Source organism: Streptomyces boninensis (assembly GCF_048572725.1).
GTDB lineage: Bacteria > Actinomycetota > Actinomycetes > Streptomycetales > Streptomycetaceae > Streptomyces > Streptomyces boninensis.
Genome location: NZ_CP183837.1, coordinates 6762156 through 6877109, shown reverse-complemented (window position 1 = coordinate 6877109; position 114954 = coordinate 6762156). Strand labels below are relative to the sequence as shown.

Genomic DNA, 114954 nt, shown 5'->3' with positions numbered 1-114954 from the left:
TTTGCCTGCAACACGTACCCAGGCGCGGGGTTCTGTGATGTCGCCCCAATGCTGGAGCGCCATGATCATCGCCTCCTGGGCGGCGTCCTCTGCCAGCTGCCTTTCATAGCCCAGCACCTTCAGGTGCTGGGCCAACAGCGGGAAGTCGCGGCGAAAGAACCTCTCAAAGTCGCGACCTAAGGGCGGCATCGCTCACCGTTCCTACTCCTTCGTCATGACCGGGTCAGATGGTTGTGGGCAGCATCTGCTACCCGCGGCGGCGACGTAACCCCTGATCGATGGCAATGACGGCGGCCACGGCCACGACCGTAGCCCCGAGGGAGTGGGTGGTGGGATACACCGTCACCACGGTGGCGGTGACCATGCCGACGATCGGCGACGCGTTCTGGGCCGGCTCCTGAGGATTCGACGGCGGGGTACTGGGCTGCTGTCGGTCTGTCATGCCGTGTTGTGACAGGTGATGTTGGAAACGTGCAATCCGAGCCGCCGGGTCAGCGCCGGCTACCTCTCACTCAGGTCAGGTGGCTCTGCAGGGGGCAGGCCTTTGCGGGCGCGCAGGAAGTCGGCTTCCGCTCTTCGCATCTCGGCCTGAGCCTGGATCAGGCTGGCATCGGCATGTCCACGAGCTTGGACGAGGTCGGAGGTGTTCTGCCCTCGGGCTCTGACGAACTTGGCGAGTCCGTTGAGGATGCCGCCGACAAGGACACCAGAAGCTGTGATGACGCTGACGATTGCCACCAGCACGGGAGGCGCGTCGGAAGGGGCCAGTCCAGCGCCATTGCCGGTGTCGGCGAGGACCGCTCGCGTGCTGCTCCAGGCCACCACCAGCAGCACCATCACGATGCCGGCCCACAGCACCACTTGGATTCCCGGAGTATCACGCAACGCCTCCCAGGCTCGCCGCGGCCGCGGCAGGTCGGCGCGCAGGCGCCGTTGCTGAGCACGTTGTACCTGTCGGGCGGCGCGGTGGTCCCCGCTGCGATGGAGCGTGGCGGCGAGCTGTTCGTACGGCTGCGGCGAGTACTCGTCGGTGGCGTCCACCCACTCCAGGCGCTCGGCGATCGGGAAGCGGTCGGCCGGTATCAGGTACTCGTACGTGAACCCCTCCAGCTGCAGCCGCCCAGGAGGCGGCCAGCTGGCATAAGTGTCGGTAAGGCCTCCGACCTTGGCGCCCGACAGCACCACGCGGCCGCGCTCCGGCCGCTTGCCGGTGAAGCGCAGCTCGGGCGTCTGGATCCGGCGCAGGGCGATTTCCTGGTCCTCGTCCATGACGAAGCGGGCGCCCGTGAAGTCCACCCCCTCAACGAAGAGGCCGTCGTCCAGGCGCAATCCACCGTGGCACTCGAAGTTCCCGCCGCCGGTGTCACGCGACCGCGTGTGCCCACTGCCTGGCCCGGTGGTCGGGGTGAGGGTAAAGGAGCGGAAGACGGTCAGCTGCGGGGCATTCAGGGCCCAGCGGTCGTACGGATTGCGGATCACGCTTCCGGCGAGATTCAGGGAGTCACCGATGACCGCGCCGCGCAAGCTGACCTGCCCGTTCGACTGAAGCAGCTCGGCGGTGACTTCATGCCCGACCATGATCCCATCGGCGGCAATGGCCCGGCCCCGGCGATCCGCGCCCACGGCGAGCTGGCTGATCTGCAGGTCCGCGCCGATCCTGGCGTCGGTGAGGCGGACACCGTCGTCGACGGTGCAGCGGGACAGGTACAGATCGCCCTCCACCTGCAGCCGGGCACCCTCGAAGCGCGGAATGGCACAGGCGATGAAGCGGGCGGTGGTCACCCGGCACTCGGGGAGCAGCACCTCCCCCTCGAAGCGGCAGTTGCGCAGCTCCAGGTACCGGCGGACGTCGCCGCCGGAGAGGTCGAGCCCGCCGGTGACGCGGGCGCCGTTGAGCTTGAGGGCAGCGACACGGCCCGGGGCGGCGGCGGGGCCGTCCAAAAGGAGGAGGGCGATGACGGCGGCGCGGACGGTGCGCTCGGGGCCCCACGCCTGCGGGCCCGCCGGGTCGTCGCGGCCTGGGTCGCGTTCGCGCATGTCGAACCAGCTGCCGGTGCGATAAGCCTGCCAGAGCCCGAGCTCGGCAGCAGTCAGCCCGAGCCCCTCCGGCCGCTCTCCCGCCCCCTCGCCGTGCGCTGCGCCTGTGCTCACGCGACTCCCCTCCCCGGTCCCACACCTGCTCCGGCCGACCCGCCCTGCACGGGCCCATTCCCGCCCGGGCCAGCGGGTGAACGCTATCTGGGTCGGGCCGGGTCGTGGGGCAGCAGCAGAAGGACGTGGCGGGCAGCGGTAGTTGGCTCACCTCCGGTGGACGGTGAGCCTCGGCTTCCCCGGCGGCAGGCCGCTGGCGATGCCGGAGAGCGGGCCGTCGAGTAGCACGACGTAGCGGTCGGTCGAGGCGACGGGGGCGCCGGGGAGGGCGGGGCCGATGGGGCGGCCCTGGGCGTCCATTGCCCGGTATTGCTTGGGCTCGTCCTCCCATACGGCGCTGTTGGTGGCGAAGAAGCGGGGGCCCAGGGTGTGGGGCTGGGCGTACTCGATCCGGTCCAGCAGCTGCCGGACGGTGGCCTTGCTCTTGCCGCCCTTGCCCTTGCCCTCGCTCTTGCCGAGCTCGACGGTGACCGGATAGCCGTCCCGCTGGCCGGTCCTGGTGGAGCCGCCGGCGCCGCAGATCAGCAGCGGCTTTCCGTCGCCCGTGCAGCTGTGCAGGGCGGCGGAGGTGCGGCCTAGTTCGGTGCCGTCGGCGGCGTCGACCACCGCGGTGCCGCCGCCGTGCGGGACGAGTGCGACGCGGTCCGAGTCCGCGGCCAGCACGCCGGGCCGGTCGTAGCGGTCGCGCAGCGACCACTTCCGCTTTCCCGAGCGCGCGTCGAAGCCGACCGCGTCGGCGGTGGCCGAGCGCGCGTCCTCGTAGGGCAGGTCACGCTGTACGGCGAGGACGGTGCCGCCCGCGAGGCCGACGGGGTCGGTGCCGTCCTTGGTCCACAGTTCGCGGCGGGAGTCGAGGTCGTAGACGCGCGTGCGCTCCTTGGAGGTCTTGCCTCCCTCGGACTCCGTGATGCCGACGACGAACGCGGAGTCGTCGGCGCCCGTCAGATGGACGAAGCCGTCGCCGCTGCTGACCGGCTGGCGCCACTTCACCTTGCCGTCCTTGACCGATACGGCGGCGATCCCGGACTCGCTTTCCTCGCGCTTGGAGTAGCGCAGCAGCAGCCACTGGTCATGAGCGCCCGCGAGCTGCTGGCTTCCGAATTCATCGATGGTGGCGCCTTCGCCGATGCCGTCCTCGGAGTTCACCTCCCAGCGCTGCTTGCCGGTGGCCGCGTCGACGCCGACGACCTGGTAGCCGAGCTCGTCGTGCTCCCCCGAGTAGATCAGGGTGTCCCCGGCGAGCTCGACGCCGTGCAGCTCCTCCAGGCCGGTGTCCTTGCTCGCGTACCCGGCGTCGGGCGCCGCCCCGTATCCGACCCGGAAGCCCCACAGCGGCTTCTTCTCGTACGACAGCGGCTCGACCGTCGACTTGCCGGCCGGCTCGGGCGTCGCGGGGCCTTCGTCGCCTTCGGCGGCGCGGTGCATGATCAGGCGCTGCTCGCCCTCCTTGTCCGGCTCGGCGAGCACGGCGACATGCTTCTGCGAGGCGGCCACCGCCGGGCCGGGCAGTGCGTCGCCGCGCGTGTTCCCAGCGCGGTCGAGCGCTGCGGCGCGGCGCCCGGCCGTCCGGCCCTCGTTCTCCTCCTTCTGGCCACTGACGTAGATCCGGCCGTGGTCCACGGCGTTGACGCGCAGCGAATCGGTGCCGTCCAGCGCCTCGAAGTCCGCGCTGGACGGGGAGTTGTGCTTGCCCGCGCGGATGGTGACGAGCTGGTGCTCCTCCAGTCCTACGCAGGCGAGCAGCGAGTCGCCCTCGGTGGCGCAGTGGTGGTACGCCTCGTCGAGCCCGTCGGTCTTCCGGCCGTTGCGCGTGTCGACGACGACCCCTTGCGTCTCGCTGGCGGCGCCCTTGTTGACGCGCACCACGGCGCGGCCTTCCACGGCGGCCTCGAGCCGCGACTCCCCGTAGCGCCGCGCGAGGTCCCACTTCTTCTCACCGGTCCGCGCGTCGAGCGCGAAGACGGAGCCGCCCTCATTCTCGCTGCCCGATCCCGGCGACCACTCCTCGTCGCCCGCGCGCTCCCCCAGGGCGATGTCCCCGGCGAGCTCGTATACCCAGCCGCCGCGGTGCTTCCAGAGCTGCTTGCCTTTGGCAGTGGCGTCGAGCGCGAATGTGGTGACCTTGCCACCGGCGGAGTCGGAGGAGTCGGACGACTCGGAGGACTCGGACGACGACTGGCGCGCGGCGACCAGGACGGTGCCGCTGTCGCTGGAAAGCAGCCGCGGCTCGCCCGCCGCCGGAAGCTTCTTCCGCCACTGCACGGTGCCGTCATCAAGAGACAGCGCCGCGACACCCCACCCCTCCACGTCTTCGTCAACGCCATAGTCGCCGTCGTCCTTCATCACGGCGTACGTCACCACCACCGCCGCACGCTCGCCCGAGCCGACGAGGAAGGGCTTCGCGGCGAGGCCTTCCAGCCCGTTCTCGCGGTTGCCCTCCCCCGCCATCACCTCGGACCGGCCGTTGCCGTCCATGAGTTCCTCGCCGGTGGCGAGGGTCCAGCGCGGCTTCCCGCTGTCCGCGTCCGCGACCGAGAGCCGCTCGGCCACCAGCGGCTGCCCGGTGCTGCCGGTGACGATCGCCTTGCCGTCGCGCAGCGCGGCACCCGAGACACCCCGGATGCCGAGCTTCGTCGAATCCCACTGCGCCTTGGCGCCGACCGTAACGACCTCCACCGGGCGCTCACCATCGGGCAACTCAGCGCGATCGGAGCCGAACGAACACCCCGCCACGGCAACGACGCCCCCCACCGCGACAGCGACCCCCGCCCGCCGTAGCCCCGCACGCATCCCGTCCCCCAAGCCTTCGACACCGTGGCCGAACGATGCCGCCCGCCCCACCGGCCACACGTCCCAAAAGGCCCCACCGGTTCCACTTTCGGCCAGGCCCGAAGGCCCTTGACAGCCTCCGAGCCACCGTGCCGACGGCTACTCCGGATTGCACTGCGCCCAGATCGTCCCCGGATAGCTGATGTCGGGGCGCCAGTCCTCGATGTTCCAGGTGTTGCCCGCGAAGAGGGCGAACTGGTGGTGGCAGAGGAACTGGTCCCACAGGCCGCCGTGGTTGCGGTGGATGCCGAGGGGCTGCTGGTACTTGGCCAGGAGTTCCTCCCAGGCGGCCTGGGCGATGAAGTAGTCGGAGGGCTGGCCCTTCATGAAGTTGGTGGGTGTGATCTGCAGCGTGTACTTCTGGACCGCGTGCACCCAGACCCACTTCGCGTCCTGGATCAGGTCCTGGCCCATCCACGGGTCCGCCACCACCGGGTGGGCGGCGCCCTGGTGTCGTACGGTCTGGATCAGCTTCTCGCCCTCGATGCGGTACGTCGTGGGCACCGCCCGGCCGTCCGCGTCCTTGGCCCACGGCGCCTCGATCGCGCCCACCGGCGCCCCGCGGGCGTCCAGTACGGCGACGCTGCCGTCCTTGCCCTTGGTGAGGCGGCCGCCGTCCGGCACCTCCACCGGGTATGTGAACTCCGTGGGCGCCGCGGCGCTCTTGAGCACCGTCTGCACCCGCGCGCTGCGCTCCATCGGCTGCACGGCCAGGTCGGTGTGCGGCAGCGCGTCGGGGTAGGCGACGGTGCCGTCCGCCGCGAGCTGCGCGGGGCGCTGCGCGGCGCCCTCGGGCATGCCGACGGCCAGTGGTGCGCGGTCCTTCCCGGGGCGCGCGAGCGTGAGGGTGTCCCGGCTGTTGTCGGGCAGGTCGATGGCCGTGCCGGCGCCGCGCGCCGCCAGTCCGCGGCCGCCCGCCTCCGTACGTGCCGTAAGCATGTCCTGGCCGGCGTCGGGGGCGGCCCGCTCGATCTGCCCGGCGATGCGCTCCACGCCGTCCGCCCCATCCGCGCCGTCGTCCGCCTGGGCCGGTGCCGCCCAGCCCCAGCCCAGCAGCACCACCGCGCTCGCGGTCGTGGCCAGAGTCCGCTTCATCGCTGCTGACATGCGGTTTTCCCCCGTCTCTCATCGATCACTGCACGCGTGATCACCATGGAAACAAAGCGAACTCGACGAGGTCGATGGGGTGTTGAGCCACGTCACCTGTGAACACCCCGGGCAGGCCCGGTGAGGGCCGGGCGACCACGACGTCACGCCGCGGTGGAGGCAGCAGCGCACAGCCGGGCGCACCGCGGGCGGCCGGGATCACATTCGCCGGCTGCGCGTGGCTGAAAGGACTTCGTCGTACGCTGCGTCATGGACGCACGCAACCGACCGGATCAGCGAGGCCCAGACATGGACAGCGCAGAGTACGAGCGCCTGATCGCCGCCCGCTTCGAGCGATTCGACCAGGACGGCAATGGCTACATCGACCGCGAGGACTTCGGTGTGGCCGCCAGGGCCGTGCTGGCCGAGTTCGACACGACGGCGCGGAGTGACAAGGGGCAGGATCTGCTGGCCGGCGCGGAGGCGTTCTGGCAGGGTATGGCCGGAATCGCCGATGTCGACGGGGATCAGCGGGTGACGCGCGAGGAATTCGTCACCGGGGCCGTGAAGCGGCTGCGGGACAGCCCGCAGCGGTTCGCCGAGATCGCCCGGCCGTTCCTGCGCGCGGTGCTGCGCATCGCGGCCGGCGAGGCATCCGGCTCGGCGACCCCGGACGCCGCCGAGCGGGTTCTTCGCATCTTCGGCGTCCCGGAGGCCCCCGCCCGCACCGCCGCCGCGGCGCTGGACACCGGCGGCAGCGGCCAGATCTCCGAGGACGCGTGCGTGCAGGCCTTCGCCGCGTACTTCACGACTCCCGAGCTGGACTGACCGGGCGCTGGAGCACCTCCTCGGCGTACCAGGCGATGGTGTCGTCCAGGGTGGCGTCGAGGGCGATGGGCTCGATGCCGAAGGCCTCCTGGATCGCGCTGGAGTCCATGACCTGCGGTTCGGTGTGCTGGTAGAACAGCTCGGCGTAGGACTCCATGAAGGTCTGGTCGAACGGGCCGAAGGGCGTGGGCTCCTTCTTGATCACGAGCTGCAGCGGTCGCCCCGTCTTCTGCTCGATCAGCTGGAAGACCTCCCGGGTGGTGCGGGCGGGCGCGGTGGGCAGGTGCCAGACGCGGCCGTCGGCGTCCGGATGCTCGCCGAGGGTGGCAAGGCCCGCGGCCACGTTACGGATGTCCGTGTAGCTGTGCGGCAGGTCGATGTCGCCGAGGCCGTACACCTCGGTACCGGTGAGCGCGCCGGGGAAGACGGCGCCGCCGAGGGTGGAGTTGAGCACGCCGGGCCCGACGAAGTCCGCCGACCGGCCCAGGACGACGTGGGCGCGGCCCTCCCGGTGCGCGGCCAGGTACTTCTCGTCCAGCGCGGCGCGCATCCTGCCCTTCGCGCCGGTGGCCCGCCACGGGGTGGCTTCGGTCATCACCGCGCCGTGGGTCTCGCCGTACGGGTAAAGGGTGTCGAGGACGACCAGGCGCGCGCCTTCGGCCTCGACGGCGCCGAGTATCGCGTCCTGGATGCCGGGCATCACGTCGACCTGCAGGTGGTACGCGACGTTGACGCAGTGATAGACGACGGCGGCGCCCTTGATCGCGGCCCGGGCGCCCTCGATGGTGCCGACGTCGCCCTGGGTGCGGGTGACGCCCTCGGGGGCGGGGCCGTCCCCGGCGCGGTCGACGAGGCGGACCGCGTGCCCGCGCCGGGCCAGCTCACCGGCCAGCGTCGAGCCGGCCGGGCCGGCGCCGAGGACTACGTGCAGGTCAAGTGTGCTGGTCATGATCGAGCTCCCTTCAGGCTTGCCTAACAGTTACACACTATAACTCTAGCGAGAGGGTAGTGCGCAAGCATGTCGCGAAAGCTACGGCATGTAACCTCTCCCGCAGGAGGAGGCAGCCCCATGACATCGACAGACCGACCCCGCAGCCCCCGCGAGCGGTACCGCGACCAGACCCGCGCGGAGATCAAGGAGATCGCCGTACGCCAGCTCGCCGCAGGCGGCGTCGAGGGCGTGGCCCTGCTCCGTATCGCCAAGGAAATCGGCATGTCGGGACCCGCGCTCTACCGCTACTTCGGCAGCCGCGACGACCTGCTCACGGAGCTGATCGTCGACGCCTACAAGTCGGCCGCGGCCGCGGTCCAGGCCGCCGACGCCTCAGCGGGCGGGCGCGCGGCGCTGCACGCGCTGGCGGCGGCCATGCGCGACTGGGCGGTGGCGGAGCCGCATCTCTATCTGCTTATCCAGGGCACCCCGGTACCGGGCTTCCACGCGCCGGACGAGACCGTGGCGCACGCCCGTGCAGCCCTCGGCCCGCACCTTCCCGTCTTCGCCAAGGGGCGGCCGCGGCCGGCCGTGGAGCCGCTCGTGGACGAGTTCAGCGGCTGGCTGCGGGACGATGCCGCGGTGGCCGCGTGGGTCGGGCAGTGGACCGGACTCTCGACCGAAGACCCGGCGGCGGCCGTCGCGCTGACCGGCGCCATCACCGCCTGGCCGCAGCTGCACGGCACCGTCAGCCTGGAAGCGGCCGGCCAGTTCACCGGCATGGGACACCGGCCGGCGACGCTGCTGGCCGCTCAGGTCGACATGCTGGCCGACGCCTTCCAGCTCGAATAGCCGGCTTCACCGCTCGGCCAGCAGCCCCGGCAGCTCGTCCATCCACGCCAGCACCGCCTCCTCGTACCGGATACCGAAGGCAAGGGTGGCCGCGGCGAAGCGGTCCGGCAGGCCGGCGGCCTCCTGCTCCCGGTAATCCGCGAGCCGCTTCTCGTGCGCCGTCCGGTGCTCCGCGATGAACCCCATCAGCCGGTCGTGATCCAGCGCCGACCCGAAGGCGAGCGTGAGCAGCAGCGGATAGCGGATCTGCTCGGACCCGGGCGGCTCGGCGAGCCAGGCGGCGAAGGCGGCCCGGCCTTCGTCGGTGAGGCGGTACGGCTGCCGCGACCGCGGCCCCGCGGGCCCGGCCTCGACGAGTCCGCGCCGGGCGAGCGCGGTGAGCTCCCGGTAGACCTGGCTCCTGGTGAGGGTCCAGAAGTCGCCGATGACTTGCTGCGCGGTGCTGACCAGCTCGTATCCGCTCGCCTCCCCGGCGTGCAGGAAGCCGAGCAGGGAGGCCGCGGTCGGGTTGAGGTCGGCCATCGGGCTCTCTTCCTTGACATTCCACTGTGGACGGTGTGCCATGAAAGCACCAAGCACCGTCCACTGTGTCATGTCGAGTCGAGGGGACGAAGACGATGACCGCACCGGATTACGGCACCGGGTTCCGCACCCTGGACAGCGAGATCACGGCCGCGGAGCTGCCGGTCAAGGGCGCCTTCCCGGGCTGGCTGGAAGGGAGCCTGCTGCGCAACGGCCCGGCGCGGTGGGACGCCGGCGACCGCTCCGTACGGCACTGGTTCGACGGCCAGGCGATGCTGCACCGCTTCACCATCGACGGCGGCAAGGTCTCGTACGCGAACCGCTACCTCGACACCCCGGCCAACCGCGCCATGGCGTCCGGCCGGATCTCGTACGCCGAATTCGCCACCGACCCCTGCCGCTCGCTCTTCGCCCGCTTCTTCACCCGCTTCGCACGCAAGCCCAACCCGAACGCGAACGTCAGCATCACCCGCTTCGGCGACCGCTACATCGCCCTCACCGAGACGCCGCTGCCGGTCGCCTTCGACCCGGACACCCTCGCCACCGCCGGGGTGGTCGGCTACGAGGACTCCCTGAGCGGGCAGCTGACCACCGCCCACCCGCACCAGGACCCCGGAACCGGCGACCTGGTCAACTACCTGCTGCACTTCTCCCGTACGAGCGAATACCGCGTCTACCGGCAGCCGGCCGCGGGCACCAGCCGCGAGCTGATCGGCAGCCATAAGGTCTCCCGCCCCGCCTACATGCACAGCTTCGCGATCACCGGGCGGTATGTCGTCCTGGCCGAGTTCCCGCTCGTCGTGAACCCCGTCAGCATCGTGCTGAGCGGCCGCCCGTTCATCGAGAACTACCGCTGGGAGCCGGAGCGCGGCACCCGCTTCACCGTCATGGACGCGCGCGACGGCACCGTGCGGGCCGTCTGCGAGGGACCGGCCTTCTTCGCCTTCCACCACATCAACGCCTTCGACGACGGCGACGACGTGGTGCTCGACATCTGCTCGTACGACGACGCCTCGGCCATCGACGCGTTCTACCTGGACCGGCTGCGCGCGGGCAACGCCATCCCGGTCCCCCGGCCCACCCGCTACCGCCTCGGCCTCGGCGACGGCAGCGTCGAGGTGCGGCAGCTGTCGGAGGAGCCGCTGGAGCTGCCGCGGATCGCGTACGAGCGGCACAACGGCGTCCCGTATCGCTATGCGTACGGCGTCGGCGCGCGGGACCGCCGCGGCGGGAACTTCGCCGACCAGCTGGTGAAGCTCGATGTCACCACCGGGGAGACGCTGATCTGGTCGGAGAAGGGGTGCTATCCGGGCGAGCCGGTCTTCGTGGCGGCTCCGGGGGACTCCCCGGCCGAGGACGACGGCGTCTTGCTGTCGGTGGTGCTCGACTCGGCGTCGGGTACGTCGTTCCTGCTGGCGCTGGACGCGCGGACGTACGAGGAGCTGGCGCGGGCGGAGGCGCCGCAGGCGGTCCCGTTCGGCTTCCACGGGATGTTCACCAGCCGCGGGTAGCCGGCGGGCAGCCCGGTCAGAAGCCGAACATCTGCGTCCAGGTGTGATCCTTCTCGACCAGCCCAAGCCCCATGGTCGTCAGGTCGCAATTGAGGATGTTCGCCCGGTGCCCCTCCGAGTTCATCCACGCCGACATCACATCCGCGGGCGAACTTTGCCCCCGGGCTATGTTTTCCGCCCCCGGCGTCTGATACCCCTGCGCCTTGGCGCGATCGCTGAAGGTGCGCCCGTCCCGGCTGGTGTGGTCGAAGTAGTTGTTCGCCGACATGTCCTCGCTGTGCAGCTGGGCGGCGCGGGAGAGGCGGCTGTCGAGCTTCAGGGGGCGGCAGCCGGCGCCGGCTCGCTCCTTGTTGACGATGGTCAGGACCTGCCCGGCGGCCGAGGTGTCCGCGGGCGGCGGGGTGCGGGTGGGCGTCGGCTTGGGGCGGGGCGGCTTCGTCTTCGACGGTGTCGGCTTGGGTTTCGGCTTGTGCGTACGCGATTTGCTGGGTGACGGCGAGGCGGAGCGCGAAGGGGGTGTCGTACGTTCCGTGGGGCTCGCGGTCGGGGTGTCGGCGGCGGAGCGGACCGCGTCGGCGCGCTTGTCCCCGTCATCGTCCGACGGAAGTGCCTTGATGGCGCCCAGCGTTCCGCCCGCGACGAGCACGGCGACGGCGGCGGCCACGGCCTGCGTCCGGCGCCGGCCGCGTATTCGCTCCTGCGCGCGGCGGCTGCGTCTGCTGCCCGGCGGCGCTCCGGGCGCGAGTGCCGCCTCGGCGTGCGCCGCCGCCTCGAATACCGCGTCGTCCGGCCAGGCACCGGTCACGGCGGTCCCCGCGAGCGCCACCGGCACCAGCCCCAGGCCCACCAGCAGCCCCTCGGCGGGGACCAGCCCGCGCTGCCACCCCGAGCAGGTCACACACTCCCGTACGTGCCGGGCGATGCGCTTGCGCCACAGCCCCGAAGGACGCCGGTCCCAGCCCTGCGTCACCTGCCCGAGACCGGCACACGGGGGCGTCGCGGACAGCGCGCGCACCACCAGCCGGGCGGTCTCCAGCTGCGCCTTCACCCGCTGCACCCGCACCGCCGTGTGCTGCGGCGACAGTTCGAGCGCCGCGGCCACCTCACCGCGGCTCAGCTCGCCGGCGGCCTCCAGCCACCACAGCGAGAGCAGCGCGCGATCGTCGGGGTCCAGCCAGCGCGTCGCCTGCGCCACCTCGCGGCGCTGCCCTTCGAGCCCGAGCCGGATGATCGTCAGGTCGACGAAGTCCGCCCCGGGCTGGGCCATCTCGTCGGCATCCTGCGGATCCAGCGCCGCGGGCGCCGCCTGCCGCATCGACCAGTGGGTCCTGACCTGGTTCATGGTGATCGCCACCAGCCAGGGCCGGAAACCGGCCGGATCCCGCAGCGAACCGAGCCCGCGCAGCGCGCGCAGCATCGTCTCCTGCACCACGTCATCGACGTCGGGGTGGCCGTTCAGCGCCCGGCCGACGATGTTGTAGACCAGGGGCATGTACGCGCTGACCAGCTGGTCCTGCGCCCACGGCGCGCCGTCCCGCGCCGCCTCGACCACCGTCCGGTCGGCATCCCCTGTCGCTGCCATGCCCGTCCACATCCCTTCCCGGTCCCGGCATTCTCTCCCCGATACAGGAGGAGACCGCGGCACCGGGACCGGGATAACACAAACATGCCTCAGGGCGTACGCGAATCCCCCTGGCACAGCTCCCGCCGCAGCGTCCGGTACACCCAGTCCTCCCAGCGGGCGGGCGGCCAGCCCCGGTCCCGTACGAACAGGAGATACAGCTCGGGGCTGAGCAGCCCGTACAGCACATCGGCCGCCTCGGCCGCCGCCAGCCCCTGCCGGGCCCCCGGCTTGGCCACGAGGGCCTTCGCGGCGGCGGTCTGGACCGTGAGGCGGGGGTCGGTGTCCTGGGGCCACAGGCCGGCGACCTCGGGATCGACGGCGGTGGCCGCGGCGAGCATCTGCGTGATGGGCGCGACCCGGTCGAGGACCTGCCGGGTGCCCGCGACGTGGGCGTGCAGCTGCGCCTCGGCGGTGTCCTGGGCGAGGGCGTCGGTGAACCAGGGGCGGTCCATGGTGGCGACGGGCTCGTCGTCCCCGGCGATGGTGACGTCGACCAACTCCTTCAGCAGCGCCCGTTTGTTGCCGAAGGTGAAGTAGATCGTCTGCACCGCGACGCCGGCCCGCTCGGCGACCCCCTTCAGCGTCGTCGCCCCGTACCCGTCCGCGACGAACAGCTCCCGCGCGGCCTCCAGCATCCGCCGCCGCGTGGCCCGCGCCTTCTCCGCCCGCTTGCTCTTGACTGTCGCCATGACTAGAGCTTAACTCTAGATACGTAACTAGAGTTGAACTCTAGAGAGGAGATCTAATGATGACGGTCATCCGCGTCATGCGCTACACCGCCGCCCCCGAGCAGGCCGACGAGGTCCTGTCCCGCCGGGAGGCGCTCATCAAGGCGGTCAGGGCCAACCACGCCGGGCTGGCCAAGGCCCAGCTCGTACGGATCGATGAGGGCAGCTGGATGGACATCTGGCACTGGGACTCGCGCTCGGCGATGGAGGCCGCCACCTCAGTCGCGGACCAGATGCCGGAGACGAGGGCGGCCTTCGCCCTGGTCAAGGACCCCACGGCGAATGAGGGGGACCTCGTCGCCGAGGACTAGCAAGGCCGCGCCCGGCGGCGCTCCGCACACCATGCACAAACCCCCCGCCCACCACGTGGACGAGGGGTTTCGCAATGCGGGTGCGGCGGGCGCTAGCCCTGCCAGCTGTGCGGGGCGCGGAAGCCGTGCTGGCGCTCCAGGCGGCGCCAGCGGGCGGAGCCCGCGTGGCGGCGCTGGGCCGGCACGGCCGACTCCGGCTGGGCGGCAGCGCGAGCGAGCAGCACCGCGGTGAGCGCGGCGAGCTCCTCTTCGCTCGCCTCGCCCTTTTCGACCCGGACGAGGTTCTCGGCGTTCACTTTTGCGTCTCCCTTACTGGGGCGGGTTGCCGTGCTTGCGCTGCGGCAGCTCCGCGTGCTTGGTCTTGAGCATCGCGAGCGAGCGGATGAGCACCTCGCGGGTCTCGGCGGGGTCGATGACGTCGTCGACAAGGCCCCGCTCGGCCGCGTAGTACGGGTGCATCAGCTCGGTCTTGTAGGCCTTCACCATCTCGGCGCGCTTCGCTTCGGGATCGCCGGCCTCGGCGATCTGCTTGCGGAAGATGACATTGGCGGCACCCTCGGCGCCCATCACCGCAATCTCGTTCGTGGGCCAGGCGTAGGTCAGGTCGGCGCCGATGGACTGCGAGTCCATGACGATGTACGCGCCGCCGTAGGCCTTGCGCAGAACCACGGAAATCCGAGGCACCGTCGCGTTGCAGTACGCGTAGAGCAGCTTTGCTCCGTGCCGGATGATCCCGCCGTGCTCCTGGTCGACGCCCGGCAGGAAGCCAGGAACATCCAGAAGCGTAAGAATCGGGATATTGAAAGCATCGCACATCTGGACGAATCGTGCAGCTTTTTCGCTGGCCTCGATGTCCAGCACGCCCGCCAGGGCCTGCGGCTGGTTGGCGATGATGCCCACCACCTGGCCGTCCATCCGGGCCAGGGTGCAGATGATGTTGGTGGCCCAGCGCTCGTGGACCTCCAGCACCTCGCCGTCGTCGACCAGCTCGGCGATCACGGCGTGCATGTCGTACGGGCGGTTGCCGTCGGCCGGCACCAGGTCGAGCAGGTCGTCACCGCGCCGGTCCGCCGGGTCCTCCGACTCCACCACCGGCGGGTTCTCCCGGTTGTTCTGCGGGAGCAGGGAGAGCAGGTAGCGGACCTCTTCGAGACAGGTGATCTCGTCGTCGTACGCGAAGTGGCAGACGCCCGACTTCTCGGCGTGCACATCCGCGCCGCCGAGCCCGTTCTGGGTGATCTCCTCGCCGGTGACGGCCTTCACCACGTCGGGTCCAGTGATGAACATCTGCGAGGTCTCGCGGACCATGAACACGAAGTCGGTCAGCGCCGGCGAGTACGCCGCGCCGCCCGCGCACGGGCCGAGCATCACGCTGATCTGCGGGATGACGCCCGACGCCTTGGTGTTGCGCTGGAAGATCCCGCCGTATCCGGCGAGCGCCGCGACGCCCTCCTGGATACGGGCGCCCGCGCCGTCGTTCAGCGACACCAGCGGCGCACCGGCGGCGATCGCCTTGTCCATCAGCTTGTGGATCTTGTTGGCGTGGGCCTCGCCCAGCGCGCCGCCGAAGATCCGGAAGTCGTGGGCGTAGACGAAGACGGTCCGGCCGTGGACGGTGCCCCAGCCGGTGATGACGCCGTCGGTGTAGGGCTTCTTGTTCTCCAGGCCGAAGCCGGTCGCCCGGTGCCGCCGGAGCGGCTCCATCTCGCAGAACGACCCCTCGTCGAGGAGGAGCTCGATCCGCTCGCGGGCGGTCAGCTTGCCCTTGGCCTTCTGGGCCTGGGTGGCGCGCTCGCTCGGCCCCGCGTGCACCTGCTCCTTGATCGCGCGGAGCTCGGCGGCACGGCCGCGGGCCTCATTCGCCTCGACAGGCGCGTCATCCAGAGTGGTCATGTAACGACGGTACGGCCCGAGGATGCCCGGAGCTTATGTCGGTCCCCTACAAGGTCCGGCGCGAAATCATGCGCACCAGGCACTAAACCATTGTGGGTGAGCCTCACAACGGCCAAACGCCGGGGTCGGCGCGCTGTGGGGCCTCGACAAAGTCTCGGTAAACCGCGTCTTAAGCCGGGCTAGAGTCCGTCGGCTCGACCCCCGCCCGCAGCAGGCCGAAGGCATACGCATCGTCCAGCGCCTGCCACGACGCCGCGATGACATTGTCCGCCACGCCCACCGTCGACCATTCGGTCCGCCCGTCGCTCGTCGTGACGAGCACCCGGGTCGTGGACTCCGTGCCGTGCGTGCCCTCCAGGATGCGCACCTTGTAGTCGACCAGCTCGAACTCGGCCAGCTGCGGATAGATCCGCTCCAGCCCCACCCGCAGCGCCCGGTCGAGGGCGTGCACCGGGCCATTGCCCTCCGCGGTGGCGACGATCCGCTCGCCCTTGGCCCACAGCTTCACCGTGGCCTCGTTGGCGTGGCTGCCGTCGGGGCGGTCCTCGGTGATCGCCCGCCACGATTCCGTACGGAAATAGCGCACCGGCGCGCCCTCGGCCTCCGCCCGCAGCAGCAGCTCGAAGGAGGCGTCCGCGGCCTCGTACGAATAGCCCTTGAGCTCCTGCTCCTTCACCCGGTCCACCACCCGGCCGACCAGCGCGCGGTCGCCGCTGAGGTCGATGCCGAGCTCCTTGCCCTTCAGCTCGACCGAGGCCCGGCCCGCCATGTCGGAGACCAGCATCCGCATGGTGTTGCCGACCTGCTCGGGGTCGATGTGCTGGTAGAGATCCGGGTCCACCTTGATCGCGGAGGCGTGCAGGCCCGCCTTGTGGGCGAAGGCGGAGACGCCGACGTACGGCTGGTGGGTGGAGGGGGTGAGGTTCACGACCTCGGCGATGGCGTGCGAGATCCGGGTCATCTCGCGCAGCGCGCCCTCGGGGAGGACCTGCATGCCGCGCTTGAGCTCCAGGGCGGCGACCACCGGGAACAGGTTGGCGTTGCCGACCCGCTCGCCGTAGCCGTTGGCGGTGCACTGCACGTGCGTGGCGCCCGCGTCCACCGCGGCGAGGGTGTTGGCGACGGCGCAGCCGGTGTCGTCCTGGGCGTGGATGCCGAGCCGGGCGCCCGTAGCGGCGAGCACCTCGGCGACGACGTCGCGGACGCCGTCGGGCAGCATGCCGCCGTTGGTGTCGCAGAGCACGACGACTTCGGCTCCGGCCTCGTGCGCGGCGCTCACGACCGCCTTCGCGTACTCGGGGTTGCCCTTGTGCCCGTCGAAGAAGTGCTCGCAGTCGACGAAGACCCGGCGGCCCTGCTCGCGCAGAAAGGCGACCGTGTCCCGGATCATGGCCAGGTTCTCGTCGAGGGTGGTGCGCAGCGCCAGCTCGACATGCCGGTCGTGCGACTTGGCGACCAGGCAGACCACCGGCGCCTTGGACTCCAGCAGCGCGAGGACCTGCGGGTCGTCCTCGGCCCGTACGCCCGCCTTGCGGGTGGAGCCGAAGGCGACCAGCTGGGCGTTACGGAACGGGACCTCCTCCTGGACCCGGCGGAAGAACTCGGTGTCCCGCGGCACCGCGCCCGGCCAGCCGCCCTCGATGAAGCCCACGCCGAAGTCGTCCAGGTGCCGGGCGATGGCCAGCTTGTCGGCCACGGAGAGGTTGATGCCTTCGCGCTGGGCGCCGTCGCGCAGCGTGGTGTCGAAGACGTGGAAGCTCGTCTCGTCGGTGTCTGGCGTTGCCGTCATGGTCTTGGGACTCCTGTCGCTGATGCGGCCCTGGAAAACGAAAAAACCCCTCGCGGGATGCGAGAGGTCTGCGCGCGGGCCCTGGGTGAGCGGTGGCTTCACCGCCGGCCGGCGCGCCTGCTCGTAATGATCTCGTTGTACGAGGGCACGCCCCGCAGTCTTGCACAGCGTGCGCCCGCGGCCACCCCCTGTCTCAGAATGCGGTCTTGCGCCCGGGCCATGCACATGCCAATCTTCGCCCCGGCATCGTCCCTTTCATTGGCCTGGGCCAAAGGAGACCCCCACGATGAGACGCACGCTGGGCGCACGAATAGGCCTGCCCGCACTGTTAGTTGCGGCGCTGATCGGCGGCATCACCACCGCCGCCGCGCAGGAGGAACCCGCCGCCTCACCCACCGCCGGCAGCAATGTCCGGCTCGCCGGGAAGCTGCAGCAGGACCTGGGCGCCGCCAGCCCCGGCTCCTATCTGAACGCCGACGGCGACCTCGTCGTCACCGTCACGTCCGACACCGCCGCGACCAAGGCCGAGGCGGCCGGCGCCAAGGTCAAGCGCGTGCAACGCAGCGCGGCGCAGCTGTCCGCCGCGATGGAGACACTCGGCGACAAGGCCGCGATCGCCGGCACCACGTGGGGCGTGAACCCGCGGACGAACCAGGTGTCGGCCACGTACGACAAGACCGTCTCCAAGCGCGAGCTGGCGAAGCTGAAGAAGGTCGCGTCCGGCCTCGACGGCGCCGTGCAGCTCTCCGCCGCGCCCGGCAAGCTCACCCGCGAGGTGAACGGCGGCGATGCCATCTACGGCGGCGGCTACCGCTGCTCGGCTGCCTTCAATGTCATCAAGGGGTCCACTCGGTACTTCCTGACCGCGGGTCACTGCACGGAGTCGGGGGCCACCTGGTCCGCCACGTCCGGCGGCGCCACCATCGGCACCCGCGAGGGCACCAGCTTCCCGACGAATGACTACGGGCTGGTCAAGTACGCCAGCACGTCCGGCACGCCGGGGACCGTCAACCTGTACAACGGCAGCTCGCAGGACATCACCGGGTCGGCGAACGCGGTGGTCGGTCAGTCTCTGAAGAAGAGCGGGTCGACGACCAAGGTCACGAGCGGCAAGGTCGAGGCGGTCAACGTCACCGCGAATTACGGGGACGGCGATGTGGTGAGCGGCCTCGTCCGGACGACCGTCTGCTCGGCGGGCGGCGACAGCGGCGGTGCGCATTTCGCTGGCGCGACTGCTCTGGGGATCCACTCCGGGAGCTCGGGGTGCACGGGTACGGCCGGCACGGCCCTGCACCAGCCGGTGAAGGAGGCGCTGAGCGCGTACGGCGTGAACGTGTACTGAGGCCGGCAAGCGCCGGACGGGCTTTCAAGCCCGTCCGGCGTTTGAGGACGAGGCGCGGAGCGCCGACGGGGTCCGGGGCGGAGCCCCGGCGGCGCAACAGGACCAGCCGTCAGCTCCCGAGCGGGTGCATCCAGCCGTGCTCGTCCGCCGCCTGGCCGATCTGGATGTCGACCAGGGCCTTGCGCATCTGGGCCGTGATCGGGCCCATCTCGCCGCCCGCCACCGTCCACTCCGCGTCAGCGGTCTTCGCGTGGCCGACCGGGGTGATCACGGCCGCCGTGCCGCAGCCGAAGACCTCGGTGATCGTGCCGTCGGCGCAGCCGGCCTGCCACTCCTCCTTGGAGATGCGGGACTCGGTCACCTTGTAGCCCAGGTCAGCGGCGATGCTCAGCAGCGAGTCGCGGGTGATGCCGGGCAGCAGGGTGCCCGTCAGCTCCGGGGTCATGATCTCCGCCTCCGGGCCGGTGCCGCGGACGAAGTAGAGGTTGTTGCTGCCCATCTCCTCGATCCAGCGGCGCTCGGTCGGGTCGAGCCAGACCACCTGGTCGCAGCCCTTCTCGACGGCCTGCTGGGTGGCGAGCATCGCGCCCGCGTAGTTGCCGGAGCACTTGGCCTCGCCGGTGCCTCCGGGGGCGGCGCGGACGTAGTCCTCGGAGAGCCAGACGGTGACCGGCTTGATGCCGCCCGTGAAGTACGCGCCGGACGGCGAGGCGAGCACCATGAAGAGGTACTCCTTGGCGGGGGAGTTCACGCCGAGGCCGATCTCGGTGGCGAACATGAAGGGGCGGAGGTAGAGCGACTCCTCGCCACCCGCGGCCGGCACCCAGTCGATGTCCTGCGTGACGAGCGCGTCGATGGCCTCGATGAAGGTCTCCACCGGCAGCTCGGGCATCGCCATCCGGCGCGCGGACCGCTGCAGCCTGCGGGCGTTCGCGTCGGGCCGGAAGGTCGCCACGGAGCCGTCCGGCTGCCGGTAGGCCTTCAGGCCCTCGAAGATCGACTGGCCGTAGTGCAGCACCATGGCCGCGGGGTCCATCGTCAGCGGGGCGTACGGCTGCAGCTGCGCGTCGTGCCAGCCGCGGCCCTCCGTGTACTTGATCGTGACCATGTTGTCCGTGAAGTGGCGGCCCCACCCCGGATTGGCCAGGATCTTCTCCCGCTCCGCGGCCGGGAGCGGGTGCGCGGAGGGCTTGAGCTCGATCGGGATCTGCTGAGACTGAGACGTCATGAGTGCGTGTCCTTCACCGTTTCCGTAGGTCGGCGGACCGCGCCCATGTACGTACGGGGGTACTAGGACGTCCGAGCTTTCCCTCGTGCAGCGGCCCCACAACCGATTATCTACGGGGTGGGGGCTGCAGCGAAACGGGGGCGAGCGCGGCCCGATGGTCATCGTCGCACTGACTGCCGGGTAAGGCAGCAGTCAGGTCAGCTCGTGCGGTGCGCGCTGACCGGCCGGGCGGCTGATTACGTGAGCGAGTGGCCCCGGCGGTCAGCCGGCTACTCGGGCGGCGATCGCGTCGCCGATTTCCTCGGTGGTACGCGCGGAGCCGTCGCGGGCGGTCACGTCCGCGGTGACGGCCTCCTCGATCCGGGCGGCCTCGGCGGTGAGGCCGAGGTGCTCAAGGAGCAGGGCGACCGAGCGGATCGTGGCCGTCGGGTCGGCCTTGCCGGTGCCGGCGATGTCCGGGGCGGAGCCGTGCACCGGCTCGAACATCGACGGGAACTCGCGGGTCGGGTTCACATTGCCCGAGGCGGCCAGGCCGATGCCGCCGGAGACGGCCGCGGCGAGGTCGGTGATGATGTCGCCGAAGAGGTTGTCGGTGACGATCACGTCGAAGCGGGCCGGGTCGGTGACCATGAAGATGGTGGCCGCGTCCACGTGGATGTAGTCGGTCGTGACCTCGGGGTATTCCGTACCGACGCGGTCGAAGGTGTCCTTCCACAGCTTGCCGGCGAAGGCGAGCACATTGGTCTTGTGGACCAGCGTGAGCTTCTTGCGCGGCCGGCCTTTCGCCCGCTCGTACGCATCGCGCACGACCCGCTCGACGCCGTACGCCGTGTTCACGCTGACCTCGGTGGCCACCTCGGCCGGGGTGCCGGCGCGCAGCGCGCCGCCATTGCCGGTGTACGGGCCCTCGGTGCCCTCGCGGACCACGACGAAGTCGATGGACGGGTTGCCGGCCAGCGGGGTCGAGGTGTTCGGGAGCAGCGCGGACGGGCGCAGGTTCACGTAGTGGTCGAAGAGGAAGCGCAGCTTGAGCAGCAGCCCACGCTCCAGGACGCCGGAGGGCACGGACGGGTCGCCGATGGCGCCCAGCAGGATCGCGTCGTGGCCCTTGAGCGAGGCGACGTCCTCATCGGTGAGCAGGTCACCGGTGGCGTGCCAGCGCTTGGCGCCGAGATCGTATTCCTTGGTCTCCAGCTTCGCGTCCTGCGGAAGAACCGCGGACAGGACCTTGAGACCCTGGGCCACGACCTCAGGGCCGATGCCGTCGCCGGGAATGACTGCGAGGTTGATGCTGGGAGCCATGCTCGGAACCCTACGTCGTCGTCTTGATTGCTGACACCGCTGTCCAGGATGTGGACTTGAGGTTGCAGTTCACCCACCGTACGCCGCGAGGACTACCGCCGTACGGGGAGCGTGGGAAAACATCGCGGAATGGCTGACGTACCAGGGACCGGCATCCCGGCCCACCTGGCCGAGCGCATGAGCATGGCCGAACAGCACGAGTATCTGCGGCGGGCGCTGTCGCGGCGCCGGGTGATCGGCGCGGCAGGGGGGATCGCCGCGGGCGGGCTGCTGGCGGCGTGCTCGGACGACGGCGGGTCGCCCGCGGACAAGCCGTCGCCGGCGACCGGCGATACGGACGGCGGGGCGACCGCCCCCTTCGGCCGTCATCTGGCGCTGGGTGCGGATCCGCGGACGCAGATGCGGATCGCGTGGCAGGTGCCGAGCGCGGTGAAGAAGCCCTTCGTGCGCTACGGGACCAAGCCCGGGGAGCTGACCGAGCGGGTGGCGGCGGAGCTGCGTCCGCTGAAGACGCCGTCGCTGGGCGCGAAGCTCCCGGCGCTGGAGCAGTACTACGTGCACGCCGCGCTGGACAGCTTGGACCCCGGCACGACGTACCACTACGCGCTCGGCCACGAGGGCTACGACGACGGCAAGGCCTCGGCGTCCTTTCGCACGGCGCCGGGGAGGCCCGGGACCTTCACCTTCACCGCCTTCGGCGACCAGGGCGTCACCCGCGCCGCCCGCTCGATGGGCAAGCTGATCGGCGACCGCGACCCCGCCTTCCACCTGCACGCGGGCGACATCTGCTACGCGGAGGAGACGGGGCACGGCCGCGAGGACGACTCGAAGTACGACGCGCGGGTGTGGGACACCTTCATGAAGCAGATCGACCCGGTCGCGGCGAAGGTCCCCTGGATGATCGCGACCGGCAACCACGACATGGAGGCCTACTACTCCCCCAACGGCTACGGCGGCCAGCAGGCCCGCTGGGCCCTCCCGGAGAACGGCTTCGACGCGCGCGAGGCGCCCGGCGCGTACTCCTTCGTGTACGGCAACACGGCCGTGGTGGCGCTGGACGCGAATGACGTCTCGTACGAAATCCCGGCGAATCTCGGCTATACGGACGGCCGCCAGACCAAGTGGCTGGACCAGACCCTGGGTCGGCTCCGGGCGAACGACGCGGTGGACTTCATCGTGGTCTTCTTCCACCACTGCGCCTACTCGAGCAGCACGCACGCCTCGGACGGCGGGGTCAGATCGGCATGGGTCCCGCTCTTCGACAAGCACCGGGTGGACCTGGTCATCAACGGCCACAACCACGTCTACGAGCGCACCGACGCAATCCGCTCGGACGCGCTGCAGCGCCCGCTCCCGATCGGCGGCTCGGCACAGCCGGCGAGGGACGGGACGGTGTACGTGACGGCGGGGGGCGGCGGTCGGGAGCTCTTCGACTTCTCGGCGCCGGATTCGTATGCGGGGCATCAGAAGCCGCGTGATGCGGTGGGCACCTTCACGTGGCAGCGGGGGCGGGGGAAGGAGCGGGCGCAGGTGGAGTGGTCGCGGGTGCGCTATACGGGTTACTCGTTCCTGGCGGTGGAGGTCACGGCGGGGGCACGCCCGCGCTTGAAGGCGACGGCGATGTCGGACGGCGGGATGAAGATCGACAGCTTTGAGCTGGTGGCGCGCGCTTAGCGCGGGGGCGCGGGGCGGGCGGCTTGGCATCGGACAGCCGCGCCGGCTACCGCCCCCGCACCCTCTCCGCATGCGCCCGCACCTTCGTCCGGTTGCCGCAGCGCGCCATCGAGCACCACCGGCGGTTCCCCGCCGGCGACCGGTCCACGTACCGCAACCCACACGTATCGGAGCCGCAGACCCGCACCCGCCGGACCTCCGCCGCCAGCAGCAACTCCACCGCATCCCGGGCGACAAGCCCCAGCGCCCCAGCAACGTCCTCGGCTGTACGGACAGGCGCCGACGCCACCAGCCGCCCCCCGTCCACGACCGCCCGCACCGCACGCCGCGGGGCCCGCGCAGCCGCGTCGTTGACCAGCGCCAAGTCCGCCGACTCCGGCAGCCCGCCCCCGGCCACGGCCCGTACGCAGCGATCGACCGCCTCCCGCAGCCGCCGCGCCTCCGCCAGGTCACCCGCGCTTGCCGCCACCCGGGCTTCGCGTACGAGCAGCTCCCCCTCCCCCAGCCACCGCTCCAGATCAGCCGGCCCCGCCAGCGTCTCCCTGGCCGTCTGCTTCCGATCCCGCAGCGTGTTGACGAAGTCCAGGCAGACCCGACCCCCGTCCCAGATCCACTCCATGCCTGCTAGCGTACGTGCTAACCACCTTAGGAGGTTAGCGATGGACACAGGAGTCGCGACAGTCGGCGACGGCATACGGATGCACTACCTGCGTGCGGGCGAAGGGCCGCTGATCGTGCTGCTGCACGGCTGGCCGCAGACCAGCGACTGCTGGCGCAAGGTGATCCCGGACCTGGCCCGCACCCACACCGTCATCGCCCCCGACCTGCGCGGCTACGGCCTCACGGACAAGCCGACGACGGGTTACGACAAGCGGCGGATGGCGGCCGACATCTCAGAGCTGATCCACGGGCTCGGCTTCGACAGCGCGGCAGCAGTCGTCGGCCACGACCGCGGCGCCCGCGTAGCGCACCGCTGGGCGCTGGACCGGCCGGACCAGATCGAGCGGCTGGTGATCCTCGACGTGCTGCCGACGCGCGAGATGTTCGCGCGCATGGACGGCGCGCTGGCCGCATCGCACTGGCACTGGTTCTTCCACATCCAGCCGGATCTGCCGGAGCGGCTGGTGGGCCGGGACGTACGCGGCTATCTGGAGTACTTCTTCGAGCGCTGGACGTACGACAGGCACGGCCTGGAGCCGGCGGCGGTGGACGCGTACGTGCGCGCCTTCGAGCGGCCGGGCGCGGTGCGCGCGGGCTTCGACGACTATCGGGCGCAGGAGACGGACCTCGCCCTGGACGACGCCGACTACGCGGCGGGCAAGCGGGTGCAGATGCCGCTGCTCGCGCTCTGGGGCTCGACGGGGCTGCCCGCGAAGCTGCCCGCGCTGGAGATCTGGCAGGCGTACGCGAAGGACGTACGCGGCACGCAGGTCGACGCGTGCGGGCACTTCATCGCGGAGGAACGGCCGCACGCGCTGCTGGAGCACCTGCGGGGGTTCGTCAGCGGCTGATCAGTGACCGGTGACGCCGCCGTTGTCGCGGCGGTCGAAGGAGCGCTGGAGGGCGGCCGCGGCATTCTTGCGGGCGGCCTCGCGCTCGGCCGCCGCGGCGGCGCGGGAGGCGTGGCGGACGCGGCGGGCGGTGGTGGTGGTGGGAGCCATAGCAGTCTCCTCAAGGCGGTGCACAGTCGCACAAAGGGTTAGAGGGATCGCCGGCTGGGGTGGCGGGAGGCATGCGCTGCAGGGGTGGCTGCATACGAGGCGCGGGCCTCTACCGCCGTTCGCTGATGGGCGAGACATTCGGCTCCTACAAAAGTAGGACGTCCAAGCGTTCTTGTCTCGCCAAATACTCGGGCTTCCTACTATCTGAGACGGCGCCCTAGGCCTCCCCGGCCTTTTCCCAGGTCAGCGTGTACCTGCGCAGGATGTGACGTCGATAACGAAAGCCCGGAAGCACCCGCCCGGCCGCCACCCGCACCTCCCCGTAACTCATCCCGGCCGCAGCCACCGGCATCCCCACCGGCCCGCGCGCCCGCCGCACCAGCTTCACGATCCGTACGACCGGCGCGCCCGCGATCAGCCGCGCCCAGTCCGCAACGGTCGCATCCCGCGCCAGCCCGACCACCACCAGCCGCCCACCGGGCCGCAGCAGCTCACGCATCCGCCGCAGGGCGGCCTCGAAGTCCATGTGGTGTATCGCGGTGACCGAGCAGATGAAGTCGTATCTCTCGGCAGGCAATTCCACCGCCAGAAAGTCGCCCTCCACCACCGTCACCCCATCAAGGCCCGCCGCCCTCCCCCGCGCCAGCGCGGCCATCGCCGGATCCGCATCGACCCCGGTGACCCGCTTCGCCGCCCCCGCCAGCTTCCCCACCAGCAGCCCGTCCCCGCACCCCACATCCAGCGCGTCCCCGCAGTCCTCGGGGACGGCGCGGAGAATCTCGCGGTGCCGGGCGACGTTGGTGTTCCAGTACGGGTCGGCCATCGGGCCACGGTAATCGCATGGAAGCGCCCCCCGGCCGCCAGGGGAAAGCGGCCGGGGGGCGAGTCTGTGCGTACGGGCCGGTGGTCAGCCCATGTGCGGGTAGCGGTAGTCCGTCGGGGCGACCATCGTTTCCTTGATGGCGCGCGGGGAGGACCAGCGCAGCAGGTTGAACTTCGAGCCCGCCTTGTCGTTGGTGCCGGAGGCGCGCGCGCCGCCGAAGGGCTGCTGGCCGACGATGGAGCCGGTCGGGCGGTCGTTGATGTAGAAGTTGCCGGCCGCGAAGCGGAGCTTCTCGCCGGCGTCCTTGATCACCTGGACGTCCTTCGCCAGCACCGCACCGGTCAGGGCGTACGCCGAGGCCGACTCCATCTGGTCGAGCATTGCGTCCCAGTCGGCGTCCTCGTAGACGTGGACGGCCATGATCGGGCCGAAGTACTCCTCCTTGAAGACCTCGTTCTCCGGGTCGGAGCAGGCGATGACGGTCGGGCGGACGAAGTAGCCGACCGAGTCGTCGTACGTACCGCCGGCGACGATCTCGCAGCTCGGGTCGGCCTTGGCGCGGTCGATCGCGGCCTTGTTCTTCGCGAAGGCGCGGTCGTCGATGACGGCGCCGATGAAGTTCGACAGATCGGAGACGTCGCCCATGGTCAGGCCCTCGGTCTCCTCGGCCAGCGCCGTCTTCAGGCCGCCGTCCCAGATCGAGCGGGGGATGTACGCGCGGGAGGCCGCCGAGCACTTCTGGCCCTGGTACTCGAAGGCGCCGCGGGTGATCGCCGTCTTCAGGATCGCCGGGTCGGCGGTCGGGTGGGCGACGATGAAGTCCTTGCCGCCGGTCTCGCCGACGATGCGCGGGTACGACTTGTAGCCGCTGATGTTCTTGCCGACTTCGCCCCACAGCATCTGGAAGGTCTTGGTCGAGCCGGTGAAGTGGACGCCGGCCAGCTCCGGATGCGGCAGCGCGACCTCGGAGACCTCGCGGCCGCTGCCGGTGACGAGGTTGATGACGCCCTTCGGCATCCCGGCCTCCTCCAGCAGCTGCATCAGCAGGACCGCGGAGTGGGTCTGGGTCTCGGAGGGCTTCCAGACGACCACGTTGCCCATGAGGGCGGGGGCGGTCGGCAGGTTGCCGGCGATCGCGGTGAAGTTGAACGGCGTGATCGCGTAGACGAAGCCCTCCAGCGGGCGGTGGTCCATGCGGTTCCACACGCCGTTCGGCTGGATGAGCGGCTGCTCGGTCATGATCTCGCGGGCGAAGTGCACGTTGAAGCGCCAGAAGTCCACGAGCTCGCAGGGCGCGTCGATCTCCGCCTGCTGGGCGGTCTTCGACTGGCCGAGCATGGTGGAGGCGGCGATGGTCTCGCGCCACGGGCCCGCCAGCAGCTCCGCGGCCTTGAGGATGATCGCGGCGCGGTCGTCGAAGGACATCGCGCGCCACGCCGGCGCGGCGGCGAGGGCGGCGTCGATCGCGTCCTGGGCGTCCTGCTGGGTGGCGTCGGCATACGTACCGAGCACCGCCTTGTGGTTGTGCGGCTGCACGACGTCGTGGCGGGCGCCGCCGCCCATCCGCTTCTCGCCGTTGATGGTCATCGGGAGCTCGACCGGGTTCTCCGCGAGCTCCTTGAGCTTGGCCTCCAGCCGGGCGCGCTCCGGGCTGCCGGGCGCGTAGGAGTGCACCGGCTCGTTGTACGGGGCGGGGACCTGGGTCACAGCGTCCATGGTTGGTCTCCTCAGTCGGGTTGGAGGGTTGTTCTCAGCCGCGGGTGGCGAGCGAGCGGAGGAAGAAAGCAAGGTTGGCCGGGCGCTCCGCGAGGCGCCGCATGAAGTATCCGTACCAGTCGGTGCCGTAGGGGATGTACGTACGCACCCGGTGTCCCTCGGAAACCAGCCGCTCCTGCTCCTGCTCGCGGATCCCGAAGAGCATCTGGAACTCGTACTCCCCCGGCTTCCGCCCGAAGCGGCGGGCGAGGTCCTGGGTGATGGCGACCATGCGCGGGTCGTGGGAGCCGACCATCGGGTAGCCGTCGCCGGCCATCAGGATCTTCAGGCAGCGGACGTACGCCCGGTCGACTTCCTTCTTGTCCTGGAAGGCGACGGTGGCGGGCTCCTTGTACGCGCCCTTCACCAGCCGCACCCGGGAGCCTGCCCCGGCGAGCTGGTGGCAGTCGTCCTCGGTGCGGAAGAGGTACGACTGGATGACGGCGCCGGTCTGCGGGAAGCGCTCGCGGAGGGTGTCGAGGATGGCGAGGGTGGAGTCGACCGTGGTGTGGTCCTCCATGTCCAGGGTGACCGTGGTGTTCGCCGCGGCGGCGGCCTCGACGACCGGGGTGATGTTGGCGAGCGCGAGGTCGTGGCCGCCGGCGAGGGCCTGGCCGAAGGCGGAGAGCTTCACGGACATCTCGGCACGCACGCCGAGGCCCTCGGCCTGCAGCGCCTCCGCGAGGGCGAGGTAGGCGTCGCGGTTGCGCAGTGCCTCGGCCGGGTCGGTGATGTCCTCGCCGAGGTAGTCGAGGGTGACCTCCATGCCGCGGGCGTCGAGGCCGCGGATGGTGTCCAGCGCGTCGTCCAGCTGCTCGCCGGCGACGAAACGGGTGACCACCGGGCGGGTGACCGGGGCCGCCGAGACCAGCTTGCGGATCTGTTCGCTGCGCGCGGCAGCGAGGAGCACGGGACCCAGCACGGGGCACCTCCAGCTGTACGAGGGTGACGAATCGAGGCGCGGCGGCAGAAGCCGCGGGCCACATGCCGTCGCGCACGTCGTCGCGCATGTGCGCCCACCGTGAAATCTAAGGATCGCTCCGATCCTGGGCTATCGACACCTGTCACGCATCCGGAGCCAGCGCTTCATACATATGTATGAGAGGCTTCCCGCATGCGCGGCGACTATCAGTACTTGGTGGACGAAATCTCCGCGGCGCTGCAGTCGCCGGCGACGCTGGAGGACCGCGAATTCGGACTCATCGCCTTCGGGGTCCACGAGGCGTCCGACGACGCGGACGTGATGGACCCGGTCCGTACCCGATCGATCCTCACGCGCCGCTCGACGGCGGCGGTGAAGGCGTGGTTCGAGGCGTACGGGATCGCGCGGGCGAAGGGCCCGGTGCGGATCGCGCCGGACCCGTCGGCCGGGGTGCGGCGCGGGCGGATCTGCCTGCCGGCGCGGCACGACGGGGTGGTGCAGGGGTATGTGTGGCTGCTGGACGACGGCCACCTGGCGGAGGTGTCGCTGGGCGACCGGCCGGGCGAGGCCCCGGACCCCCGGATCACGGCGGCGATGGAGATCGCGGACCGGATCGGTGCGCTGCTGGCGGCGGAGGCCCGTTCCGGCGCGGAGGCGGGGGCGCTGCTACGGGAAGTGATCACGGGCCCGGCGGCGGCGCGGGACGCCGCGGAGGCGGCGCTGCGGACGATACTCGGCGCGGCGGGTGAGGGGCCGGTGGCGCTGGTCGCGGTGCTGCCGTGGGGCAGCGACGATTCGAGCCTTTCGCTGCCCAGCGCGCCGGGAGTGGCGGCCCTTTGCGATGTGCCGCCGGCGGGAGCGCTGGCGGCACTGATCCGCTTGCGCGGAGCGGCTGCGCTGGAGCCGGCGCGGGAGGCGGCGCGCCGGTTGCTGGAGTCACCGCGGGCGGGCCGCTCGGGCGGGAGATCGGACTCGCCCCAGCGCCAACGACCCGCCCCGGGCGCCGGCATCAGCGCCCCCCGCCGCGGGCTCGGCGAACTCACCGCCGCCTGGCGGGAAGCCGTCTCCGCGGCGCGCGCCGCGCAGGCGGACGCCCGGCTTGGGCCCGTCGTCGAGTGGACCGACGCCGGGGCGTACCGGCTGCTTACCTGGGTGCCGAGCGGGATCGAGCCGGACCCCGCCGTGCGGCCCCTGCTGAAGCCGGCCCACGCCGAACTCGCCCGCACCGCCGAGGTCTTCCTCGACCACGCCGGCCAGGCGGGCCGTACCGCCACCGCCCTCGGCATCCACCGCCAGACGCTCTACTACCGCATCTCCCGCGTCGAAGACCTCACCGGCCTCGACCTCGACGACGGCGAACACCGACTCCTGCTGCACATGGCGCTCAAGGCCGCCCGCCTGTAAGCCGAGCCCGCCGCCTAGTCCACACGCACCACATACTTCCCCCGCACCCCACCACCCTCCAGCGCCCGGTGCGCCGCCGCCGTCTCCGCCAGCGGGAAGACCTGGTCCACCATCGGCCGCACCTCCCCTGCCGCCGCATGCCGGGCGAGGTCGTCGAAGAGCGGGCGCCTGGGATTCCCGCTGAAGGCCCGCACCCGGCCGCGGCCGTGCACGACACTGGCGGCGATCGAGCCCAGCGACGCAGCAGGCCGCGACAGGTCGAAGGCGATCGTGACCATCCGCCCGCCGGGCTTCAGCAATCCGCGGTACAGCGGCAGTTGGCTGCCCGCCGTATCGAGCACCACATCGAAGCGCCCCAAGTCCCGCGGATCCACGGCGCGGTGGTCCACCGCATGGTCGGCCCCGAGCCCCCGCACGAAGTCGAGGTTCGCCGCGCGCGCCAGCGCGGTCACCTCGGCGCCGCGGGCCTTGGCGAGTTGCACTGCGACGTTGCCCACGCCGCCCGCCGCGCCGCGCACCAGCAGGTGCTCGCCGGGCCGCAGCCGCGCCTTGTCCCGCAGCGCCGTGATGGCCGTGGTGCCCACCGGCAGCGCCGCGGCCGCCACCAGATCGATCCCGTCCGGTACGGGCCCGAGCCGGTCCACCGGCACGGTCACGTATTCGGCGGCGCTGCCGAACCCGGAGCTGCGGCCCAGCACCCCCCACGCCCGGTCGCCGACGGCGACATCCGCGGCGCCGGCGCCGTCACCGAGCGCGGCGATCTCACCCGTGAAGTCGAGCCCGACCCGCTGCGGGAACTTACGCCCCGTAAGGAAGCGCACCCGCCCGGCCCTGGCCGCCAGCTCACCGCCGTTCACGCTGAAGGCACGCACCCGCACCAGCGCCTCGCCCGGCCCCGGCTCGGGCCGGTCCACCTGGCCCACCCGCAGCACTTCGGGCCCGCCGTAGCGGTCGAAGAGCACCGCCTTCATGGTGGCGCGGTCCATTTTCGTGCTCGTCGTGCGGTCCATCGTCGTAGGCCTCTCCCATCGAATGCTTCGCCGTTTCTGCAGCGTAGGCTGGGAAGTGGAAAAGACCGTCCGCTTATCCCGGAGGTGAGAGAAAGTGCCCGCGCATTCCTCTCGGATCGCAGGCGACGACGCCCTGCGCCTGGACGCCCGCCGCAACCGGGACCGGATCCTCGCGGCCGCACGCGAGGTGTTCGCGGAGCGCGGCATCGACGCCCCGATGTCGGCGGTGGCCCGGCGGGCGGGGGTCGGCGTGGCCACCCTCTACCGGCGCTTCCCCACCCGGGCCGACTTGGTCGACAGCGCCTTTGCCGAACAGATGTCGGCCTGCACGCAGGTCTTCGCGGAGGCGGTGGCCGACCCCGACCCGTGGCGGGGCTTCAGCCGCCTGGTGCAGGAGCTGTGCCGCCTGCAGCGCGAGGAGCGGGGGTTCCCGGCGGCGTTCCTTGCCTCGTTCCCCGACCGGGCGCGTGAGCATGCCGAGGCGCGGGCGGATGCCGAGGGTGAGGTGGCCGCGCTGATCCGCAGAGCCCAGGCCGCGGGCGCGCTGCGGCGCGACTTCCACCCGTCCGACCTGGTCGTTCTCCTCCTGGCCCACGGCGGCCTGGTCACCGCGCTGCCGGACGATCCGGCGGCCTCGACCCGCCTGGTGGCGTACCTCCTGGAGAGCTTCCGCGCCGGACCCGGGCGCGCCCCGCTGCCTCCGCCCAGCGCGATCAGCCTGGCCGGCCTGCCCCTCTCGGGGTGAAGTCGCCCCGCGCGTCAGAGGCACCCCGCCGGCAGCCGCCCGCCGGCGGCGCACACGTGACCGATCGCCGCCGCCAGCGAATGCGCGTCGAACAGCGCCGAGTGCTCCGCCCCCGCGGCAGCGGGACGGGGCAGGTCGAGTGCCTCCCACAGCCGGCCCGAATTCGCCGTCGCCGTGGCCGGGGCGAGTGTGTTCAGCCAGGGGCGGATGTTGAGGAAGTGCGCGGCCAGATAGCTGCTCTTCACGTCCTCGCCGCGGGCCCGCGCCCAGCCCACGTTCTCGCCGATGACGACCATGTCATTGCCGTACGACAGGACGGCCTGCCCCTGGCAGAAGCGCAGGAACTCGCTCAGCGCCTCGGCCGGCGCGATGCCGTCGCTGTCGACGGACTCCTGGTCGATGCCGGTGAGTTCGGTGAAGTACGGCGAGAGCCGGGGGTTCACCACGGGGCGTACCAGGGCCTCGTACTCCTCGATGACCGAGAAGTCCGCGCGCAGCCGCACGGCGCCGATCTGCACGATCTCGCGGAGCTGCCCCGGCTCCGACCAGTCGCCGTCGTGCGCGCCCGGCCAGGTGGTGAATTCGAGGTCGAAGACTACAAACGTTGACATGGGGCCTTGCTGCCTGACGCCGGCGACCACCGACCGCACGCTTCATCGCACGGCCGCCCGCCGGTCAGCCGCCCGCCATCCGCCGCAGGCTGGCCTCGATCTGCTCGCCCGACGGGGTCGCCTCCGGGTCGATGAGGTGCTGGGTCCAGATGCCGACCCACAGGGCGCTGTAAAGCCAGCCGTCGGTGCGCGCCCTGGCCTTGTCGACCTGGTCCTCCGGTACGCCCTCGAAGAGGGTGATCATGCCCTCCCAGCCCTGCGGCATGACCTCGACGAAGAAGTCCTTGAGCTTCTGGTTGTGATCGAGGAGGCCGAGCACCTCCAGCTGCGCCAGCCAGAACCGGCGGTCGGCGTCGACGCCCTTGACCATCGCCTCCCACACCTTGGCGCGGTCACCGGCCTTCGCCACCACCTCGACGCGGCTCCCCCACTCGTCGATGAGCGCGAGGAAGGCCGCGCGCATCAGCTCTTCCTTGCCGCCGTAGTGATAGCCGATCGAGGCGAGATTCGCCCCCGACGCGGCGACGATGTCGCGCGCCGTGGTGCGCGTCCAGCCCTTCTCCAGCAGGCAGGCCTTGGCGCCTTCCAGGAGGTCTTCGCGGTGTCCCATGCTCATGACCATACCTGACAGGCGTCTTAGACGCACGTACTAGACAAGCGTTTAAGACGCTCGTATAGTCCATGTCATGACGCACTCAGCGAGCACCCTCAACTCCCGCGCCGGACGCCGGGAATGGACCGCCTTCGCCGTCCTCCTGCTCCCGCTCCTCCTCGTATCCATGGACGTCTCCGTCCTCTTCTTCGCCATCCCGGAGATCTCGGCGACGCTGGACATGAGCGCCACCCAGCAGCTGTGGGTGTTCGACATCTACGCCTTCGCCCTCGCCGGGCTGCTGATCACGATGGGCTCGCTCGGCGACCGGATCGGCCGCCGCAAGCTGCTGCTCATCGGGGCCGTCGCCTTCGGGGCGGCGTCCATATGCGCCGCGTACGCGCAGAACGCCGAGATGCTCATCGCCGCCCGCGCCGTCCTCGGCTTCGGCGGGGCGACGCTGATGCCCTCGACGCTGGCGCTGGTCAGGAACATGTTCCGGGACGACAAGCAGCGCTCCACCGCCATCGGCATCTTCTCCGGCGCCATGGCCGGCGGCATCGCGCTCGGCTCGGTGATGAGCGGGGTGCTGCTGAACCACTTCTGGTGGGGCTCGGTCTTCCTGGTCAACGTGCCCGCGATGGTGCTGCTGCTCGTCCTCGCGCCGCTGCTGGTGCCGGAGTTCAAGGACCCGGCGCCCGGTCGCTTCGACTTCCTCTCCGTGCCGCTGTCGATGGCCGCCGTGCTGCCGGTGATCTACGGGCTGAAGGAGTTCGCGGCCGAGGGCTACAGCCACGTCTACGCCGCCTCCATCGCCGCGGGCCTCGTCTTCGCCGCCCTCTTCGTACGGCGCCAGCGGAGCCGCCGCGACGCGATGATCAGCCGCGATCTCTTCCGTAACAAGGGCTTCGGTGCGGGCATCGCCCTCAACACCCTCGCCACCTTCGCCATGATGGGCTCGGCGTACTTCACCACCCAGTACCTGCAGTCCGTCCTCGGCAAGGGCCCGCTGGAGGCCGCGCTCTGGTCACTGGTGCCGTCGCTGGCGGTCGCGGGCGCCGCGCCCGCCGCCACCGCCCTCGCCCAACGGATCAACCGGGCGTACGTGGTCACCGGCGGCTTCGTGGTCGGCGCCGCGGGCTACGGCATCCTCACCTTCACCGGCACCGACTCCCTGTGGCTGGTGCTGATCGGCGCGGCCGTGCTCGCCATGGGCATCGTCGCCGTCATGGCCGTCGTCAACGACATGGCACTGGCCACCGCCCCGCCGGAGAAGGCCGGCTCGGCCTCGTCGCTGCTGGAGACCGGCCACGAGTTCGGCGGCGCACTGGGCATGGCGGCGCTCGGCTCGCTGGCGACGGCGGTGTACCGCAGCGACGTCGACGCGGGCGCCCCCGCCGGGGTCCCGGCCGGCGCGCTGGACACCGCCCGCGAGACCCTCGGCGGCGCCACGGTGGCCGCGGGCCAACTGCCGGGCCGCACCGGCGAGTCGCTGCTGGCGGTGGCGCGGGAGGCGTTCACGCACGGGATGCAGATCGCGGCGGTGGGCGGGGCGGTGGTCCTGCTCGCGGGTGCGGTGGTGGCGGCGGTGGCGCTGCGGCGGGTGCGGGCCGCGGATCCGGCGGTGCGGATGGGCGGGGGGCCGGAGGCCGCGGATCCCGAAGGGGCCCAGGAGCCCGAAGAGGCCCCGGAGCCCGCCCTCAGCCGTCCTGCCGGCTGAACTCCCAGAACCGCGGCACCGTGGCCGAGTCCACACTCCACTCGGACCCGAAGATGTTCTCCCTGGCCACCGTGTACTGCCGGCCCTGCCACAGCGGCAGGACCGGCAGATCGCGCGCCACCAGGCTCTGGATCTTCTTGTACGGGCCGACGGTGCGCGCCCGGTCCGCCTCCTTGTTGGTGGCGGGCAGGAGCGAGTTGTTGATCGGGTCGGAGTCGTAGCCGTTGTTGACGATGTTGTCCTTGGCGAAGAACGGGGCCACGAAGATGTCCGGGTCCGGGTAGTCGGCGAGCCAGCCACGGACGTAGAAGCCGAACTTGCCTTGCTGGATGCCCTTGTCGTACTCGTCGATCGGCACGCTCTTCACATCCGCGTCGAAGAGCCCACTGGCGTTGAGCTGCCGCGCGATCTCCTTGAACGCGGGGACGGTGGCGGGGCCGAAGCGGTTCGGGGTGACCCAGAACGTGGTCTTGACCTTCTGGTTGACGCCGTCGGCGCGCAGCGCGGCCGCCGCCTTGTCCGGGTTCGGGCGGTCCCCGTAGGTGTTGAAGTACGGGGTGGTGTGGCCGGTGATGCCGGTCGGTATGACGGAGTACAGCGGCTCTACGGTCCGCTGATAAACCTTGCGGATCAGGGCATTGCGGTCGACGAGGTAGGCCATGGCGCGGCGGACGGAGAGCTTGCCGGCGACCGGGTCCTTCATGTTGAAGATCAGGTGCATGACCTCGGCGCTGGCGCCGTTGGAGACCTTCACGCCGTCGCCCTCGCCCGCGAGGGTGGCATTCTCCAGCTCGCGGATGTCGTCGGCGGCGAGGCCGCGGTAGGCGAGGTCGACGTCACCGCTCTGCAGCGCCTTCTTGAGGCGGGCCTGCTCGCCGGTGAAGAACTCGACGGTCATGCCGGAGTTCTTGGCTTCCGCGCTGCCTTTGTAGTCGTCGTTACGGGAGAGGACGGCCCGCTTCTTGTCGAATTCATCGAGGCTGTAGACCCCGGAGCCGATGATCTTGTCGTCCGTACGGAGCTTGTCCGCCGGGTATTCGCGGTGGTCGACGATGACGGCGGCATTGGAGGCGATCTTCGCCGGGAAAGTGGCGTCGGGGGCCTTCAGCCGGAAGACGACCGTATGGGCGTCCGGGGTCTGGATCTTCTTGATCGAGGCGAGGAGGTAGGCGGGACCCTTGGGGCTCTTGATACGCAGCGTGCGGTTGAAGGAGTGCGCGACGTCCTTCGAGGTGAGGCTGTTGCCGTTGCTGAACTTCAGGCCGTCGCGGAGCTTGCAGCGGTAGACCGTGCTCTGGTTGTCCTCGAAGCTGCACTGCTTTGCGGCCTCGGGGCCTGGCTCGGTGGCGCCGTGCTGGTAACTGAGCAGGGTCTGGAAGGTGTTGTTGAAGATCATCCAGGAACCGACGTTGTAGCCGCCGGCCGGGTCGAGGGAGCCGACCTCGTCGGTGGTCCCCATGACGATGTTCTCGTCCTCGCCGCTGCCGTCGGAACCGACGAGCAGCCACCCGGCGAGCAGCGCGCCGATGACGCCGACTCCGAGTACCCCCGCAAGCAATCCTTTGCCCAACCGAAAACTCGCCACGCTTTACGCTCCCGCTGTACCGCCGCGTTTAACTTTGCTGCCCCCGGTGCTGGCGGTCACAGTACGGGTGGCCTGCCCGGCCGGGACAGGCGCTGGGCTGGTTTGTTCTCTGGCCGTGATCATCGCTCGCCCGGCGGGTCGTGGGTTTTCAGGATTTTCTCCCACCCACCCACCCGTTGCTCTCGCTCCGCTATGAGCGACAGCAACGGGCGGGTGGGCGGGAACACCCCCGGCGCTACAGCAACGGGTCACGCTCACCCAAGGTGCGCCGCCGGAACCCCGCTCGCCTCGCCGGAGGCGTCTCGCGCCGGGCGGCCCGTGTTCATCAGCGCGCCGACCACCAGTGCCGCCGCCAGCAGGATCGCCGCCGCCACCCCGAAGGCCGCCGAGAAGCCGTCCACCAGCCCATCCCGCAGGACCGCCGGCGACGGCCGGCCGCCGCCGCCGGCCCCCGCATGCGAGCCGACATAGTCGGCCGTCGCGCTCGTCGCCACCGTGTTCAGCAGCGCCGTCCCGATCGAACCACCGATCTGCTGCGACGTGTTCACCGTCGCGGACGCGACCCCCGCGTCCGCCTCGGCCACCCCGTGCGTCGCGTAGTTCATCGACGTCACCATCACCATGCCCATCCCGAAGCCCAGGATCAGCTCCGCGGGCAGCACGCCCGCCGCGTACGACGTCGAAGCCTCGATCCGCAGCGACGCCCACCCCGCGCCGGCCGCCGCCAGCAGCAGCCCCGGCACCACCAGCACCCGCGGCGGCACCTTCGGCAGCAGCCTGGTCGCCAGGCCACCCGCGCCGGCCAGCACCGCCACCGTCATCGGCAGGAAGGCAACGCCCGTCTTCAGCGCCGAGTAGCCCTTCACGACCTGCATGTAGTACGTGAGGAAGAGGAACATCGCGAACATCCCCACCATCGCCAGCGCCACCGCCACGTACGCGCTCCCCCGCGCCCGGTCCGCCAGCACCCGCAGCGGCAGCAGCGGCGCCTTCGCCACCCGCTGCCAGAGGATGAACCCGGCCAGCAGCGCGGCGCCGACGATCAGCAGGCCGTAGACCCACCGCGAGTCCCAGCCCTCCGACTCGGCCTGGCTGCAGGCGTACACCACCGATACCAGCCCGGTCACCGCCAGCACCGCGCCCGGAATATCCATCCGCGGCCGGGACGCCGACCGTACGTCCGCCGGCAGCACCAGCCAGCCGAAGGCAGCGGCGATGGCAATGGGCACGTTCACGTACAGGCACCAGCGCCAGTCCAGATACTCGGTCAGCGCGCCACCCGTCACCAGGCCGATCGCGCCGCCACCCGCGGCGATCGCGCCGTAGATGCCGAACGCCTTCGCCCGCTCCCGCGACTCCGTGAAGGTCAGCGTCAGCAGCGACAGCGCCGCCGGCGCCAGCAGCGCCGCGAAGACGCCCTGGCCGGCGCGGGCCGCGAGCAGGGTGCCGAAGTTCGGCGCGGCGCCGCCGAGCGCCGAGGCGCCGGCGAAGCCGAGGAGGCCGGTCAGGAAGGTGCGGCGGCGGCCGAGGTAGTCGGCGATGCGGCCGCCGAGGAGCAGCAGGCCGCCGAAGGCGAGGGAGTACGCCGTGACCACCCACTGGCGGTCGCCGTCCGAGATCCCGAGGTCTTTCTGTGCGGAGGGCAGGGCGATGTTCACGATCGTGATGTCCAGGACGATCATGAGCTGCGCCAGCCCGATGAAGAAGAGCACCAGCCACCGCCTCGGGTTGGCGGCCTGTTGCGGCATCATGCTTGACGTGGTCATGTCACTACCTTTCTCGTACGGGATGAGCGTGCCGACACCGATATGGAGTTACGTCAGCCGCGCGCGGCGATGCGCTCGCGGATCTTGTGGAACCAGCCGAAGCCGATCGCCGGACCCGGCAGCCGGATGGCGCGTTCGCGGGCGGCGGCCGGGCGCAGGCCGTCCATGTAGATCTCGACCTGCCGGTGCGTGATGTCCCTGTCCTCCGGCACCACGTCGCCGGGCAGCGGCCGGGAGAGTCTGATGACCATGAGGGTGACGTCACCGACGAGCACGTCGCCGCGCACCAGACCGGCCTCCTGCGCCTCGGCGAGCAGGTCGTGCAGCTCCCGCAGCGGGTCGCGGCCGACGTCGGCGAGGACGTCTCCCACCCTGAACCGCCCGGACAGCGCCGGCATGATCGCCCCGATCCGCAGGTCCACCCCGGCGTGCATGAACTGCCGCAGCCCCTCGAAGGGGTCCTTGTGCGCCGCCCGGATGCCGTCGAAGGCCTCACTCATCCGGGACAGGATGTCCACCGCGACGCCGTGCAGCAGCGCCTCGCGGTTGGGGAAGCGGCGGTAGAGGGTGGCGATGCCGACGCCCGCGCGGCGCGCGATGTCGTCGAGCGGGGCGTCCGCGCCTTCGGCGACGAAGACGTCGCGGGCGGCGCGCAGGATCTGGTCCCGGTTGCGCTGAGCGTCGGCCCGCATCGGTCTCTCCTAGACGTAGGAATTTTCTCCACTTGCCTTCACCGTAAGAAGCAAGCGGAGAGATTTCATCCATCTGGGGAGAAGTGAGAGGGGCCCCGGCGGTGATCCTCCGGATACGACGGACGGGCCCGCGATGCGGGCCCGTCCGGTGGTGCAGCTTGCTGCGGGGTGTCTCAGTCGGTGAGGTTCACCGCGCGAGCGCTCGTGGCGCCGATCTCGCCCGCGATCTCGCCGAGGACCGGCTGCGGGATGGTGTCGTCGACGGTCAGGGCGACGAGCGCCTCACCGCCGACCGTGTCGCGGGAGACCTGCATGCCGGCGATGTTGATGCCCGCCTCGCCGAGGATCCGGCCGAGGGTGCCGACGACGCCGGGGCGGTCGGAGTACCGGAAGATGGCCATGTGGTCGGCGAGCTGCAGGTCGATGTCGTGCTCGCCGACGGCGACGATCTTCTGCTGGTGCTTCGGCCCGGCCAGGGTGCCGGAGACCGAGACCTCCTCGCCGCCGGAGAGGGTGCCGCGGACGGTGACCACATTGCGGTGCTCGGGCGACTCGCTGCTGGTCGTCAGGCGCACCTCGACGCCGCGCTCCTGCGCGAACAGCGGGGCGTTCACGTACGAAACGGTCTCGGCGACGACGTCCTCGAAGACGCCCTTGAGGGCGGAGAGCTCCAGCACCTTTACGTCGTGCTGGGTGATCTCGCCGTACACCTCGACGTCCAGGCGGACGGCCACCTCGCCGGCGAGCGCGGTGAAGATCCGGCCGAGCTTCTCGGCGAGCGGCAGGCCGGGGCGTACGTCCTCGGCGATGACGCCGCCCTGGACGTTGACCGCGTCCGGGACCAGCTCGCCGGCCAGGGCGAGGCGGACCGACTTGGCGACGGCGATGCCCGCCTTCTCCTGCGCCTCGCCGGTGGAGGCGCCCAGGTGCGGGGTGGCGACGACGCTGTCGAACTGGAAGAGCGGCGAGTCGGTGCACGGCTCGGACGCGTACACGTCCAGCCCCGCGCCGGCGACCCGGCCCTCCTTCAGCGCGGCCGCGAGGGCCTCCTCGTCGACGATGCCGCCGCGGGCGGCGTTGACGATGCGGACGTTCGGCTTGACCTTGTGCAGCGCCTCTTCGCCGATGAGGCCGAGGGTCTCGGGGGTCTTCGGGAGGTGCACGGTGATGAAGTCCGAGACCTCGAGCAGCTCGTCGAGCGTGAGCAGCTTGACGCCCATCTGCGCGGCGCGCGCGGGCTGGACATAGGGGTCGTACGCGACGATCTTCATGCCGAAGGCCGACATGCGCTGGGCGACCAGGACGCCGATGCGGCCGAGGCCGACGACGCCGAGGGTCTTCTCGCTGAGCTCGACGCCGGTGTACTTCGACCGCTTCCACTCGCCCTGCTTGAGGGCGGTGTTGGCCTGCGGGATGTTACGGGCGGTGGCGACGATGAGGCCGCAGGCGAGCTCGGCGGCGGTGACGATGTTGGAGGTCGGGGCGTTGACCACCATCACGCCGGCCTTGGTGGCGGCGGATACGTCGACATTGTCGAGGCCGACGCCGGCGCGGGCGACGACCTTCAGCTTGTTCGCGGCGGCGATGGCCTCGGCGTCGACCTTGGTCGCGGAGCGGACCAGGATCGCGTCGACGTCGGTGATGGCCGACAGGAGCTCGCCGCGGTCCGCGCCATTGCACTGCCGGATCTCGAAGTCCGGGCCCAGCGCGTCGACGGTGGCCGGGGAGAGTTCTTCGGCGATGAGAACGACGGGTTTGGCGGTGCTGTCTGTGCTCACGTGGGTCCTCACTGGTGCTGTGCGGACGGCCGTCCCGACGGCCGCAGGCGGTGGAGGTGGTGGCAGCGCTGGGCCGGCGAGGCGGCCCGGACCCACGACGCTGTGAGCTCGACACGCGCTTATGGAGTGAGTGTATCGGCGGGGGCAGCCCCTGCCGACCCCGATCGGAAAGGATCACTCGGACCGGGGAAATCGCGCCTGGCGGCGCTCGCCCTCAAGCGCCGGGCAGGCTCCATATGGAGCCTGCCCGGCGCTTGAGGGCAGCTGGAAGGCTTACTGCTCGTCGTCCACCCAGCTCATGAGCTTGCGGAGCTCCTTGCCCGTGGTCTCCAGGAGGGAGTCGGCGTCGCGCTTCTTGTACTCGTTGTAGCGCGGGAGGCCGTTGGCGTACTCCTGCATCCAGTCCTTGGCGAACGAGCCGTCCTGGATCTCGGCGAGGACCTTCTTCATCTCCGCCTTGGTCTGGTCGGTGATGATGCGCGGGCCGCTGACGTAGTCGCCCCACTCCGCGGTCTCGGAGATCGACCAGCGCATCTTGCTCAGGCCGCCCTCGTACATGAGGTCCACGATGAGCTTGAGCTCGTGGAGGCACTCGAAGTAGGCGATCTCCGGCTGGTAGCCCGCCTCGACCAGGGTCTCGAAGCCCGCCTTGACCAGCGCGGAGGTGCCGCCGCAGAGCACCACCTGCTCGCCGAAGAGGTCGGTCTCGGTCTCCTCGGTGAAGGTGGTCTTGATGACGCCGGCGCGGGTGCCGCCGATGGCCTTCGCGTACGAGAGGGCCAGGGCGAAGGCGTTGCCGGTGAAGTCCTGCTCGGCGGCCGCGATGCACGGCACGCCGCGGCCCTCCTCGAACTGGCGGCGGACCAGGTGGCCCGGGCCCTTCGGGGCGACCATGCAGACGTCGATGTTGGCCGGCGGCTTGATGAAGCCGTAGCGGATGTTCAGGCCGTGGCCGAAGAAGATCGCGTCGCCGTCCTTGAGGTTGTCCTTCACGGACTCCTCGTAGACCTTCGCCTGGATCGGGTCCGGGACCAGGATCATGATCACGTCGGCCTCGGCGGCGGCCTCGGCGGGGGTGGTGACCTTGAGGCCCTGCTCCTCGGCCTTCACCCGCGACTTTGAGCCCTCGTGCAGGCCCACGCGGACGTCGACGCCGGAGTCCCGGAGCGACAGGGCGTGGGCGTGGCCCTGGCTGCCGTAGCCGAGAACCGCGACCTTGCGGCCCTGGATGATGGACAGGTCGGCGTCGTCGTCGTAGAACAGCTCGGCCACGATTGAATCTCCTTGAGTGGTGGTGCTCCCCAACCTACGCCGGACGCGGTCGGGGCTATGCGGGGGATGTTGACGGGGGTTAACCGCTTACGCGCTGCGGTCGAGCGCTCGCAGGCTGCGGTCCGTGATCGACCGTGCGCCGCGCCCTATGGCGATCGTGCCGGACTGGACCAGCTCCTTGATGCCGTACGGCTCCAGCATCTTCAGCATGGCGTCCAGCTTCTCGCTGCTGCCGGTGGCCTCGATGGTGACGGCCTCCGGGGAGACGTCGACCGTCTTGGCGCGGAAGAGCTGGACGATCTCGACGATCTGGCTGCGGGTCTCGTTGTCGGCGCGGACCTTCACCAGGACGAGCTCGCGCTGGATCGCAGCGCCGGGCTCGAGTTCGACGATCTTCAGGACGTTGACCAGCTTGTTGAGCTGCTTCGTGACCTGTTCGAGCGGCTGGTCCTCGACATTCACCACGATGGTCATGCGGGAGATGTCGGGGTGCTCGGTGGTGCCCACCGCGAGCGAGTCGATATTGAACCCGCGGCGGAAGAAGAGGGCGGAGATCCGGGCGAGGATGCCGGGCTTGTTCTCCACCAGGACGGAGAGCGTGTGCTTGGACATGGTCTCTTCAGTACCTTTCGCGCTCTCAGTCGTCTTCGCCGTCGCCGAAGTCCGGGCGGACGCCGCGCGCCGCCTGGATCTCGTCGTTGGAGGTGCCTGCGGCGACCATCGGCCAGACCTGCGCGTCCTCGTGGACGATGAAGTCGACGACCACCGGGCGGTCATTGATGGAGTTGGCCTTCTCGATGACCGCGTCCAGGTCGGCCGGGTCCTCGCAGCGGATCGCCTCGCAGCCCATGGCCTCGGACAGCTTCACGAAGTCCGGGACCCGGGTGCCGGCGGACGGCTGCTTGCCGTCGGCCTCGGGGCCGCTGTGCAGGACGGTGTTGGAGTACCGCTGGTTGTAGAAGAGGGTCTGCCACTGGCGGACCATGCCCAGGGCGCCGTTGTTGATGATGGCGACCTTGATCGGGATGTTGTTGAGGGCGCAGGTGACCAGCTCCTGGTTGGTCATCTGGAAGCAGCCGTCGCCGTCGATCGCCCAGACCGTGCGGCCCGGCTGCCCGGCCTTGGCGCCCATCGCGGCGGGGACCGCGTAGCCCATCGTCCCGGCGCCGCCGGAGTTCAGCCACGTGGCGGGCTTGTCGTAGTCGATGTAGTGGGCCGCCCACATCTGGTGCTGGCCGACGCCGGCCGCGTAGATGGTGCCCTCGGGGGCCAGCTCGCCGATCCGCTGGATGACCTGCTGCGGGGACAGCTGGCCGTTGTCGGGGGTCTCGTAGCCGAGCGGGTACGAGTCCCGCCAGCGGTCGAGGGTGGCGATCCACTCGCTGTAGTCGCCCTTGTGGCCGGCCTCCTGGTCGGCCTGCAGGGCGACGACCAGGTCGGCGATGACCTCGCGGGCGTCGCCGACGATCGGCACGTCCGCCTCGCGGTTCTTGCCGATCTCGGCCGGGTCGATGTCGGCGTGGATGACCTTCGCGTACGGGGCGAAGGAGTCCAGCTTGCCGGTGACCCGGTCGTCGAAGCGGGCGCCCAGGGCGATGAGCAGGTCGGACTTCTGCAGGGCGGTGACCGCGGCGACGCCGCCGTGCATGCCGGGCATGCCGTAGTGCTGCGGGTGGGTGTCGGGGAAGGCGCCGAGCGCCATCAGCGTGGTGACCACGGGGGCGCCGGTGAGCTCGGCGAGCACCTTCAGCTCGGCGGTCGCCTGGGCCTTGAGCACGCCGCCGCCGACGTAGAGGACGGGGCGCTTGGCGGCGCCGATGAGCTTGGCGGCCTCACGGATCTGCTTGGAGTGCGGCTTGGTCACCGGGCGGTAGCCGGGCAGGTCGTTCTTCGGCGGCCAGGCGAAGGTGGTCTTCGACTGCAGCGCGTCCTTGGCGATGTCGACCAGGACCGGGCCAGGACGGCCGGTGGCCGCGATGTGGAACGCCTCGGCGATCACCCGCGGGATCTCGGCCGGATCGGTGACCAGGAAGTTGTGCTTGGTGATCGGCATCGTGATGCCGCAGATGTCCGCCTCCTGGAAGGCGTCCGTGCCGATCGCCTTGGACGCGACCTGGCCGGTGATCGCGACCATGGGGACGGAGTCCATGTGGGCGTCGGCGATCGGGGTGACCAGGTTGGTGGCGCCGGGGCCGCTGGTCGCCATGCAGACGCCGACCCTGCCGGTGGCCTGCGCGTAGCCGGTGGCGGCGTGGCCTGCGCCCTGCTCGTGCCGCACCAGCACGTGCCGGACCTTGACCGAGTCCATCAGGGGGTCGTAGGCGGGGAGGATGGCGCCGCCGGGGATGCCGAAGACGGTGTCGGCGCCTACGGCCTCGAGCGAGAGGATGAGGGACTGCGCGCCCGTGACGCCCTTGGCGGGCGCGGGAGCGGCGGGAGCTTGCGCGGACGGGGCGGGGTTCTGGCCCCCGCTGCGGGCCCGCGGCGGCTGGGGATGAGGGGCCCCGGTGGCCTGCTCGGTCATCTGAGTCTCTTCTCGTCTGCTCGGTGGTGCCTGAGGGTTTTCGGTGGGTTTGGGCGGGCTGTCAGAGGCGCTTGTGCAACAAAAAACCCCTCGTGCCAGGTGGCAAGCGAGGGGAGCGCGTCGGGTGCGGTCCGCGGGAACTTCGTTCGTCCCGCTTCAGCCGACGCGCTTTCCAAGTACGAGAATTCGGGTGCGCATGGCACTGACCTTGCCCCTGACGCAAGGGGGGTGTCAAGTCGGTGGGACAGGCGTCTCACCATATGGGCGACCGGCCAGGTGGCCGACCCCGCGGACGATCATGTGAAGGCGATCGCCGAGGCGCCGCTGTCCGGCACCTCCTGCGGGACCGGGACGATGCCGCTGACCAGGGTGCGGCGTAACCGATGCTCTTCCAGGGGCTCGGCGAAGGCGAGGCCCTGGCCGTGCGTACAGCCCATGGCCGAGAGCAGGCCGACCTCCTCGGGGCCGTCGATGCCGTCGGCCACGGAGTCGAGGCCGAGGTCGCCCGCGATCCGCAGCAGCCCGGCCGTGATCTTCCGCAGCCGCTCGGACTCGGGCAGCCCTTCGACCAGGCTGCGGTCGAGCTTGAGGGTGTCCACCGGGAGGCGGCGCAGGGCGGCGATCGCGGCATTGCCATTGCCGAAGCCGTCGAGGGAGATGCGTACGCCCAGATGTCGCAGCGCGACCAGGCGGCGCTCCAGCTCATCGAGGCCGACCCGGGGGTCGTGGTCGCAGAGCTCGATGGCCAGCACCCCGGAGGGAAGGCCGTGCCGGGCGAGGAGCGCGGCGATGGTCTGCGGGGGCAGGCCGCGGTCCACGAGGCGCATGGCGGGAACGCGGACGGTGACCGGGACCGTATGCCCGGCGCGATGCCGCTCGGCGGCGCGGTGGATGGCCTCTTCGAGGAGCCAGCGGCCCAGCTCGGTGGTGCGGCCGTCGGCCTGGCCGCCCTGCTCGGCGATGCGGAGAAACTCCGCGGGGGTGTGCACGATGCCCTGCGCGGAGCGCCAGCGGGCGTGCGCCGCCACCGCTGCCACGCGGCCGCTGGCCAGCTCGACCACCGGCTGGTGGAGTAAGGAGAACTGCCCGTCATTGAGGGCGGAACCGAGGCGGTCGGCGAGCTGGGCCCGCCGCACCACCTCCGCCTGTAATTGCGGGGCGTAGAGCTCTACGCGCGCCTTGCCCGCCTGTTTAGCGCGATACATCGCCAGGTCGGCATTGCGCATCAGCTCCGCGGGCGTGACCCCGGGGTCGGCGAAGGCCACGCCGATGCTCGGCGTCACCCGCACCTCCACCCCGCCCACCGCATACGGCTCGGAGAGCCGCTCCCGCAGCCGGTCGGCGATCTCGAAGATCCGCACCTCGCGCGGCGTCCTGCTGCCGTCGCCGGTGATGAGCGCGGCGAATTCGTCGCCGCCGAGCCGGGACGCGGTGTCCCCGGACCGGACCGAGTCGTCCAGCCGGCGGGCCGCCTGGATCAACAGCTCGTCACCGGCGGCATGGCCCAGGGTGTCATTGACCGACTTGAAGCCGTCGAGGTCGATGAAGAGCACGGCCGTGCCCCGGTCGGAGGCGCGGCGGCCGACGAGCGCCTGCCGCACCCGCTCGGTGAACAGCGCCCGATTGGGGAGTTTGGTCAGCGTGTCGTGGGAGGCGGCGTACTGCAACTGCGCCTGCAGCCGGACTCGTTCGGTGACATCCCGGCTGTTGAAGATCAGGCCGCCGTGGTGGCGGTTGACCGTGGATTCGACATTGAGCCACTGGTCGCCGTCGCGCCCGTCGCCCGCTCTGAAGCGGCATTCAATGCGCGTCGACTGACCGTGGTCGCGCGGCATGGCGAGGAAGCGGCGCACCTCGTGCAGCACCCGCCCCAGGTCCTCGGGATGGATCAGCGAGGCCAGCTCGGAGCCGACCAGCTCCTCGGCCCGCCGCCCGTACACACCCGCGGCGGCGGGGCTCACGTACCGCAGCACGCCCGTGGGCGCCGCGATCATGATGACGTCGCTAGAGCCCTGGACCAGCGACCTGAAGTGGTTCTCCTTCTGGGCCAGCTCCTGGGTGAGGCTGATGTTGTCGAGCAGCATGATCGCCTGGCGTACGACCAGGGCGAGGACCACCGTGCAGGCCGTGATGAGCACGACGCGGTCGAGGCTGCGGCCCTCCAGGACGTTGTAGAGGATCCCGAGGGTGCACACGCCGGCGGCGAGATACGGGGCGAGCGCGGCGATCTTGTTGGCCCGCTGGCGGCGGGCCCGCGCGGCCGCCTCCGTCATCGCCGGAGCCGCGGCCTCCCGCCGCCCGACCCAGGGGGCGTACGCGAGCAGTATCGAGCCGCAGAACCAGCCCGCGTCGAGGATCTGCCCGGAGCGATAGCTCTCCTGCAGCAGCGGGGAGGTGAACAGGGCGTCGCACAGCACGGTGAGCGCCAGGGCGGCGATCGCGGTGTTGATCGCGGAGCGGTTGGCGGCGGTGCGCCGGAAGTGCAGCACCAGGACCATCGACACCAGGGCGATGTCGAGCAGCGGATACGCCAGGTTCAGCGCGACGACGGGGACAGAGCCGCCGTCGACGTCGGCGGTCTGGGCCAGCGCCAGCGACCAGGAGATGGTGAGTAAAGAGCCGCCGATCAGCCAGCTGTCGAGCGCGAGGCAGACCCAGCCGGCCCGGGTGACCGGGCGCTTGGCGAGGATGAGCAGCCCGACGACGGCGGGCGGCGCGAAGAGCAGGAAGCAGAAGTCGGCTACGGACGGCGATGGCACGGGCTCATCGAGAACGACCTCATACCAGCCCCAGACGGCATTGCCGAGGCCCGCCATGAAGGACGAGGCCCCGAACATCAGCCAGGCGGGTCGAAAGCGGCTCTGCCGGGTGTAGGCATAGCGCAGGCTGGACGCCGCGGCGGCGAAGGCGGCCGCGCTCAGCCCGAAGTCGCCCATGAAGAGGGCCATTTCGCGGGAGCCCCAGCCGAGGGCCGCGCCCGTGGCATACCCGCCGCAGAGCACGGCGAGGAGCAGCTGGGGCAGCAGGCCATTGCCGCGCGGGAGCGACGGCCGGAGCACGGCCCCGACGATGGCACTCACCATGCCTCCCCGGGGTGCGGCCGGGGGCGTAAGACCATGGCGCCGGGCGGACGGCAGCGGTGGATGAGACGGCGGCTCCGCCGGGGTGTCGTCTTGGTTTTCCACTCGCCGTGCACGCCCATCGCCCCCCTTGAGATTCCGGGTTACGGCGGCCGCTGCCGCGATCGCGCCAAACGATCGCGACATCACGCCGCATTCATCGAAGAGCTTCCCCCGCGACGGACGATACACCAGGATCGTCACTCAGGGACATACTTCTTCTACGCAGCGTAACTAGCTGACGGCGACGACGTGTTCCAGCGACTGCCCCTCGGCGAACCTCCGCAGCTGCGCTGCCAGCAGCTTCGCCGCCCGGGGGCGGAATGCGGAGGTGGGGCCTCCGGTATGCGGGCTGATCAGAACGCCGGGGGCGGACCAGAGCGGGTGCCCCACGGGCAGCGGCTCGGGGTCCGTGACGTCGAGCGCGGCCCGGAGCCGCTCCGACTCCACCTCACTGACCAGGGCTTTTGTGTCGACTACGGGCCCGCGGGCGACATTCACCAGCAGCGCCCCGTCCTTCATCCGCCTCAAGAATGCCGCATCCACGAGGCCACGGGTGTCCTCCGTGAGCGGCGTGACGACGATGACGACATCCGAGTCCGGGAGCAGCGTGGGGAGTTCGGTGGTGGAGTGCACCGGACCGCGCGGAGTTGCACGAGAGGAGCGTGCGACGCGAATGACCCGCGCGCACTCAAAGCCCGCAAGCCGGTCCTCGACGGCGGCGCCGATCGCCCCGTACCCGAGAATCAGCACGGTCTTGTCGGCAAGGGACGGGTGGAAGCCGGACTTCCACTCCTGCCGGTCCTGCCGTCGTACGAACTGGGGAATGCCGCGCAGCGACGCGAGCGTGAGCGTGAGGGCGAGTTCGGCGGTGGAGGCCTCGTGCACGCCGCGGGCATTGCAGACGGTGACGCCCGGCTGCAGGTCGCGGATGGCGGGGAGGTAGGCGTCGACGCCTGCGGTGAGGGTCTGGACGGCCTTGAGGCGCGGCATCTGCCGCATGGGGGCTGCGGTGATGGCCGGATCGGTCATGTACGGCGGCACGTAGAAGACGCAGTCCGCCGGGTCGGCGGGCCATTCCGTGGTGCCGTCCCAGTAGACGTAGTCCAGGGAGCCGGGCAGCCCGGCGATCTCGTCGGGCGGCAGCGCCAGCCACACCTGTCCTGAGTCCATGGTCGTCAGGCTATGCGACGCGCTGTCGGTGCGACGGGCTAGGGTGCGGTCTGCAGGACGGAGGGAGCGGGTCCGTTGGAACGCAGGACGATCGGTGCGGCGGCCCTCGAGGTGGGGGCGGTCGGCCTCGGTTGCATGCCGATGAGCTGGGCGTACGCGTCCTCGCAGCAGAACGGCGAGACCTCGTTGCAGGCGCTGCACGCGGCGCTGGACGCGGGGGTCTCGCTGCTCGATACGGCGGATATGTACGGGCCGTTCACCAACGAGCATCTGGTCGGCCGGGTGCTCAAGGAGCGGCGCGCGGATGCCTTCGTATCGACGAAGGTCGGGCTGCTGGTGGGCGAGCAGCACATCGTCGCCAATGGCCGTCCGTCGTATGTGCGGCGGGCCTGCGATGCGTCGCTGCGGCGGCTGCAGACCGATGTGATCGATCTCTATCAGCTGCATCGCGCCGACCCCGAGGTGCCGGTCGAGGAGACCTGGGGCGCGATGGCGGAGCTGGTGCGGGAGGGAAAGGTGCGCGCGCTGGGGCTGTGCGCGGTGGGCGCGCGCGGCGCCTCGCGGCGGGCCGGCGCCGATCTGCATGAGTCGACGATCGCGCAGCTGCGGCGGGTGCAGCAGGAGTTCCCGGTGTCGGCCGTCGAGGCGGAGCTGTCGGTGTGGTCGCCGGAGGCGCTGGCGTCGCTGGTGCCGTGGTGCGAGGCGCGCGGGGTCGGCTTTCTCGCGGCGATGCCGCTGGGGCACGGCTTCCTGAGCGGCCGGCTGACGCCGGGCGAGGGCTTCGAGCCGGATGACGTACGAGCGCGCCATCCGCGCTTCACCGCGGAGATGATGGCGGCGAACCAGCCGGTGGTGGCGGGGCTGCGGCGGGTGGCCGAGCGGCACGACCGCTCCCCGGCGCAGGTGGCGCTGGCGTGGGTGCTGGCGCAGGGGCGCCATGTGGTGCCGGTGCCGGGCACGAAGCGCGCCCAGTGGGCGAAGGAGAACGCGGGCGCCGCGGAGGTGCGGCTGAGCGCCGCTGACATGGCTGAGATTGCGTCGCTGCCTGCGGCTCAGGGGTCGTGGGACTGAACCCACCCACCCGCCCGTTGCTGTGTGCGACAGGGGTGGGGGCTGACCTCCAGGGGGTATCGCACGCAGCAACGGGGCCGGCGCCCGGCAGCGCTTCGAGGGTGCGGGGTGGGGGTGCGCCCGCAGCGCGGGGCTGAGCAGCACGCGCCAGCCATAGATGTCGGTGCCGCGTGAGGACGTACCCCCACCCCGCACCCGGCCCACGACGGCGGCCGACCCGCCTCAAGCCTGCCCGGCGATTGAGGGCAAGCGCCGCCAGGCGCGTCCGGCCCTCGGCGGCGACCGGCCCGCCTCAAGCCCGCCCGGCGCTTAAGGGCGAGCCCCGGCAGGCGCGATCTACCCGGGCGCAGCGCAACGCGCCCCGACGTGGAACCGAACGCCGATTTATGGTGTAACCCAGGTCACCCGTGCCGTCCCGTCCGGAGGACACATGCATCGCCGTGCCGCCGTTTCCCTCGCCGCCTCTGTCGTGCTGCTGCTTGCCGGCTGTTCCTCCGGGGACGGGGGCGGGGAGGAGCCCGACAAGCGGCCCAGCGGCTCCGATCGGAGCGACAACTCCGCCCCCGCGGGCAAGGGTGACGTGCCGCCCGCGAAGGGCGCCGTCGAGGTCGTCAAGACCGTCGCCGAGGGGCTCAAGTCGCCGTGGGGCATGGTCGTGCTGCCCGGCGGGGATCTGCTCGTGGCCTCCCGCGACGAGGGGACCATCACCCGCGTGGCGGCAGACAGCGGCAAGAAATCCGAGGTCGGCGAGGTGCCCGGCGTGCGGCCCGGCGGCGAGGGCGGGCTGCTCGGTCTGGCCATGGGGGACGACAGCCAGCTGTACGCGTACTTCACCTCCGACTCCGACAACCGCATCGTCCGGATGATCTACGACGAGAAGAAGCCCAAGGGGCAGCAGCTCGGCGCCCCCGACGTCATCTTCCGCGGGCTGGAGAAGGACCAGAACCACAACGGCGGCCGCATCGCCTTCGGGCCCGACGGCATGCTCTACGTCGGCACCGGCGAGCGCTACCACCCCGACCTCGCCCAGGAGAAGGACAAGCCGAACGGCAAGATCCTGCGGATGACCCCGGACGGCGAGCCCGCCAAGGGCAATCCGAAGGCCGATTCCGTCGTCTACGACTACGGCCACCGCAATGTCCAGGGCCTCGCCTGGGACGACGAAAAGCGGCTCTGGGCCTCGGAGTTCGGCCAGGACACCTGGGACGAGCTCAACCACATCCAGCCCGGCAAGAACTACGGCTGGCCGGTCGTCGAGGGCAAGAGCGAAAACAAGCGCTACGTCAGCCCGCTGGAGCAGTGGCGCACCTCCGAGGCCTCCCCCAGCGGCCTCGCGTACGCCAAGGGCTCCCTCTGGATGGCGGGCCTGCGCGGCAACCGGCTCTGGCGGATCCCGCTCGACGGCACCAAGACCGCCGCCGAGCCGCAGGCGTTCCTGGAGCGCGAGTACGGGCGGCTGCGCACCGTCGTCGCGCTGGAGAACGGGGACCTCCTCGTCACCACCAGCAACACCGACGGGCGCGGGGACGTACGCGATGGGGACGACCGGATTCTGCGGCTCAAGGTCAGCTGAACAATCTGAGGCGGTGGGCCGCCGCCGCGGCCTCCCCCCGGCTGGAAACCCCCAGCTTCCCCAGGATGTTGGAGACGTGCACGCTCGCCGTCTTCGGCGAGATGAAGAGCTCGTCCGCGATCTGCCGGTTGGAGCGCCCGGAGGCGACCAGGCGCAGCACATCCCGCTCGCGGGAGGTGAGGCCGAGCTGTTGCACGGGGTCCTGCGGCAGCTCCTGTGAGCCGCCCGCCAGCGCCACCCGCGCCCGCGCCGCCAGCGCCTCGACATCAGCGACGAGCGGCGCCGCCCCCAGCCCGGCGGCGCTCTCGTGTGCCAGCCGCAGCAGCTCCGTCGGCTCCTCCCGCTCCGCGGGCCGCGCCGCCAGCAGCGCCTGCCCGTACCGGAACCGGGCCCGCGCCAGGTGATACGGCCATCCCTGCGGCTCCCACGCCGCCACCGCCTCCGCCCACCGCTCGGCGGCCGCGGCCTCGGCGCCCTCCGCCGACAGCAGCTCGGCCTCGGTGCCGAGCCCCTGCGCCTGCCACGCCGGGGCGAAGCGCGGCAGCCCGCCGGTCGCCTTGCGGATACGGGCGACCGCCGCCGCCCGCCCGGCCTGCGCGGCGGGCAGCACCCGGGCGTCGGCCTCCGCCGCGGCGGCCTCGTACAGCAGCGGCCAGGCGTACCGCTGCATGCCCATCGGGAAGCCGTCGGCGGTGGCCTGCGCCAGCAGCGCCCTGACCTCCTGGATGTGGCCCCCGGCGGCGGCGATGGCGAGTTCGGCGCGGATCATGGGGAGGGTGTACTGGGGGTGTACGTCGTGTACGTCGAGGTGTTTGCGGGCCTCGGTGAGCTCCGCGGCCGCGGCCTCCATGTCGCCGCGGAGGATGGCCAGGTTGGTGCGGCGGATCGCAGTGCCGCCGAGCCGCTTGGGGCTGGTCACCATGCGGGCGACCTCGGCGGTCCCCGCCTCCGCCTCGGCCCAGCGGCCCAGGGAGATGAGGGAGTTGCCGAGATTGCCGAGCGCGAAGGCGACGCCGTCGGTGAGGCCGTAGCGGCCCAGCTGCTCGACCGCCTCCTCGCCGCGCTCCCGCGCCTCGGCGGAGCGGCCGAGGCCCTCCAGGCAGTCGGCCAGGTTCAGGTGCGAGCGGGAGATCACCGTCGGGGAGCCGAGCAGCAGGGCGCGCCTGCGGATCTCGTACAGCTCGGCGATGCCGCCCTCGACGTCGCCGGCGTCGACGGTCATCCAGCCGAGCGGGATGCGGATGTCGAGCTCGGTCTCCTCGTCGCCGACCAGGCGGGCCAGGTCCACGGCGCGCTGGGCGGTCGCCATCGCCTCGCGGCCCGGGGTGTGCAGCGCCTGCCAGGTGGCGACCTCGGAGAGCACGTACGCGTGCACGGGCGACGGCGGCAGGCCGCGTACCAGCTCCTCCGCCTTCGCCAGCTCCGCCCAGCCGTCGCTGCGCGACGTCATCTGCACGACGATGGCGCGCTCGGTCCAGAACCAGGCGGCGCGCAGCGCGCTGTCCGCGCTCTGCGGGCGCGCCTCCAGCAGCCGCAGCGCCTGCTTGGTGATGGTCACGCCCCGCTCCGGCTCGGAGGTGAGCCGCGCCGCCACCGCCGCGTCGGCCAGCAGGTCGAGCACGTCCTGCCCGCCCTTGGCCGCCTCCGGGGCCTCGTCCCACAGCTCGACGGCCCGGTCCAGGAGCTGCAGTTGCTCGGCGTGGGCGTGCCGCCGTGAGGCGTCGGCGGCGGCCTGGAGCGTGGCGGGCAAGGCGCGGGCGGCGTCGCGGGCCTGGTACCAGAAGCTGGCCAGCCGGGCGGCGCGCTCTTCAGGTCGTACGAGCCCGGGGGCGGCCTCCAGCGCCTCGGCGTACCGGCGCGCCACCTGGTGCCGCTCGCCCGGCAGCAGGTCGCCCGCCACGGCCTCGCGGAGCAGCGCGTGCCGGAAGCGGAAGACGTCGTCGTTGGGCGCTTCGCCCGCCGCGCGCAGGATGCCCGCGTCGACCGCGGCGCGCAGGGCGGTGATCAGCTCGTCCTCCGGGAGGCCCGCGACGGCGGCCAGCAGCGCGTACTCGACGGTGGACCCGCCGCCCCCGGCGATCCGCACCACCCGCTGCACGCTCTCCGGCAGCGCTTCGATACGGACCAGGAGCAGGTCGCGGAGCGATTCGCTGAGCGGGCCGCCGCGGGCGGTGGCGCCGGAGAGGGCCAGCTCCTCTACGAAGAATGCGTTGCCGTCGGAGCGGGTGAAGACGGCGTCGAGGAGGGCGGCGTCCGGTGCGTCGCCGCCGTGGATGCCGGCGATCTGGCCTGAGACCTCGGCACGGGTGAGGCGGGGCAGTTCGAGGCGCTGGACGGTGCGCAGCCGGTCGAGTTCGGCGAGGGCGGGGCGGAGGGGGTGGCGGCGGTCGAGGTCGTCGGAGCGGTAGGTGGCCACGATGAGGAGCTTGGCGTCGCCCAGGGAGCGCAGCAGGTACGCGAGGAGCTCGCGGGTGGAGCGGTCGGCCCAGTGCAGGTCCTCGACGACGAGGACGAGGGGGCGGTCCGCGGTGAGCCGCTCCAGCAGCCGCGCGGTGAGGTCGAACAGCCGCCCGCGCGCGGCCGCTTCCGGCCTGGCACCGGCCTCGCCGATGCGCTCGCCGAGGACGCCGAGGTCGGGCAGCAGGCTCGCCAGGTCGTCCTCGCGGCCGGCGGCGGCCTCGTCCATAGCGGTGCCGAGGGTACGGCGCAGGGCGCGGAGCGCGGTGGTGAGCGGGGCAAAGGGGAGGCCTTCCGCGCCGGCCTCGACGCAGCCGCCGAGGGCGGTGACGGCGCCGTCCGCCTCGGCCGCATGCAGGAACTCCTCGACCAGGCGGCTCTTCCCCACCCCGGCCTCGCCACCGACCAGCACCGCCTGCGGGGCGCCTGCGGCGGCGCGGGCGAGCGCGGCGCGGAGCGCTTCCAGCTGGGGGTCGCGGCCTACGAAGACGGGGCTGACGCGGGATGGTTGGGAGCTCACGTGGTTGAGCATGCCACGGACGGGCTTTAATTCGGGTCCAGCACCGGGCGGGCCTTGTACGCCGCCTCCCCCCGGCTCGAAACGCCCAGCTTGGTCAGCACGTTGGACACATGCGTGCTGACCGTCTTCGGGGAGATGTAGAGCTCGGCCGCTATCTGCCGGTTGGTACGGCCCGTAGCCACCAGTCGAAGCACCTCGCGCTCCCGCGCCGTGAGGCCGAAGTCCGCGCGGGGAGGCTGCGGCCCGGGCTCTTCGCCCAGCGGCACTCCGGCGCGGGAGGCGAGGTGCTCCAGCTCGGCACGCAGCGGCGCGGCCCGCAGCCGCTGCGCGGTCTCGTACGCCCGGCCGAGCAGCGGCACGGCGGCGCCGCGCTGCCCGCCCGCCAGCAGCGCCTCGGCGTGCCGGTGCCGGGCGAGGGCCAGCTCGTACGGGCGGTCCAGGGGCTCGAAGGCGGCGGCAGCGGCGGCCCAGGCGGCGGGTTCGGACGCGCCTTCCGCACGGCCGAGTTCGGCCTCAGTGAGCTTCGCGTACGCGGCCCAGACAAGGGCATCCTGCGGGAGCGCGGCTGCGGCCGCGCGCAGCCGGGCGGTCAGGGGCTGCCGGCCGGGGACATCTTGCGGGGCCTGCGGCGCGCGGGTATCCCGCAAGCGCGCCGCGTTCGCCTCGACCAGCCGGGCGCGCGGGCTGTCCGCCCCCGGCCCGCCCGCGCTCGCCGCCGCTGCCGCCACCCGCAGCAGGGGCCAGGCATGGCGCTGCTGGCCGGCGGGAAAGCCCTGGTCCAGGGCGGTGCGGATGAGGCCGGCGGCCTCCGCGTGGTCGCCGCGCCGCGCCGCCAGCTCCACGTCCATCGTGCGCAGCGGGATCGCGACCTGCGGCTGGCTCGCCTCCGCGCCGAGGAGCTCGCGGGCGTCCGCGAGGTGTGCGGCGGCCGCCTCGTCGTGGCCGCGGAGCAGGGACAGGGCCGCGCGGTTCGCCGCGATCGTGCCGCGCATCAGCGGGGAGCGGGCGTGTTCCGCGGCGGTGTCGAGGGTGGCGGTGGCGTTGTCCCAGCGGCCCAGGGCGCGCAGCGACTCCGCCGCGTTGGACAGGGAGAACGCCTGGACGTCGGCGCGGCCGTGCCGCCCTGCCGTGGCGGCCGCCGCCTCCGCGGCCTCGATGGACTCCGCCGAGCGGCCCAGGCCCTCCAGCTCGCCGGACAGGTTCAGTCCGGCCCGTACCATCCCGAAGTGGTCGCCCAGCTCATGCGCGCGCTCGCGGGCCGCCAGTAGATCGGCCAGGCCCCTGTCGTGGTCGCCGAGGAGGCAGCGCAGCACCCCCGCGGTGACCCGCGCGTTGACCTCCTCGCCCTCGCAGCCGCTGGTGGCGGCGAGCGTCATCGCCGACTCCGCGGTGCGCAGGCCGTCCGCGGAGGGCTCGTGCAGCATCGCCCAGCCCGCGGCGGCGTTGAGCACGGCCGCCTGCACCCGCGACGGCGGCTGCCCGGCGAGCAGGTCGCGGGCCCGGCTGATCTCCTTCCAGCCGTCGCCGCGCCCCAGCTCGCAGACGAGGCGGTCCCGCTGCAGCCAGAACCAGGCCGCCCGTACCGGCTCCCGCACCTCGTCGACGATCTTCAGCGCCCACTTCGCCGCTGAGTACGCCCGCTCGTGCTCCCCCGCGTACCGCGCGGCGATCACCTTCTCGGCCAGCAGGTCGACATAGCCACCCGCGGGCGGATACGCCTCCGCCTTCCCGAGGTCCGCCCAGTCCACCGCGGCGCAGACCTCGTCCGGCGCCTCGTCCCACAGTTCCAGCGCCCGGTCGAGGAGTTCGTGCTGCTCCGCGAAGGCGTGCCGCCCGCGCGCCTCGGCCGCCGCCGCGAGCACCGCGGGCAGCGCCTTCGCGGCGACGCGGGCGTGGTGCCAGTGGCGGGCGATGCGGGTGAGGCGTTCCTCGGCGGGCACCAGCGACGGGTCGGCGGAAAGCACCTCCGCGTAGCGGCGGTTCAGCCGGGAGCGCTCCCCCGGCAGCAGGTCGTCGCAGACCGCCTCGCGCAGCAGCGCATGCCGCCAGCGGTACGCCTCCCGCCCGGCCGACGCGTCCGGTACGAGCACGCAGCCGGCCACGGCCGCGCGCAGCGCGTCCAGCAGCTCGTCCTCGGGCATGGCGGAGACCGCCGCCAGCAGCCCGTACTCGACGAGGTCGCCGCCCTCCCCCGCCATCCTGAGCACCCGCTGGGCATGCTCCGGCAGCTCCTCGATCCGTACCAGCAGCAGGTCGCGCAGCGATTCGCTCAGCCGGTCGCCGCCGGAGTGGGCGAGCTCTTCCACGAAGAAGGGGTTGCCGTCGGTGCGGTTGAAGACCCGGGCCACCAGCGCGGGGTCGGGTGCGGCGACGGCGCGGATCCCGGCGAGCTGGGCGCGCACCTCCTCGCGGGTGAGGCGGCGCAGGTCGAGGCGGGTGACGATGCGCATCCGGTCGAGCTGGGCCAGGAAGGGGCGCAGCGGGTGGCGGCGGTGGACGTCGTCGGAGCGGTACGTGGCGACGACCAGCAGCCGCGCCCGGTGCACCGAGCGGTACAGGTAGGCCAGCAGCTCGCGGCTGGAGCGGTCGGCCCAGTGCAGGTCCTCGACGACCAGCACCACGGTGCGGTCGGCGGCCAGCCGCTCCAGGGCCTGCGCGGTCAGCTCGAAGAGCCGGGCGCGGCCCTCCCGCGGGTCGGACACGGCATCGGGGGCGAACTCGGGAAGTGCTGCCGCGAGTTCGGCCTCGCTGCCGGTCAGGGCGCGGGTGGCGGTGACGAAGGGGTGGTACGGGAGGCCGTCCGTGCCCAGTTCCAGGCAGCGGCCGACCGCGGTGAGTGCGCCGCGCTCCTCGGCGCCGCGCAGGAACTCCTCCAGCAGCCGGGTCTTGCCGACGCCGGCTTCTCCCCCGATCAAAAACGCCTGCGGCTCGCCCGCATCGGCGCGGGCGAGCGCGGCGTTCAGTGCTTCCATCTCTTCCGTACGGCCGGCGAATACCGGGCTCAGGCGGAGGCTCTCCACGGCGGAGAGCACGCTTGAGAATGTTGCGGTACGGGCGCTGTCGGGCGCCGCCATGTCACGCGGCCTTCACCCACTGGCGACCCTGCGAGCGGCCGGATACGCGGCCGCCCTTGCGCGCTGCCTTCGCGGCCTTCGCGGCCTCGCGGGCGAGGCGCCGCTCGGCGGCCTGGCGGTGGAGCTCGGTGGCGCGGGCTTCGTGAAGCTCGTATTCAAACATTCGCTGTCTCCCTTGGAGGGCTTCCCCAGCGGCTTTCGCTGTACCTAAAGCTTCTTCTCCAAGGGGGGTGCGCCACATCGGGCGACCTCCTCATCTCTGGCGCCTGAGGGCCTTAGATACGGGCCTGAGGAGGGGCTTATGCGCCTAAGGCCCCGCGCTTCGGGGTCTTAGCCGGGGCCTGGGGCGCGCCCAGACAGGCCCCTAGACCGGCTCGGTCTGCTCGAAGAGCCGCAGCTTGTGGGCCACCGCGGCCGCCTCGCCGCGCCCGGCCACGCCCAGCTTGGCCATCATGTTGGACACATGGACGCTGGCGGTCTTCGGGGAGATGAAGAGCTCCTCGGCTATCTGCCGGTTGGAGCGGCCCGCCGTCACCAGCCGCAGCACATCCTGCTCCCGGGCGGTAAGACCCAGCTCGGCCACCGCGTCCGCCGGCGTCTCGCCCTCGTCGCCGCCGAGCGCGATCCGGGCCCGGCCCGCCAGCCGCTCGATCTCCGCGCGCAGCGGCTCGGCGCCCAGCCGCTGGGTGGCGGCGTGGGCGGCGGTGAGCAGCTCGGCGGCCCGCTCCCGGTCGCCGCCGGCGGCCAGCAGCGCGCCCGCCCAGCGGTATTGCACCTTGGCGAGCTGGTACGGGATCTCGTACGGCTCCAGCTCGGCGGCGGCCCGCTCCCAGTGGGACGGGTCGTCGGCGCCGCGGGCGCGGGCGAGTTCGGCGCTGATGTGCAGCACCATGGCGGGGCGGCGCACCCGCTGCTGGGTGATCCGGCCGGCCTCCGCCTCAACCCGGTCGAGCAGCTCCGCGTGCTCCGCCTCGTCCAGGCCCGGCAGCCCGGCCGTCTCGGCAAGGAACCCCGCCCCGGCCAGCAGGAATTGCGCCACATACGACGCCTGGCCCGGCAGCGGCAGCAGCTCCAGGCCGCCGCGCAGCCGGTCCATCGCCTCGGCGTGCTCGCCGCGGGCGGCGGCGCATTCGATCTCGGTGAAGTACAGGGGTAGGCCGAACTGCGGCTCGCCGTCGTTCTTGCCCATCAGCGAGCGGGCGGCGGCGATCGGCCCGCGGGACTCCTCGTGCCGGCCGCGGGCGAGCGCGAGGGTGGCGGCCTGCTTCTCCATGCTGGCGCGGGGGCGGGCGCCGCGGGCGTGCCGGCGCCATTTCGCGATCACCGCGTCGGCCCGGTCCCAGTCCCCCATCGTGGTCATCGACTCGGCGACATTCCCGGCGATGAAGGCGGCGCTGTCGTACAGGCCACGGCGGCTCAGCTCCTCCACGCCGACCAGACCCGCCTCCACGGCCTCCGCCGAACGGCCGTACTTCTCCAGCTGGTCGGAGATCGCGGCATGCACCCGCTGCAGCAGCCGGGGCGCGCCGATGCGGCCGGCCTGCTCGCGGGCGTCGAGGAGGTCGGCGAGCCAGCCGTCCTCCTCATTGCGCTCGGCCTGGATGCAGGCGAGCGACACCCGGGCGTTCAACTCGACCTCCAGGGCGCCGACTTCGCGGGCCACGGCCACGGCGCGCTCGCTCAGCTCCACGGTGGATTCGTCCCAGCGGTGCAGCACCAGCCAGTTGGCCACATTGGACAGCACATCGGCCTGGACGGCGGACGGCGGCTGGTCCTCGACCAGCTTCAGCGCCTCGGCAAGCTCCGCCCAGCCGTCGCCGCGCCCCGACTCGGTCACCAGCCGGGAGCGCTCCATCCAGAACCAGGCCGCGCGCCGCGGATCCCGCGCCGGATCGATCTGCTTCAGCGCCTTTTTTACGTAACTCAGCGCCTGCTCGCGCATCCCGTCGAGCCGGGCGGCCACCGCGGCCTCGGTGAACAGGTCGATGAACTTCGTGCTGTTCGTCGGGTCGGCGGGGTCGCAGCCGCACGGCCGGTACGACTCCAGGCTGCCCATGTGCGGCATCCGCAGCCGCAGGGCCTCAGAGACGTCGTCCCACAGCTCCATGGCGCGCTCCAGCAGCTTCAGCTGCTCGGCGTACGCATGCCGCTCGCGGGTCTCCTCGATGGCCTCCATCACGGCGGGCAGCGCCTTGGCGGCATCGCGGGCGTAGTACCAGTAGCTGGCCAGGCGGGTGGCCCGCTCCTCGGGGCGGACCAGCGTCGGGTCGGCCTCCAGGGCCTCGGCATAGCGGCGGCTCAGCCGCGTGCGCTCGCCGGGCAGCAGGTCGTCTATGACGGCCTCGCGGAGGAGGGCGTGCCGGAAGCGATAGCCGTCGTTGTCCTCGTCGGGGGCGGCGGGGACCAGCACATTGGCGCCGACGGCGGCGCGCAGGCCGCTGATCAGGTCGTCGTCGTCGAGTCCGGAGACGGCGGCCAGCAGGGCGTGCTCGACCGTGGTGTTACGGGCGGCGACCCGCACCACCTTCTGCGCGGTCTCGGGCAGCTCCTCGATCCGTACCAGCAGCAGGTCGCGCAGCGATTCGCTGAGCCGGCTGTCGCCGCCCGAGAGCGCCAGCTCCTCGACGAAGAACGGATTGCCCTCGGAGCGCTCGAAGATCCCCTGCACCAGCGCCCGGTCCGGCTCCGCGTCGCCGCGGATGCCGGCGAGCTGGGCGCGGACCTCGTCCTCGCTGAGCCGGGGCAGCTCGATCCGGCGCACGCTGCGCAGCCGGTCGAGCTCGGCGAGGAAGGGGCGCAGCGGGTGGCGGCGGTGGACGTCGTCCGACCGGTACGTGGCCAGGACGACGAGGCGGGCGGCGGGGATGGCCCGTACGAGATAGCCGAGGAGCTCGCGGGTGGAGCGGTCGGCCCAGTGCAGATCCTCGAGCGCGAGCACGATGGTGCGGGAGGCGGCCAGCCGCTCCAGCAGCCGCACGGTCAGCTCGAAGAGCCGGGTCCTGCCCTCCTGGTCGTGCACATCCCGGCCCGCGCTGCCGAGCTCCGGCAGCAGCCGGGCCAGCTCGGCCTCGCGGCCGGCCGCCGCCTCCGCCATCTCATCGCCGAGCTTGCGGTGGAGGCTGCGCAGGGCGGTGGCGAACGGCGCGAACGGCAGGCCCTCGGCGCCCAGCTCCAGGCAGCCGCCGACGGCGACGGTGGCCTGCTGCTCGCAGGCCGCGGCCAGGAACTCCTCCAGCAGCCGGGTCTTGCCCACCCCCGCCTCGCCGCCCACCACAAGCACCTGCGGCTCGCCGGCCGCCGCGCGGGCGAGCGCGGCGAGCAGCGTGCTGGACTCTTCCGCACGGCCGACGAAGACCGGGCTGATCGATCGGCTCTCCACTCTGCAGAGCATCGCACAGGGGTCCGACAGTCGGGAGTGAGTTTTTCTCCGGGCAGAGCGGCCCGGCCTAGGAGGAAGGCACGGAGGGCACGGAGGCGAAGAGGTCGAGGTACATGCCGCCCGCGATGAGCAGCCCGAGGATGCCGAGGATCAGGCCTGCGACGGCTACGGAGCGGATCCAGGTGACCGGCTGCGAGCCGCTGCCGCCGCGGGCGCTGCTGAGGACCGGCGGCAGCAGGACGACGGCGGCGACGAGCAAGGCGACCAGGGCGAAGGTGCCGTTGAAGAGGGCGGTGGTGTGCCAGGGGGTGGCGTACACGTCGGCGATCTGGTCGGCGGGGTTGCCGCCGGTCTGGCCCTGGGCGGAGGTCTTGATCTGGCCGATCAGCTCCTTGCGGGCAGCCATGGTGTCCGACATCCAGGTGCCGGTGAGGGAGGCGAGGCCGAGCGCGGCGCTGCTGATGGCGGCGGCGCCGATGCCGACGCCGGAGCGGGGCTTGGCCGGGGCGAGGTCGTCCTCGACGATGTCGTCGTCGCCGTCGTCCGCATCTGCGGCTGTATCTGCGGCTTCAGCCTCCGCCGCCTCCGCCTTTTCCTCGGCTTCCGCGGCCTCCGCCTCGGTCGTCTGGTCTTCGATCTCGGTCTGGTCGTCGGTCTTGGTCGTTGCACTCATGCCGGGCACCGTAGGGGCCGTTTCTGAGAGGAAAATTAATGCGGCTCCGGTACGGGCACGGGCTCCTCCGCTGCCGTCGGCAGCGGGCCCTCGATGCCGATCCGCGGCAGCCGCTTCTCCAGCCATCCGGGCAGCCACCAGTTCGCCCCGCCGAGCATGTGCATCAGCGCCGGCACCAGCAGCGTACGCAGCACAAACGCGTCCAGAGCGACCGCCACCGCGAGCCCGATCCCGAACATCGCGATGATCCGGTCGCCGCCCAGCACAAAGGCCCCGAAGACCGCGATCATGATGATCGCCGCGGAATTGATCACCCGGCTGGTCTCGGCGAGTCCGATCCGCACCGCCCGCCGGTTGTCGCGGGTGGCGAGCCATTCCTCGTACATCCGGCTCACCAGGAAGACCTGATAGTCCATGGACAGCCCGAAGAGCACCGAGATCATCACCACCGGCAGGAACGGCTCGATCGGCCCGGCCCCGCCGAGCCCCAGCGCCTCGCTCCCCCAGCCCCACTGGAAGACGGCGACGACGACGCCGAAGGAGGCGGCGACGGCGGCGATGTTCATGGCGGCGGCCTTCAGCGGTATCCCGATCGACCGGAAGGCGACCAGGAGCAGCAGGCAGCCGAGCCCGATGACGACGCCGGCGAAGAGCGGCAGCTTGCCGACGATGACCGCGGCGAAGTCGTCGTACGAGGCGGTGATCCCGCCCACGTACACATCGAGCGTGGTCCCCGCCTCGGCTTCCGGCAGCACCTGGGTACGCAGCCGGTCCACCAGGTCGGACGTCTTCTCCGACTGCGGGGACGTCTCCGGTATGACGGTGATGACGCCGGTGTCGCCCTTCCCGTCACCGAGCCCGGAGGCGTCGACGCCGGCCACCCCGGGCACCTCGCGCAGCTGCTCGGGCAGCTTCTGGAAGGCGAGCCGGTCGCCGGCGCCCTCGGTCTCGGCGACCAGCGTGAGCGGCCCGTTGAAGCCCGGTCCGAAGCCTTCGGCGAGACGGTCGTACGCCTGCCGGGTGGTCGCGGACGACGGGTGATTGCCCTGGTCGGAGGTGCCGAGGTGGAGGGCGAAGATCGGCAGGGCGAGCAGCGCCATGAAGGCGGCGGCGAGCCCGCCGAGCAGCCGCGGGTGGCGCTCGACGAAGCCGGCCCAGCGGGCGGCGAGCCCGTTCGGCAGCGTCGGCCGCGGGCCGTGCTCGGTCAGGGCGCGGCGCTCGCGGCGGCTGAGCGCCTTCATGCCGATGACGCCGAGGAGGGCGGGCAGCAGCGTGACGGCGGCGAGGACGGTGAGCATGACGGTGAGGGAGGCGGCGATGGCCACCCCGTTGAGGAAGCTGAGCCGCAGCACCAGCATGCCGAGCAGGGCGATGCAGACCGTAACGCCCGCGAACACCACGGCCCGCCCGGATGTGGCCACGGCCCGCTCGGCGGCCTCGCCGACCGGCAGACCCTCGCGCAGCCCGCGCCGGTGCCGGGTGACGATGAACAGCGCGTAGTCGATCCCGACCCCGAGCCCCACCAGCATCCCCAGCATCGGCGCGAAGTCGGCGACCGTCATGACATGCCCGAGCAGCCCGATCCCCGCGTACGCGGTGCCGACGCTGACCAGGGCGGTGGCGATCGGCAGTGCCATGGCGGCGAGCGAGCCGAAGGCGAGGAAGAGCACGACGGCGGCGACCAGGACGCCGATCGCCTCGGCGTAGTGCGCGCCGGGCGCCTGCAGCTTGGCCGCGCCGGGCCCGCCGACCTCGACCTCCAGGCCGCGCGACTCGGCGGACTTGGCCGTATCGATGAGCCGGGTGACGTCATCCTTGCCGACATCCTGCGCCCGGTCCGCATAGGTGACGGCGGCGTACGCGGTGCGCCCGTCGCCGCTGATCCGGTCGGCGCCGCGGCTGTCGTACGGCCCGTCCACCGCGGCCACGCCGGGCAGCGCGGCGATCTCGCGCAGCGTCTCGGTCATCCGCTGCTCGACCTCGCCGCCGCGGACGTCGCCCTTCGCGCTGTGCCAGACGACGGTGTCCGTATCACCGTCACTGGCGGGGAAGGCCTCGGCGACAAGCGCCTGCGCGCGGCCCGACTCGGTCCCGGGAACGTCGTAGTCGTTGGAGTACGCGGATCCGGCGACGAGCGCGGCCGCCGAGGTCCCGGCGAGGACGGCGAGCCAGAGCAGCACGACGAGAAGACGGCGCCGCAGGCACCACCGGGCTATCACCGACAAGGAACTGCTCCCTGTAAACATTCCGGATGTATCAGGGAACGGCCCCCAACGAGCTCCCAATCTGCGTTTGCACTATTCCACTTGAAAAAGATCGATTGTCTGTTTCGTGTCCGTAGTCACAGCAGAAGGGCGACACCCCGCGCACCGCGGGATGCCGCCCTTCTGGCGTGATCTGCGTCAGCCCTCGACGCCGAGCTTCTCCAGGATCAGCTCGCGGGCGCGGGCCGCGTCGGCCTGGCCGCGGGTGGCCTTCATGACCGCGCCGACGAGAGCGCCGGCGGCCTGGATCTTGCCGTCCTGGACCTTCTTGGCGATGTCCGGGTTGCCAGCGATGGCCTCGTCGACTGCCGCGCCCAGCGCGCCCTCGTCCTTGACGATGGCGAGGCCGCGGGCCTCGACGACCTCGTCCGGGGTGCCCTCACCCTTCAGCACGCCCTCGATGACCTGGCGGGCCAGCTTGTCATTGAGCGAGCCGTCCGTGACCAGGGCGGCGACCCGGGCGACCTGCTCGGGGGTGATGGGCAGCTCGCCGAGCTCGATGCCCTGCTCGTTGGCGTTACGGGCCAGTTCGCCCATCCACCACTTGCGGGCGGCGGTGGCGTCCGCACCCGCGTCGATGGTGGCGACGATCGGCCCGATGGCGCCGGCGTTGAGCACCGACTGCATGTCGTGCTGGGAGATGCCCCACTCCTCGCGGAGCCGGTTGCGGCGCAGCCGCGGCAGCTCGGGCAGCCCGGCCCGCAGCTGCTCCACCCACTCACGCGACGGGGCGACCGGCACCAGGTCGGGCTCGGGGAAGTAGCGGTAGTCCTCCGCCTCCTCCTTCACCCGGCCCGAGGTCGTCGACCCGGTGTCCTCGTGGAAGTGCCGGGTCTCCTGGACGATCGTGCCGCCGCCGTTGAGCACCTCGGCATGCCGGGAGATCTCGGACCGTACGGCCCGCTCCACACTCCGCAGCGAGTTGACGTTCTTGGTCTCGGAGCGCGTGCCGAACTTCTCCGCACCGGGCTTCATCAGCGACAGGTTGACGTCGCAGCGCATCTGCCCCTGCTCCATGCGCGCCTCGGAGACGGCCAGGGCCTTGATGAGCTCCCGCAGCTCGGCGACGTACGCCTTCGCGACCTCCGGCGCCCGCTCGCCCGCACCCTCGATCGGCTTGGTGACGATCTCGATGAGCGGGATGCCGGCGCGGTTGTAGTCGAGCAGGGAGTGCGAGGCGCCGTGGATACGGCCGGTGGCGCCGCCCACATGCAGCGACTTGCCGGTGTCCTCCTCCATGTGCGCCCGCTCGATCTCGACCCGGAAAACCTCGCCGTCCTCCAGCTGGACGTCCAGATAGCCGTTGAAGGCGATCGGCTCATCGTACTGCGAGGTCTGGAAGTTCTTCGGCATGTCCGGATAGAAGTAGTTCTTCCGGGCGAAGCGGCACCACTCGGCGATATCGCAGTTCAGCGCCAGACCGATCTTGATGGCCGACTCGACGCCGATGGCGTTGACCACCGGCAGCGCGCCGGGCAGCCCGAGGCATACGGGACAGGTCTGGCTGTTCGGGTCCTGCTTCAGCTCGGTGGAGCAGCCGCAGAACATCTTGGTCTTCGTGCCGAGCTCGACATGGACCTCAAGGCCCATCACCGGCTCGTAGGACGCGAGCGCGTCCTCGTACGTAACAGTCACTTTCCCGTCCCTCAACCGGCCAGGATGTCGTCGTCGTTCTTACGGCGCAGCTCGCGGAGCATTATGGCCACACCGGTGGCGATGGCCGCGCCGGAGACCAGCGCGTCCAGCATCCGCAGCTTGTCGTCCTCGAAGCGGGCCTGCTTCAGCTGCTTGGAGACGCTGATGGCGCCGAACAGCGTGGTGCCGATGGAGAGATACGTCCCCATCTTGGACTTCTTGACCTTGGCGAGAGACTTGCCAGGCTTGCTCATAGCGCGGGTGCCTCCTCAAGCAGCGGGTGTCCCCAGCGGGCGGCGAACGCGGCCTCGACGGCGGCGCCCACCTTGTACAGCCGCTCGTCCTTCATCGCCGGGGCGATGATCTGCAGGCCGACCGGCAGGCCGTCCTCGGGGGCGAGGCCGCAGGGCAGCGACATCGCGGCGTTGCCGGCCAGGTTCGACGGGATGGTGCACAGGTCGGCAAGGTACATCGCCATCGGGTCGTCGGCACGCTCGCCGATCGGGAAGGCGGTGGTGGGGGTGGTAGGCGAGACGAGCACATCCACGTCCTCGAAAGCCTTCTCGAAGTCCTTGGTGATGAGCGTGCGCACCTTCTGCGCGGAGCCGTAGTACGCGTCGTAGTAGCCGGAGCTGAGCGCGTACGTGCCGAGCATGATCCGCCGCTTCACCTCGGGACCGAAGCCGGCCTCGCGGGTGAGGGAGGTGACTTCTTCGGCGGAGTGACTGCCGTCGTCACCGGTACGCAGCCCGTACCGAAGCCCGTCGAAGCGGGCGAGGTTGGACGAACACTCGGAAGGCGCGATCAGATAGTAGGCGGCGAGCGCCTTGGTGAAGCTGGGACAGCTCACCTCGACGACCTCGGCGCCGAGCTCCTTCAGCAGCTCGACGGACTCGTCGAAGCGCTGCATGACCCCGGCCTGGTAGCCCTCCCCGCGGAACTCCTTCACGACGCCGATGCGCAGCCCCTCGACGGAGCCATTGCGGGCGGCCTCGACAACGGGGGGTACGGGCGCGTCGATGGAGGTGGAGTCGCGCTCGTCGTGCCCGGCCATGACCTCGTGGAGGAGGGCGGCGTCGAGGACCGTACGGGCGCAGGGCCCGCCCTGGTCGAGGCTGGAGGAGAAGGCGACCATGCCGTACCGCGAGACGCCGCCGTAGGTCGGCTTGACGCCGACGGTGCCGGTGACGGCGGCGGGCTGGCGGATGGAGCCGCCGGTGTCGGTGCCGATGGCGAGGGTGGCCATGTGCGAGGCGAGGGCGGCGGAGGAGCCGCCGCCGGAGCCGCCGGGGATCTTGGTGAGGTCCCAGGGGTTGCCGGTGGGCCCGTAGGCGCTGTTCTCGGTCGAGGACCCCATGGCGAATTCATCCATGTTGGTCTTGCCGAGGATGACGACGTCGGCGGCCTTCAGCCGCTTGGTGACGGTGGCGTCGTACGGCGGGATCCAGCCCTCGAGGATCTTGGAGCCGACCGTGGTGGGCACGCCCTCGGTGGTGAAGATGTCCTTGAGGGCGAGGGGCACGCCGGCCAGCGGGCCGAGCGTTTCGCCGTTGGCGCGCTTCTCATCGACCTTACGGGCCTGGGCGAGCGCCCCCTCCCGGTCGACGTGCAAGAAGGCGTGCACCTTCTCGTCCACGGCGTCGATCCGGGCCAGGTGGGCCTCGGTGACCTCGACGGCGGTGAGCTCGCCGTTGGCGATCTTCGCGGCGGTATCGGCCGCACTGAGCTTGATGATGTCGGTCACGTCCGTCACTCCTCCCCCAGGATCTGCGGCACCTTGAAGCGCTGCTGCTCCTGCGCAGGGGCGCCGGAGAGCGCCTGCTGAGGCGTCAGGGACGGGCGGACCTCGTCCGGGCGCATGACATTCGTCAGGGGCAGCGGGTGGGAGGTCGGCGGTACGTCTGCGTCGGAGACGTCCGAGACGGCCGCGACGGCGCCGATGATCGCGTCGAGCTGACCAGCAAAATGGTCGAGCTCCCCGTCGCTGAGCTCAAGCCGCGCCAGCTTGGCGAGGTGAGCGACCTCCTCGCGGGTGATGCCAGGCATGTGCTGGATCCTCACAGGGGTGGTTTCGGTTTGGGGCCAATCCTATGGGCACGCGGCGCATGCCTCGAAACGGATTCCCCTGCCGGGGAGGGTGGGCCCTTTGCTGCTTGCGCTGACCTCGGGCTTCCCGGCCGGCCCTACGAACCGGGCTGCGCCCGCCCACCCGCCCGCCCGTTGCTGTGTGCGGCAGGGGAACCACCGCGCACCACCTCACTCACCCTCACCTGCCCCGTCGCCCACCCACCCGCGCCCGCTCGCCTTCGCCTCCCCTCGCCCTCACCCACCTCCCCGCCAGCGCGCGGCAGCCCAAACCCGCCCCCGCCCCCACTCCTCCCGCAGCCAGCCATCCCACTCGCACCGAGACCACACGAGACCCGGCAACGCTGCCATCACCATCCGATACCGACCCACCCGCCCCACGACGCGACGGACGGCCTGGCATCGGATGGTGACGGCAGCGCCGCCGGGTGACGCCCGATGCCGGCGCCGGAAACGGGAGGCTGGCTGCGGAAGGAGTGGGGGCGGGGGCACGTGTGACTGCCGGCCGACGGATCCCGGGGTGGGTGACAGACGAGGCTGGTGGGGAGGAAGGCGATGGCGGGCGAGCGGACGGGCGAGGCCGGCGGGCGAGGCGGTGCCCGCTGACTTCCCCTACCGCTCACAGCAACGGGCGGGTGGGCGGGCACACAGGCAGGCGAGCACGAGCAGGCGGGCGCAAGCGACGGCGGACGAGGCGGTGCGTGGCGGCCTCCCTGTCGCACACAGCAACGGGCGGGTGGGCGGGCACACAGGCAGGCGAGCACGAGCAGGCGGGCGCAAGCGGCGGCGGGCGAGGTGGTGCGTGGCGGCCTCCCTGTCGCACGCAGCTGCGGGTGGGTGGGTGGGAGCAGCGCCGGGGAACAACGCGCAGCGCACACGCAACCCGCCCTACTTGATCGCCCGCTCCTCCGCCGTCGCCTCGGCCTCCGTCTCGGACTCGGCCTCCGCCTCGGACCCCGAGGCCGCCGCCGGCAACTCCAGCGGGCCCCGCGCGCCACGCGCATCGCCGCGCGCCCGCAGCCAAGCCGTCGTCTCGTCCGGCGGCATCGCAGCCGCGACCAGCCACCCCTGCACCGCATCGCAGCGCATGTCCCGCAGCCGCTCCCAGGTCTCGTCATCCTCGACGCCCTCGGCGACGACCCGCAGACCCAGCGAATGCGCCAAGTCGACCGTGCAGCGCACGATCTCCGCATCCTCATTGTCGATCGCCAGCCGCGCCACAAACGACCGGTCGATCTTCAGCTCACTCACCGGCAGCCGCCGCAGATGCACCAGCGACGAATAGCCCGTACCGAAGTCGTCGAGCGACATCTTCACACCATGGCCGGTGAGCCCCGCCAAGGTATCCGCCGCCCGCTGCGGGTCCTCAAGCAGCACATGTTCCGTTATCTCCAGCTGCAGCGCCCCCGGCGGCACCCCGTGGCGCGCCAGCCGCGCCGCGACCGCCCCCGCGAAACCAGGCGTGTGCACGTCACGCGGAGAGACATTCACGGCGACCGGCACCCGCAGGCCTTCGGACCGCCACGTCGCCACCTGCTCCAGCGCCGTCTCCAGTACGTACTCGGTGAGCAGCGGCATCAGCCCCGACGTCTCCGCGATGGCGATGAACTCCTCCGGGCTCACCCGCCCCCGCTCCGGGTGCTCCCACCGCACGAGCGCCTCGAGGCCCACGACCTCGCCGTCGAAGCCGACCTTCGGCTGGTAGTGCAGCTCCACCTCGTGCGACTGCAGCGCCCGCCGCAGGTCGCCGAGCAGCCCGAGCCGGTCCGGGGTGTTGCCGTCGCGCCGGGCCTCGTAGACCTCGACGCCGCTGCGGTCCCGCTTGGCCTGGTACATGGCGACGTCCGCGCGCCGCAGCAGCCCCTCGGTCTCCAGCGCATGCTCCGGGAAGACGGCGACGCCGGCACTGGCCTCCAGTACCAGCGTCAGCCCGTCCAGATCGAGCGGCGAGCCGAGTGCGGCGACAAGCGTCCGGGCCACCCGCTGCGCGGACGTCGTGGAGTCGACGGTCGGCAGCAGCACCGCGAACTCGTCGCCGCCCAGCCGCGCCGCCTCGGCCCCGCGCGGCAGCGCGAGCCGCAGCCGCTCCGCTATCTGCAGCAGCAGCCGGTCGCCCGCCAGGTGGCCAAGAGTGTCGTTTACGGCACGGAAGCGGTCCAGGTCGATCAGCACCAGCGCCGCCCGCTCGCCGGTGCGCTCCGCCTCGTCCAGCGCCGACCACGTGCGCTCCAGCAGCCACTGCCGGTTGGGCAGCCCGGTGAGCGGGTCCTGCAGCTGCTCCTCGGCCCGCGCCCGGGCGATCCACAGCGTGGAGTCGAGGGCGATCAGCGGCACGGCGAACAGCGGCAGCAGCACCGGCATATGGACGGCGACGACCACGATCAGCGGCGAGATGCCCAGCAGCGCGACGCCGACCAAGCCCTGCCGGATCAGCGCCGTGCGCGCAAGCGCGCTGCGGGCCGGGAGGCCGGCGTGCTGGGGCGCCGATCCGTACCAGAGCACCACCCGCGTGACCAGCAGATACGCGGCCGCGACCGTGATCAGCTCGGGGAGTACGTAGGCATCCCAGGTCTTCGGCTGCCACGGGTTGGCGACCGACGGGTGCACGCCGAAGGCGCGCAGCACGAGGGCGGCGCAGGCGACGCCGAGCACATCGACGGCGCCGTGCAGCAGCGCCTGTCGCCAGCGGTGCCGGCGGGCGGCGCCGACCAGCACCACCACCACGAGGCTGATGAACATCGCCGGCAGCCAGCCGTACAGCAGCAGCACCGCCAGGGTGAGCGCGGACCCGGATCCGGTGCCGCCCCACCAGCGGTCGCGGCCCATCGCCACCAGGTGCCCGACGATGATCGCCGTGAGCACCGCGAGCGACCAGCCGACGGTGGATCGGGGGAAGAGGGCGCGGTCTCCGGTGAGTGCCCCGTAGAGTCCGGCGGCGAGGGTCAGGCCCGCCGCGATCTGCACCAGCACCGGGAGGAGGGCGGTGACGGCGGCGGAGCCGGGCAGGAATCCGCGCAGCCGGGACGCCCGTTCGGCGCCTTCGGCCCCCGCGCGGGGGTCCGGGGGGCGAACCCCGGGCGACTGCGGCATCCCCGTCCCTCTCACCGGCAGGTGTGCGCCTGCGCGCACACCACTGGAGTCAACAGTAGGCCGCGGAGGGCCCGGGCGGGCGGCGATCGGCCTCGGTCGCCCGATAACTCCTTCTCGTCCTAGTCGTGTCTCACTCGGAGCCGGTGTCCGGCCCGGCCGAGTCCGTGGGGGTCCGGGGGGTCGCCCCCCGGGGATTGGCAGCACCGTCGTCACCCGTCGCCGCGATCAGGCGCGCGGCTTCCGGTCCCTCTTCCAGCAGTACGGCAAAACCGGCCTCGTCCAGCACTGGAACCTTCAGCTGAACCGCCTTGTCGTGCTTCGACCCCGGGTTCTCGCCAACGACCACGAATCCGGTCTTCTTGGACACCGACCCCGTGACCTTGGCGCCGAGGTGCTGCAAAGCTTCCTTCGCGCCGTCGCGCGTATGTGAATTAAGTGTTCCCGTTACGACGACGGTGAGACCTTCCAGCGGACGCGGACCTTCCGATCCGCTGGATTCGGCCTCCATCGTGACCCCCGCGGCCCGCCACCGCTCCACGATCTCGCGATGCCAGTCCACCGCGAACCAGTCCTTCAGCGACGCCGCGATGGTCGGCCCGACGCCCTCGGTCGCCGCCAGCTCCTCCTCGCTCGCCTCCATGATCCGGTCCAGCGACCGGAACTCCCGCGCCAGCGCCTGCGCCGCCACCGGCCCCACATGGCGGATGGAGAGGCCGGTGATGACCCGGTCGAGGGGCCGCTCCTTCGCCTCCTCGATGTGCTTCAGCATCAGCCCGGTGTTCTTCTTCGCCTCGCCCTTCTGGTTGGCGAAGAAGGTGACCACCTTGGGCTCGCCGGTCTTCGGGTCGCGCTTGGGCAGCCCGGTGTCCGGGTCGAGGACATAGGACTTGATGGGAAGGAGCTCGTCCTCCTTGAGGTCGAAGAGGCCGCCCTCGTCCTTCAGCGGCGGCTCGGCCGGCTCCAGCGGCTGGGTGAGCGCGGTGGCGGCGACATAGCCGAAGTTCTCGATGTCCAGGCACTTGCGCCCGGCCAGATAGAACAGCCGCTCCCGCAACTGCGCCGGGCACGACCGCGCATTGGGGCAGCGCAGATCGACGTCGCCCTCCTTCATCGGCCGCAGCTTGGTGCCGCACTCGGGACACTCGGCGGGCATCACGAACTCCCGCTCGCTGCCGTCCCGGAGGTCCGCCACCGGCCCAAGAATCTCCGGGATGACGTCCCCGGCCTTCCGCAGCGCCACGGTGTCCCCGATCAGGACGCCCTTCTCCTTCACCACATCCTGGTTGTGCAGCGTGGCGAACTCGACCTCGCTCCCCGCCACCAGCACCGGCTCGACGACGGCATACGGCGTCACCCGTCCCGTACGCCCAACGCCGACCCGAATGTCGACCAGCTTGGTATTGACCTCCTCGGGCGGGTACTTCCAGGCGATGGCCCACCGCGGCGCCCGGGAAGTGGACCCCAGTCGCCCCTGGAGCGGGATCTCGTCCAGCTTCACGACGATGCCGTCGATCTCGTGCTCGACGTCGTGCCGGTGCTCGCCGTAATACGCGATGATCTCGCGGACGGCGGGGATGTCGTCGACGACCTTCGCGTACTTGGACGTGGGCAGCCCCCACTCCTTCAGCAGGTCATACGCCTCCGACAGCCGGTCGAAGCGGACCCCCTCGATGTGTCCGATGCCGTGCACCACCATGTGCAGCGCGCGGGTCGCGGTCACCTTCGGGTCCTTCTGCCGCAGCGATCCGGCCGCGGAATTGCGCGGATTGGCGAAGGCCGGCTTGCCGGCCTCGACCAGATCGGCATTGAGCTTCTCGAAGTCCTCCAGGGTGAAATACACCTCGCCGCGGATCTCCACGACATCCGGGATGTTCTTGCCCTTGAGGCGGTGCGGAATGCCCGTGATCGTACGCACATTGGGCGTGATGTCCTCGCCCTGGCGCCCGTCCCCGCGGGTGGCGCCGCGGACGAGCCGCCCGCCCTCGTACGTCAGATTGACGGCGAGCCCGTCGACCTTGAGCTCGCAGAGGAAGTGGTGCGGGATCCCCTCGAGATCCTTCTCCACTCGCTCCGACCAGGCATCGAGCTCCTCATCGGTGAAGGCATTGTCGAGCGACAGCATCCGCTGCAGATGCTCTACGGAGGTGAACTCCGTCTCATACGCCCCCGCGACCTTCTGGGTCGGCGAGTCGGGTGTGCGCAGCTCGGGGTGCTTCTCCTCGATGCCTTCCAGCTGGCGCAGCAGCTTGTCGAACTCGGCGTCGCTGACGACGGGCGTCGTCACGTAATACCGAAAGCGGTGCTCCTCGATCTGCTCGGCCAGCTTCCGGTGCTGCTCGCGCGCCGCGCTGTCCGTACGCTCCGTGCTCAAGGAGTGCCTCCCGTAGTCACTCAGGGTCGCTTGCCAGCGACCTCGCCCCGCGGACGCAGTGGGCCAGCGCCGCCTGCGCATAGGCGGGCGACGCTCCGGCGAGACCACAGGCCGGAGTGATCACCACCGACTCCGCGAGGGAGCCGGGATCGAGCCCCAGCCTGCGCCACAACGACCTGACACCCCCGACGCTACCGGCAGGGTCTGACAATGCGCCCGTGTCCGCGCCGCTCTTGAAATGGGGGGTGCCGGGTACCAGCCCGGCGAGGAGCGCGGTGCCGCCCTCGACGGCTTCCCCGATCACGTCGTCCTGACGCTCGGTGAGCAGCCCGAAGTCGAGCGAGACGGCGTGCGCCCCGGCCCGGCGGAGCAGGGCGATGGGGACGTCGGGGGCGCAGGAGTGCACGACGGTCGGTCCGCCGCCATTGGCGTCCAGCACGTCCCGCAGGGTGGACTCGACGATCGCCCGGTCCACGGCACGATACGTCCGATAGCCGCTGGCGGTTTTGACCTGCCCGGTCAGCACCGCCGTCACCGACGGCTCGTCCAGCTGCAGCACGACCTCCGCACCCGGGACCCGGCGCCGTACGTCGGCGAGGTGATGACGGAGCCCCTCCGCAAGGGAAGCCGCCAGGTCCCGGCAGGCCCCCGGGTCCCGGAGCGCCGCCTCCCCATTGCGCGTCTCAAGGGCGGCGGCAAGCGTCCACGGCCCGACGGCCTGCACCTTCAGCGGCCCCTCGTACCCCTGCGTGAACTCCTCGAGAGCATCGAGATCCTCCCCGAGCCAGGCGCGAGCCCGCTTGGTGTCGCGTCCCGGCCGGTCGCTGATCCGCCACCCGCTGGGCTCCACATGCGCGTACACATCGACGAGGAGACCCGCCGTCCGCCCGATCATGTCGGCCCCGGGCCCACGCGCAGGCAGCTCAGCCAGAAAGGGAAACTCCCCGACCTCCCCGGTCACCACCCGCGCGGCCTCCCGCGCATCCCCACCGGGCATGGACCCGACCCCGGTCGCAGCAGCCGGCCCCCAGGCAAACTTCACAGTCTCACTCACGCCAGGAAGCCTACGAGGCTACTCAGCCTCCAGGCCGCACCTGCAGATCCGTGATCTCCGCATCCCGCGGCAGATCCAGCACCATCAGCATCGCCTTGACCACCGACTCCGGATCGATCCACTTCCCGGCGTCGTAATCCTTCCCCTCCTGCCGGTGCACCTTCTCCTGCATCGGCGTGGCCGTACGCCCGGGATAAACCGTCGTCACCCGCACGCCATTCGGCTTCTCCTCCCAGCGCAGGGAGTCCGCCAGCGCCTTCAGTCCGTGCTTGCTCGCCGCATACGCGCTCCACTGGGCATGCGCCGCCAGCCCCGCGCCGGAGTTGACGAAGATGACCGTGCCGCGCGCCTGCCGCAGCTGCGGCAGCAGCAGGCGGGTCAGCTCGGCCGGGCCGGAAAGGTTCGCGGCGAGGGTCTCCGCCCACACCTTCGGCGTGAGCTCGCCCACCGGGCCCAGCTCCACGACGCCCGCCACCTGCAGCACCGAGTCCAGCTCCTGCGGCAGCTCCTGGTGGCCGAAGGCCCACGACAGCCGCTCGGGCTCCCCCAGGTCACCGACCAGCGTCTTCGCGCCGGGAAAGCGGTCCGCGAGCTCCTTCGCCCGACCGGCGTTACGGGCCAGCAGCCACAGGTCGTCGCCGCGGTCGAGGAGGCGCCGGGTGAGGGCGGCGCCGATGCCGGAGCCGGCGCCGGTGATCAGATGGGTAGCCATACGGCCGATCCTCTCACCGCCGCCGCGCGGCTACTGCTCCAGGTACGCCAGCGCCGCCGCCGGCTCGTCCGCGAAGTAGACCAGGCCGTCCAGCGGCACCGGCAGGAAGCCCTCGGCCTCCATCCGCTGGAACTGCTGCTTCAGGCCGTCGTAGAAGCCCGCCGTGTTGAGCAGCACCACCGGCTTCGTGTGCAGGCCGTGCTTCTTCAGCTCCAGGATTTCGGTGGCCTCGTCGAGGGTGCCCGTACCGCCGACCATGATGACCACCGCATCGGCGCGCGCCAGCAGCTCGGCCTTCCGCTCCGCGAGGTCCTTGGCGACGATCATCTCGTCGCAGCCGGTGCGCGCCTTGTCGGCGAGGAAGGTCACCGAGACCCCGACCAGCCGCCCGCCCGCCTCCTGCACTCCGTCCGCGACCACCTTCATCAGCCCGACATCGGACCCGCCCCACACCAGCGCATGCCCGCGCTTGCCGAGCAGCTCGGCGAACTCGCGGGCGGGGGTGGTGTAGGTGTCGGAGAGGTTCGCGGCGCTGAGGAAGACGCAAATGTTCATGGCTGACACCGTACGCCGGGAAGAAGCCACCGGATCCGGTTGCTTTCCCAAGCATGACCAAAGGACACGTCATCACCGTCGAACCCGGCACCGAACACATCCGCGCCGTCCGCGACGGCCAGATCCTCGCCGACAGCCGCCGCCCGCTCGTGCTCCGCGAGACCGGCTATCCGCCCCGCTACTACCTCCCGCACGAAGACGTCCGCACCGAGCTGCTGACGCCGACCGAGACCACCACCCACTGTCCGTTCAAGGGCGACGCGTCGTACTGGTCGGCGGCCGGAGCCGCGGACATCGTCTGGGCGTATCCGGATCCCAAGCCCGAAGTGGCCGCGATCAAGGACCACTTCTGCTTCTACGACGCCGAGGTCGTGGAATAGTCGCTCAGCCGGAAGGCGAGCTCCGTCCGCCACTTCTCCGGGTCCGGCTCCTCCGCCGGGTTCGTCAGGAAGCGCTCCAGCCGGCAGCCCCACCGGGCGCCGGCCGGGGACGCCTCCACGTCCCACTCCAGGTCGTGCGCGCCGGCCCAGTCCAGGAACTTCCTGGTCACCTCGACCTCCGGGATGCCCGCGCAGACGGCGGTCAGGTAGCGGCCGCCCGGCAGCACGCCCGCGAAGATTCCGTCGTCCTGCGGCAGCGCGGCGGCCGCGGATGCCGCCACCGGCACCCCGGCCTCCACGTGGAGCAGGTTCTCCATGTCGATGACGTTGTAGCGGAGGAACGGCGGCCCGGCCGGCTCGATGCCGCGCTCCGCGAGCCGGCCGATGAGCCAGGGCACGCGGTCGGCGACCTCGTGCATCGTGGCCATGGTGACGCTGCGGGCGGTCCCCGCGTACGGCTGCTCGCCGTGCACCACGACCGCCGGTTCTTCCATCAGATACGGGTCCATGCCGGGTAGACCGGCGCCGGGCCGCTAATTCATCGCGGCTTCCTCGGGGCCCCGCATCAGCGCAGGTCAGTTCTCCGCCAGGAAACGCTTCGCCAGCGCCTCCCCCTCCGCCACCGCCGCCCCGTGGTCCTCGATCGGGTGCGCGGCGGAGCCCGGGAAGAGCAGATACGTCACCCCCGAGTCCACCCCGCCCGTCGTCGGGTCGGGGGCGATCCCGAGGCCGGCCGCGCTCGCGTACGACGCCTCGCCGATGATCTCCTTCGGGCCCTGGTCGCCGACCACCGCGTACTGGACCTCGTCCTTGTGGATCACCGCCGCGATGGTCCCGCCGCCGACGCCCGCGCCGCGGTGGTCCCAGATCCGGCTCGGCAGGGGTACGACGATGAAGGGCAGGGCCGCCGAGTTCAGATGCCGCCCGTCCGACTGCTGGAAGGCGGTCTCCGGCTGGAACCAGCGGTCGGTCTTCTTGTTGCAGCGGCCGGTGGGCTGCCCGTCGCAGTCGATGTCCATGTCGGCGTGCCAGTAGACGGCGCCCTGTTTGCCGCATACGGGGATGTCGGCGGAAGTCCCGTCGTCGGTGCGGTATTTGCCGCGGGAGAGCTGGTCGGCGCAGCCGCCGCCGATGGCAGCCAGCAGGTCGGCGGCCCGGACGTCGCCTTCCGCCGCCGTATGCGCCCGCACGGGCGTCGTCGCATGCCCGGCGGCGGGCAGCAGGAACAGGGTCGCGAGGGCGGCCGCGAGCGCCATGGGGCGACGGCGACGTCGCATGGGGAGTCTCCGGTTATGTGGGGGGTGGAGAGCTGCCCTAAGAAGCTGTCGCGGAGGACATGCCCTCGTCAACCCCGGCACGCCGCGTGGTCGCCGCGATAGTCGCGGAGCCGACCACGCGGGTGTCGTCGTACAGGACGATCGCCTGGCCGGGGGCGACGCCCCGTACCGGCTCGGCGAAGTCCACGTGCAGCTCGTCCGCGCGCAGCTCCGCCGTCACCGGCGTCTCGCCGCCGTGCGCGCGCAGCTGCGCCGTGTACGTGCCCGGGCCCTGCGGCGCCGTGCCGCACCAGCGCGGCTTGATCGCGGTCAGGGCGGTCACGTCCAGGGCCTCCGCCGGGCCGACCGTGACGGTGTTGTCGACCGGGGAGATGTCCAGGACATAGCGCGGCTTGCCGTCGGGGGCCGGGTGGCCGATCTTGAGGCCCTTGCGCTGGCCGATGGTGAAGCCGTGGGCGCCCGGGTGGGTGCCCAGCTTCGCGCCGCTCTCGTCGACGATGTCGCCCTCGGCGGAGCCGAGGCGCTTGGCGAGGAAGCCCTGGGTGTCGCCGTCGGCGATGAAGCAGATGTCGTGGCTGTCCGGCTTCTTCGCCACGAAGAGTCCGCGCTCCGCCGCCTCGGCGCGGATCTGCTCCTTGGTCGTCTCGGTGTCGCCGAGCGGGAACATCGCGTGCGCGAGCTGGCGGTCGTCCAGGACGCCGAGGACGTACGACTGGTCCTTCGCCATGTCGGCGGCCCGGTGCAGCTCGAGCGCGCCGTCCGCGCCGCGGAGCACCTTGGCGTAGTGGCCGGTGGCGACCGCGTCGAAGCCGAGGGCGAGGGCCTTGTCGAGCAGCGCCGCGAACTTGATCTTCTCGTTGCAGCGCAGGCAGGGGTTCGGGGTCCGCCCGGCGGCGTACTCGGCGAAGAAGTCCTCGACGACGTCCTCACGGAAGCGCTCGGCGAGGTCCCAGACGTAGAACGGGATGCCGATCACATCGGCGGCCCGCCGCGCGTCATGACTGTCCTCGATGGTGCAGCAGCCGCGGGCACCGGTCCGGAACGACTTCGGATTCTTCGACAGCGCCAGATGCACACCGGTCACGTCATGCCCGGCCTCGGCGGCCCGGGCGGCGGCGACGGCGGAGTCGACACCGCCGGACATGGCGGCGAGGACCTTGAGGCGGGGGCTGGTCTTGGGGCTGCTGGCGTCAGTCATGGCTCTTACAGGGTACGCACCTGCTCCATGTACCTGTTCCAGTCCCAGTGCGGGCCCGGGTCGGTGTGGTCGGCACCGGGGACTTCGTGGTGGCCGATGATGTGTTTGCGGTCGACGGGGATGTCGTGGCGGCGGCAGATGTCGGCGGTCAGGCGGGCCGAGGACTGGTACATCGCGTCCGTGAAGGACTCGGGGCGGTCGACCCAGCCCTCGTGCTCGATCCCGATCGACCGCTCGTTGTACTCCCGGTTTCCCGCGTGGTACGCCACATCCAGCTCGCGCACCATCTGCTCGATGTGGCCGTCCTGGGCGCGGACGACGTAGTGGGTGGCGGCGCGGTGGGCCGGGTCGCGGAAGACCTTGAGGGTGGTGGCGTAGCCGCCCTGGGTGACGTGGATGATCACGCGGTCTATGCGGTAGTCGGCGGGGCGGTCCGCGCGGCGCCAGTTCGCCTGGTCGGCGGCGGTCCAGCGGGCGCGGTGGTAGTCGAGCTCGCCGGGCTTACGCGGCTTGTCGACGCCTGGGGTGCGCCACCACCAGCGGGCGAGGGTGTCCTGCCCGGCGACGGCAAGGCCGCCGGCGCCGACGACGGCCGCGCCGCCGATGAGCAGCTTGCGCCGGCTTATCCCGGTACGGGGGGCTGGGGCCTCGGGCCCGGGGTTGTCGTCCATACGTGAGGTGAGAACGCGGGGGGCGGGGATCTGGTTCCGGCGGGCCGCCACGCCTCGGGGTCGAAATCGTGGGCCACGGCCGCACGCTCCGCGTTAGGCTCGGCCGTCCTGGCAGCAGCAGGACGGGGATCGATCATGGGCATTTTCCGGCGGAAGCCGCGGCGCGACGGGCCCGAGGAGCCGCGCGACCCCGACTTCACCTTCTTCTCCGAGGCCGAGGGCGCCCTCTTCCGTACCGAGGTGCGCAACGCCTTCGCCGAGCGCGGCGTCGAGGTGACGGTGCCTTCCGCGGTGGTACGGGACGACTCCGGCCGGCAGTTCGGCCTCGGCAACATCGCCGCCGTCTGCCACAACGACGACCGCGGCCAGGCCGCCTGGCCCGGCCTCATCCACCGCCACGTCGACATCATGCTGCGCGGCCTGCAGGCCCCCGAGCCCAACGACCTGCCCCCCGAGGACTTCCGCGCCCGCCTCTACCCGCGGGTGCTCACCGAGAGCTCCAGCGCGGAGATCTTCGACTACGGGCGAGTCCTGGCCCCCGGCCTCCGCGAGGGCCTCGCGCTCGACTACCCGGACCGGGTCGCGCTGCTGCCGCGCCAGACCCTCGACAAGTACGGCACCCTCCCCGAGCTCACGGCACAGGCCCTGGACAACCTGCGGCAGCTGTCGCACCTGGAGTACGACCACATCGAGCGCGAGGACGGCGGCGACATCGACGTGGTCATGGGCGAGTCGCTCTACACCACGAGCTTCGTCCTCCTCCTCGACGAGCTGACCGAGAAGCTCACTGGCCGGGCGCTGAGCCCGGACGGCGCGCTGGTGGTGCTCCCGCACCGCCACCAGCTGGCCTTCCACCCGATCCGCGACCAGAACGTGGTGCCGGCGCTGAACACCCTGGCGCGCTTCGCGGTCGCCGGGCACATGGACTCGGTCGGGCCGCTGAGCCCGTGCGTGTACTGGTGGCGGGCCGGGCAGCTGACGCAGCTGAGCAGCGTGGAGGACGACGAGCTGCGGGTGACGGTGGGCGAGGAGTTCCAGGCGGTGCTGGAGCGGGTGGTGGGCTAGGCCCTAGCCGCCCGCGCCTGTGCCGTAACGCGGGAGCTCGGAGGTGTCGAGCGTCCAGTCCCCAAGCTGCACCACGGCGCCGAATCGATGCCGGGTGACGTTCTCGTACGACGCCTCCTCGACCTCGGTGCCGACAGGCGACCAGTAGTGCGTCACCTTGCCCTCGCGGGGGTCGACGATCACGTAATGCGTGATGCCCATCGCGGGGTATTCGTGGACCTTCTCGTCGTAGTCGTTGCCGGGGTTGGAGGGGGAGACCACTTCGATCGCCATGATGATGTCGCGGGCCGTGAGAGGGCCGTCGGTGTCGAAGGCTTCGGGGGCGGTGACGAGTACGTCCGGCCGACGCAGTATCCCGAGTCGGCGGTCCTCGACATCACCGCCGGTCTCGGCCACGAGCCCTTCGGGCATCTGCTCGTCGAGCTGCCGGCGGATGAGCCGCGCCGTCCACTCATGACGCCCGGACGGCGACATCATCATGTGCAGTTCCCCCCGGCTGATCTCCGGATACGTGAGCGGCGGCATCGGCGGCAACGCCTCCGCGGCCTTGCGCAGCCGGTCGTACTCCTCTGTGACGCTGGTCATACGCCCAGTCTACGGACCAGGTACGACAAGGTGCCCGGCCGTCACCCGCCCGGGTTACGACAGCCCCGCCGCCCGCGCCCGCTCCACCGCCGGGCCGATGGCGGCGGCCAGGGCGTCGACGTCCGCCTGGGTCGAGGTGTGGCCGAGGGAGAAGCGCAGCGTGCCGCGGGCCAGCTCCGGGTCGGCGCCCGTGGCCAGCACCACGTGGCTGGGCTGGGCGACGCCCGCGGTGCAGGCGGATCCCGTCGAGCACTGGATGCCCGCGGCGTCCAGGAGCAGCAGCAGCGAGTCGCCCTCGCAGCCGGGGAAGGCGAAGTGCGCGTTCGCCGGGAGCCGGTCCACCGGGTCGCCGCCCAGGACGGCGTCGGGCACGGCGGCCCGTACCGCCGCGATGAGCGCGTCGCGCAGCTTGCCGACCTCGCGGGCGAACTCCTCGCGGCGCGCCACCGCCAGCTCCGCGGCGACGGCGAAGGACGCGATGGCGGGGACGTCCAGGGTGCCGGAGCGCACGTCGCGCTCCTGGCCGCCGCCGTGCAGCAGCGGTACGGGGGTCTGGTCGCGGCCGAGGAGCAGGGCGCCGATTCCGTACGGGCCGCCGAGCTTGTGCCCGGAGAGGGTGAGGGCGGCGGGGCCGGCGGCGGCGAAGTCGACCTCGACCTGGCCGGCGGCCTGCACGGCGTCGGTGTGCAGGGGCACGTCGTGCTCGGCGGCGACGGCGGCGAGGTCGGCGAGGGGGAGGACGGTGCCGATCTCGTTGTTCGCCCACATGACGGTGACGAGGGCGACGTCGCCGGGGTCGTGGCCGATGGCCTCGGCGAGCGCCTCGGGGTGGACGCGTCCGTACGCGTCGACCGGCAGCCAGTCGACGCGGGCGCCCTCGTGGTCGGCGAGCCAGTGCACGGCGTCGAGGACGGCGTGGTGTTCTACGGGGCTGGCGATGACCCGGTTGCGGCGTGGGTCAGCTGCGCGGCGGGCCCAGTACAGGCCCTTGACCGCGAGGTTGTCCGACTCGGTCCCGCCGCCGGTGAAGACGACCTCGCTTGGCCGGGCGCCGAAGGCGCCGGCGAGGCGCTCGCGAGCTTCCTCCACGGTGCGGCGGGCCTGGCGGCCGGCGCTGTGCAGGGAGGACGCATTGCCGGTCGTGCCCAGCTGTCTGGTGAGCTCACGCACCGCTTCCGGGAGCATGGGGGTGGTGGCGGCGTGGTCGAGGTAGACCGGGGGCTCGGTAGAGGACACGGATGACGATTCTACGGCGAACGGGGGGCCGCCTGGTCGCACCGGGTCGCTGCCACGGGGCTCCGCGGCCGGGCACCGGGTCGCTGCCACGGGGCTACGCCCCGGACCCCGTATCGGCGCTGACGCGCCTCGTCCTCAAACGCCGGACGGGCTTGAATCCGTTCTCCCGCTCCGCCGCTGCCAAGCCCGCGGAGCCCGCCACCCGAAGCGCATCGCCAGCAGCCGCACCGTAAACGCCAGCGCAGCCGCCGCCGCGCCCGCCGCAGGCGACAGCTCGTCCGCCTTCAGCAGCAGCGCCGTCAGCGTCGCGCCCAGCAGCGCCGGCACCGCGTAGATCTCGCGGTCCCAGCGGAGCAGCGCCGGGACCTCGCCCGCGAGCATGTCGCGGAGTACGCCGCCGCCCGCCGCCGTGGCCACACCCAGCGCCGCCGACGCCGTCATCCCCAGGCCGTATTCGTACGCCTTCGCCGTCCCCGCCACGCAGAAAAGGCCCAGCCCCGCCGCGTCGAAGACGCCCACCGCCCGGTTGATCCGCTCCACCTCCGGATGGAGGAAGAAGACGATCAGCGTCGCCACCAGCGGCGTCAGGAAATACCCGAGATCGGCGAAGGCCGCCGGCGGCACCGCGCCGATCACCAGGTCGCGGAAGAGGCCGCCGCCGAGGCCGGTGACGAGGGCGAGCACGGCCATGCCGAAGACGTCGAAGTTCTTGCGGACGCCGAGCAAGGCGCCGGAAATCGCGAAGACGAAGATGCCGGCCAGGTCGAGCCAGTGCTGCAAGGAAGGGGAAAACAGATCCGCGGACACGCGCACCGTTCTACACGGTCGCGTGTCCGCGGCTGCGGACGCCCGGGCCAATCACGCCCGGGCCAGTGCCTACGCCGCGCCCTTCTTGACCACCTCAGCCGCCCCCGCGAGCGAGGCGTCCTCAGGCTGCTGGTCGGGGGCGTTCTCCGGGTGGTGGCACGCCACCTGCTGCCCAGGGCCCAGCTGCAGCAGCGGCGGCTCGACCTTCGTGCACACCTGCGTGGCCTTCCAGCACCGGGTGTGGAAGCGGCAGCCGGACGGCGGCGAGATCGGCGAGGGCACATCGCCCTTGAGGAAGATCCGCTCCCGCTGCTGGCGCCGCTTGACGTCCGGGATCGGCACGGCGGACATGAGCGCCTTGGTGTACGGGTGCATCGGCGCCTCGTACAGCGACTTCCGGTCCGCCAGCTCGACGATCTTGCCGAGGTACATCACCGCGATCCGGTCGGATACGTGCCGTACCACGCTCAAGTCATGGGCGATGATCACGTACGTCAGGCCGAACTCGGTCTGCAGGTCATCCAGCAGGTTCACCACCTGCGCCTGGATGGACACATCCAGCGCCGACACCGGCTCGTCCGCGACGATCATCCGCGGCTTGAGCGCCAGCGCCCGCGCGATGCCGATGCGCTGCCGCTGGCCGCCGGAGAACTCGTGCGGATAGCGGTTGTAGTGCTCGGGGTTGAGGCCCACGGTCTCCAGCAGCCGCTGGACCTCCTTCTTCACCCCGCCCTCGGGCTTGACGCCCTGCAGCTTGAACGGGGCACCGACGATGGTGCCGACCGTGTGCCGCGGGTTCAGCGAGGAGTACGGGTCCTGGAAGATCATCTGCACGTCGCGGCGCAGCGGCCGCATGCCGCGTACGCCCAGGTGCGTGATGTCCCGGCCCTCGAACTCCACCGTGCCCGCGGTCGGCTCCAGCAGCCGGGTGACCAGCCGGCCCATGGTCGACTTGCCGCAGCCCGACTCGCCGACGACGCCGAGGGTTTCCCCGGCCCGTACCTCGAAGTCGATGCCGTCCACCGCCCGCACCGCGCCGACCTGCCGCTTGAGCAGGCCCTTGCGGATCGGGAAGTGCTTCTGCAGGCCGGTGACCTTCAGCAGGGTCTCGCCGTTCGCGGCGGTGGCCGGTACGGCGTCCTCGGCCGGCTTCTGCGCGGGAATGCTCACGTTCTTCGCCTCGCTCACAGCTTCGGCTCGATCTCTTCGGTCCACAGCCGCTCCCGCTGCTCGGGCGAGAGGTGGCAGGCGGAGAAGTGCTGGTCCGACTCGCTGCCGACCACGGCCAGCTCCGGCCGCACCGTGCGCGTCACGTTGTCCTTCGGCAGGTCGGCGTACGGGCAGCGGGGGTGGAAGGCGCAGCCGCTCGGGATGTTGATGAGGCTGGGCGGCGAGCCCTTGACCGGGTTGAGCCGCTCGGTCTGGTCGCGGTCGATGCGCGGCATGGAGCCGAGCAGGCCCCAGGTGTACGGGTGCTGCGGCTGGGTGAACACCTTTTCCGCCGGGCCGCGTTCCACGCACCGGCCGCCGTACATGACCACGATGGAGTCGGCCAGCTCGGCCACCACGCCCAGGTCGTGGGTGATGATGACGACCGCGGAGCCGAACTCCTTCTGCAGATCCCGGATCAGGTCGAGGATCTGCGCCTGCACGGTGACGTCGAGGGCCGTCGTCGGCTCGTCGGCGATCAGCAGTTCGGGGTTGTTGACCAGCGACATCGCGATCATCGCGCGCTGCCGCATGCCGCCGGAGAACTCGTGCGGGTAGCTGTCCACCCGCTTGTCGGGCTGCGGGATGCCGACCCGGTCGAGCATCTCGACGGCCCGCTTCTTGGCGGTCTTCTTGTCGACGTCGTGGTGGACCCGGTACGCCTCCACGATCTGCTTGCCGATCGTGTAGTACGGGTGCAGCGCGGACAGCGGATCCTGGAAGATCATCGCCATCTCGCGGCCGCGCAGCTTGCGCACCTTGTCCCGCGGGGCGGACAGCAGCTCCTCGCCGTCCAGCCAGATCTCGCCGGAGATCTGCGCCCGCTTCTTGGTGTACTGGCCGACGGTGTGCAGGCCCATGATGCCGAGCGAGGTGACGGACTTCCCGGAGCCCGACTCGCCGACGATGCCGAGGGTCTTGCCCTTCTCCAGCGAGAAGCTGAGCCCGTCGACGGACTTCACCAGGCCGTCGTCGGTCGGGAAGTGCACCTTGAGGTCGCGTACCTCCAGGAAGGAGGTGGGCGGCGGGGATCCGGCCGCGACGGGCTCGCCCACGGCGGTCCCGGTGTTGATCTGCTCGCTCATCCCAGCCTCACTCGGGGGTCGATGACTGCGTACATCAGGTCGACGACGAGGTTCGCGAGAGCGATGGCCAGCGACATGATCAGGGTGACCCCCAGGATCACCGGGAGGTCCTTCGCCTCGACGGCGTTGACCGCCTCGAAGCCGACGCCCTTCAGGCCGAAGGTCGACTCGGTCAGGATGGCGCCACCCATCAGCACACCCAGGTCCAGGCCGAAGACGGTGAGGATCGGCGTCATCGTGGAACGCAGCGCGTGCCGGGTGATGACGGCCTTCTCGCCGAGGCCCTTGGCGCGGGCGGTGCGGATGTAGTCCTCGCCCATCACCTCGAGCATGGTGGCTCTGGTGAGCCGGGCGTACATCGCCGCCTGCAGGAAGGCCAGCGCGATCCACGGCAGGATCAGCGTCTCGATCCACACACCGATGGAATCGTCACCCGTCAACTCGTCGTCGAGGGTGAGCAGTCCGAGGCTGTGCACGAAGATGCCCATCATCACCATGCCGGTGAAGAAGATCGGCATCGAGACGCCGGAGAGCGCGGTGATCATCGCGGAGCGGTCCCAGATGGTGCCCCGCTTCAGCGCCGAGATGACACCGACGGCCACGCCGCCGACCAGCCACAGGACGCAGGCCCCGGCGGCGAGCGCCAGGGTCACCGGCAGCGCGCTGGTCAGCGTGTCCCAGACCGGCGCCTCGGTACGGAACGAGTAGCCGAGGCACGGCGCGGGACAGTGGGTCACGCTGCCGCCGGATACGTAGTCCCGGCCCATGGGGATCGCCTTGACGAACTCCCAGAACTGCACGAGCAGCGGGTCGTCGAGCCCGAGCTTGACGCGGATACCCGCGAGCTGCTCCGGCGATGTGGACTTGCCCGCGAAGAGCGTGGCAACGTCCTGCCCGGACCACTTCGGCAGCAGGAAGAAGATGGCGAACGTCGTCAGCAGGACGATCAGCACCATCACAATGACGGCGCTCAGGCGCCGGATGAGGTAAGCAAGCACTGTGCGCGGCCCCCGGGCGGCCGGACCCCCGGGTTACGGGGGGCCGGCCGCCGGCCGGGACCATCACCTGCCCTTCGGACTGGTGGATATCGGCGGAGAGTTGTTCGCTGCTACTTCTTTACGCCGAGCTTGACGTAGTCGAAGCGACCGCTGAAGGCAGGCGACGAGTAGACGTTGGTCAGGTTCGACCCGCGCCAGGTGATGTTGGCCTCGTAGATGAAGGGCATCCAGTAGGCGTCGTCGATGATCTTGTGACCCATGTCCGTGTAGATCTGCTTGGCCTCGGCCTTGTCCGTGGTCTTCAGCGCGTCATCGAACATCTTGTCGATCTTGGGGTCGTCGATCTGCGACTCGTTGTAGTTACCGGTCTTCAGGATGAAGCGGCTGTCCCACAGCGGCTGCCCGAAGCCCTGACCGGAGTTGAAGTCCGGGCCCCAGCCGCTCATGGTCATGCCGTACTTGCGGTCCTTGACCTTCTTCAGGTCGCCGGAGATGGTCGAGGCGTCGGCGCCGGAGAAGGTGTCGATGGTGATGTTGATGCCGACCTTGCCCAGCTGCTCCTGCAGCGCCTCGGCGGCGTCTTCCTCACCCGGCTGGTCGCTGCGCGCGGTCAGCACGGTCTTGAAGCCGCTCGGCTTGCCGCACTTCTTCAGCTCGGCCTTGGCCTTGGCCACGTCCGGCTTGCCCTTGCGCTCGAGGATGCCGTACGGGTCGTACTTGGAGTCGTGACCCGGAACGGCCTTCGGGAAGGGGTTGTTCGCGATCTTGCCGGCCGCGACCTCGCCACCGCGGGTCTGCTGCAGGCTCGCGAAGTCGGTCGCGTAGAAGACGGCCTTGCGGCAGTTGACGTTGTCGAACGGCTTGGCCTTGGTGATCAGGGCCACGTAGCGGACGAACGGCGTCTGCATGTTGTCGACGCTGTCGCGGTGGTCCTGGATGGCGGTGGTCCGGCCCGACTGCGTCATGCCGGTGCCGTTGAGGTCGACGTCGTAGTCGCCGGCCATCAGGCGCTTGTCGTTCTCTTCGAGGTTCTTGTTGATCGCGACCGTGATCTTGTCCGGCAGCGCGGGGCGAACCTCGTCCGAGGACTTCTTCCAGGCCTTGTTCCGGACCAGCACGATGGACTTGTTCGCCCGGTGCGACTGGAACTTGTACGGGCCGTTGGACAGCGGCTTGGTGGTGTACTTCTCCTTGGTGTCCGCCTCCGGCTTCACCGGCGTGCCCGAGGGCATGGCGAGCATCTGCTCGAAGTCGCTGTTCGGCGCCGGCAGGTTGAAGATGATGGTCTTCGGGTCCGGCGTCTCGATGGCCTTCAGACCCAGCTTCTTCGGGTCCTTGTCCCTGTACGGGCCCTTGTACTCGCCCTTGGGGTCGAGGACCTGCTTCAGGTACACCGGGCCACCGGTGATGACGTCGTCGGCCCAGATGCGCTCGATGCCGTACTTGATGTGCTCGGAGGTCACCTCCGAGCCGTCTTCCCAGGTAAGACCGTCACGAAGCTTGTACGTGTAGGTCTTGCCGCCATTGGTGATCTTGGCCATGTCGGTGGCCATGTCGGGGACCAGGTCGCTGCCCGGCGAACCCGGCTCGCTCTTGGCCGTCACCAGGGTGCGGGTGTAGAAGCGCATGAAGTCCCACGCCATACCGAAGTACGCGCGCTGCGGGTCGGCGCTGTCCAGGTCCTGCTTGGCGACCATGCGGAGCGTGCCGCCCTTTTTGGTCGACTTGTTGGCGTACTTGCCTATGGCGGCGTTGTAGCCGGCGCCCTTGGACTCACCATCGCCGCCGTCGTCGCCGCCACCGCAGGCGGTGACGGTCAGCGCCGACGCGGCCACGAGGGCCGCGGCCGCCGTGAGCCGTCGGTTTCGGAAACCTCTAGGCATACTTCTCGCATCCTCCGAGAATCGCGGTCCTTGGCCTTGCTGCCGGAGGACCATGGGGCAGAGCCACCTGACTGTGCGGCAGGGGCAATGGACGGTCTAACGGGTGCCCTTGGGGTCGAGCGCGTCGCGCAGGCCGTCCCCGAAGAGGTTGAAGGCCAGCACGGTGATGAAGATCGCCACGCCGGGGAAGACCATGAACATCGGGTCGTGCTCATACGTGCCGAGCGCGTCCCGCAGCATGCCTCCCCACGAGGCCGTCGGCGGCCGCACACCCGCGCCGAGGAAGCTGAGCGCGGCCTCGGTAAGGATGTTGGTGGGGATCATCAGCGTCGTGTAGACGGTGATGGGCGCCACCAGGTTCGGCAGCAGTTCACGGAAGAGGATGTGCCTTGAGCCGCCGCCCAGGCTCCGCGCCGCCTCCACGTACTCGCGCTCACGCAGCGACAGCGTCTGGCCGCGCACGATCCGGCCGATATACGGCCAGCCGAAGAAGCCGATCACCATGATCAGGATCGAGATGCGCACGCCGCTGCCGGTCAGGCCCAACAGGTCATTGGGGAGGACGGAGACCAGGGAGATGATGAACAGCAGCTGCGGGAAGGACAGCAGCACGTCCATGACCCGGCTGATGACCGCGTCGACCCAGCCGCCGAAGTAGCCGGCGATGATGCCGAAGAGGGTGCCGAGGACGACCGCGACCACCGCGGCGAGGAAGGCCACCAGCATGGAGACCCGGGCCCCGTAGATGATCCGGCTGAAGATGTCCCGGCCCTTGTTGGGCTCCACACCGAACCAGTGGTCCCCGCTGACGCCGCCGAGGGCGCCCTTGGGCAGGTTGGTCAGCTCGTCCAGCTCATCCTGGTGGAACTGGTTCGGCGGATGCCCGAACAGGTCGACGATCCACGGCGCGAAGACGCTCACGAACACCAGCACGACCACCGTGACCGCACCGGCAAGCGCGAGCTTGTCCTGTTTCAGGCGGTTCCAGGCGATCTGTTTCAGGGACCGCCCTTCCACCTTTTTCGCCCCGGCCTGACTGGCGGCCCCGTGGTCTTCACTCGGGGCCGCTTCCGCGGGCGTGTCGTGCAATGGCGCCGTCATCGTGGCAGGACCCCTCTCGGCCGGCGATCGGCCGGCCCGTGCTGCGCCGTGGTAGCGGCTGAGTCACATCACTGGTGCTGGATGTACGGATGGGTCGGGAGAACTCGTTGAGGCCATTCGTACACCGGGACGAAAGTCCCTGGACCGGGAGTCTTCATGGGGGCCGCGATCACCCGCCAGACCTCACGGGGAATGGATGCGCATTCGTGATGTGTGACACCGCCTTCCGTTATCCGGACGTCCACGGACGGTAAACGGTGGGTCAACTGGCCCCGCATTGCCGGGATCTGCGACCAAAACGGACTTATGGGTGCGGACTGTCTCAGTTAGTGGGCACCCGGCGTCGCACTGGGTGGCTCAATAAGCGCGGGGAGCAGCGCCCTGCTGCCAGCCGCCCTGCGGCGGGTATCCGTACCCGGACGCCGCCGGTGACACCGCGAGACCGCCCTCGCTGTACGCGCCGCGGTCGAAGAACGGGCGGGCATTGGCCCGCATCCACATCGCCACCGGGTCGTAGTCGTCGGCCATCGCCACCGTGGACACCGGCAGCCCGGCCGGCACCGCGGCCACCGCCTCCTGCATCATCTGCCGGGCGGCCGCGACCGACGGGGCCGCGTCGTCGTACAGGTCGAGGCCGATCGCCAAGTACGGCTCGCCGAGCGCGGGTTCCACCCACGCCCTGGTCAACGCCCGTACCGCCTGGGTGCGATGCGCGGCCTGGCCGAGGACGGCGTACAACTGCTGGACGTCCACGGACGGTTCGCTGATCCGCAGCGGCCCGGCGGGCAGCCGCTCCAGGCCCGTGGCCATCCGGCGCAGGTCGAGCCAGGGGATGCCGACGCCGCCGCCGGGGGCGTGCGGGTCGAGCCAGAGGCCCCAGTGGTCCGGGTACAGCGCGGCGGCGATGTCGCGGCCCGCGACCGACTCGGAGGCGCGGGTCCAGCCGCTGGCGGCGAGCTCCTGTGCGGAGCTGACGCAGGGCGCGTAGCCGAGCCCGTCCACCTGCATGTTGCCGTACTGGGCGTCCTGGGTGCCGGGCATGCCCTGCCACAGCAGCATCCAGACCTGGCCCTCGGCGAGCGCGGCAAGCAGCCCCTCGTACGCGTCATAGCGCCCAGGAGCCTGCTGCTCTACCAGCTGCCCCACCGTCGCGCCCCCGCTCACCGCACGCCTCCAGCCCCCGTATCAGTCCTGCACGTCACACGTTCCGCCGCACAGGCGTGCGCGGCTGCCCTGGCAATCAAATCAGGTTAGGCCCGCGCGAAGAAGGGACGCACCCGGTCTGCCATCCACGTCACCACCGGATCGGCGACCGCGTCGAGGAAGACCATCTGTACGGGCCAGGGGACGGGGTGGGCGCCGAGGGCGCGGCCCAGGGCGTCCACGGCGGCCTGCTGGGCCTGGTCCGAGGCCTCCGTCAGCTGCACGCCTACGTACAGCTGCGGGGGCGCGCCCTCCACCGAGGCGAGCGCCCGGCGCGCGGACAGCACGGCGCCGGAGGCGTGAAACTCATCGCCCGCCCGGCGCAGAAACTCCACCGGGTCCTCCTGCCAGTCCGGCTCGCTCAGCCGCACCCGGCCACCGCCGCCCCCCGCCAGCGGCTCGCGGCACAGCTCGGCGACGGCCTCCGGCGGCAGCGGCACGCCGATCGCGCCACCCGGGTTGAGCGCGATCCCCAGCTCGGGCGGCAGCCCTCGGGCGAACTCGCGGGCCGGCGCCACCGTGAACGACATAGGGCTGCCGACCACCTTCAGAAACTCCTCCTTGGAGGAGAAGACGGGGACGTACGCCTGCCCGCCGATCTCGGTCGTCGGCAGATCGAGCGTCCCACTCTGCGGCCCGCCCCCCTCGGGCAGCGGCACCCACAGATGACTGCGCCCCACCACCTCGAGCAGCCGCGCTCCCGCCTCCGGCCGCCCGACGGCCGCGGCGAGCACCTCTTCCAGCTCATTGACGGGAAACTGCTGCTCCGGATAGCTCACCCGGGAACCCTAATCCAGTCACCACGGCCCGAAACAGATGGTCCGACTACTGGAACCGGATCGCCCCCACCCCATCCGCACCCCCCCGGTCGAGCAGCACCACGCTGTCGCACCCGCCCGCCGACCCATCGGCCTCCGCGGCGGCCAGCAGCGCGCGCGTCGCCTGCCGGTGCCGTACGAACGCATACCGGGACACCGCCCGCCCCCGCGCCCGCTGCCCGGCGAGCGCGACGCCCGGCGGCACATCCAGGATCACCAGGTGCACCCCGACCCCGCGCCGCCGCGCCTCCCGCGCGACCCACCGGCGCACCCAGGGCAGCGTCCCGCAGTCGTGCACCACGACGCCCGCGGCGCCGCGCAGCGCCCGTACAAGGCCGAAATAGTGCGCTGCCCGCACCAGGGGCCGGTAGACGGCGTACGGCAGCCGGCCCCGCACCCGCGCATCCCAGCGGTCCCGGGTGTCCTGCGAATCCACCCGCCGGATCTGCCCGGACCGCCGGATCAGCGTCGACTTCCCGCTCCCCGGCAGCCCGGAGACGACCACCACATCCCCGGCGGGAAAGCCCAGCACCCGCCCGGGAAAGGCCCGCCCCCGCAGGTCGGAGAGACCCGCCGGGGGCGCCCACACGGCGGGACCGCGGCGTGCGGGCACCCGCAAGCCACGTTCCAGGTCCGGCTGCGCCGGGGCGACATCGTGCACGTTCATTGGCCCCCTAGGGTTGCAGGCGCGTGCGGCCCGTCCCGGCCGAGTGTAAAGAAATGGCAATCTTCGGCAAGGCCGCCTCTCCGCAGGCATGCAATGATGGGCCACGCCTAACTGCATACCGGCCGTTCGAATCCGCGCGGGAGAGTCCGGGCAAACCCCTCATAGGGCGGGCCCGGCGCCGAAGGAGCAAGTCCTCCCTTGAATCTCTCAGGCCCCGTACCGCGCGGGCGAGGCAGCTCTGAAAAGTGAGCAGTCCCTCACCGGGAGTGCTCCGCCCAAGGTGCAAGCCGCCCCCGCCCGCCGGGGTCACGGTGAACCTCTCAGGTACCGATGACAGATGGGGAGGACATCCGTCCACCCATGTCCGGGAGCCTGAGCACATGACACCTTCCGCTACGCCCCGTCACACCGCCCTAGACGCCACCCACCGCGCCCTCGGCGCGACCATGACCGACTTCGCCGGCTGGGACATGCCGCTGCGGTACGGCAGCGAGCGGGACGAGCACAACGCCGTCCGCACCCGGGCCGGGCTCTTCGACCTCTCGCATATGGGGGAGATCACGGTCACCGGGCCGCAGGCCGGTGAGCTGCTGGACTACGCGCTGGTCGGGCGGCTGTCCGTGGCCGGGGTGGGGCGGGCGCGGTACACCATGATCTGCCAGGAGGACGGCGGGATCCTGGACGACCTGATCGTGTACCGGCTGGCCGATTACGAGTACATGGTCGTGGCGAACGCCTCCAACGCGCAGGTCGTCCTCGACGCGCTCCAGGCGCGCGCCCCCGGCTTCGACGCCGAGGTGCGCGACGACCGGGACGCGTACGCGCTGATCGCGGTCCAGGGGCCCGAGTCGCCGGACATCCTGAAGTCCGTCACCGACGCCGACCTGGACGGGCTGAAGTACTACGCGGGGCTGCCGGGGACCGTCGCGGGCGTGGCCGCCCTCATCGCCCGTACCGGCTACACCGGCGAGGACGGCTTCGAGCTGTTCGTACGCCCCGGGGACGCCGTCACGGTCTGGGAGGCGCTCACCGCGGCGGGCCAGGAGGCCGGGCTGATCCCGTGCGGCCTGTCCTGCCGGGACACGCTGCGGCTCGAGGCCGGGATGCCGCTGTACGGGCACGAGCTGAGCACCGCCCTCACGCCCTTCGACGCCGGGCTGGGCCGGGTGGTGAAGTTCGACAAGCCGGTGGACTTCGTCGGCCGCAAGGCGCTCGAGCAGGCCGCGGAGCGGGCCGAGAGCGCGCCGCCGCGGAAGCTCGTCGGGCTGGTCGCGCAGGGGCGGCGGGTGCCGCGGGCCGGCTACCCGGTGGTCGCGGACGGCACCGTCATCGGCGAGGTCACCTCCGGCGCCCCCTCCCCCACGCTCGGCAAGCCGATCGCGATGGCGTACGTGGACGCCGCGCACGCCGCGCCGGGCACGGCGGGCGTGGGCGTGGACATCCGCGGCAGCCACGAGCCGTACGACGTCGTCGCCCTGCCCTTCTACAAGCGCGAGCGCTGACACTTCCTTCGGCAAGCGCGCTGATTCTTCCGCCGGCGCGCTGACACTCCCGCCCCGCCCGCCCACGTCTGCACCACGCCACCTGATCTAGGAGAATCGCCCCATGAGCAACCCTGAGCAGCTCCGCTACAGCAAGGAACACGAGTGGCTGTCGCCCGCCGCGGACGGCGAGTCCACGGTCGGCATCACCGCCCACGCCGCCAATGCCCTCGGCGACGTCGTGTACGTACAGCTTCCCGAGGTGGGTGACACGGTGACCGCGGGCGAGACCTGCGGCGAGCTGGAGTCGACCAAGTCGGTGAGCGACCTGTACGCGCCGGTGACCGGCGAGGTCACCGCCGTCAACCAGGACGTCGTGGACGACCCCGCGCTGGTGAACTCGGCGCCCTTCGAGGGCGGCTGGCTGTTCAAGGTGCGGGTCACCGGCGAGCCGGACGACCTGCTGACCGCCGACGAGTACACGGCCTTCGCGGCCGGCTGAGGACCAGATCACTGATGACGCTTCTCAACGACTCCCTCAAGACGGTCGACCCCGAGGTCGCCGCCGCCGTGGACGCCGAGCTGCACCGCCAGCAGTCCACCCTCGAGATGATCGCCTCCGAGAACTTCGCGCCGGTCGCGGTGCTGGAGGCGCAGGGCTCGGTGCTGACCAATAAGTACGCGGAGGGCTATCCCGGCCGCCGCTACTACGGCGGCTGCGAGCACGTCGACGTGGTCGAGGACCTGGCCCGTGAGCGGATCAAGGACCTCTTCGGCGCCGAGGCGGCGAATGTGCAGCCGCACTCCGGTGCGTCGGCGAATGCGGCGGCGATGTTTGCCGTACTGAAGCCGGGCGACACCATCCTGGGCCTCGACCTGGCGCACGGCGGGCACCTCACCCACGGCATGAAGATCAACTTCTCCGGCAAGCTCTACAACGTGGCCGCGTACCACGTCGACGAGGAGTCCGGCGAGGTCGACATGGAAGAGGTCGAGCGGCTCGCCAAGGAGGAGCGGCCGCAGCTGATCATCGCGGGCTGGTCCGCCTATCCTCGGCAGCTGGACTTCGCGGCCTTCCGGCGGATCGCGGACGAGGTCGGCGCGCTGCTCATGGTCGACATGGCGCACTTCGCCGGGCTGGTGGCGGCCGGGCTGCACCCGAACCCGGTGCCGTACGCGGACATCGTCACGACGACGACGCACAAGACGCTGGGCGGGCCGCGCGGTGGCGTGATCCTGTCGAAGCAGGAGCTGGCGAAGAAGATCAATTCGGCGGTCTTCCCCGGTCAGCAGGGTGGCCCGCTGGAGCATGTGATCGCGGCGAAGGCGGTCTCCTTCAAGATCGCTGCGGGCGAGGAGTTCAAGGACCGCCAGCGTCGTACGCTGGAGGGAGCGAAGATCCTCGCCGAGCGACTGCTGGCGGACGATGCCGTGGCGGCGGGCGTCTCGGTGCTGTCCGGCGGCACGGACGTGCACCTGGTCCTGGTGGACCTGCGCAAGTCCGAGCTGGACGGCCAGCAGGCGGAGGACCGGCTGCACGAGATCGGCATCACGGTGAACCGCAATGCCGTCCCGAACGACCCGCGGCCGCCGATGGTGACATCGGGCCTGCGGATCGGCGCGCCGGCGCTGGCGACACGCGGCTTCACGACGGATGACTTCCGCGAGGTCGCGGACGTGATCGCGGAGGCGCTGAAGCCGGGCTTCGACGAGGCGAAGGCGACGTCGCTGCGGGAGCGCGTGAGCGCGCTGGCGGATAAGCATCCGCTGTACCCCGGCCTGTGAGGGGCGGGTGCCGAGGTGCGGATGAGCGCGCCCCGGCACCCACCACCGCACAGTCCCCGCCCTCCCGGGGGCCAAGCCCCTTCAAAGGCTATCGGCGCCCACCGACAGCCCCACAAGTTATCCACAGGGCGGCACGCACCACCGCACCACCCGCTCCAACCGGACAAAGGAGTCCACCCGCTGTGGCCATCTCCGTCTTCGACCTCTTCTCGATCGGCATCGGCCCGTCGAGCTCGCACACGGTCGGCCCGCTGCGCGCCGCGCGGATGTTCGCCCGCCGCCTGAAGAACGACGGCGTGCTGGCACACACCACCTCCGTCCGGGCCGAGCTCTTCGGCTCCCTCGGCGCCACCGGCCACGGCCACGGCACCCCCAAGGCGGTCCTCCTCGGCCTGGAGGGCTACTCCCCGCGCACAGTGGACGTGGAGTGGGCGGACAGCGAGGTGGAACGTATCCGCACCTCCGGCCGCCTCCGCCTCCTCGACGCCGAAATAGGCGCGGACCACGAGATCGACTTCGACGAGCCGACCCAGCTGATCCTGCACCGCCGCCGCTCCCTGCCGTACCACGCGAACGGCATGACCCTCTTCGCGTACGACGCCGCCGGCACCCCGCTCCTGGAGAAGACGTACTACTCGGTCGGCGGCGGCTTCGTCGTCGACGAGGACGCGGTCGGCGAGGACCGGATCAAGCTGGACGACACGGTCCTGAAGTACCCCTTCCGTACGGGCGACGAGATGGTCCGCATGGCGCGCGAGACGGGCCTGTCGATCTCGTCGCTGATGCTGGAGAACGAGATGGCCTGGCGCAGCGAGGACGAGATCCGCGCGGGCCTGCTGGAGATCTGGCGGGTCATGCAGGAGTGCGTACGCCGCGGCCTGTCGAAGGAAGGCATACTCCCCGGCGGCCTGAAGGTCCGCCGCCGCGCGGCGACCTCCGCCCGCCAACTGCGCGCCGAGGGCCCGCGCGAGGCGCACTCCACGGAGTGGACGACGCTGTACGCGATGGCGGTCAACGAGGAGAACGCGGCGGGCGGCCGCGTCGTGACGGCCCCGACGAACGGCGCGGCAGGCATCATCCCGGCAGTCCTCCACTACGCCCGCGACTTCGTCCCGGGTGTGGCGGACAACGACGACACGATCGTCCGCTTCCTCCTCGCCGCGGGCGCGATCGGCATGCTCTTCAAGGAGAACGCCTCCATCTCCGGCGCCGAAGTCGGCTGCCAGGGCGAGGTCGGCTCGGCGTGCTCCATGGCCGCAGGCGGCCTGGCAGAAATCCTCGGCGGCACCCCGGAGCAGGTCGAGAACGCCGCCGAGATCGGCATCGAACACAACCTGGGCCTGACGTGCGACCCGGTAGGCGGCCTCGTCCAGATCCCCTGCATCGAACGCAACGGCATGGCCGCGGTCAAGGCCATCACCGCCGCCCGCATGGCCCTGCGCGGCGACGGCCACCACTTCGTCAGCCTGGACAAGGCCATCAAGACGATGAAGGAAACCGGCGCCGACATGAAGGTCAAGTACAAGGAGACGGCCCGGGGCGGGCTGGCAGTGAATGTCATCGAGTGCTGACCATTTATTTCCCTGACCCGCGACGACGGATCTTTCAGAGCTGTCAGGGCCTTCCCTGCTCACGCGGCGAAAAGTCCCTCGGAATTCCCTCGGACCGCTCTGAAAATCCCTGAGAAATCCCAGATCGGCCTGCGGTTGTCCGCCTCTCGAAGTCCCTCAGCGAGCCGCCGCCGTGCAGGCCACAGGGCCATCTTGCTTCGCTCCATGGCTGTTCCAGGCGTGTAGGCGGCGTGGGAGCGAGTCGCCGCGGCAGCAGTAATGGCTGACGGTGGCGCCGGTCAGGTGCAGGCGGGCGCCAGAACCCACCACCCAGGACGGTGTCGACGGGGTGGCTTGGGTTTGCGGCGGGTGGTGTGCACGGAGGGCGGCAGCAGCGACCCCGGGGGTCAGCCGGTGGCTCGCTTAGGGTCGCATCGGCGAACCGCTGGATCGCCTGGCCTGACTCCTTCGGACGGCAATCAGGTTCTCCAGCTAGGAAACCAGGTCTGACGGGACGTCGAGGGTGGCACGATAGGATGCCACGAAGTTCCTTGTGCTGCGGGCGAGTTGGCGCTCCTACCAACAGCGAGGAGCTTCGCCGCGTCACGGGCACGGGGCGACCAGCTACCGCCCCGTGCACCCCCGCCGACCACGATGAGACCCCGCTCATTGCCCTGTCTGCTATTCGGCATCCGGTTGGGAAATGGAGAGTTGCGGTGCCAATTCGTCACTCGCGTATTCGCTGCCGCGGTCCGTGTGCATGATGCAGCCCTATTCCTGTTGGCCGCGTCCGGCGCCATCCGCAAAGCGGCCACCGGCAGGTCGGCCTGATGGTCGGCCATCGACCAGCCGATCACCTCGCGGATGGCGAGATCGATGCAGGTCGCCAGATACGCCTTGCCCTCGACGGTGACCAGCTCGGTCATGTCCCCGACCGGGACCATGCCGGGCAGCAGGACGGTGCTCCCCGGCATCGACGCCATCGCCCGCTAGGAAGCCGCCGTAGGCAAGGAGATCTGGCCGGCGCTGTCCACCCTCGCCTCCAGTCGGTCCGTGCGCGACAGCGACGCGGCATAGCGGCAGTTGCCGCGGGTGCCCACCGGCCGGGGCTTGACCGGTCCAGCTCACCGTCCGTACAGCGTGGACAGATCCGCGAGGAGGATGTCTTCGCGGTGGGCGGCGAGCTCGATCAGGTCGGGGTAGAAGCCGTGTAGGGAGTACAGGGCCAGTATGGTGCCGGTGGTGTCGTGGCCCTGGTCGGCGAGCAGGGTGCGGATGCGTTCGAGGCGTTGAAGGTCGCCGGTGCCGCGGCGTGCGGCGGTCGCTTTGGCCTCGCCCAGAAGGGCGATGTGGGTGCGCGGTGACTGCGGGCGTTCGCCGGCGGCCAGGGCGATGACGTCAACCTCGTGTTTGGTACGGGCGGCCGGGTCGGCTACCTCAGTGGTGCCAACCGGTCCCGGCAGCCCGCCTGGCAGCAGCGGGTGAGCGTAGCGGCGGGTGAAATCGCGGGCCAGGTTCTCGAAGTGCGGGCCGAGGATCTTGGAGTTGAAGGTGGGGGTGGCCTGCTGCCACGCCTGCTCGGCGAAGCCCTGCTCGACGGCCGCCGCCTGGGGCAGGGTGATGAGCTGGTTGAAGCGGATGACCGGGTCGGCGAGGGTGATGACCGGGTGCCGGGTGCGCAGGATGTCCTGCTCGCGGCGGATGTAGCCCGTCGATTCCAGGACGCCCAGCGGGTGGGCGACTGCGTTGCGCGGGCGCTCCAGCGCCGCGCCGATCTTGCTGGGGGTGGTCGCGCCCTGGGCGATCGCGGTGAGGATGTCGTAGTACAGCGTGTGCTGGGTGATCCGCGGGTCCTCGCGCAGCAGATATTCGGTCTCGGCGCGGGAGTAGACCGCACGGCCCGGGTCCAGCAGCGTCCGCACCAGCCAGGTATCGAAGCCGCCGTCGGGGTGCGGCCGGGCGGCCACCGGCCGGTAGCCAGGTGCACCGCCGAGAACAGCGTGCACCTTCAGCGCGGTCAGCGGGTCGTCGATCCGCCAGAAGGCACGGCTGTCGCGGTAGTCGAACGGTCCCAGCCGCAGGTCGACCACGGCGCGGCCGCGCAGCGGCTTGGTGCCGGAGAGCAGTTCATGCATGACGCTCAGCGCCGAGCCGCAAAGGATCAGTCGGGGGCCCGGCCCCGCGCCCGGCGCGGCTCTGCGCTGGCGTTCGTCATAGATCTGCTGGAGCAGTCCCGGGATCTCCGGCGAGTGCTGCAGCAGGTAGGGCAGCTCGTCGATCACCAGCAGCGGATACGGGGCACGGGAGGTCACGTCCAGGGCGCTGGCCAGTACGTCCCGCCAGTCGGTCAGCCGCAGACTGCCCGCACGCAGGCCGGCATGGGCGGCGACCGTATCGGCGAACCGCTGGATCGCCGGCAACCGCCCCTCCTCCCGCACGGCTGTCACGTACAGCCCCCCGGCCTGTTCGGACAGAGCCTGCAGCAGGTACGACTTCCCGTGCCGCCGACGCCCGGACACAATGCCCAGCCGCATCGCGGGATCCGGATCGGCCAGGAATTCCGTCAGCAGACTCCACTCGCGGTCCCGGTCGACCACATCGTCGGGCTTGACCAGCACTCCGCTCGGCATCCGACCTCCACCATGTCAAGTGCTACAGATTTCGTCTAAGTCTACTTCGACGTAATTCGGCCAGAAGGGCGGAGCATCGGCGCCTATGTGCAGCAGGGACGGCACCCGCACCTGGTATCCCGCCGCCGTCAAGTGTTCGGCCACAGGGTGCCAGGTCGAGGGACCTACGGACGGACTGTGCACGAGAACGAAGATCGGCTGCATGTGACGATCCTGTCGCCCATGCCTTCGGAGGCGCGACAGTCTTGGCCGACAGCAGAACGCTTCGCGTCTACGTAGCCCATGCGCCTCCACAACACGGGCGTTCACAGCCATTCGTTGATGGCGGCGACGAGGACAGCGGCCAGCACGCACGCGGTCGGGCCGGGTGCGCGGCCTGCCCGGCTCAAGACGCGGGACACGGACCTTCTTCAGGACCGGCTCGAACTGCGGGGAGGCGCCACGCTGCCCGGCTGTGATCACGATGGACATGGGTTTCTGGGCCCTGTTCGACGGCCAGGTGCGGCTTGGTGGTCGGACCGCCACGCGAGCGCCCGAGCCCGTGGTCGTCCGGGTGCTCTTGCCGCACTGCCTCGCACCATCCACGAGGAATACGCGGGTGTCTTCCAGCGCCTCCTCGACCGCGGTCGACGCCCGATGCGAGTGTCACTTTGGCCGCATGATCAATGTTGATTTGGACGTAGACCGTACGTCAGTTTGGCCGCCGCCCGGCCTGGGCCCGCTGGTCAGCTGGCCGGTGGCGGGTCGGCGATCCGGGCGGCGAGGAACTTCGGGGCCCTCTCGCGGTAGCTGTCGGTGATCAGTTCGGCGAGTTCGGTCCAGTCGGTGTGGTCGCCGAGGACGGCGGCGACGACGTTGTGGCCCCAGTCGGCGCGGAAGAACGGGAACCCGTCGGCGGTCAGTCCGAGCAGGTCGTCGGCGGGGATCCGGAAAGTCATCACGACCGGCGGCTGACCGGCGGTCGCGTACGGGGCGTAGACCGGGAAGCGGTCCGCGTCCGGCGTGTAGACGTGGGCGATCGTCCGCTTGCGGATCCGCCAGCGGACGCCGATCCAGGCCGGTTCCTCGTACGACTCGGGCAGCTGCCGGCAGATCGGCCGCAGTCGGTCGAGGATCTCCGGCGGTACGTCTCCAGGACTGGACATGGGCCGACACTAGCGGCCGCGTCGCGTCGTCCGGGAGGGCGCCTACTCGCCCTCCGCGCCTACTCGCCCTCCGCGACCCGGATGATCGTCTTGCCGGGAGTCCGCTTCTCGGGTGCGAAGGCGGCACCGGCCTCGTTCAGCGGCCGGACCGCGCCGACGATCGGCTTGAGGCGGCCGTCGCGCAGCCGCTGGGCGAGGTCGGCGAGGCGGGCCCGGTCGGGCTCGACGACGAAGAAGACGGCCCGGCCGTCCGCGGGGTGAACGGTGACCGGCTGGGCGATGGTGACCAGCGTGCCGCCGGCGCGCACCAGCGCCGTGGAGCGCTCCAGGATCTCGCCGCCGATCACGTCGAAGACGACGTCCACCTCGCCGATGTCTTCCAGGCGTCCGGCCTGCAGGTCCACGAAGGTGTGCACGCCGAGCCGACGGGCGGTGTCCTCGTCGGCCGCCCGGCCGGTGCCGATCACCCGGGCGCCGGCCTCGTTCGCGAGCTGCACGGCGATGGAGCCGACGCCACCCGCGGCACCGTGGATCAGCACGGTCTGTCCGGTGGTCAGGCGCCCGTGGTCGAACAGGCCCTGCCAGGCGGTGAGGCCGGAGATGGGCAGGGCGGCGGCCGTGGTGTGGTCGACGTCGGCCGGAAGCGGTGCGAGGTTGCGGGCCTCGACCGCGGTGTACTCGGCCAGCGAGCCGTTGCGCGTCCAGTCGGTGAGCCCGAAGACGCGCTGGCCGACCGTCAGGCCGGTGGTGCCGTAGCCGAGCTCGGTCACCACGCCGGACAGCTCGTGTCCTGGCACCGACGGCGTGCGGTCACGGCCGGCCCGGTCGGTCCAGGTCCCGGGCCAGTCCAGCTCGCCCGGGGTGAAGCCGGCGGCGTGCACGCGCACGATCACGTCGTTCTCGGCGGCGTGCGGGTGCGGCAGCTCGTTGAGGGCGAGTCCGCCGATGCCGGCGTCGGGGTCCTGGACGGTGATGGCTTGCATGTGCTTCCTTACGGGTGAGCAGGCGGGCGGCGCGGGCCCGGTGGTCGAGGTGCGGCGGGGTGGACGCACGCACCTCGACGATACGCAGGAAGAAACCCGGATATCCGGTCCAATCCAGGGCCTGTTTGCTGGGCCATTGCGGCCCCCTGGTTCAGCCCTTGAGCGACGCCTGCCACTCCGCCGCATAGTCGTCGAAGATGGCGCGGAGGTGGTGCCCGATCTTGAGGTAGTCGAGGTCGTCCAGGTTGGCCAGGGAGGCACGGACCGACCACTGCGGGCCGTCGAAGCCGCCGCCGTTCAGCAGCACCACATGCGTCTGCTCGGCGAGGCGGAACAGCGGGTCGACCGGCTCGTAGTTCGCCTGCAGGAAGTCCGCGAAGTCCTTGCCGTGCATCCGCTCGGCTTCGGCGAGGAGGTCGAGTTCGATGTAGTACGCGGCGCGGCCCGGGTCCTCGGAGATCTTCATCTTGGCGCCTTCCAGCAGCAGGTCGAGGCGCTGCTGGACGATGGCGCGGAGCTTGAGTTTGTACGCCTGGCCCTCGTCGAGCATGTCGAAGAGGGAAAACAGCGTCATCTGGATCTGCTGCGGCAGGGACAGGCCCGCGGTGTGGTTGAGGGCGACCTCGCGGGAGTCGGCGACCAGGCGGTCGATGAACTTGATCTTCTCCGGCTCCAGCGTCAGCGTCCCGTAGCGCTTCGCCAGCCGCGCCTTCTCGTCGGCCGGGAGCCGCGCGAGCATCTCGTCGATCACGTTGTCGTCGTGGAGGCCGATGACGCCGAGCCGCCAGCCGGTGCAGCCGTAGTGCTTCGAGTACGAGTACACCAGCAGCGTGTTGCGGGGCAGGTCGGCGGCGAGGGAGCGGAAGCCCTCGACGAAGGTGCCGTACACGTCGTCCGTGACCAGCATCAGGTTCGGGTTCTTTGTCGCGACGATGTCCTTGATCTGGTCCATCACCCGCTGGCTCATCGCGAGCGACGGCGGGTTGGAGGGGTTGACGACGCACACCAGCTTGATGGACGGGTCCTCCAGCTTCGCGACCTCCTCGGTCGAGTAGCGCCACTCCCGCACCCCGGCCTCGGCGAAGAGGTCCGCCGAAATGTGCACCACGTCGAAGTCGAAGGTGTCGAGCTCGGGGATCTCCAGATACGGCGTGAACACCGGCACCATCAGGGCGATCCGGTCGCCCTTGTGCAGAATGCCGTTCTTCATCAGCGAGTCGAAGATGTAGCACATCGCGGCGGTGCCGCCCTCGACCGCGAACAGGCTGAGGTTGTTGCCCTCCGGCGGCCGCCCGGCGCACATTTCGTCGCCGATGTAGCCCCGTACGACCTGCTCGGCGTGGACCAGCATGCGCCCGGGGACGGGGTAGTTGTCGCCGATGATCGAGTCCGCCAGCTCGTGCAGGAAGGCGTCCCGGTCGAAGCCGAACCGCTCGACCGCCAGCTCCACGCAGCGCTGCAGCATGTCGGTGCCGGAGAGCTCGGGGTTGGCGCGCAGCCAGCGGTCGAAGCGTTTGCCGATGTCCTGCTTCTCGGGCATGCCGCCGAGGTTGTCCCCGCTCCACACCCGCTTGGACTCGGACAGCGCGAAGTAGCCGAGCGCGAAGAAGGCCTCGCGCGGCCCTGAGGCGATCCAGTTGGGGTTGCCGCGCCCGGCGTTGAGCATCTGGACGGCGGACTTGTCCTTCTGGCCCGGCTTGTCCTCCTGGACCTCCTGAGCGATCTGGATGAACTTGTCCTTCAGCTCGAACGGGCTGAGCTGGGCATAGGACTTGATCTCTTCGCGGCTGAAGCGGGTCTTCGGCATGGCCTTGCTTCCTTACGGTCAGTGGTGGAGGAGGACGATCACGGCACCCCAGATCGTCAGGAGGACGTTGGCGACGGCGTACGGGATCGTGTAGCCGAGCGTGGGGACCTGGGACTTGGACTGCTCGTTGATCGCGCCGATCGCGGCCGTCGTGGTCTGGCCGCCGGCGAGGACGCCCATCAGGATCGGGAAGCGGATCTTCTGGATGTAGTGGCCGACGAGGAAGCCGACGAGCAGCGGGACGACGGTGGCGACCGCGCCGAAGACCAGCAGGCCCCAGCCGGCCGTCGACAGGCCCGAGGTGAAGCCAGGACCCGCGTTGATCCCGACGACCGCCACGAAGAGGCACAGGCCGAGGGTGTCCATGAACCACTGGGCGCCGGGCGGCACATTGCCGTACGTCGGATACTTGCCGCGGATCCAGCCGAAGACCAGGCCCATGATCAGCGCCCCGCCCGAGGTGGACAGCGAGATCGGCACGCCGCCCGCGGTCAGCGCCGGGATGCCGATGCAGCCGCCGAGGAAGATGCCCAGGCCGACCCAGAGCATGTCGGTGGCGAATGAGGTGGGCACCGGCTTGCCGATCTCCTTGCCCGCCGGGTCCACCAGGCGCTTGGGGCCGGTGAGGATGAGGGTGTCGCCGCGTTCGACCTTGGTGGACAGGCGGTAAGGGAAGTCGGCGCCGGCGCGGTAGAGCTTGTCGATGTAGACGCCGGTCATGAAGGGCTGGGCGCGCAGTTCGGCGATGGTGCTGCCGAGCTGTTTCTCCTCGGAGGCGACGACGTGCAGCGTCTCGGTCTGGTAGCCGAGCAGTTCGACGTCGTCGGCCTCGGCGCCGATGTGGGTGCGGGCGTCGAAGTCGATGAGCGAGTCGCGCAGTGCGCTGACCGCGACCACATCGCCTTCCCGCAGCGCCAGTTGCTGGTCGTGGTCCATCAGCTTGCCGTCGCGACGGACCCCGGTGATGTAGATGCGGTGGCCGAGCTGCTTTTGCTGGCTCTCGAAGTCGTCGATGGTCCGCCCCACCAGGTCCGGCCGCTGCACCGTGTACGCGCGCAGCACGACCTCGTAGTAGCCCTCGCCGAGGTCGGGGTTGTCGGAGGGGGCGTCGAGCTCCTTGGCGAGCTGGGCGGATTCGGCGGCCAGGTTCTTGCGGTACAGCTTGGGCAGGACGTTGGCCAGGAGCATCGCGCACAGGATGGTGCCCAGCGGGTAGCAGACCGCGTATCCGACGGCGACGAGGTTCTGCTCGGTCTTCACGTCGCCCGCGGACAGGCCGGGCAGGTTGCCGATGGCGTCCTGGGCGACACCGATCACCGCGGACTGGGTGAGCGCCCCGCCCAGGAGTCCGGCGGACAGGCCAGGGCCGTAGCCGAGCATCGCCGCGAAGCCCCACGATACGAGCAGGCCGGTCACGCAGACGACGAGGGCGTTGATCACCTGCGGCAGGCCGTCCTTCTTCAGGCCGTGGAAGAACTGCGGGCCGACCTTGTAGCCGAGCGCGAACAGGAACATCGTGAAGAAGAGGTTCTTCACGGTGTCGTCGATGGTCACCTTGAACTGGGCGCCGAGCAGCAGGCCGGCTACGAGGCAGCCGGTGACGGCGCCGAGCGCGATGGCCTTGTAGCGGAGCTTCCCGAAGAGGAAGCCGAGCGCGACGGTGATGAAGACGAGCAGTTCGGGGTGCGGGTGGAAGATGTTCCGGTTAAGGAAGTCGATCATGTGATCGGCTCCTACGCGCCCAGGATGCCGACGAGGATCGGCCCGGTCAGCGGCAGCAAGAAGTTGGAGAGCGCGTACGTGATCGTGTAGCCGAGCATCGGGACCGAGCTCTTGGCGACCTGGGTGATCGAGGTGATCGCGGGGGTGGAGCACTGCTGGCCCGCGATCGCGCCGAGCAGCACCGGCTTCTCGATCTTCAGCAGCTTGCGGCCGACGATCAGCGAGATCGTCGCGGGGATCAGCACCATCGCGATCCCGGCGAACGGCAGCAGCGCCCCGTACTGCTTGAGCATCGGCCACGCCTGCGGCCCGGCGGCGAGCCCGGTGCAGGCGATGAACACGGCGAGCCCGAGGTCCTTCATGGTGGACGCGGCCTGCGGCGGGAAGGCGCCGAAGGTCGGCTTGCGGGAGCGGAACCAGCCGAACAGCAGCCCGGACACCAGGCAGCCGCCGCCGGTGCCGAGCGACAGCGGCACATCCCCTGCCCGTACGACGATCTGCCCGAGCAGCGAACCGGCGACGATGCCGAGACCGAGGTAGATGTAGTCGGTGGCGTCGTTCTTGACCGCCGCGCCGATCTTCGCGACCAGCTTGTCCAGGCCGGAGCGGGCGCCGACGAGGGTGATCACGTCGCCGCGGTGCACCACCGTCTCCCCGGTGGCCGGCATCTTCTGGTCGGTGCTGCGCAGCACCTCGGTGACGTAAACACCGGCCTTGCCGAACTCGGGGTGCGCCTGGCGGAGCTCGTCGATCGTCCTGCCGTGGGTGTCCTTGTCGGTGATGGCGACCTGCCGGGTGGCCAGCGGGGCGTCCAGGCCCGGGATGCCGGGGGTCTCCGGGCCGATGTGGCGGGCCGCGTCGATGACTTCCGCGCGCCGCCCGACCAGGAGGACGAGGTCCGAGAGGGTGAGCTCGGTGTCGGGTGTGGGTGGCACCATCTTGCTGCCGCGTCTGATGCCCTCGACGGTGACCAGCCCGCCCAGCTCGGCCTGCAGGTCGCCGACGGTGCGGCCGTCGGCGGTGGTCACCAGGTAGGTGCGGCCCACCAGGCCCGGCGCGGCCTGCTGCTCGTCCGACTCGAGCGACTTGCCGCCGCCCTGGCCGCGCATCTTCTCCCACAGCTCGCGGGAGGCGTCGGCGAGGTTGATGCGCAGCAGCATCGGCATGATCTGGCTGGTGAAGAGCACGATGGTGATCAGGCCGAAGAGGTAGCAGACCGTGTACGCGGTGGCCACGTGCCCCTGGTACGTCTTGATCTGCTCCTGGCTCAGGCCCTGCAGCTGCCCGATCGACTCGGTGGCCGTACCGACGACCGCCGATTCGGTGGCGGCGCCGGCGAGGATGCCGGAGGCGGTGCCGACGTCCAGGTCGAAGGCCTTGGCGAGGCCGATCGCGATGGCGAGGACGCAGACCAGCTCGATCAGGCAGAGGGTGAAGAAGCGCAGGCTCTTGCGGTTGAGGTTGTGGAAGAACTGCGGGCCCGCCATATAGCCGAGCGAGAAGATGAACAGCGCGAAGAACACCGTCTTCACGTCGTCGTTCACCGACACATGCCGGGTGCCGAGCAGCAGCGAGACGATCAGCGTGCCGCAGATGCCGCCGAGGGTGATCGGGCCGACCCGCAGCTTGCCCAGCAGATAGCCCAGGGCCAGGCAGAGGAAGAGGGCAAGCTCGGGGTGGTCACGCAAAACGCCCACGCACGATCTCCTTGACTGACTCCCCCCGGCAGGTCCTGGACGCGATCAAGCTAACAGCGCTCTCACCTGCCCACATCTCAGGCGATACCGGACGGGTGTGAGCGTGTCCCCCATGCGAGCTACACGCAGGTGTCCACCGTGCGGGGACGCTGCGCGGGTCCCGGTCTCCGTAGCGTGCGGTCCCAGTCGTCCCTCACGTCTCACTGGAGAACAGCATGCTCCGCACCCGCAGGTCTTCCGCCGTGCTCGCGCTCTGCGCCACCGTCGCCGCCGCGGCGCTCGTCGGCTGCTCCGACTCCCCCGATCCGGACCTGGAGGCGCTGACGGGCAAGGGCTCCGACAAGGAATCCGGCAAGGACTCGGGCCAGGGTGGCTCAGACAAGGACTCCGGCCAGCCGAAGGCCGCCACCTTCACCGGCACCAAGAAGATCGACGTGAACGGTCAGCAGGTGAACGTCTCCTGCTCCGGCACGGCGAAGGGCGACCGCCCGGTCGTCGTCCTCATGCACGGCGGCGGCGACAACCTCAAGAAGTTCGCCGCCCTCCAGAAGAAGCTGAGCGGCACGGACCGGGTCTGCTCGTACGACCGGCTCGGCGCCGGCGCCAGCAGCAAGCCAGAGAAGCCGCAGACGTTCACCAGCACCGGCAGGGTGCTCACCGGCGTGATCGAGCAGATCGCCGGTGACCGCGGCGTCGTCCTCGCCGGGCACTCCCTCGGCGGGCTGATCGCCGGCCGGTACGCGCCCGAGCACCAGGACAAGGTCAGGGGACTCGTCCTCATGGACGCCACCTCCCCCACACAGATCGCCGATCTGCACCGGGAGGTCCCGAAGGACGCCACCGGGCCCGGCGCCCAGCTGCGCGACCAGACCCTTGCCATCTTCCGCGGCGAGAACCCGGAGAAGCTCGTCGTCAAGGACGCGAAGGTCCGTCCCGCCGGCGACATCCCGGTGCAGGTGATCATGCACGGGGTGAAGTACCTCGCCAAGGTCCCGCAGTACGGTCCTGGCCTGGAGCAGGCGTGGGAGGACGGCCAGCGCAAGTGGCTCGCGCTCTCCGGGCGCAGCGCGCTGGGCACCGCCCAGAAGAGCGAGCACTACATCTACCTCGACGAGCCCGACGCAGCGGTCACGGCGATCCTCCAGGTCACCGCCCAGGCCCCCGCCAAGGCCGAGCCCAAGAAGCACAACTAGGTGTTCCGGAGCCCCCGTTACACTCCCCTGGTGGTGCACCTTCGGCGAGCCCGGGATCTGTGGTGCCGGATCGACGTCACGTTCCGGGACCTGCCGCTCGCGCTGCTGATCCTCGCCGCAGCGCTGCTGCCCGCGTCGCACACCCACGGGACGCAGCTCGGCGGGCTGCCGGGCCGCTCCTTCGACGCCCTCGCCGTCGCCGCGGTCGCCGCGCAGACGCTGCCGCTCGCCGTCCGCCGCCGGTGGCCCGCCGCCGCGCTCGCCGTGGCGACGGCCGGCTTCGCCGTGGACCAGCTCCGCGGCTACCACTCGCTCGCGGGCACCGCCCTCGCGGTCGCGCTCTTCAGCGCGGGCGCCCACCTGGAGCAGGGCCGCCGCGCAGCGATCGCCGTGCTGACGCTCGCGTATGTGGCGCTGGCGGTCGGGCTCGGCGAGGCCGGCGGGACCGAGGGCGTGTCCGAGTACGTCATGTACTACCTGGCGATGGCCCTCGTCTGGGGCATGGGTTCGTGGCTGCGCTCCACCCGGGCCGCGGAGGCCGAGCACCGCCTCCGCGTCGCCGAGGAGACCCGTACCGTCGAGCGCACCCGCATCGCGCGGGAGCTGCACGATGTCGTCACCCACCATGTGACGGCGATGGTCGTGCAGGCGGAGTCGGCACGCTATCTGACCGCCGCCCCCGACCGCCTCGACGCCAGCCTCACCGCCGTCACCGACACCGGCCGCCGGGCCATGACCGACCTGCGGCACCTGCTCGACCTGCTCAATCCCGAGTACGGTGCCGGGGACAGGACGCCGTCCGTCGGCAGGCTGCTCACGCTCGTGGAGCAGACCCGGCTGGCCGGGCAGCCGGTGGAGTTCACCGAGAAGGGCACTCCACCGGCCTCGACCGGCAGCGCCGACCTGGTGGCTTACCGTGTGGTGCAGGAGGCGCTGACGAACGCGCTCAAGTACGCGCACGGCAGCCGCACATCGGTCGAGGTGCGGCATGGCGAACGGGAGATCACGGTGGAGGTCGGCACGGAGGGCGGCGTGGGCGTGCGGGGCCGTGCGGCCGGCGCGCAAGGCCGTACATCCGGCGGGCATGGCCGTATCCCGGGCCAGCAGGCCCGCGCCACCGGCTCGCCCGCCCCCGGCGGCAGCGGCGGCCGTGGCCTGGACGGCCTCCGCGAGCGGGTCGACGTCCTCGGCGGCGACTTTCACGCCGGCCCCCGCCCCACCGGCGACGGCTTCGTCGTCCGGGCCCGGATACCGGCGGGCAGCCCGCCGCCGTGACCGCACCGACCCGGGTCCTCATCTGCGACGACCAGGTGCTGGTCCGCACCGGCCTGGTCACGATCATCGACGCGCAGCCCGACCTTGAGGTGGTCGGCGAGTGCGCCGACGGGCAGGCGGCCGTCGAACTCGCGGCCAAGGTGCGGCCCGACGTCGTCGTGATGGACGTGCGCATGCCCGTACTCGACGGCATCGAGGCCACCCGCCTGCTGGCCGGGACCGGGGTGCAGCAGCCCGTCAAGGTGCTGGTGGTGACCACGTTCAACCTCGACGAGTACGTCTACGAGGCGCTCCGCGCCGGCGCCAGCGGCTTCCTCCTCAAGGACGCACCGCCGGCCCAACTGCTGCACGGCGTACGGACGGTGGCCGCCGGCGCGGCGCTGCTCGACCCTCAGGTCACCCGCCGGCTCGTGGGCCGGTACGCCACCCGGATCCGGCCCACCGGGGGCACGGTCGCCCCGGACGACATCCCGCTGAGCCCCCGCGAGCTGGAGGTCCTGCGCCTCATCGCGGGCGGCCTGTCGAACAGCGAGATCGCCGCCGTCCTGGTCCTCAGCCCGGAGACGGTGAAGACCTTCGTCTCCCGCATCCTCACCAAGCTGAACCTGCGCGACCGCGTCCAGGCAGTCGTTTACGCGTACCGCCAGGGGCTCGCGGACTGAATGTCCCCCGCTGAGCACGATTGCCCCACAGGGCCCATGCGCTGGACGCCCCCGCGGTGATGACGTACTGTTCGCGCGCTCAAGAGCGGCGATCGGCCGCCGAGGAGATCCGTGGGGGGATCGATCCGTATGCAATGCGTCGACTGCCTCAACAGGCCTGCCACAACGCCGGACGGACGCTGCCGCGTCTGCTCCGTCGCCGAAGCCCAGACCGCGCTGGAGGACTCGACGCGGGCCCGGGCCATGCCGCCCGCGGCGGGGGGCTATCCGGTCGCGCCGCGCTGGATGTTCCGCCCGGTCGGCGGGCTGGCGACGGCGGTGATGGTGCTGCTGGGGGTGTGCATCGCCACCGACCTGCTGTCCGTCTTCGCCGGATTCCGCATCCGAAGCCTGATGGATGACCTGCTGACGGCCAGTGACAGCGAGATCGACGCCGCCGACGCGCTGTACGCGGCCACGGGCGTGCTGCAGCTGCTCGCGATGCTGGCGACGGCCGTGGTGTTTCTCATCTGGTTCCACCGGACGCGTGAGAACGCCGAGTTGTTCGACGCCGGGCAGTTGCGGCACTCCGCCGGCTGGTCGATCGGCGCATGGTTCATCCCGATCGCCAACCTGTGGATACCCAAGAAGATCGCCAACGACATCTGGCGGGCCAGCAAGCCGCCCGCCACCCACGGCATGCGAGAGCCTGGCGGTGTCGGCCTGGTCACCGGCTGGTGGGCGGTGTGGGTGACGAGTCTCGTCTTCGACCGCGGCGCCTCGGCCAGCTACCGGACGGCCGACACGCCGGAGGCGCTGAAGTCGGCCGTCGCCGGACTGGTGCTCTCCGATGTGGTCAGCATCACGGCCGCCGTCCTCGCCATCCTCTACGTCCGCAAGCTGAGCAAGATGCAGGAGCTCAAGCACGCCTTCACCGCGCCACCCGCCCCGCCGGCGTACCAGCCGCCGTACGGGGCCGGGTGACGCTCACCGGCTCAGCCGGCTCAGCAGTTCATCGCCCACACATGCGCGTCCCCGCGGTCGTTGGCCCCCTCGTTGTGGTCGATTTCCTGGCCGGGGGCGAGGCAGATGGTGCGGTCGCCGCCGTTGGAGGGGAACTGGATGGCGTCCTCGTAGACGATGACGTGGTCCTTGACGCCGGGGCCCGAGATGCCGTGGTTGGCCCAGGAGGAGTCCTCGTCGGCGATCCAGCTCTCCCACCACTCGTCGTCGCCGGAGGAGGCGAAGACCTGGCCGCCGTAGTTGATGTCGGGCCAGACGCAGAAGCTGCCGCTGGGGCAGGGGGCGGCGGAGGCGGTCGGGGCGAGGGCGAGGGTGCCGGCCGCCAGGAGGGTGGTGGCGAGGAGGGTGAGGGTGCGTTTCATGGGCAGGGGCCTTTCGGTGCGGGTTACTTGCTGGTGAGGAGGGCTTGAGCGCGGTCCAGTGCGGCGGCGCGCAGCTGCTTGTACGTCGTGCGGTCCGAGGCCGGGGCCGCGGACTTGAGGTTGCCGACGTTGGTGGAGGCCTTGAACCAGCGCTGCTGATCGCCGTACAGCCTGCGCTGTGCCTGGGCGAGGCAGCCGTCGGTGTGCTGGCTGATGACGTGGCCGCTGGGGAGTTCGAGGGAGAGCTCGGCGCGGCCCTTTCCGTAGGTGGCGTCGGACAGTTGGCGGGTCTCGTCCGCCGAGGCGGACTGATGGTCGCCGGGGCGGGGTGGGTCGAGGCCGTGGTCGCGCAGGCAGCGGTCGGTGAGGAGCTGCTGGGCGGCCTTGATCGTGTCCTGCGGGCTCAGCTCTACGCGCTCGGCGGGGGCGGCGCAGCCGGCCAGTGAGAGCGCCGCCGCCACGGCCCACCCGGCAAGTCGCCGGGGCGCCACCTCAGCCCTGCTGGCAGTCGGCCGGCTTGTTGCGCTGGACGCCGTCGAACTTGTCCCACCACTCCCAGTTCCCCGACCAGTCGCCGCCGTAGATGGTCCGGTAGAGGCAGGGTCCTTCGCGGGGGAAGCTGAGGGCGTAGAAGGTGTCCTGGGTCTGGTTGCTGAAGGACTTGGCGTGCCGTTTCACGTCCGGCCTGGCTTCGGCGTAGCCGGTGCCGTTGTAGCACCAGCCGCCCTGGGGGCCGTGTTCTTCGGTCTCGGACCAGAAGCAGACGTAGCCCGGTAGCGCGGCGGAGGCGGCCGGGGCGGGCAGGGTACGGGCCGGGTCTGCGCTCGCGGCGGAGACGGAGGCGGTGGCGGCGAGGGTGGCGGCAGCGAGCAGGGCTGCGTAAAGGCGGCGCATGGGTGGCCCCCAGGGGCGGTGGGTCGGACGGTGCGCCAGCAACCTCCCCCTGCGAATCCACAGCTAGGCGCACTGCCACCCGCAGTGGTGACTAGTCGTACCGCAGCAGCCCCACGCCGACCCACCCGTCCCAGGCAGCCGAAAGGTTAGGCTAACCTAAGCGCTCGTGAGAGTCGGAGAGAGCACGGGCGGGCATGCCCTATCAGCCGCGGGCGTCACCGTGGCCTATGACGGCGTCGATGTCGTGCACGAGGCGGCGCTGGCGCTGCGGCCTGGCGAGGTGACCGTGCTGGTCGGGCCGAACGGCAGCGGGAAGTCGACGCTGCTGCGCACGATCGCCCGGCTGCAGCGGGCGCGGGCCGCGTCCCTGGTCCTCGACGACGGGACCGACGGGCTGGCGCTGTCCGCCCGCGAGTTCGCGCGGCAGGTCGCGCTGCTCACCCAGGGGCGGCCGACGCCCAGCGGGCTGACGGTGCGCGATGTGGTGGAGTTCGGGCGGTACCCGTACCGGGGCCGATGGGGCAAAGCGGACCCCGACGGCCGGGCCGCGGTGGACCGGGCGCTCGCCATGACGGGCGTGACGGACCTCGCGGACCGCGGCGCCGAGCACCTGTCCGGCGGACAGCTGCAGCGCGTCTGGCTGGCCGGCTGCCTCGCGCAGGACACCGGCGTGCTGCTCCTCGACGAGCCCACCACCTACCTCGACCTGCGCTATCAGGTCGAGCTCCTCGACCTGATCCGCGACCTGGCGGACGACCACCGGATCGCGGTGGGCGCCGTCCTGCACGACCTCGACCAGGCGGCGGCCCTCGCCGACCGGATGGTGCTCCTCGACACGGGCCGCGTCGTCGCCGAGGGCCGCCCCGAGGACGTCCTGACCCCCGAGCGGCTCACCAAGACGTACGGCATCCGCATCGAGGTCGACCACGACCCGACCACCGGCGCCCTGCGCACCCGCGCCATCGGCCGCCACCACACCCGCAACCCCTCCCGAACCGAAAGGCTCAGCACCTCCTCATGAGACGCTCCATACCGGCCGCCGCAGCCCTCGCCGCCGCCGCGCTCGCCCTGACCGCCTGCGGGACCTCCGAGCCCGCCGAGAAGGATGCGGGGAAGGGCGCGGAGAAGATCAGCCTCACCGACTCCACCGGCACGAAGGTGACGCTCGACGGGCCCGCCAAGAAGGTCGTCGGGACCGAGTGGAACGTCGTCGAGGACCTCGTCTCGCTCGGCGTCGACCCGGCCGGCGTCGCCGACGTCAAGGGCTACAAGACGTGGAACCATGCGGCGCCGCTGACCAACAGCCCCAAGGACATCGGCACCCGTGGCGAGCCGAGCATGGACACCATCGCCTCGCTCTCCCCCGACCTGATCGTCTCCACCGACGACCTGAAGCCGGCCGCGGTCAAGCAGCTGCGCAAGGTCGCCCCGGTGCTGCAGATCCACTCCGCGGACGCGTCCGACCCGATCGGGCAGATGAACAAGAACCGCGACCTGATCGCCAAGGCCACCGGCACCACCGCGGAAGCCGCCAAGCTCAAGAAGGCTTTCGACGACAAGGTCGCCGAGGGCAAGAAGGCCCTGGCGGGCGCGGATCTCGCGGGTGCGGAATTCGCCTTCGCCGATGGTTACGACACCTCCAACCAGGTCTCGATCCGGCCGTTCACCTCCGGCTCGCTGCTCGGCGCGGTCAATGAGCGGCTCGGGCTCAAGAACGCCTGGAAGGTCAAGGGCGACAAGGCGTACGGGCTCGGCGCCACCGATGTCGAGGGGCTCACCAAGCTGCCGGATGACGTGCAGTTCGCGTACATCGGCAACAAGGACGACAAGGGCAGCACCCCCTTCACCGGCGCGCTCGCCAAGAACTCCGTGTGGAAGTCGCTGCCGTTCGTGAAGAAGGGCAATGTGCACCGGCTGCCCGACGGCATCTGGATGTTCGGCGGCACCAAGTCGATGAACCAGTACATCGACTCCGTCGTGAGTGAGCTGACCAAGTAACCCCGATGGCCGTCACCGCACCCTCCCGCCCCACCGCCACCCCGCCGGCGGCCGCGTCCCCGTCCCGTACGGGCGCGGCCGCGGTGACGGCCGCCCTCGCGGCTCTCGTCGCGGTCCTCGCCGTCGTCGACCTCACCCAGGGGACGTCGGGCGCGGGCGCGGCGGAGGTCTGGAAGGCCCTCACCGGGCAGGCGGACGCGACGGACTCGTCCGTCGTGATCTCCGCCCGGCTGCCGCGGGCGGCCGCGGGGCTGCTCGTCGGCGCCGCGCTGGGCATGGCGGGGGCCATCCTGCAGTCGGTCAGCCGCAATGTGCTCGCCGCGCCCGACACCCTTGCCGTCAACGCGGGTTCGTACGCCGCGCTCGGCATCGCCGCCGCCACCGGCGCCTCGCTGCCGCTGCTGGCCTCGTCCGCGGTCGCCTTCGGCGGCGGGCTCGCGGCGGCGGCCGTGGTGCTCAGCCTCTCGGGGCTCGGCAGCGGCACGGTGCGCCTCGTCCTCGCGGGCAGCGCGCTCACCCTCGGCCTGACCTCGGTCACCGAGGGGCTGCTGCTGCTCTTCCCCGAGGAGACCGAGGGGCTTTACGCCTGGAACCAGGGCAGCATCGCGCAGAGCAGCGGCTTCGACGGGGTGCTGCGGCTCGCGCCGCTGGTCCTGGTCGGGCTGGTCGGGCTGCTTCTGTACGCCCGCCGGGTGGACGCCCTCGCGCTCGGCGACGACGCCGCGCGCGGGCTCGGGGTCCCGGTCCGTAACACCCGGATCGTGACCGTCCTGCTCGCCGTGCTGCTCGCCACGACCGCCGTCACCCTCGCCGGGCCGATCGGCTTCGTCGGGCTGTGTGCGCCCGCGATCGTACGGCCGCTGGCGCGGAGGTTCCGCGCGTTCGCCCGTACCCGCGGGACCGTGCCGGTCGCGGGGCTCACCGGGGCAGCGCTGGTACTCGGCTCGGATGTCGGGCTGCGCGCGATGGTGGACGCGGATGCCGCGGTGACCGTGCCTACGGGCGTCGTCACCAGCCTCGTCGGCGCGGCGTTCCTGATCGTGCTGGCCACCCGGCTTCCGGACGCCGCGGGGGCGACGGCGGTGGACAAGCTGCGGCTGCGCAGCCGCGCCACCTTCCTCACCACCACGGCCGTGCTGGTGGTCGTGCTGGTCGGGGTCGCCGTCGCGGCCGTGCTGCTCGGCGACAGCAAACTGCTGCTGGGGGACGTCGCCAACTGGGTGCGGGGGCAGGCCGGTCAGACCATCACCTTCGTCCTCGATACGCGCATCCCGCGCGTGCTCGCCGCGCTGCTGGCCGGCGCCGCCCTCGCGCTCGCCGGGACGCTCACGCAGGCCGTCACCCGCAATCCGCTCGCCGAGCCCGCGGTGCTGGGCGTCACCGGCGGCGCGGCGCTCGGCGCCGTGATCCTGGTGACGGCGACGTCGGCGGCGGGGTCCTGGAGCCTGGCGGGCGCGGCGTGTGTGGGCGCCGCGGTGGTCTCCGCCGGGGTCTTCGGGCTATCGGCACGCGGCGGCTTCCAGCAGAACCGGCTCGTCCTGGTCGGCATGGGCTTCGCCGTCGCCACCACGGCGCTGATCAGCCTGCTGATCGTGCTCACCGACCCGTTCAACGCGACCAAGGCGCTGACCTGGCTGTCCGGCTCGACGTACGGGCGGACGATGCCGGACGTCGTGCCGCTCGCGGTCGTGCTGGCGGTGGGGGTGGCGGTCGCCGTCGCCCGGCGCCGGGAGCTCGATCTCGTATCGCTGGACGAGGACACGCCGCGGCTGCTCGGCCTCGACCTCGGGCGCAGCCGGCTCGCGCTGCTGACGCTGAGCGTGCTGCTCAGCGCCGCCGCGGTGGCCGCGGCCGGGACGATCGGCTTCGTGGGCCTGGTGGCGCCGCACGCCGCGCGGGCGCTGGTGGGCCGGCAGCACGTGCGGGTGATCCCGGTGGCCGTGCTGCTGGGCGCCATCCTCGTCTGTACGGCGGACCTCATCGGCCGCACGGTCATCGCCCCGGCCCAGCTGGGCGCGGGCCTGATGACGGCGGTCATCGGCACGCCGTACTTCCTGCACCTGCTGGTACGCAGTCGCCGTGCGTGACCGGCCCCTCCAGCAGCGCCAAACCCATCGGCGTCAGCGCATGCCGCACCGTATTGCGCTGGCGGATGCTGGTGACCAAACCCGCGGCGCGGAGGATCGCGGCGTGTTCGCTGGCTGAGGAGAGGGAGACGCCGGCGCGGCGGGCCAGGTCGCTGGTGGTGCAGTCGTGGCTCAGCGTCTGGAGGACCGCGGCTCTCGTGTGGCCCAGGAGGCGGGCCAGGTTTTCGGCCGT

The 114954-nt window shown here is 71.1% G+C and carries 96 protein-coding genes and 1 riboswitch (2 of these 97 running past the window's edge); of the genes, 26 read left to right on the top strand and 70 right to left on the bottom strand.

Annotated elements, in window-relative coordinates; all coding sequences use genetic code 11:
• On the bottom strand, positions 1–189 hold the start of the coding sequence (locus ACNNMR_RS31495) for an RNA polymerase sigma factor (RefSeq protein WP_419998084.1). It extends 333 nt beyond the left edge of the window; the window shows 189 of its 522 coding nt (coding positions 1–189); its start codon is at positions 187–189; its stop codon lies beyond the left edge, outside the window.
• A gap of 89 nt (positions 190–278) precedes the next feature.
• Between ACNNMR_RS31495 and ACNNMR_RS31490 the strand changes: the two genes are divergently transcribed.
• On the top strand, positions 279–401 hold the full coding sequence (locus ACNNMR_RS31490; RefSeq protein WP_419998083.1) for a hypothetical protein: 123 nt from the start codon (positions 279–281) through the stop codon (positions 399–401).
• Between the two features lie 100 nt (positions 402–501).
• Here ACNNMR_RS31490 and ACNNMR_RS31485 read toward each other — a convergent pair whose 3' ends face one another.
• The 3 genes from ACNNMR_RS31485 to ACNNMR_RS31475 form a co-directional block, all read right to left on the bottom strand.
• A complete protein-coding gene (locus ACNNMR_RS31485) occupies positions 502–2151 on the bottom strand; it encodes a Yip1 family protein (protein WP_419998082.1) in 1650 nt (549 codons plus the stop codon).
• A 147-nt stretch (positions 2152–2298) separates the two neighbouring features.
• Positions 2299–4827 (bottom strand): PQQ-binding-like beta-propeller repeat protein, encoded by a 2529-nt coding sequence (locus tag ACNNMR_RS31480; protein ID WP_419998081.1) that lies wholly within the window; start codon positions 4825–4827, stop codon positions 2299–2301.
• Between the two features lie 252 nt (positions 4828–5079).
• On the bottom strand, positions 5080–6087 hold the full coding sequence (locus ACNNMR_RS31475; RefSeq protein ID WP_419998080.1) for a DUF2599 domain-containing protein: 1008 nt from the start codon (positions 6085–6087) through the stop codon (positions 5080–5082).
• A 288-nt stretch (positions 6088–6375) separates the two neighbouring features.
• Between ACNNMR_RS31475 and ACNNMR_RS31470 the strand changes: the two genes are divergently transcribed.
• On the top strand, positions 6376–6894 hold the full coding sequence (locus tag ACNNMR_RS31470; protein WP_419998079.1) for an EF-hand domain-containing protein: 519 nt from the start codon (positions 6376–6378) through the stop codon (positions 6892–6894).
• On the opposite strand, the gene ACNNMR_RS31465 is transcribed toward ACNNMR_RS31470, so the two are convergent.
• The gene (locus tag ACNNMR_RS31465) at positions 6872–7843 is read right to left on the bottom strand and encodes an NAD-dependent epimerase/dehydratase family protein (RefSeq protein ID WP_419998078.1); all 972 of its coding nucleotides are present in this window, start codon (positions 7841–7843) and stop codon (positions 6872–6874) included. The genes ACNNMR_RS31470 and ACNNMR_RS31465 overlap by 23 nt on opposite strands.
• A gap of 120 nt (positions 7844–7963) precedes the next feature.
• Here ACNNMR_RS31465 and ACNNMR_RS31460 point away from each other — a divergent pair, with 120 nt between their 5' ends.
• Entirely contained in the window at positions 7964–8677 is a 714-nt protein-coding gene (locus ACNNMR_RS31460) for a TetR/AcrR family transcriptional regulator (protein ID WP_419998077.1), read from the top strand.
• Positions 8678–8683: 6 nt separating this feature from the next.
• Here the strand turns inward: ACNNMR_RS31460 and ACNNMR_RS31455 are convergent, their stop codons facing one another.
• The gene (locus ACNNMR_RS31455; RefSeq protein ID WP_419998076.1) at positions 8684–9241 is read right to left on the bottom strand and encodes a PadR family transcriptional regulator; all 558 of its coding nucleotides are present in this window, start codon (positions 9239–9241) and stop codon (positions 8684–8686) included.
• Between the two features lie 53 nt (positions 9242–9294).
• On the opposite strand from ACNNMR_RS31455, the gene ACNNMR_RS31450 reads away from it, so the two are divergent.
• Positions 9295–10710, top strand: a complete 1416-nt coding sequence (locus tag ACNNMR_RS31450; protein WP_419998075.1) for a carotenoid oxygenase family protein — start codon at positions 9295–9297, stop codon at positions 10708–10710.
• A 16-nt stretch (positions 10711–10726) separates the two neighbouring features.
• Here ACNNMR_RS31450 and ACNNMR_RS31445 read toward each other — a convergent pair whose 3' ends face one another.
• Both ACNNMR_RS31445 and ACNNMR_RS31440 read right to left on the bottom strand, forming a co-directional pair.
• Positions 10727–12292: a sigma-70 family RNA polymerase sigma factor gene (locus ACNNMR_RS31445; RefSeq protein WP_419998074.1), complete on the bottom strand. Its 1566-nt coding sequence runs from the start codon at positions 12290–12292 to the stop codon at positions 10727–10729.
• An 89-nt stretch (positions 12293–12381) separates the two neighbouring features.
• A complete protein-coding gene (locus ACNNMR_RS31440) occupies positions 12382–13023 on the bottom strand; it encodes a TetR/AcrR family transcriptional regulator (RefSeq protein WP_419998073.1) in 642 nt (213 codons plus the stop codon).
• Positions 13024–13079: 56 nt separating this feature from the next.
• Here ACNNMR_RS31440 and ACNNMR_RS31435 point away from each other — a divergent pair, with 56 nt between their 5' ends.
• The gene (locus tag ACNNMR_RS31435) at positions 13080–13373 is read left to right on the top strand and encodes an antibiotic biosynthesis monooxygenase (protein WP_419998072.1); all 294 of its coding nucleotides are present in this window, start codon (positions 13080–13082) and stop codon (positions 13371–13373) included.
• 92 nt (positions 13374–13465) lie between these two features.
• Here the strand turns inward: ACNNMR_RS31435 and ACNNMR_RS31430 are convergent, their stop codons facing one another.
• The 3 genes from ACNNMR_RS31430 to cimA form a co-directional block, all read right to left on the bottom strand.
• Complete coding sequence (locus tag ACNNMR_RS31430; RefSeq protein WP_419998071.1) at positions 13466–13669, bottom strand: acyl-CoA carboxylase epsilon subunit; 204 nt, start codon at positions 13667–13669, stop codon at positions 13466–13468.
• A gap of 13 nt (positions 13670–13682) precedes the next feature.
• Positions 13683–15266 (bottom strand): acyl-CoA carboxylase subunit beta, encoded by a 1584-nt coding sequence (locus tag ACNNMR_RS31425; RefSeq protein WP_419998070.1) that lies wholly within the window; start codon positions 15264–15266, stop codon positions 13683–13685.
• Between the two features lie 169 nt (positions 15267–15435).
• Positions 15436–17055, bottom strand: a complete 1620-nt coding sequence (cimA, locus tag ACNNMR_RS31420) for a citramalate synthase (protein WP_419998069.1) — start codon at positions 17053–17055, stop codon at positions 15436–15438.
• A gap of 286 nt (positions 17056–17341) precedes the next feature.
• On the opposite strand from cimA, the gene ACNNMR_RS31415 reads away from it, so the two are divergent.
• Positions 17342–18397 (top strand): S1 family peptidase, encoded by a 1056-nt coding sequence (locus tag ACNNMR_RS31415; protein ID WP_419998068.1) that lies wholly within the window; start codon positions 17342–17344, stop codon positions 18395–18397.
• A 109-nt stretch (positions 18398–18506) separates the two neighbouring features.
• Here the strand turns inward: ACNNMR_RS31415 and ACNNMR_RS31410 are convergent, their stop codons facing one another.
• Both ACNNMR_RS31410 and ACNNMR_RS31405 read right to left on the bottom strand, forming a co-directional pair.
• Entirely contained in the window at positions 18507–19625 is a 1119-nt protein-coding gene (locus tag ACNNMR_RS31410) for a branched-chain amino acid aminotransferase (protein ID WP_419998067.1), read from the bottom strand.
• A gap of 261 nt (positions 19626–19886) precedes the next feature.
• A complete protein-coding gene (locus tag ACNNMR_RS31405; RefSeq protein WP_419998066.1) occupies positions 19887–20927 on the bottom strand; it encodes a 3-isopropylmalate dehydrogenase in 1041 nt (346 codons plus the stop codon).
• A gap of 129 nt (positions 20928–21056) precedes the next feature.
• Here ACNNMR_RS31405 and ACNNMR_RS31400 point away from each other — a divergent pair, with 129 nt between their 5' ends.
• The gene (locus ACNNMR_RS31400) at positions 21057–22601 is read left to right on the top strand and encodes a purple acid phosphatase family protein (RefSeq protein WP_419998065.1); all 1545 of its coding nucleotides are present in this window, start codon (positions 21057–21059) and stop codon (positions 22599–22601) included.
• A gap of 46 nt (positions 22602–22647) precedes the next feature.
• Here the strand turns inward: ACNNMR_RS31400 and ACNNMR_RS31395 are convergent, their stop codons facing one another.
• Positions 22648–23220, bottom strand: a complete 573-nt coding sequence (locus ACNNMR_RS31395) for a CGNR zinc finger domain-containing protein (protein ID WP_419998064.1) — start codon at positions 23218–23220, stop codon at positions 22648–22650.
• Positions 23221–23260: 40 nt separating this feature from the next.
• Between ACNNMR_RS31395 and ACNNMR_RS31390 the strand changes: the two genes are divergently transcribed.
• Positions 23261–24112, top strand: coding sequence for an alpha/beta fold hydrolase (locus ACNNMR_RS31390; RefSeq protein ID WP_419998063.1), 852 nt, complete (start codon positions 23261–23263; stop codon positions 24110–24112).
• Here ACNNMR_RS31390 and ACNNMR_RS31385 read toward each other — a convergent pair whose 3' ends face one another.
• The 4 genes from ACNNMR_RS31385 to ACNNMR_RS31370 all read right to left on the bottom strand — a co-directional run bounded on the left by ACNNMR_RS31385 (position 24113) and on the right by ACNNMR_RS31370 (position 27762).
• The gene (locus ACNNMR_RS31385) at positions 24113–24262 is read right to left on the bottom strand and encodes a hypothetical protein (RefSeq protein ID WP_419998062.1); all 150 of its coding nucleotides are present in this window, start codon (positions 24260–24262) and stop codon (positions 24113–24115) included.
• A gap of 217 nt (positions 24263–24479) precedes the next feature.
• Positions 24480–25085, bottom strand: coding sequence for a class I SAM-dependent methyltransferase (locus ACNNMR_RS31380; RefSeq protein WP_419998061.1), 606 nt, complete (start codon positions 25083–25085; stop codon positions 24480–24482).
• Between the two features lie 84 nt (positions 25086–25169).
• Complete coding sequence (gene pruA, locus ACNNMR_RS31375; protein WP_419998060.1) at positions 25170–26801, bottom strand: L-glutamate gamma-semialdehyde dehydrogenase; 1632 nt, start codon at positions 26799–26801, stop codon at positions 25170–25172.
• Positions 26802–26835: 34 nt separating this feature from the next.
• Complete coding sequence (locus tag ACNNMR_RS31370; RefSeq protein ID WP_419998059.1) at positions 26836–27762, bottom strand: proline dehydrogenase family protein; 927 nt, start codon at positions 27760–27762, stop codon at positions 26836–26838.
• A 192-nt stretch (positions 27763–27954) separates the two neighbouring features.
• On the opposite strand from ACNNMR_RS31370, the gene ACNNMR_RS31365 reads away from it, so the two are divergent.
• Positions 27955–29166 carry a PucR family transcriptional regulator gene (locus ACNNMR_RS31365; RefSeq protein WP_419998058.1) on the top strand — a complete coding sequence of 404 codons (1212 nt, stop codon included), beginning with the start codon at positions 27955–27957 and terminating at the stop codon, positions 29164–29166.
• Positions 29167–29180: 14 nt separating this feature from the next.
• Here the strand turns inward: ACNNMR_RS31365 and ACNNMR_RS31360 are convergent, their stop codons facing one another.
• Positions 29181–30152 carry an NAD(P)-dependent alcohol dehydrogenase gene (locus ACNNMR_RS31360; RefSeq protein ID WP_419998057.1) on the bottom strand — a complete coding sequence of 324 codons (972 nt, stop codon included), beginning with the start codon at positions 30150–30152 and terminating at the stop codon, positions 29181–29183.
• Between the two features lie 118 nt (positions 30153–30270).
• Here ACNNMR_RS31360 and ACNNMR_RS31355 point away from each other — a divergent pair, with 118 nt between their 5' ends.
• Positions 30271–30921, top strand: a complete 651-nt coding sequence (locus ACNNMR_RS31355) for a TetR/AcrR family transcriptional regulator (protein ID WP_419998056.1) — start codon at positions 30271–30273, stop codon at positions 30919–30921.
• Positions 30922–30935: 14 nt separating this feature from the next.
• Here ACNNMR_RS31355 and ACNNMR_RS31350 read toward each other — a convergent pair whose 3' ends face one another.
• Both ACNNMR_RS31350 and ACNNMR_RS31345 read right to left on the bottom strand, forming a co-directional pair.
• Entirely contained in the window at positions 30936–31532 is a 597-nt protein-coding gene (locus ACNNMR_RS31350) for an exonuclease domain-containing protein (protein ID WP_419998055.1), read from the bottom strand.
• Between the two features lie 64 nt (positions 31533–31596).
• A complete protein-coding gene (locus ACNNMR_RS31345; protein ID WP_419998054.1) occupies positions 31597–32142 on the bottom strand; it encodes a TetR/AcrR family transcriptional regulator in 546 nt (181 codons plus the stop codon).
• Between the two features lie 76 nt (positions 32143–32218).
• Here ACNNMR_RS31345 and ACNNMR_RS31340 point away from each other — a divergent pair, with 76 nt between their 5' ends.
• A complete protein-coding gene (locus ACNNMR_RS31340; RefSeq protein WP_419998053.1) occupies positions 32219–33844 on the top strand; it encodes an MFS transporter in 1626 nt (541 codons plus the stop codon).
• Here ACNNMR_RS31340 and ACNNMR_RS31335 read toward each other — a convergent pair.
• The 9 genes from ACNNMR_RS31335 to ACNNMR_RS31295 all read right to left on the bottom strand — a co-directional run bounded on the left by ACNNMR_RS31335 (position 33825) and on the right by ACNNMR_RS31295 (position 47738).
• Positions 33825–35429, bottom strand: coding sequence for an ABC transporter substrate-binding protein (locus ACNNMR_RS31335; protein ID WP_419998052.1), 1605 nt, complete (start codon positions 35427–35429; stop codon positions 33825–33827). The two genes, ACNNMR_RS31340 and ACNNMR_RS31335, sit on opposite strands and share 20 nt — an antisense overlap.
• 254 nt (positions 35430–35683) lie before the next feature.
• A complete protein-coding gene (locus ACNNMR_RS31330) occupies positions 35684–37195 on the bottom strand; it encodes a DHA2 family efflux MFS transporter permease subunit (protein ID WP_419998051.1) in 1512 nt (503 codons plus the stop codon).
• A gap of 53 nt (positions 37196–37248) precedes the next feature.
• The gene (locus ACNNMR_RS31325; RefSeq protein ID WP_419998050.1) at positions 37249–37887 is read right to left on the bottom strand and encodes a TetR/AcrR family transcriptional regulator; all 639 of its coding nucleotides are present in this window, start codon (positions 37885–37887) and stop codon (positions 37249–37251) included.
• A 173-nt stretch (positions 37888–38060) separates the two neighbouring features.
• Complete coding sequence (serA, locus tag ACNNMR_RS31320) at positions 38061–39665, bottom strand: phosphoglycerate dehydrogenase (protein WP_419998049.1); 1605 nt, start codon at positions 39663–39665, stop codon at positions 38061–38063.
• Between the two features lie 273 nt (positions 39666–39938).
• Positions 39939–40937, bottom strand: coding sequence for a ketol-acid reductoisomerase (gene ilvC, locus ACNNMR_RS31315; protein ID WP_419998048.1), 999 nt, complete (start codon positions 40935–40937; stop codon positions 39939–39941).
• Positions 40938–41024: 87 nt separating this feature from the next.
• Complete coding sequence (gene ilvN / locus ACNNMR_RS31310; RefSeq protein ID WP_419998047.1) at positions 41025–41549, bottom strand: acetolactate synthase small subunit; 525 nt, start codon at positions 41547–41549, stop codon at positions 41025–41027.
• A gap of 25 nt (positions 41550–41574) precedes the next feature.
• A complete protein-coding gene (locus ACNNMR_RS31305; RefSeq protein WP_419998046.1) occupies positions 41575–43461 on the bottom strand; it encodes an acetolactate synthase large subunit in 1887 nt (628 codons plus the stop codon).
• Positions 43462–43757: 296 nt separating this feature from the next.
• Positions 43758–46544, bottom strand: a complete 2787-nt coding sequence (locus tag ACNNMR_RS31300; protein ID WP_419998045.1) for a putative bifunctional diguanylate cyclase/phosphodiesterase — start codon at positions 46542–46544, stop codon at positions 43758–43760.
• Between the two features lie 270 nt (positions 46545–46814).
• Entirely contained in the window at positions 46815–47738 is a 924-nt protein-coding gene (locus ACNNMR_RS31295) for a 2-hydroxyacid dehydrogenase (RefSeq protein ID WP_420000545.1), read from the bottom strand.
• Between the two features lie 90 nt (positions 47739–47828).
• Here ACNNMR_RS31295 and ACNNMR_RS31290 point away from each other — a divergent pair, with 90 nt between their 5' ends.
• Both ACNNMR_RS31290 and ACNNMR_RS31285 read left to right on the top strand, forming a co-directional pair.
• Complete coding sequence (locus ACNNMR_RS31290; RefSeq protein ID WP_419998044.1) at positions 47829–48824, top strand: aldo/keto reductase; 996 nt, start codon at positions 47829–47831, stop codon at positions 48822–48824.
• 430 nt (positions 48825–49254) lie between these two features.
• On the top strand, positions 49255–50397 hold the full coding sequence (locus ACNNMR_RS31285) for a PQQ-dependent sugar dehydrogenase (RefSeq protein ID WP_419998043.1): 1143 nt from the start codon (positions 49255–49257) through the stop codon (positions 50395–50397).
• On the opposite strand, the gene ACNNMR_RS31280 is transcribed toward ACNNMR_RS31285, so the two are convergent.
• The 15 genes from ACNNMR_RS31280 to ACNNMR_RS31210 form a co-directional block, all read right to left on the bottom strand.
• A complete protein-coding gene (locus tag ACNNMR_RS31280) occupies positions 50390–53386 on the bottom strand; it encodes a helix-turn-helix transcriptional regulator (protein WP_419998042.1) in 2997 nt (998 codons plus the stop codon). The genes ACNNMR_RS31285 and ACNNMR_RS31280 overlap by 8 nt on opposite strands.
• A 14-nt stretch (positions 53387–53400) precedes the next feature.
• Positions 53401–56406, bottom strand: coding sequence for a helix-turn-helix transcriptional regulator (locus tag ACNNMR_RS31275; protein WP_419998041.1), 3006 nt, complete (start codon positions 56404–56406; stop codon positions 53401–53403).
• Positions 56407–56449: 43 nt separating this feature from the next.
• Positions 56450–56611, bottom strand: coding sequence for a hypothetical protein (locus tag ACNNMR_RS31270; RefSeq protein WP_419998040.1), 162 nt, complete (start codon positions 56609–56611; stop codon positions 56450–56452).
• 201 nt (positions 56612–56812) lie between these two features.
• The gene (locus tag ACNNMR_RS31265; RefSeq protein ID WP_419998039.1) at positions 56813–59839 is read right to left on the bottom strand and encodes a helix-turn-helix transcriptional regulator; all 3027 of its coding nucleotides are present in this window, start codon (positions 59837–59839) and stop codon (positions 56813–56815) included.
• Positions 59840–59894: 55 nt separating this feature from the next.
• Entirely contained in the window at positions 59895–60500 is a 606-nt protein-coding gene (locus ACNNMR_RS31260) for a hypothetical protein (RefSeq protein ID WP_419998038.1), read from the bottom strand.
• Between the two features lie 35 nt (positions 60501–60535).
• Complete coding sequence (locus ACNNMR_RS31255) at positions 60536–62725, bottom strand: MMPL family transporter (protein WP_419998037.1); 2190 nt, start codon at positions 62723–62725, stop codon at positions 60536–60538.
• A 177-nt stretch (positions 62726–62902) separates the two neighbouring features.
• Positions 62903–64399 carry an Asp-tRNA(Asn)/Glu-tRNA(Gln) amidotransferase subunit GatB gene (gatB, locus tag ACNNMR_RS31250; protein ID WP_419998036.1) on the bottom strand — a complete coding sequence of 499 codons (1497 nt, stop codon included), beginning with the start codon at positions 64397–64399 and terminating at the stop codon, positions 62903–62905.
• 11 nt (positions 64400–64410) lie between these two features.
• Positions 64411–64653, bottom strand: coding sequence for a hypothetical protein (locus tag ACNNMR_RS31245; RefSeq protein WP_419998035.1), 243 nt, complete (start codon positions 64651–64653; stop codon positions 64411–64413).
• Entirely contained in the window at positions 64650–66143 is a 1494-nt protein-coding gene (gene gatA / locus ACNNMR_RS31240) for an Asp-tRNA(Asn)/Glu-tRNA(Gln) amidotransferase subunit GatA (RefSeq protein WP_419998034.1), read from the bottom strand. Before gatA ends, ACNNMR_RS31245 begins: the two co-directional genes overlap by 4 nt.
• A 5-nt stretch (positions 66144–66148) precedes the next feature.
• Positions 66149–66445: an Asp-tRNA(Asn)/Glu-tRNA(Gln) amidotransferase subunit GatC gene (gene gatC, locus ACNNMR_RS31235; RefSeq protein ID WP_419998033.1), complete on the bottom strand. Its 297-nt coding sequence runs from the start codon at positions 66443–66445 to the stop codon at positions 66149–66151.
• A 927-nt stretch (positions 66446–67372) separates the two neighbouring features.
• A complete protein-coding gene (locus tag ACNNMR_RS31230; protein ID WP_419998032.1) occupies positions 67373–69574 on the bottom strand; it encodes a putative bifunctional diguanylate cyclase/phosphodiesterase in 2202 nt (733 codons plus the stop codon).
• A 130-nt stretch (positions 69575–69704) separates the two neighbouring features.
• On the bottom strand, positions 69705–71945 hold the full coding sequence (gene ligA, locus ACNNMR_RS31225; protein WP_419998031.1) for an NAD-dependent DNA ligase LigA: 2241 nt from the start codon (positions 71943–71945) through the stop codon (positions 69705–69707).
• Positions 71946–71961: 16 nt separating this feature from the next.
• Positions 71962–72999, bottom strand: a complete 1038-nt coding sequence (locus tag ACNNMR_RS31220) for a methionine synthase (RefSeq protein ID WP_419998030.1) — start codon at positions 72997–72999, stop codon at positions 71962–71964.
• A 22-nt stretch (positions 73000–73021) separates the two neighbouring features.
• Complete coding sequence (locus ACNNMR_RS31215; protein WP_419998029.1) at positions 73022–73711, bottom strand: SDR family oxidoreductase; 690 nt, start codon at positions 73709–73711, stop codon at positions 73022–73024.
• Between the two features lie 30 nt (positions 73712–73741).
• On the bottom strand, positions 73742–74266 hold the full coding sequence (locus ACNNMR_RS31210) for a TIGR00730 family Rossman fold protein (protein ID WP_419998028.1): 525 nt from the start codon (positions 74264–74266) through the stop codon (positions 73742–73744).
• Between the two features lie 53 nt (positions 74267–74319).
• On the opposite strand from ACNNMR_RS31210, the gene ACNNMR_RS31205 reads away from it, so the two are divergent.
• Positions 74320–74646, top strand: coding sequence for a DUF427 domain-containing protein (locus tag ACNNMR_RS31205; RefSeq protein WP_419998027.1), 327 nt, complete (start codon positions 74320–74322; stop codon positions 74644–74646).
• Here the strand turns inward: ACNNMR_RS31205 and ACNNMR_RS31200 are convergent.
• From ACNNMR_RS31200 to ACNNMR_RS31185, 4 genes are all read right to left on the bottom strand, one after another.
• Complete coding sequence (locus ACNNMR_RS31200; RefSeq protein ID WP_419998026.1) at positions 74622–75155, bottom strand: GyrI-like domain-containing protein; 534 nt, start codon at positions 75153–75155, stop codon at positions 74622–74624. The genes ACNNMR_RS31205 and ACNNMR_RS31200 overlap by 25 nt on opposite strands.
• A gap of 66 nt (positions 75156–75221) precedes the next feature.
• A complete protein-coding gene (locus ACNNMR_RS31195) occupies positions 75222–75923 on the bottom strand; it encodes a glycoside hydrolase family 75 protein (protein WP_419998025.1) in 702 nt (233 codons plus the stop codon).
• Positions 75924–75960: 37 nt separating this feature from the next.
• A complete protein-coding gene (gene mnmA / locus ACNNMR_RS31190; RefSeq protein ID WP_419998024.1) occupies positions 75961–77121 on the bottom strand; it encodes a tRNA 2-thiouridine(34) synthase MnmA in 1161 nt (386 codons plus the stop codon).
• Between the two features lie 5 nt (positions 77122–77126).
• Positions 77127–77792: an N-acetylmuramoyl-L-alanine amidase gene (locus tag ACNNMR_RS31185; RefSeq protein WP_419998023.1), complete on the bottom strand. Its 666-nt coding sequence runs from the start codon at positions 77790–77792 to the stop codon at positions 77127–77129.
• A gap of 135 nt (positions 77793–77927) precedes the next feature.
• On the opposite strand from ACNNMR_RS31185, the gene ACNNMR_RS31180 reads away from it, so the two are divergent.
• The gene (locus ACNNMR_RS31180; RefSeq protein WP_419998022.1) at positions 77928–78857 is read left to right on the top strand and encodes a hypothetical protein; all 930 of its coding nucleotides are present in this window, start codon (positions 77928–77930) and stop codon (positions 78855–78857) included.
• A 3-nt stretch (positions 78858–78860) separates the two neighbouring features.
• Here ACNNMR_RS31180 and ACNNMR_RS31175 read toward each other — a convergent pair whose 3' ends face one another.
• From ACNNMR_RS31175 to ACNNMR_RS31125, 11 genes are all read right to left on the bottom strand, one after another.
• Positions 78861–79442, bottom strand: coding sequence for a Uma2 family endonuclease (locus ACNNMR_RS31175; protein ID WP_419998021.1), 582 nt, complete (start codon positions 79440–79442; stop codon positions 78861–78863).
• 54 nt (positions 79443–79496) lie between these two features.
• Positions 79497–80678, bottom strand: coding sequence for a cysteine desulfurase family protein (locus ACNNMR_RS31170; protein ID WP_419998020.1), 1182 nt, complete (start codon positions 80676–80678; stop codon positions 79497–79499).
• A gap of 135 nt (positions 80679–80813) precedes the next feature.
• On the bottom strand, positions 80814–81485 hold the full coding sequence (locus ACNNMR_RS31165) for a trimeric intracellular cation channel family protein (RefSeq protein ID WP_419998019.1): 672 nt from the start codon (positions 81483–81485) through the stop codon (positions 80814–80816).
• 69 nt (positions 81486–81554) lie between these two features.
• A complete protein-coding gene (locus ACNNMR_RS31160; protein WP_419998018.1) occupies positions 81555–82655 on the bottom strand; it encodes an ABC transporter ATP-binding protein in 1101 nt (366 codons plus the stop codon).
• Positions 82656–82669: 14 nt separating this feature from the next.
• On the bottom strand, positions 82670–83779 hold the full coding sequence (locus ACNNMR_RS31155; RefSeq protein WP_419998017.1) for an ABC transporter ATP-binding protein: 1110 nt from the start codon (positions 83777–83779) through the stop codon (positions 82670–82672).
• A complete protein-coding gene (locus ACNNMR_RS31150) occupies positions 83776–84777 on the bottom strand; it encodes an ABC transporter permease (RefSeq protein ID WP_419998016.1) in 1002 nt (333 codons plus the stop codon). The genes ACNNMR_RS31155 and ACNNMR_RS31150 overlap by 4 nt, the downstream gene beginning before the upstream one ends.
• Positions 84778–84887: 110 nt before the next feature.
• A complete protein-coding gene (locus ACNNMR_RS31145; protein WP_419998015.1) occupies positions 84888–86660 on the bottom strand; it encodes an ABC transporter substrate-binding protein in 1773 nt (590 codons plus the stop codon).
• A gap of 96 nt (positions 86661–86756) precedes the next feature.
• Positions 86757–87761 carry an ABC transporter permease gene (locus ACNNMR_RS31140; protein WP_419998014.1) on the bottom strand — a complete coding sequence of 335 codons (1005 nt, stop codon included), beginning with the start codon at positions 87759–87761 and terminating at the stop codon, positions 86757–86759.
• A 357-nt stretch (positions 87762–88118) separates the two neighbouring features.
• Positions 88119–88907, bottom strand: a complete 789-nt coding sequence (locus tag ACNNMR_RS31135; protein ID WP_420000544.1) for an enhanced serine sensitivity protein SseB C-terminal domain-containing protein — start codon at positions 88905–88907, stop codon at positions 88119–88121.
• A 104-nt stretch (positions 88908–89011) separates the two neighbouring features.
• A complete protein-coding gene (locus ACNNMR_RS31130; protein WP_419998013.1) occupies positions 89012–89743 on the bottom strand; it encodes an enhanced serine sensitivity protein SseB in 732 nt (243 codons plus the stop codon).
• A gap of 46 nt (positions 89744–89789) precedes the next feature.
• Positions 89790–90449: an AAA family ATPase gene (locus ACNNMR_RS31125; protein ID WP_419998012.1), complete on the bottom strand. Its 660-nt coding sequence runs from the start codon at positions 90447–90449 to the stop codon at positions 89790–89792.
• A 127-nt stretch (positions 90450–90576) separates the two neighbouring features.
• Positions 90577–90681, top strand: a riboswitch (glycine riboswitch).
• Positions 90682–90829: 148 nt separating this feature from the next.
• On the opposite strand from ACNNMR_RS31125, the gene gcvT reads away from it, so the two are divergent.
• From gcvT to ACNNMR_RS31105, 4 genes are all read left to right on the top strand, one after another.
• Complete coding sequence (gcvT, locus tag ACNNMR_RS31120) at positions 90830–91951, top strand: glycine cleavage system aminomethyltransferase GcvT (RefSeq protein WP_419998011.1); 1122 nt, start codon at positions 90830–90832, stop codon at positions 91949–91951.
• 103 nt (positions 91952–92054) lie between these two features.
• Positions 92055–92432, top strand: coding sequence for a glycine cleavage system protein GcvH (gene gcvH / locus ACNNMR_RS31115; protein ID WP_419998010.1), 378 nt, complete (start codon positions 92055–92057; stop codon positions 92430–92432).
• 14 nt (positions 92433–92446) lie between these two features.
• Positions 92447–93715, top strand: a complete 1269-nt coding sequence (gene glyA, locus ACNNMR_RS31110; protein WP_419998009.1) for a serine hydroxymethyltransferase — start codon at positions 92447–92449, stop codon at positions 93713–93715.
• Between the two features lie 182 nt (positions 93716–93897).
• Positions 93898–95286 (top strand): L-serine ammonia-lyase, encoded by a 1389-nt coding sequence (locus ACNNMR_RS31105; protein ID WP_419998008.1) that lies wholly within the window; start codon positions 93898–93900, stop codon positions 95284–95286.
• Positions 95287–96389: 1103 nt separating this feature from the next.
• Here ACNNMR_RS31105 and ACNNMR_RS31100 read toward each other — a convergent pair.
• The 6 genes from ACNNMR_RS31100 to aspT (ACNNMR_RS31075) form a co-directional block, all read right to left on the bottom strand.
• Entirely contained in the window at positions 96390–97895 is a 1506-nt protein-coding gene (locus ACNNMR_RS31100; protein WP_419998007.1) for an AAA family ATPase, read from the bottom strand.
• A 725-nt stretch (positions 97896–98620) separates the two neighbouring features.
• Positions 98621–99040, bottom strand: coding sequence for an MmcQ/YjbR family DNA-binding protein (locus tag ACNNMR_RS31095; protein WP_419998006.1), 420 nt, complete (start codon positions 99038–99040; stop codon positions 98621–98623).
• Between the two features lie 59 nt (positions 99041–99099).
• Complete coding sequence (locus ACNNMR_RS31090) at positions 99100–100023, bottom strand: NADP-dependent oxidoreductase (RefSeq protein ID WP_419998005.1); 924 nt, start codon at positions 100021–100023, stop codon at positions 99100–99102.
• A 151-nt stretch (positions 100024–100174) separates the two neighbouring features.
• Positions 100175–101830, bottom strand: coding sequence for a bifunctional aspartate transaminase/aspartate 4-decarboxylase (locus ACNNMR_RS31085; protein WP_419998004.1), 1656 nt, complete (start codon positions 101828–101830; stop codon positions 100175–100177).
• An 18-nt stretch (positions 101831–101848) separates the two neighbouring features.
• Positions 101849–103552 (bottom strand): aspartate-alanine antiporter, encoded by a 1704-nt coding sequence (gene aspT / locus ACNNMR_RS31080; RefSeq protein ID WP_419998003.1) that lies wholly within the window; start codon positions 103550–103552, stop codon positions 101849–101851.
• A gap of 11 nt (positions 103553–103563) precedes the next feature.
• A complete protein-coding gene (gene aspT, locus ACNNMR_RS31075) occupies positions 103564–105249 on the bottom strand; it encodes an aspartate-alanine antiporter (protein ID WP_419998002.1) in 1686 nt (561 codons plus the stop codon).
• 215 nt (positions 105250–105464) lie between these two features.
• Here aspT (ACNNMR_RS31075) and ACNNMR_RS31070 point away from each other — a divergent pair, with 215 nt between their 5' ends.
• From ACNNMR_RS31070 to ACNNMR_RS31055, 4 genes are all read left to right on the top strand, one after another.
• Positions 105465–106442, top strand: a complete 978-nt coding sequence (locus ACNNMR_RS31070) for an alpha/beta fold hydrolase (protein WP_419998001.1) — start codon at positions 105465–105467, stop codon at positions 106440–106442.
• A gap of 30 nt (positions 106443–106472) precedes the next feature.
• Entirely contained in the window at positions 106473–107717 is a 1245-nt protein-coding gene (locus ACNNMR_RS31065; RefSeq protein WP_419998000.1) for a sensor histidine kinase, read from the top strand.
• Positions 107714–108379: a response regulator gene (locus ACNNMR_RS31060; RefSeq protein WP_419997999.1), complete on the top strand. Its 666-nt coding sequence runs from the start codon at positions 107714–107716 to the stop codon at positions 108377–108379. The genes ACNNMR_RS31065 and ACNNMR_RS31060 overlap by 4 nt, the downstream gene beginning before the upstream one ends.
• Positions 108380–108508: 129 nt before the next feature.
• A complete protein-coding gene (locus tag ACNNMR_RS31055; RefSeq protein ID WP_419997998.1) occupies positions 108509–109342 on the top strand; it encodes a DUF4328 domain-containing protein in 834 nt (277 codons plus the stop codon).
• Between the two features lie 20 nt (positions 109343–109362).
• On the opposite strand, the gene ACNNMR_RS31050 is transcribed toward ACNNMR_RS31055, so the two are convergent.
• Genes ACNNMR_RS31050 through ACNNMR_RS31040 form a run of 3 tightly spaced genes read right to left on the bottom strand, consistent with a single transcriptional unit; the run spans position 109363 to position 110637 of the window.
• The gene (locus ACNNMR_RS31050; RefSeq protein ID WP_419997997.1) at positions 109363–109743 is read right to left on the bottom strand and encodes a peptidase inhibitor family I36 protein; all 381 of its coding nucleotides are present in this window, start codon (positions 109741–109743) and stop codon (positions 109363–109365) included.
• Between the two features lie 23 nt (positions 109744–109766).
• Positions 109767–110234, bottom strand: coding sequence for a hypothetical protein (locus ACNNMR_RS31045; RefSeq protein WP_419997996.1), 468 nt, complete (start codon positions 110232–110234; stop codon positions 109767–109769).
• A 1-nt stretch (position 110235) separates the two neighbouring features.
• Entirely contained in the window at positions 110236–110637 is a 402-nt protein-coding gene (locus ACNNMR_RS31040; protein ID WP_419997995.1) for a hypothetical protein, read from the bottom strand.
• A gap of 166 nt (positions 110638–110803) precedes the next feature.
• On the opposite strand from ACNNMR_RS31040, the gene ACNNMR_RS31035 reads away from it, so the two are divergent.
• From ACNNMR_RS31035 to ACNNMR_RS31025, 3 genes are read left to right on the top strand one after another with little or no spacing between them, the layout of a single operon-like run.
• Positions 110804–111658 carry an ABC transporter ATP-binding protein gene (locus ACNNMR_RS31035; RefSeq protein ID WP_419997994.1) on the top strand — a complete coding sequence of 285 codons (855 nt, stop codon included), beginning with the start codon at positions 110804–110806 and terminating at the stop codon, positions 111656–111658.
• The gene (locus ACNNMR_RS31030) at positions 111655–112635 is read left to right on the top strand and encodes an iron-siderophore ABC transporter substrate-binding protein (protein ID WP_419997993.1); all 981 of its coding nucleotides are present in this window, start codon (positions 111655–111657) and stop codon (positions 112633–112635) included. Before ACNNMR_RS31035 ends, ACNNMR_RS31030 begins: the two co-directional genes overlap by 4 nt.
• A 5-nt stretch (positions 112636–112640) precedes the next feature.
• A complete protein-coding gene (locus tag ACNNMR_RS31025; RefSeq protein WP_419997992.1) occupies positions 112641–114722 on the top strand; it encodes an iron ABC transporter permease in 2082 nt (693 codons plus the stop codon).
• On the opposite strand, the gene ACNNMR_RS31020 is transcribed toward ACNNMR_RS31025, so the two are convergent.
• Positions 114670–114954, bottom strand: the 3' portion of a protein-coding gene (locus ACNNMR_RS31020; protein ID WP_419997991.1) for an ArsR/SmtB family transcription factor. Its footprint extends 741 nt past the window's final position; 285 of the gene's 1026 nt are visible here — the last part of the coding sequence; its start codon lies beyond the right edge, outside the window — the gene reads right to left on this strand; it ends in the stop codon at positions 114670–114672. The two genes, ACNNMR_RS31025 and ACNNMR_RS31020, sit on opposite strands and share 53 nt — an antisense overlap.

Bases quoted from the DNA above. Each gene is read 5' to 3' on its own strand.
- ACNNMR_RS31490 (WP_419998083.1), top strand. From the start codon at position 279: ATGGCAATGACGGCGGCCACGGCCACGACCGTAGCCCCGAGGGAGTGG.
- ACNNMR_RS31475 (WP_419998080.1), bottom strand. From the start codon at position 6,087: ATGTCAGCAGCGATGAAGCGGACTCTGGCCACGACCGCGAGCGCGGTG.
- ACNNMR_RS31470 (WP_419998079.1), top strand. From the start codon at position 6,376: ATGGACAGCGCAGAGTACGAGCGCCTGATCGCCGCCCGCTTCGAGCGA.
- ACNNMR_RS31465 (WP_419998078.1), bottom strand. From the start codon at position 7,843: ATGACCAGCACACTTGACCTGCACGTAGTCCTCGGCGCCGGCCCGGCC.
- ACNNMR_RS31460 (WP_419998077.1), top strand. From the start codon at position 7,964: ATGACATCGACAGACCGACCCCGCAGCCCCCGCGAGCGGTACCGCGAC.
- ACNNMR_RS31455 (WP_419998076.1), bottom strand. From the start codon at position 9,241: ATGGCACACCGTCCACAGTGGAATGTCAAGGAAGAGAGCCCGATGGCC.
- ACNNMR_RS31450 (WP_419998075.1), top strand. From the start codon at position 9,295: ATGACCGCACCGGATTACGGCACCGGGTTCCGCACCCTGGACAGCGAG.
- ACNNMR_RS31445 (WP_419998074.1), bottom strand. From the start codon at position 12,292: ATGGCAGCGACAGGGGATGCCGACCGGACGGTGGTCGAGGCGGCGCGG.
- ACNNMR_RS31440 (WP_419998073.1), bottom strand. From the start codon at position 13,023: ATGGCGACAGTCAAGAGCAAGCGGGCGGAGAAGGCGCGGGCCACGCGG.
- ACNNMR_RS31435 (WP_419998072.1), top strand. From the start codon at position 13,080: ATGATGACGGTCATCCGCGTCATGCGCTACACCGCCGCCCCCGAGCAG.
- ACNNMR_RS31425 (WP_419998070.1), bottom strand. From the start codon at position 15,266: ATGACCACTCTGGATGACGCGCCTGTCGAGGCGAATGAGGCCCGCGGC.
- cimA (WP_419998069.1), bottom strand. From the start codon at position 17,055: ATGACGGCAACGCCAGACACCGACGAGACGAGCTTCCACGTCTTCGAC.
- ACNNMR_RS31415 (WP_419998068.1), top strand. From the start codon at position 17,342: ATGAGACGCACGCTGGGCGCACGAATAGGCCTGCCCGCACTGTTAGTT.
- ACNNMR_RS31410 (WP_419998067.1), bottom strand. From the start codon at position 19,625: ATGACGTCTCAGTCTCAGCAGATCCCGATCGAGCTCAAGCCCTCCGCG.
- ACNNMR_RS31405 (WP_419998066.1), bottom strand. From the start codon at position 20,927: ATGGCTCCCAGCATCAACCTCGCAGTCATTCCCGGCGACGGCATCGGC.
- ACNNMR_RS31400 (WP_419998065.1), top strand. From the start codon at position 21,057: ATGGCTGACGTACCAGGGACCGGCATCCCGGCCCACCTGGCCGAGCGC.
- ACNNMR_RS31395 (WP_419998064.1), bottom strand. From the start codon at position 23,220: ATGGAGTGGATCTGGGACGGGGGTCGGGTCTGCCTGGACTTCGTCAAC.
- ACNNMR_RS31390 (WP_419998063.1), top strand. From the start codon at position 23,261: ATGGACACAGGAGTCGCGACAGTCGGCGACGGCATACGGATGCACTAC.
- ACNNMR_RS31385 (WP_419998062.1), bottom strand. From the start codon at position 24,262: ATGGCTCCCACCACCACCACCGCCCGCCGCGTCCGCCACGCCTCCCGC.
- ACNNMR_RS31380 (WP_419998061.1), bottom strand. From the start codon at position 25,085: ATGGCCGACCCGTACTGGAACACCAACGTCGCCCGGCACCGCGAGATT.
- pruA (WP_419998060.1), bottom strand. From the start codon at position 26,801: ATGGACGCTGTGACCCAGGTCCCCGCCCCGTACAACGAGCCGGTGCAC.
- ACNNMR_RS31365 (WP_419998058.1), top strand. From the start codon at position 27,955: ATGCGCGGCGACTATCAGTACTTGGTGGACGAAATCTCCGCGGCGCTG.
- ACNNMR_RS31360 (WP_419998057.1), bottom strand. From the start codon at position 30,152: ATGGACCGCGCCACCATGAAGGCGGTGCTCTTCGACCGCTACGGCGGG.
- ACNNMR_RS31350 (WP_419998055.1), bottom strand. From the start codon at position 31,532: ATGTCAACGTTTGTAGTCTTCGACCTCGAATTCACCACCTGGCCGGGC.
- ACNNMR_RS31345 (WP_419998054.1), bottom strand. From the start codon at position 32,142: ATGGGACACCGCGAAGACCTCCTGGAAGGCGCCAAGGCCTGCCTGCTG.
- ACNNMR_RS31340 (WP_419998053.1), top strand. From the start codon at position 32,219: ATGACGCACTCAGCGAGCACCCTCAACTCCCGCGCCGGACGCCGGGAA.
- ACNNMR_RS31330 (WP_419998051.1), bottom strand. From the start codon at position 37,195: ATGACCACGTCAAGCATGATGCCGCAACAGGCCGCCAACCCGAGGCGG.
- ACNNMR_RS31325 (WP_419998050.1), bottom strand. From the start codon at position 37,887: ATGCGGGCCGACGCTCAGCGCAACCGGGACCAGATCCTGCGCGCCGCC.
- ilvN (WP_419998047.1), bottom strand. From the start codon at position 41,549: ATGTCCAAGCACACGCTCTCCGTCCTGGTGGAGAACAAGCCCGGCATC.
- ACNNMR_RS31305 (WP_419998046.1), bottom strand. From the start codon at position 43,461: ATGACCGAGCAGGCCACCGGGGCCCCTCATCCCCAGCCGCCGCGGGCC.
- ACNNMR_RS31300 (WP_419998045.1), bottom strand. From the start codon at position 46,544: ATGGTGAGTGCCATCGTCGGGGCCGTGCTCCGGCCGTCGCTCCCGCGC.
- ACNNMR_RS31285 (WP_419998043.1), top strand. From the start codon at position 49,255: ATGCATCGCCGTGCCGCCGTTTCCCTCGCCGCCTCTGTCGTGCTGCTG.
- ACNNMR_RS31280 (WP_419998042.1), bottom strand. From the start codon at position 53,386: ATGCTCAACCACGTGAGCTCCCAACCATCCCGCGTCAGCCCCGTCTTC.
- ACNNMR_RS31270 (WP_419998040.1), bottom strand. From the start codon at position 56,611: ATGTTTGAATACGAGCTTCACGAAGCCCGCGCCACCGAGCTCCACCGC.
- ACNNMR_RS31265 (WP_419998039.1), bottom strand. From the start codon at position 59,839: ATGCTCTGCAGAGTGGAGAGCCGATCGATCAGCCCGGTCTTCGTCGGC.
- ACNNMR_RS31260 (WP_419998038.1), bottom strand. From the start codon at position 60,500: ATGAGTGCAACGACCAAGACCGACGACCAGACCGAGATCGAAGACCAG.
- ACNNMR_RS31245 (WP_419998035.1), bottom strand. From the start codon at position 64,653: ATGAGCAAGCCTGGCAAGTCTCTCGCCAAGGTCAAGAAGTCCAAGATG.
- gatC (WP_419998033.1), bottom strand. From the start codon at position 66,445: ATGCCTGGCATCACCCGCGAGGAGGTCGCTCACCTCGCCAAGCTGGCG.
- ACNNMR_RS31230 (WP_419998032.1), bottom strand. From the start codon at position 69,574: ATGCCGCAGTCGCCCGGGGTTCGCCCCCCGGACCCCCGCGCGGGGGCC.
- ACNNMR_RS31215 (WP_419998029.1), bottom strand. From the start codon at position 73,711: ATGGCTACCCATCTGATCACCGGCGCCGGCTCCGGCATCGGCGCCGCC.
- ACNNMR_RS31210 (WP_419998028.1), bottom strand. From the start codon at position 74,266: ATGAACATTTGCGTCTTCCTCAGCGCCGCGAACCTCTCCGACACCTAC.
- ACNNMR_RS31205 (WP_419998027.1), top strand. From the start codon at position 74,320: ATGACCAAAGGACACGTCATCACCGTCGAACCCGGCACCGAACACATC.
- ACNNMR_RS31200 (WP_419998026.1), bottom strand. From the start codon at position 75,155: ATGGACCCGTATCTGATGGAAGAACCGGCGGTCGTGGTGCACGGCGAG.
- ACNNMR_RS31195 (WP_419998025.1), bottom strand. From the start codon at position 75,923: ATGCGACGTCGCCGTCGCCCCATGGCGCTCGCGGCCGCCCTCGCGACC.
- mnmA (WP_419998024.1), bottom strand. From the start codon at position 77,121: ATGACTGACGCCAGCAGCCCCAAGACCAGCCCCCGCCTCAAGGTCCTC.
- ACNNMR_RS31185 (WP_419998023.1), bottom strand. From the start codon at position 77,792: ATGGACGACAACCCCGGGCCCGAGGCCCCAGCCCCCCGTACCGGGATA.
- ACNNMR_RS31180 (WP_419998022.1), top strand. From the start codon at position 77,928: ATGGGCATTTTCCGGCGGAAGCCGCGGCGCGACGGGCCCGAGGAGCCG.
- ACNNMR_RS31175 (WP_419998021.1), bottom strand. From the start codon at position 79,442: ATGACCAGCGTCACAGAGGAGTACGACCGGCTGCGCAAGGCCGCGGAG.
- ACNNMR_RS31155 (WP_419998017.1), bottom strand. From the start codon at position 83,779: ATGAGCGAGCAGATCAACACCGGGACCGCCGTGGGCGAGCCCGTCGCG.
- ACNNMR_RS31145 (WP_419998015.1), bottom strand. From the start codon at position 86,660: ATGCCTAGAGGTTTCCGAAACCGACGGCTCACGGCGGCCGCGGCCCTC.
- ACNNMR_RS31140 (WP_419998014.1), bottom strand. From the start codon at position 87,761: ATGACGGCGCCATTGCACGACACGCCCGCGGAAGCGGCCCCGAGTGAA.
- ACNNMR_RS31125 (WP_419998012.1), bottom strand. From the start codon at position 90,449: ATGAACGTGCACGATGTCGCCCCGGCGCAGCCGGACCTGGAACGTGGC.
- gcvT (WP_419998011.1), top strand. From the start codon at position 90,830: ATGACACCTTCCGCTACGCCCCGTCACACCGCCCTAGACGCCACCCAC.
- gcvH (WP_419998010.1), top strand. From the start codon at position 92,055: ATGAGCAACCCTGAGCAGCTCCGCTACAGCAAGGAACACGAGTGGCTG.
- glyA (WP_419998009.1), top strand. From the start codon at position 92,447: ATGACGCTTCTCAACGACTCCCTCAAGACGGTCGACCCCGAGGTCGCC.
- ACNNMR_RS31100 (WP_419998007.1), bottom strand. From the start codon at position 97,895: ATGCCGAGCGGAGTGCTGGTCAAGCCCGACGATGTGGTCGACCGGGAC.
- ACNNMR_RS31095 (WP_419998006.1), bottom strand. From the start codon at position 99,040: ATGTCCAGTCCTGGAGACGTACCGCCGGAGATCCTCGACCGACTGCGG.
- ACNNMR_RS31090 (WP_419998005.1), bottom strand. From the start codon at position 100,023: ATGCAAGCCATCACCGTCCAGGACCCCGACGCCGGCATCGGCGGACTC.
- ACNNMR_RS31085 (WP_419998004.1), bottom strand. From the start codon at position 101,830: ATGCCGAAGACCCGCTTCAGCCGCGAAGAGATCAAGTCCTATGCCCAG.
- aspT (WP_419998003.1), bottom strand. From the start codon at position 103,552: ATGATCGACTTCCTTAACCGGAACATCTTCCACCCGCACCCCGAACTG.
- ACNNMR_RS31070 (WP_419998001.1), top strand. From the start codon at position 105,465: ATGCTCCGCACCCGCAGGTCTTCCGCCGTGCTCGCGCTCTGCGCCACC.
- ACNNMR_RS31055 (WP_419997998.1), top strand. From the start codon at position 108,509: ATGCAATGCGTCGACTGCCTCAACAGGCCTGCCACAACGCCGGACGGA.
- ACNNMR_RS31050 (WP_419997997.1), bottom strand. From the start codon at position 109,743: ATGAAACGCACCCTCACCCTCCTCGCCACCACCCTCCTGGCGGCCGGC.
- ACNNMR_RS31040 (WP_419997995.1), bottom strand. From the start codon at position 110,637: ATGCGCCGCCTTTACGCAGCCCTGCTCGCTGCCGCCACCCTCGCCGCC.
- ACNNMR_RS31030 (WP_419997993.1), top strand. From the start codon at position 111,655: ATGAGACGCTCCATACCGGCCGCCGCAGCCCTCGCCGCCGCCGCGCTC.
- ACNNMR_RS31025 (WP_419997992.1), top strand. From the start codon at position 112,641: ATGGCCGTCACCGCACCCTCCCGCCCCACCGCCACCCCGCCGGCGGCC.